This window comes from Halorussus sp. AFM4 (genome assembly GCF_051194995.1).
Taxonomy (GTDB): domain Archaea; phylum Halobacteriota; class Halobacteria; order Halobacteriales; family Haladaptataceae; genus Halorussus.
This window is the reverse complement of record NZ_JBNTJT010000003.1, coordinates 492,077-602,639: the sequence shown is the minus strand read 5'-3', so window position 1 is coordinate 602,639 and position 110,563 is coordinate 492,077. Positions and strand designations below refer to the sequence as shown.

Below are 110,563 nucleotides of genomic sequence, written 5' to 3'. Positions count from 1 at the left end.
GCCGCGATGTACGTCGATCTGGTCAACCACGAGGCGTTCGGCGACTACGACCTGTCGAGCCTCCGGGAGACCGGCCAGGGCGGCGCGAAGATGCCGGTCGCGGTCCAGCGGGAGTTCGAGTCGGTCGCCGGCGTCGACACCTGGGAGGGGTACGGCCTCACCGAGACGACCGCCGCGACCCACACCGGCGCGGGGTCGACGTTCGGCCACAAGCTCGGGACCATCGGCCAGCCCCTCCGGATGACCGACGCCAAGATCGTCGACGAATCGGGTGAAGAGGTCCCGCCGGGCGAGGAGGGCGAACTGCTGGTGCGGGGTCCGCAGGTGATGAAGGGGTACCACGACCTGCCCGAGGCGAACGAGGCGGCGTTCACGGAGGAGGGGTACTTCCGGACCGGCGACGTCGCGCGACGCGACGACGACAACTACTACGAGATCATCGACCGGAAGAAGCACATGATCAACACCGCGGGGTACAACGTCTACCCCAGCGAGGTCGAGGAACTCCTCTTCGAGCACGAGGCGGTCGCCGACGCCGCCGTGGTCGGCATCCCGGACGAGCGCCGGGGTGAGACGGTCAAGGCATTCATCGTGCCTGCCCCGGACGCCGACGTGTCCGCCGACGAAATCCGCGAGTTCTGCCTCGACAACCTCGCGGAGTACAAGCACCCCCGCGAGGTGGAGTTCGTCGACGAACTCCCCCGGACCGCGAGCGGGAAGGTCCAGAAGTTCAAGCTAGTCGAGGGCGAGGAGGACGAGAGCTGACCGTGCCGGGCGACGAACCGTCGCCGGGCTACCGGGCGGTGTTCTGGGACATCGGCGGCGTCGTGCTCGACCCCGACTCGGTCCGCGAGGCCCACGAGCAGTTCGTCCGGCGGGTGGTCGCGGAACAGGCGCCCGAGACGGCGGTCGAGGCGGAGATCGAACTCGCCGACGCCGTCGAGACCTGGCGGACCGCGGTCGGCGAGTACTTCCGGGCGCGCGACGGGACCGAGTTCCGGTCGGCCCGGACCGCCTACCACCGCGCGGTCGAGGCAGTCGTCGGCGAGCCGATCCCAGAGGCGGAGTGGCGACCGCTCTTCGAGGACGCGACGGCGGGGACGCTCCGGCCGGAACCCGGCGCGGTCGAGACCGTCGAGCGGCTCGCCGAGACCGACCGCCACGTCGGCGTCGTCAGCGACGTCGACACCGAGGAGGGCCTGCGCATCCTATCGGAGTTCGGCGTCCGGGACCGGTTCGACTCCATAACCACCTCTGAGATGGTCGGCCGGACCAAGCCCGACGCGGCGATGTTCGAGACGGCCCTGGAGGAGGCCGGGCTGTCGTCGGACGCCGCCGCGGAGGCGGTCATGATCGGCGACCGGTACGACCACGACATGGCCGGCGCGAAGGAGGTCGGCCTGACGACCGTCGCGTACGGCGCGGCGGCCGGCCCGGCGGTCGACTACCGGGTCGAGGACCTGCGGGAGGTGCTGGACGTCGTCGGAGTCGATGGCGGCGACTGCCGCTGAACTGTCACGAACGAGTCGGAAACCGGCCGCCGATCGAACTTACGGAAGTTCGTCCGTGACCTCGACGAGGTCCTCCTCAGTTCGCCACCGATACAGCCGACCGTCCCGCTCGAACAGGTCGAAGACCCCGTCTTGCATCCAGCCGAACGGGTTGTCCTCGCCTTCGTACTCCCGCTTGAGGACGTGACTCTTCGCGAAGTACTCGACTGTGCCGACGAGCAGGCCCTGCTCGACGAGAAAATCGCTCGGGTCCTTCTCGGCGACACCAACGACGTACGTAACGATATCGGCTACGAGACAGAACTTCTGAATGCCGTTGTCCCACTCGCCGCGGACGTCGACCATCCGGAAGGCGTACGCGTCCGGACGTCGGTTCAGGCGGTCGACGACGAGATTCAGGCGGCGAATCGGCTCCCGGTCGTAGTTCCCCAGGACGAAGTACGACCGTTCGTTCTCGTATACCGGAGCGAGTTCGCTCAGCGCGTGGAGGATCTCCTCGTTGTCGGCCAACGATATCTCCTCGCGGTCGAGTTGCTCTTTCGCACTCGCCAGAATCTCGTCGGGGACGGGCGACTCCTCGGACATATCGCGTCCGTCTCGCGGCACGGTGTTATGGTTTACTCCGTAAACTACTGCTTCAATTAGCGTCTGATTTACCCTGGGGTAATTTACTCGTGGGTAAACTACTTGTGACGTCACGGCGTAGGTGGTAGTATGAGTACTGACCTGGGGACCGCCGACGCGGTGGGGAACCGCGAACTGGTCCACTTCGTGACCCAGCAGACGCGGTTCGCGCTCCTCAGCAACATCCTCCAGCACCCCGAGCAGCTCCCCTCGATGTACGAACTCGAGCAACTCAATCCGAGCGTCAGTGACGCCACGGTCTACAAGCACGTCCAGAAATTGATCGACGCGGGCGTCGTCGAGGAAGTCGCGCTCCCCGACGACGAGCGTCGCCAGGGGTACCCCTGGAAGTTCTACGCGCTCACGGACGAAGGTCGGGCATTCCTCGAGGAGCACAACCTCGTCGCGGCCGAGGAGACCCTCCAGCGGATCTACGAGACGATCTCCGACAAGCCCGAGAAGATGGTCAAGTACGAGAACGCGCCTCGCCCCGACCGGGAGTGACCGTCGTCGCAGGCTTTGAGAACCGGTTCCCTACTCGTCGTCGAACCGCAGCAGGTGCTCGACCTCGCTCCGGTCGGTGTCCTCGAAGGCGTTGCGCGCGATGACCCGCTTGTGGACCTCGTCGGCGCCGTCGATGATGCGGAACTGCCGGACGTTCTCGTAGAAGTCCGCCAGCGGCAGGTCCTTGCCGATGCCGTTGCCGCCGCAGATCTGGACCGCGGTGTCGATGGCCTCCTGGGCGACGTTCGCGGCGTAGGCCTTGCTCATCGCCACCTCGATGCGGGCCTCCTCGCCGGCGGCGATCTGGCGGGCGGCGTGCCGGACCATCGTCCGGACCGCGTGGAGCCGAGTCTCGGCCTCGGCGACCTCGAACCGGAGCGCCTGCTTGTCCGACAGCGTCCCGTCGAACGCCCGGCGCTCCTCGGCGTAGGCCTTCGCGACGTCGAGCGCGCGCTCGGCCATCCCCGAGAAGCGCATGCAGTGGGTGAGCCGGGCCGGGCCGAGGCGCCGCTGGGCGATGGCGAACCCGGCGTTCTCCTCGCCCAGCAGGTTCTCCTCGGGCACGCGGACGTTCTCGTACTTGATCTCGGCGTGGCTCCCGCCGGTGAGGCCGCCGCCGAGGTGCGGGATGTCGCGCACGACCTCGACGCCGGGCGTGTCGGCGGGCACGAGGAAGATCGAGCAGCCCTCGTAGGGGTGGGCGTCCTCGTCGGTCCGGGCCATCACCAGCAGCACGTCGGCCTCGCTGCCCTGCGTGGTCCACCACTTGTGGCCGTCGATGACCCACTCGTCGCCGTCCTTCTCGGCGGTCGTCCGGATCATCTTCGGGTCCGACCCCGCGCCGGGCATCGGCTCGGTCATAGAGAACCCCGACCGGACGTCACCCTCCACGAGCGGCCGGAGCCACTCCTCCTTCTGGTCGTCGGTGCCGACCATCTCTAAGGTGTGCATGTTGCCCTCGTCGGGCGCGTCGACGCGGATGGCGGCGGGGCCGAGCAGGCTCCGGCCGGCCGCCTCGAAGACGGGCAGCACCTCGCGGAAGTCCATCCCCATCCCGCCGTACTCCTCGGGGATCTGGGGCGCGTACACGCCCCGCTCTCGCGCCGCCTCGCGGAGCTGGGTGAGCTCTCCCTCCGGGACCGGCCCCTCGCCGAGGTACTCCCGCTCGACGGGGATCACCTCCTCGCGGACGAAGGCCCGGGCGCGCTCGGCGACCTCCCGGCCGCTCGTCGGGTCGTCGTACTCCATACCCCAACCTCTCCGCAACGATGTAAAAGCATTTCCCCGATTCCGTTACCCTCGTAAGTTCTATACCGGAGTTGTCCGTACAATCGACACGAGCGACTGGGGCCGGGCGACGCCCGCGCAGCGGGCCGCCGGCCCAGCGACCGCACGGTGCGGTGGGACGAACCCATGACAGGACGCGACGACACCCCGACAGAAGCGACACGCGAGCCGTCCGGCGACGACCGCGACTACTTCGACCGACTCGTCGACCGCGACGCGCTCCGGGCGTACCTCGCCGACCGGCTGGGCGACGCCGAGGAGTTCGCCGTCAGCCACCACGGCGAGGGTCACTCCAACGAGACGCTGTTCGTGACCTGGGGCGACCGGGAACTGGTCGTCCGGCGGCCGCCGCCGGGCGAGACCGCCGAGACCGCCCACGACGTGCTCCGGGAGTACCGGGTGATGGACGCGCTCCAGGACACCGACGTGCCGGTGCCGACGACCGTGCTGGCCTGCGAGGACCACGACGTCATCGGCAGCGACTTCTACGTGATGGACCGGGTCGCGGGCGACGTGCTCCGGGACGCCGAGCCCGACCGGTTCGCGACGCCCGAGGCCCGCCGGCGCGTCGGCGAGGAGCTGGTCGACACGCTCGCGGCCGTCCACCGGGTCGCCTACGAGGACGTCGGGCTGGGCGAGTTCGGCCACCCGCCGGGCTACACCGAGCGCCAGGTCGAGCGCTGGACCAAGCAGCTGGAGTGGGCGTTCGAGCGCACCGCCGACGAGCGCACGGTGCCCCAGCTCCGGGAGGTCGGCGACTGGCTCGCCGAGCGCTGCCCGACCGACCACGAGCACGCGCTGGTCCACGGCGACTACAAGCTCGACAACGTGGCGTTCGCACCCGGCACGCCGCCGGAGCTCACCGCGGTGTTCGACTGGGAGATGGCGACGCTGGGCGACCCGCTGGCCGACCTGGGCTGGATGCTGTCGTACTGGCGGGACCCGGGCGACCCCGAGCCCGCCTCGCCCGAGCTCGAGGCGACGTTCATGGAGGCCGAGGGGTATCCGACTCGCAGGGAACTGGTCGAACGCTACGAGGACACCACCGGCATCGAGTACGAACACGACCGGTTCTACCGGGCGCTGGCGGTGTACAAGCTGGCCGCACTCGGCGAGATGTTCTACCGGCGCTACCTCGAGGGCAACAGCGACGACCCGATGTACCCGGTGATGGAGCACCGGGTGCCCGACCTGGCCGCCCGCGCGAAGCGCATCATCGACGGGGACGAACCGCTTTGAAGTTCTTGCTTCTTGTTCGCGCACCGGCGGTCGTCTCAGCGTGACCGCTAACCGCAGAACTGGCAGTGTGATTGCTTCGAAAGCCCCCGCCCGCTCGCGGTCGCTGGCCGACATATCCTCGGCTCGCAGGCTCGCCTCGGATAGGGGTCGGCCAGACGACCACGCCCTTCGGGCGCGAGCGGGCGGCCCCTTTCAGTCCCACCCTCGGCTGTCTGTGTAGCCTTCCGACGTGGCCCCCGAACACCCCTCCGCGCGACCAAATCGTTTTGCCGCCGGGGGCCGACCCTCGACCCATGACAGACCTCGACGCCTTCGACCTCTCGGGCACCGTCGCCGTCGTCACCGGCGGCACCCGCGGCATCGGTCGCGCCATCGCCCGCGGGTTCGCAGACGCCGGCGCCGACGTGGTCCCCACCTCGCGCACCGAGGAGACGGTCGAGGCGGCCGTCGCGGACGTCCGCGACCGCGGGGCGTCGTCGCTGGTCGCGCCGACCGACGTGACCGACGAGGCGGCGGTCCGGGAGCTGTTCGACCGGGTCGACGACGAACTCGGCGGGGTCGACGCGGTGGTCAACAACGCGGGCATCAACCCCGACGCCGCGCTCGGGCCGCCCGAGGACGTCGACGGCGAAGCGTTCGACTTCACGACCGACGTGAACCTCGGCGGCGCGTTCCACTGCGCGCGGGCCGCGGCCGAGTCGCTCGCCGAGCGCGGCGGGACGGTCGTCAACGTCGCCAGCGTCGGCGGGCTCGTGGGGCTGCCCCGCCAGCACCCCTACGTCGCCTCGAAGCACGGCCTGGTCGGGCTCACCAAGAGCATGGCGCTCGACTGGGCGCCCGACGTCCGGGTCAACGCCCTGGCGCCGGGGTACGTCCGGACCGACCTGACCGAGGAACTCCGCGAGAGCGAGCGCCTCCGGGCGTCCATCGTCGACCGGACGCCGCTCGACCGGTTCGCCGACCCCGAGGAGGTGGCCGGCCCCGCCGTCTTCCTGGCGAGCGACGCCGCCTCGTACGTCACCGGCGAGTGCCTCGCGGTCGACGGCGGGTGGACCGCGCGGTGAGGCGGGGCCGACGCGCGGGCCGCGGCGACGGGTCGGGCCCTGACCCGGCGGGAGGCGAAGTTCCGGAATCACTATGCCCCGAGGCGTCGTGATTCGCTATCCATGTCACGAACCGACGAGGAGACCGACCGAGCGCCCGGCCTCGACCTCGGGTTCACCGTCGGCCTCGGTATGGCGTTCGACGAGGCCGTCCCGTGGGCCGCCGGCGAGGGGTTCGACTTCGTCGAGGTGCTGCTCGACGGCCCGTACGCCCGCGAACGCATCGCCGACCGGGTCGACGAGATGCGGGCGACGCTGGCGGAAGCCGGACTCGGCGTGGTGGTTCACCTGCCCTTCACCGTCGACCCGGGGTCCCCGTTCGCGCCGGCCCGGGAGGGCGCCGTCGCCGAACTGACAGCGGGGATGGACCTCGCGGCCGACCTCGGCGCCGACACGGTGGTGTTCCACCCCTCCTCGAACGCCTGGGACCTGGGGTGGACCGAGGCGGAGCGCCGCGGGTTCGTCCACGCCGGCCTGGACGAACTCGTCCCGGCGGCCCGCGACCGCGGCCTGGAGCCCTGCGTCGAGAACGTCGTCTCGAGCTACTACGACGCGACGACGTTCGACGAACTCCTGGAGCGGTACCCCGACGCGTCGATGACCTTCGACACGAGCCACGCGCTGCTCGCCGGGATGGACGAGGCCGGGATGGCGGCGTTCTGCCGCGAGCACGCCGACCGCATCGGCCACCTCCACCTGGTCGACACCCGCGGCGGCGACGACGAGCACCTCCCGGTCGGGATGGGGCGGATTGACTTCGCGACGGTGCTGGCGGCGCTGGCCGACGAGGGCTGGTCGGGCACCGCGACGCTGGAGATCGGCACCGAGGACTACGACACCATCGCGCTCGGGCGGCGCCACGTCGAGGAACTGCTGGCGAGCGCCTGAGGTCCGGCGTCGGTCGGCGCGGACCGGTCCAGGCGACGACCTTGACGGATGGCATCTACCCACACGTTTTATGCCGTCCCCGTCGTACGAGGGTGGCACTTCCGGGTGAGTAGAGTACCATGCCCTGGCGCATCACGCTCGACGCCGACACCTACGAGCGGGCCCGCGAGGAGTTCTCGTGGGACCAGATTCCCGACGACTACAACGCCGCCTACGATTTGGTGGGCAAGCACGAGGAGCCCGACCGGCCCGCGCTGTACCAGGCCGACCCGGACGGGACGCGGGCGACCTACACCTTCGGCGACCTCGACGACCTGTCGGACGCCGTCGCCCGCGGGCTGGCCGACCGCGGGGTCGGGCGCGGTGACCGCGTGGCGGTGGTCGTGCCCCAGAAGCCGGCCAACCCGATAACGCACCTCGCGTGCTGGAAACTCGGCGCCGTGTCGCTACCGCTGTCGGTGCTGTTCGGCGAGGACGCGCTCCGGTACCGGCTCGACGACTCCGGAGCCACCGCAGTCGTCGCCGACGAGTCGGTCCTCGACACCGTGCAGGCGGTCCACGACGACTGCCCCGACCTGGAGCACGTCGTCGCCGTCGACGCCGACGAGCCGCCGGCCGACGTCGAACCGTTTGCGGCGCTCCGCGGGGAAGGAGATCGGGCGGCCGGATTCGAGACCGCCGACACCGACGCCGACACGCCCGCCATCGTCATGTACACCAGCGGGAGCACCGGCCCGCCGAAGGGCGTGCTCCACGGTCACGGCGTCTGGCTGGGCCACTGCCCGGCGTTCTACATGTACTTCGAGCGCGACGTCGCGGAGTCGGTGTTCTGGACGCCCGCCGACTGGGCCTGGATCGGCGCGCTGGGCGACCTGATCTTCCCGGCGTGGCACCACGGCCGGCCGGTGGTCGGCCACCCGATGGGCGGGTTCGACGCCGAGACCGCCTACGAGCTCCTGGCGGAGTTCGGCGTCACCGACGCGTTCCTCCCGCCGACCGCCATCCGGATGATGATGGACGTCCCGGACCCGGCGGAGCGGTACGACCTCGACCTGAAGGCGGTCTGCTCGGGCGGCGAGCCGCTGACGCCCGAAATCCTCGACTGGGCCGACGAGGCGCTGTCGGGCGTCGCGGTCAACGAGCTGTACGGCCAGACCGAGGCCAACCTGCTGGTGGCCAACTGCCGGGACTGGTTTCCGGCGCGGGCGGGCAGCATGGGCAAGCCCGTCCCCGGCCACGACGTCGCGATCGTCGACCCGGAGACCGGCGAGCGCCGCTCCCGGGGCGAGGTCGGGATGATCGCGGTCCGGCGCGGCGAGGACCCGGTCGTCTTCCGGGAGTACTGGAACCAGCCGGAGAAGACCGCGGCCGCGAGCGTCACCGGGCCGGACGGCGGTGAATGGCACCTCACCGGCGACCTGGGTTCGCGCGACGACGAGGGGTACTTCTGGTTCAAGGCGCGCGACGACGACGTCATCATCACCGCGGGCTACCGCGTCGGTCCGGGCGAGGTCGAGAGCGCGGTCCTCGAACACCCCGACGTCGAGCAGGTCGGGGTCGTCGGCGTCCCCGACGAGAGGCGCGGCGAGATAATCAAGGCGTTCGTCCAGACGGTCTCCGGGGTCGACGGCGACGACGCGCTCCGCGAGGAGATCCGCGAACTGGTCCGGGACCGGCTGGCGAAGCACGAGTACCCCCGGGAGATCGCGTTCCTCGACGAGCTGCCCCAGACCACCACCGGCAAGATCCAGCGCCGGAAGCTCCGCGACCGCGAGGCGGCCGAGTAGATCGGCGGGTCCCGGTCGGGCCGCGGTCGGCGGTCGGGCCCGGAATCGCCGGCGGGCGGCGACCCGGTCCGGGCGATCCCGGGCGAGTCGGGCGCGCACCGTCGCGAATCTGCCCAAAGCCCTAACGACGTCGCGGCCCTTCGAACCGATGTGCCCGACGACCACTCATACAACGAGGACGCGGAGTACGGAGAGGACGACTACGACGACGAAGTCGCCGGACGCGACGAGTACAGGGAGGACGTCTACGACGACGATGACGCGTACGGCGACGACGCGTACGGCGACACCGAGTACGACTCGGCGTACGCCGAGGAGGACGAGGGCGGGAGCTGGTGGGACGAGGGGCTCATCGGACTGCTCCTGATCGCCGGGGTCATCCTGTTCTTCTTCCCGGAGCCGTTCACCTCGACGATCGGCATCGCGCTCATCGCGCTCGGCGTCATCGCGTGGATCGTCGACGCGCTCACGTAATCCTGTGCGCGCCGCCACCGGCCCGTTCTTTCGGCGATAGTCCGCGGAGCTGGGTCCGCCCGGAGGCCGCCGCGATGCGGACGGTCTACACCGCGTGTCCGGCGATCAGCTTCGGGAGCACCGCGTTCGCGAAGTGGTAACCGACCGCGAGCACGATGGGGCCGATGAACAGCCCCGACCAGCCGAACACCACGGTGCCGAGCACGTAGGCCAGCATGATCATCCCGAGGGTGAGTTCGCCCGCCGAGAGGTACGACCGGATCCAGAAGTCGGGGACGGTGTCGACGACGACGAAGGTGACGACGAAGAAGAGGACCGGGAACCACACCGGCATCGCGCTCCCCTTCCCGGTGGCCCGGAGCAGCAGCCAGACCGAGTAGGGGACGTAGACGATCTTCATGCCGACGACGGGGATGATGACCGCGACGCCGGTGGCGAGTCCCAGCAGGATCGGGCGGGCGATCCGACCCGCGGGGACCAGTCTGCCGAGCGCCAGGTAGACGCCGACGGCGATGACGGTCGTGACGACGATGGTGAGGAGGTTGCCGAAGAAGATGTGTTCGAGGTCGCGGTCGACCCGGTCGGCGAAGTCCAGCACCGCCTCGTCGTAGTCGAAGCTCTTCTTGAACCACGTCGAGATGGCCTCGTCGTCGCGCAGCAGGTAGAACGCCACGACGACCACGATGAACACCCGCACGAGGATCTTGATGATCGTGGTGGCGTACGCCCTGATGTTGCCCGCGAGCAGGTTTGCCCCACCGGCCTGGCCGGGCGGGGTCGCCCCGCCGGTCACGTTGGCCTGGGCGGTCTGGTTGGCGGTGCCCGGCCGGGAGAGCCCGAGTATCTGGCGGCCGACCGCCCGGAAGTCCAGGCACGACCCGCTCGCGATGTACGGGTCGAGGTACGACTGCAGCCACTGGATCTGCTGGGAGTGGGCGATCTGGCAGAACTCGCGGAACGCGACCAGCCCGGTGTACCCGACGATGAGCAGGAACGGCACGCCGACCAGCAGCAGCGAGAGCGTCGGCGGGACGTCGGGGTGGTCGTCGAACCGCTCCTCCAACCGCTCCTCCGCCGGTCGGAGCGCGTAGTAGAGGAACACCGCGAACCCGAGCGTCCCGACCAGCTCCAGCGCGACCGTCGCGAGTATCACCACGATGAGGAGGCCCAGGAGCCCCCACGCGATCTGGTTCCGGTTGAACCCCCACTCCATAGTCCCGTCAATGCCGGTCGGGGCAAAATGCTCGCTGGCCACCGCCGGTCGCGTCGGGAACGACACAGTTCGCGCTCGCTGCGACTCGCGGGCGGAGCCGGTGCCCTCGCGGCGCAGTCCGCGTCCTGCCCTCGCAGCGTCGTCCGCATCCGTGCGACGTCAGCCTCACCGGATGGCCGTCGCCCCCCGGGACGTTCGCGGTCAGTCCGACTCGGCGACCGACACCGAGAGGTACTCCTCCAGCAGGTCCTCGCGCTCGCGGAGCTCGGGGACGCTGCCGTCCCAGACGTTCGACCCCTTCTCGATGATGTAGGCCCGCTCGGCCAGGTCGAGCGCGAACTGGACGTTCTGCTCGGTCAGCAGCACGGTCACGTCCCGCTCGACGATGTCGGCGAACACCCGCCGCAGGTCGTCGACGATGACCGGCGCCAGCCCCTCGGTCGGCTCGTCGAGCAGCAGCAGGTCGGGGTTCTGGACCAGCGCCCGGCCGACCGACAGCATCTGCTGCTCGCCGCCCGAGAGGTCCCGGCCCCGGCTGTCCCGGAGGTCGTCGAGCGTCGGGAAGACGTCGTACATCTCCTCGACCGGCCGGGGGTCCTCGGCGGTCTCGGCCGCGACCCGGAGGTTCTCCTCGACGGTCAGCGTCGGGAAGATGCGCCGGTCCTCGGGCACGAGCTTGACCCCCATCCGGCTGATGCGGTTGACCGGGGTCGTCACGATGTCGGTGCCGCGGTACCGGATGATCCCCTCGCGCCGGGGGACGGTGCCGACGATGCTCCGGAGCGTGGTGGTCTTGCCCGCGCCGTTCCGGCCGAGCAGCACCACCACCTCGTTCTCCTCGACGGCGAGCGAGAGGTCGAAGATGACGTGGCTGTTGCCGTAGTAGACGTCGACGTCCTCCAGTTCGAGCAGCGCCATCAGCGCTCACCTCCGGGGAGCGCCGTCGCTCCACCGCCTCCGGGGAGCGCCATCACTCCTCACCTCCCAGGTACGCCTCCCGGACGCGCTCGTCGGCCATCACCTCGTCGGGGGTGCCGTCGGCGATGAGCTGTCCGCCGTCGAACACCAGGATGCGGTCCGAGATGCCCAGCACCACCTCCATGTCGTGCTCGGTGACGAGGAACGTCGTGTCGGTGCGCTCGTTCAGGTCGTCGATGAGCTCGACCATCCGCCGGGTCTCGGTCGCGTTCATCCCCGCGGTCGGCTCGTCGAGCAGCACGACCGACGGGTCGGTCCCGAGCGCCAGCGCGATCTCGACCTTCCGGACGTCGCCGTGGGAGAGGTTCGCGCACCTCGTCTCGGCCACCCCCGAGAGGTTCGTGAGTTCGAGCACCCGCCGGGCCTCGGCGTTGAGGTCGTCGTCGGTCGCCGCGATCGACGTGAAGTCGAGCGTCCGGCCGTCCCGGCTGATGCGGGCGATCCGGACGTTCTCCAGCACGGTCAGCCGCTCGAACACGTTGTTGATCTGGAACGCCCGGGCGAGGCCGAGCCGGTTGATCTCGTGGGGCTCCATCCCGGTCACATCGACGAGGTCGTCGCCTCCGGTCGCTTCGGTCCCGGCCGTCGGTCCCGGCCCCTCGTCGCCCGCGCCGCCCGCCGCGGTGCCCCCGTCGGTCGCGGCGCCGTCGTCGGCCTCGGTCGCTCCGTCGTCGACGATGGACTCCTCGCGGCGCGGGCGGATCTCGACCCGGCCCGCCGAGGGCTCCAGCTGGCCGGCCAGCAGGTTGTAGAAGGTGGTCTTGCCCGCGCCGTTCGGGCCGATGATGCTGGTGATGTCGGCGTCGTCGATCGCGACGCTGACGTCGTCGACCGCGACCAGCGCGCCGAACCGGCGGGTCAGGCCGTCGGTCCGCAGGACGGTCGTCACGTCGCCCCCTCCTCGCCGCCGAACAGCCCCTGCGGTTTGAGCACGAGCACGGCGATCATCGCCAGGAAGGGCAGCAGCTGGCCCGCCCCGGAGATGACGATGCTGCCGACCGCGATGAGCAGCCCGATGACGTACGCGCCGACGAACGCGCCCGTGAACGAGCCGAGGCCGCCGATGACCACGACCACGAACGCGTTGATGATGACCTGGTTGCCCATCGCCGGGCTGACCGCCCCGACCGGCGCCGCCAGCGCGCCGCCGAGGCCGGCGAGCACGGCGCCGACGAAGAACACGCCGGTGTAGAGCCGCGAGACGTCGATGCCGAGCAGCCGGGCCATGTCGCGGTCGCTCGCGGTCGCCCGGACCAGCCGGCCGACGTTGGTGAACCGGAGGACCGCGAACAGCGCGCCGAGCACCAGCACCGACATCACCACGAGGAACGCCCGGTAGGTCGGCGCCGCCAGCGAGTCGGTGAACCGGACGGTGCCCTGCAGCCCCGCGGGCGGCGAGATGACGAACTGGCCGGTGCCGAAGGTGATGCGGGTGAGGTCGGTGAGAATCAGCACGAACGCGAACGTCAGCAGGAGCTGGTCGAGCACCTCCTCCTGGCGGCCGTACAGCCGGCGGATGAACCCCATCTCGATGACCGCGCCGAGCACGCCCACGACGACGAGGGCGGCGACCACGCCCGGCCAGAAGCCGAGCCGCGGGACGCTCACCCCGAACACCGTGAGCCCGTTGACCATCGTCACGGCCACGTAGGCGCCGATCATGTACAGCGCGCCGTGGGCGAAGTTGAGCACGTCGAGGACGCCGAAGATGAGGCTCAACCCGATCGCGACGAGGAACAGCTGGGCGCCGATGCTGAGGCCCGTGATCACCTGGTCGGCGACCAGGCCAATGTCAACCATACGCACGGCTCACCGAGAAAACGATTAAACGTTTCGCCGATTTCACCGGGAAATCGCAGGAAAAAGCCGGCATAATTTCTAGGAACCTGGGAAATTTGGATGTTATCCGGGACGACAGTAAATGCAGTAAAAATTAGTGATATAATCGAGACCGGTGTCACCCCGTACTCAGGCGAAGGTATATGTTCGATTCTATCATCAAGGATTCGTGGGTTTCATGACATCAGATAACAGTCCCCACGGGGAGGGGGACGGGGAAGCCGAATCGACGGGGTGGAATCGCCGCGCGTTCCTCGGGACCGCCGGCGCGGCCGGCGTCGCCGGGCTGGCGGGGCCGGTGGGGAACGTCACCGCACAGAACAAGCCGCTCAAGATCGGGGCGGTGTACCTGCTGTCGGGGCTGGGCCAGTCGCTCGGGGCGGCCTCGGTCGCGGCCGCCGAGCTCACCGTCAAGAAGATCAACGAGGCCGGCGGCATCCTGGGCCGGGACGTCCAGCTCATCGTCCGGGACCACGAGAACAGCGCCGCGACCGCCAACCAGCACTTCCGGGACCTGGTCCAGCGCCAGGGCGTCGCGGCGATGATCGGGCTGACCTCCTCTGGCGTGACGCTGTCGACCGCGCCCACGGTCGCCCAGCTCGGCGTCCCGCTCACGCTGACCGACATCGGGACGCCGTTCATCACCGAGCACGACGAGCAGAAGTACGGCGACAACGCCCAGGGGACCCGGGTCCACTTCCGGACCAACGCCAACACCGCCATCAACACGTACGCGATGGCGAAGTACGCCAACGAGAACCTCGACGTCACCCGGGTCGCCAACCTCGGGCCCGACTACGCCTACGGCCAGCAGTGCTGGGAGTACTTCAAGGCGTTCTCGAACGCGATGGGGGCCGACTACGAGTACGTCGCCAGCCAGTTCCCGGAGGTCGGCGCCAGCAACATGACGCCCCAGATCAACACCGTCGCCAACGCGAACCCCGAACTGGTGTTCACGTCGTTCTGGGGCGGCGACGCGGTCACCTTCGTCCAGCAGGCGACCCAGCAGGGGCTGTTCGAGCAGGCCACCGACGTCTTCGACACGCTCGGGGCCGACCCGACCGTGTTCCAGGCGCTGGGCAACAGCATGCCCGAGGGGGTCAGCTACTCGTCGTGGTACTGGCACTCGACGTACGACAACCAGAACAACCGGGACTTCCTGAACGCCTGGACCCAGGAGTACGCGAACACCGACACCATCGGCATCCCGTCGTTCACCGGGCCGAGCGCCTGGTCGGCGCTCTGGATGTACAAGCGGGCGATGGAGAACGCCGGCAGCACGAACCCGGACGACATCATCTCCCAGCTCGAGGGGATGCAGTACCAGAACGACCCGCGCGGGCCGATCACCATCGACGCCGACTCCCACCAGGCCCAGGCCCCGACCATCATCGGGACCACCAGCAGTAAGGACGACGTGCCGTACGACGGGGTCGGGCTCCAGCCGTCCCAGTCGATCAGCGTGGGCCGCCAGCGGCTCACCGAACTGCTGAGCCAGGCCGACACCAACCTGCCGCCGGGCGTCTGAGCCGGCGCCCGCTTCACAGCCTCACCCGTTCATCCATGAGCTACACAGACACTGTCCGCGACCGCGTCCGGGACGGCGACCTGGCGGTCGTCGTCGCCGGTATCGCCGTCCTCGCCCTGCTCGCCGCCGCGCCGCTGTACCTCGGGCCGGTCGAGACGTCGCTGCTCATCACGATGCTGCTCATCGCCATCTTCGGGACGGCGTTCAACCTGCTGTACGGCTACACCGGCCTGCTGTCGTTCGGCCACGCGATGTTCCTCGCGGTGGCCGCGTACGCCACCGCCAAGGTGTTCAACGTCGTCGGCCCGCTGCTGGGCCTCGAGGAGCTGTTCGGCGGCGCCAGCGTGCTGGCGACGTTCGGGCTCGCGGTGCTGGTGGGCGTGGCGTTCGCGACGCTGCTCGCGGTGCCCGTCGGCTACCTCAGCGTCCAGCTGGAGGAGATCTACTTCGCGATGATCACGCTGTCGTTCAGCATGGCGGTGTTCGTGATGCTGCTCCAGGACATCACGGGCCAGCTCGCCGACATCCTCGGGCTCGGCGAGACCGCGACCGAGCTCCTGGTCACCAACGGCGACGACGGGCTCATCGTCTCCTACCGCGCGATGGGCGAGGTAGACCTGTTCGGATGGACGTTCACGTTCATGAACATCTCCGACTACCTCGCGTTCTACTTCGTCGTTCTGGCGGCGTTCCTGGGCTCGATGTACGCGCTCTGGCGGGTGGTCCGGTCGCCGTTCGGCCGGGTCTGCCTGGCCATCCGTGAGAACCCCGAGCGCGCCCGGTCGCTGGGCATCGACGTGACGCGCCACTCGTGGGCGACGTTCGTGGTCAGCGCGGCGTTCACCGGGCTGGTCGGCACGATGTGGGCGCCGCTCCAGAGCAGCGTCGTCCCGGGCATCGGCCACTGGACGTTCTCGGCCACGCCGGTGCTGGTGACCGTCATCGGCGGCCCGTACTCGTTCCTCGGCCCGACGGTGGGCTCGTTCGTCTACGAGTACATCCGGTTCACCATCGACCAGTACCCGGCGCTGGCGGCCCGGTGGCAGCTCGTGTTCGGCGTCATCCTGCTGGCGGTCGTGATGTTCTTCGAGAACGGGGTCACCGGCGGCATCAAGAGCCTGTGGCGGCGGGTGCGGAGCAACCTCACGTCGGGCGAGACCGCGCCCGCCGAGGGCCGCAGCGGCAGGGAGCAGGGGTGAGCCGGCGTGGCGACCGACATGACGGTCCGGCCGTTCCTCTGGCGGGCCGCCAACCTGTTCCCCGAGACGGAGGTCGTCGCCCGGACCCGCGACGGCGTCCACCGGTACACCTACGCCGACGTCGAGGACCGCGTCCGGTCGCTGGCGGCCGGGCTGGCCGACATCGGCGTCGGCGAGGGCGACCGCGTGGGGACGTTCGGCTGGAACCACCACCGCCACTTCGAGGCGTACTACGCCGCGCCGCTGATGGGCGCCCAGCTGCACACCATCAACGTCCAGCTGAGCGACGACCACGTCGAGTTCATCGTGAACGACGCCGGCGACGACGTCCTGCTGGTCGACCCCGGCGACCCCTTCGAGACGGTCGAGCGCCTCTGGGACCGGTTCGACGGCGTCGAGGCCGCGGTCGTGATGGGCGACGAGGACGCGGTCCCCGACGACACGGACCTGCCGGTCCATTCCTTCGAGGCCCTGATTGAGGCTGGCGCCGCCGACTTCGAGTGGCCGGCCCTGTCGGGCGACCAGCCCGCGGGCATGTGCTACACGTCGGGGACCACGGGGAAGCCGAAGGGCGTCGAGTACACCCACGAGATGATCTACGCCCACTCGCTGATGGTGATGACCCCGGCGGGCCTCGACATCGACGAGGACGACGTGGTGCTGCCGGTCGTCCCGATGTTCCACGTCAACTCCTGGGAGTTCCCGTACGCCGCCACGATGGCGGGCGCCACGCAGGTCTACCCGGGGCCGAGCCCGGACGCGGCCGACCTGGTCGAGCTCATCGAGGCGGAGGGCGTCACCCTCACCGCGGGCGTGCCGACGGTCTGGATCGACGTGCTGGACTACCTCGACGACAACGAGGGCGACATCTCCTCGCTGGAGCGCATCGTGGTCGGCGGCAGCGCCGCGCCCGAGGGCGTGATGCGCCGGTACGAGGACGAGTACGGCGTGACCATCGACCACGCCTGGGGGATGACCGAGACGATGAGCATCGGCAGCGTCTCCCGGCCGAAGGCGGGGATGGCCGACTGGGACCGCGAGGCCCGGTTCGCCAAGCGCGCCAAGCAGGGGCTGCTCTCGCCCGGCCTGGAGATGAAGATCGTCGACACCGAGGCGCAAAGCGCCTCGAGCAATCGGACGCAGTCCGATGACGACGACGGCGAGGAACAGCCCTGGGACGGCGAGTCGGTCGGCGAGCTGTACGTCCGGGGTCCGACCGTCGTCACCGAGTACTACAACCGGCCCGAGGCGAACGAGGAGGAGTTCGAAGACGTCCCCGCGAGCAAAGCGAGCGGGGAGTCGGAAGAGCTCCGCTCTTCCGGAAGGTGGCTCAAGACCGGCGACATCGCCAGTGTCGACGAGGACGGCTACATCGAGGTCGTGGACCGCGCGAAGGACGTCGTCAAGAGCGGCGGCGAGTGGATCTCCACCATCGAACTCGAGAACGCGCTGATGGCCCACGAGGACGTGGTCGAGGCCGCGGTCGTCGCGGTGCCCCACGAGCGGTGGCGCGAGCGCCCGCTGGCCTGCGTGGTGGTCCGGGACGGCGCCGACCTCTCGGCCGAGGAACTGCTCGACTTCCTCGACGGGGAGTTCCCGGACTGGTGGCTCCCCGACGACGTCGCCTTCGTCGACGAAGTGCCCCGGACCGCGACCGGCAAGTTCGACAAGAAGGTGCTGCGCGACCGGTTCGACGACCCCGACCTGCGGTTCACGCCCGGGGAGTGAGCCGGCGGTCGTCGCGGTGCGATTAACAACGACTGCCTTCTGCTGCTGAAAGACACCGTTGTTTCCGCTATGACCACAACTGTTTTACAGAGGTAAGCAGTTCCCGGTGGAGTTAAGGCGCGATGTCGCGAAACGGAGTACCGTATGACACGTCCTGACATCCGCCGAGTGGCGGTGCTCGGCGCGGGCAACATGGGCCACGGCATCACCGAGGTCGCCGCGATGGCGGGCTACGACGTGACGATGCGCGACATCGAGGAGGACCTCGTCGAAGACGGCTACGACGACATCGAGTGGAGCCTGGAGAAGCTGGCCGAGAAGGACCGCCTCGACGAGTCGGTCGAGGAGATCCTGGGCCGCATCGACACCACGACCGACCTCGAATCGGCGGTGTCCGACGCCGACCTGGTCGTCGAGGCCGCCCCCGAGCGGATGGACCTCAAGAAGGACATCTTCGGGGACCTCGACGAGTTCGCGCCCGACGGCGCGATCCTGGCGTCGAACACCTCCAGCCTGAGCATCACCGAGATGGCCTCGGCGACCTCGCGGCCCGAGGACGTGGTCGGGATGCACTTCTTCAACCCGCCGGTGAAGATGGACCTCGTGGAGGTCATCTACGGCGAGGAGACCGCCGACGAGACCGCCGAGACCGCCTACGAGTTCGTCGAGTCGCTGGGCAAGACGCCCATCTACGTCCGGAAGGACGTCAACGGCTTCGTGGTCAACACGGTGCTCGGGCCGTTCACCGACGAGTCCGCGTGGATGGTCTCGAACGGCGAGGCCACCGTCCGGGAGGCCGACGCGGCGATGGTCCACCAGCGCGGGTACCCGATGGGCCCCTTCGAGCTGGCCGACCTCACCGGCATCGACGTGGGCTACCACGTCCGGAAGGAGGCCGGCAGACCCGTCCCGCCCATCACCGAGGAGAAGGTCGAGAACGACGAGCTCGGCCGGAAGACCGGCAAGGGGTTCTACGACTACGAGGACAGAGAGACGTCGGAGACGTCTCAGGCAGACGGCGAAGCCGTCGACGGCGACGGCGTCGACTACGAGCCCGGCGACGGCGAGGGCTTCGACACGCTGCGCGTCGAGGCCCGGATGGTCAACGAGGCCGCCCGGCTCGTCGGCGACGACGTCGCGACGCCCGAGGAGGTCGACACCGGGGTCAAGCTCGGACTGGGCTTCCCGGAGGGAATCTGCCGGCGCGCGGACAAAATCGGTCTCGACACCGTGCTCGACAAGCTCCGGACGCTCCGCGAGGAGACCGGCGAGGACCGGTTCGAACCGGACGACTACCTGGTCGAACTCGTCGAGTCCGGCCGGACCGGCGAGGACGCGGGCGCTGGCTTCCACGAGTACGGCGGGGCCGGCGGTTCGGGACCGGGCGACTACCGGCTGCTGAACTACGAGCTGTCCGACGACGGCCTCCTCGAAGTCGAACTCGACCGCCCCGAGCGCATGAACGCCCTCTCGACCGACCTGCTGGACGAGATCGACGACCTGCTGTCGTCGGTCGACGTCGAGGACGTCCGGTGCGTCACCTTCGAGGGGACGGGCGACCGGGCGTTCAGCGCCGGCGCCGACATCGGCGGGTTCGCCGACGTCGAGCCCACCGACGCGATGGACGTCACGCCCGCGTTCGAGACGGTCAACGACTTCGAGCGCCCCGTCATCGCGAAGGTCGACGGCTACTGCCTCGGCGCGGGGCTGGAACTGGCGCTGGCCTGCGACCTCCGGATCGCGACCGAGGGCAGCGAGTTCGGCTCGCCCGAGATCGGGCTGGGGCTCATCCCCGGCGGCGGGGGCACCCAGCGCCTGCTCCGGCTGCTCGGCGAGACCCGCGCGAAGGAACTCGTCTTCCGTGGCAACCGCATCGACGCCGAGCGCGCCGAGGAGTGGGGGCTGATCAACCGGGCGGTCCCCGAGTCCGAGTTCGAGGACACCGTCTCGGAGTTCGTCGACGACGTGCTGGAGGGTCCGCCCATCGGGCTCAAGGTGGCCAAGAAGGTGCTGAACGAGGGTGCCGACGCCAGCCTCGACGCCGCGCTCGCCCTAGAGAGCCAGGGGTTCGGCCTCCTGATGAGCACCGACGACGTCCGCGAGGGCACCGCGGCGTTCCGCGACGACCGCGAGCCGGAGTTCCGCGGTGAGTGACCCCATGGGCGAGGAGCTGTCCGCCGACGCCACCGCCGAGATGCAGGCGTTCGTCGACCGCCACGGCTACCTCTCGTGGCTCGGGGTGACCGTCGAGGACGTCGCGCCCGGCCGGCTGGTCATGTCGGTGCCGTACGACGAGAAGCTGGTCAACCCCGACCCCGAGGGGACCCCGGTCGTCCACGGCGGCATCGCGGCGACGCTGGTCGACACCGCCAGCGGGTTCGTCCTCCGGACCACGTTCGACGACCCGGCGGAGGCCGCGCTCACGACCACCGACCTCAACGTCTCGTACCTCCGGCCGGCGACCGGCGACCTCCGCGCCACGGCCGAGGTGGTCCGGGCCGGCGGGTCGATGGGCGTCACCGAGGTGACCGTCGAGAGCGACGACCCCGAGGGCGACGGCGGCGAGAAGGGACGAACCGATATCGCGGTCGGCCGGGCCAGTTACCGGCTGTTCCGCGGCGAAGCGGGAGGCGAGGAGGACCCGTGACCGTCGCGTTCGAGGACCTGGAAGTCGGTCGCACGATCGAGACGCCGACCCGGACCATCACCGAGGCCGACGTGACGAACTTCGCGGGCGTGAGCGGCGACTTCAACCCGCTGCACACGAGCGAGGCGGCGGGCGAGGCGTCGGCGTACGGCGAGCGAATCGCCCACGGCGCGCTGGTGTTCTCGGCGATGACCGGGCTGACCCGCCGGGTCCGCGACGAGCGGGCCGAGGTGGTGGCGTTCTACGGCGTCGACCGCCTGCGGTTCACCGGTCCCGTGCGACTCGGTGACACCATCCGGGTCGAACTGGAACTGGTCGAGAAGGAGGAGCGCGACCACCCGACCGCGAGCGGGGTGGTCCGGTACGAGGCCGAGGTGCTGAACCGGGCCGACGAGACGGTGCTGTCGTGCGAACTGCTCTCGCTGGTGAAGTAGGCCGGCGTCGCGAGTCGGAACGTACGATTTCCCGTCGACGGCGGTTCGCGGAGACGCCAGCCGGTCGATAGCTCTCCGCCCCGGCCCTCAGAGACGCTTTCGCATGCAGGTCGCGGTCTCCGGACACAGGTCGGCGAACTCGGTCGTCTGTCTGATGGCGGAGGGAACGCTCTCTCGGGCGATCTCCTCGTACCCGCGCCGTCGGAAGAACGCCGCCGCGGTCGTGGTCAGCAGGTACAGCGTCTCCACCTCGTCGGCCCGCGCGCGGTCCTCCAGCGCGTCGCAGAGGGCGGCGCCGTAGCCGCGGCCGCGGTGGGACTCCGCGACGACGACCGACCGGAGGAGCCCGGTCGACCCGTGCGGTTCGACGCCGCCGGCGCCGATACGCGTCCCGTCGGCGCGGGCGAGGAAGAACTGCTCGGGGTTCGCTCGCACGTCTTCGTAGGGGAGGTCGTTCGCCTTCAGCAGGGATTCGACGCGGCGCACGCTCTCTCGGTCGGTCCGTTCGAGGGTTATCGGCGGTCGTGACATGCAGTTTCGGGGGGTTCCAGCGGCAGGTTGGTTTCGGCGCCCGTGCGGATTGCAGTGCGGTTCCGTCCGACGGACCGCCGGTCAGTTCGGCTCATCGGCGGGAATCCGGGAGACCGTGATCCGGGCCCGACCGCCGAGGTCGAACGCGAATCCCCGGCAGTCGCGGAAGCAGCGCCGGAGCCGGTAAGCGCGGCGAGCGCCGACGATCAGCCCGGCGACGGCCGCGACGGTGACGAGTCCGGCGATCGGTCGGGTCGCTATCCACAGCACGATCGGGATCGCGGCCGCGAGGAGGTAGCTCGCGGCGACGCTGCGCCACGTGGGCTGGTCGACGAGCGGACTGTCTCTGGGGTCGAGGGGTGGCCTGTACATTGTTATCTGGAGTTGCTGGTGTGATGTCTCACGTTACGCGCCGGACTCGGTCGCCGGTTTCTCGGCTTCGATCGTCGCCGCGACGACGTACTCGCTCAGGTCGCGGTCGTCGTCCCACTCGCGGATGAACTCGTCGCTGTCGGACTTCGGTTCGATGGACACGTCCGCGAACCCGGCGTCGGTCAGCATCGCTTCGAGCGCGGGGATCGACGCCGCGCCGCCGACGCATCCGGCGATCGACGACAAATCGGTCGCGACGTCGGTCGGCAGGTCGGCGGTCAGGACCACGTCCGAGACGGCGAGGCGCCCGCCCGGTCGGAGGACGCGGTACGCCTCGCGGAACACCCGGGGCTTGTCCGGCGAGAGGTTGATCACGCAGTTCGAGAGTATCGCGTCCACCGACGCGTCCGCGACCGGTAGGTGTTCGATCTCCCCGAGCCGGAACTCGACGTTCGACGCGTCGTTGGTCTCGGCGTTCTCGCGGGCCTTCTCGACCATCTCGGGCGTCATGTCGACGCCGACGACCCGACCCTCGGGCCCGACCTCGCGGGCCGCGAGGAAGCAGTCGAACCCGCCGCCGGAGCCGAGGTCGAGGACGGTCTCGCCCGGTTCCAGCCCGGCGAGCGCGGTCGGATTGCCGCAGCCCAGGTTCAGGTTCGCGTCCCCGTCGACGGCGTCGAGCTCCTCGGCAGAGTAGCCGCGCCGCTTCGCCCGGTCGTCCGACGAATCGCTGCAGGAACTCGCGTCGCCGCAGCACGACGAGGACTCCTCCGCGATGCGCGAGTACCGCTCGCGGACGGCGGTGCGCCGTTCGGCGGCGTCGGGGCGCTCGCGCTGGTCGGTTGCGGGGCCGGCGTCCGCGTCGGTGTTGCGGTCCGTCTCCGCGTCAGTGGTGGTATCGGTATCAGTCATCGGTCTCGCCCCTCGTCTCGTCGAGCACGTCGATGAGTCGCTGCGCGCGGGGCGTCGCGGTGTAGTACCGCCACCGCCCCTCCTTGCGGCGCTCGACCAGGCCGGCGCTGAAGAGCCGGGAGAGCGCCTGGCTGACCGCGCTCTGGCTCACGCCGAGCGCGGGTTCGAGCTCGCAGACGCAGAGGTCCTCGTCGGCCTCGGCGATGAGCCGGAGCGCCTCGTACCTGGTGTCGTTGCCGAGGGTCGCGAGGGCGTCGACGTCGGACGCCACCTCGCCGTCCGTCAGCGAGTGGCGGCCGACCGAACAGCAGCCGACGTCTCGCCGGTCCCGCGTCTCGGACGACTGGTCCTGTGCCTCGGGTCGTCGACCGTCCGCCTCTTGCCCACTCATTTTAGCACATGCTAATATTAGGGTCTGCTAATATAAGCGTTCGGGTGGTGGCCGATTCCTGCGCGAACGGTCCGAAGCGGGGACTGAGGTTCCGAAACGGGATTTCACCCGCGACCGAGAGCGGAGCTGTCTGAATCCCGGTTCAGACCAACAGCGCTATATGCGCTGTCATTCAAGCAGCGGTATGGCCGAGACCGAAACGCGACTCCGCCGGCTCATCGCCGACGATGTCGGCGAGTGCTGCGACGACGACGTGAGCCGGCGCCTCGACGAACTCGACGAACTCGCGGACGAGACGTTCGCGGACGACGGCGCGTCGACCGTCTTCGCCGTCCTCGGGAACGAGACCCGGTACCGCCTGACCCGCCTCCTCTCGGCGGCCGACGACGAGCTCTGTGTCTGCGAGCTCGAACCGCTCGTGGACGTCAGCGAGAGCGCGGTCAGCCACGCGCTCTCGGACCTCGCGGACGCGGGCCTGGTCGACCGACGCAAGGACGGCAACTGGCGGTACTACACCAGCACGCGGCTGGCCGAGGACCTGTTCGCGACCGCCGACGGCGAGGTGGACGCGTGAGCGACGACCTGAACGTCCTCGACCGGTACCTCACGCTCTGGATCGGGCTCGCGATGCTCGTCGGCGTCGCGCTCGGCCGGTTCGTCCCCGGCGTCGCGGACGCCCTGAACGCGGTGACCTGGCACGGGACCAGCCTCCCCATCGCGGTCGGGCTGTTCGTGATGATCTTCCCCATCATGGCCGAGATCGACTACGGCCGCATCCCGCGGGTCACCCGGACCGCCCGCAGGGAGATCGGGCTGACGCTGGCGTTCAACTGGCTGGTCGCGCCGTTCGTCATGTACGGCCTCGCCGTGTTCTTCCTCGGCGGCCACCCCGAGTTCGTGACCGGGCTCATCATCGTCGGCATCGCGCCCTGCATCGCGATGGTGCTTGTGTGGAACGAGCTGGCCGACGGGAACCAGGAGATGTGCGCGGTCTGCGTCGGGGTCAACAGCCTGCTCCAGATCGCGCTGTTCGTCCCCTACGCGTTCCTCTTCCTCACCGTCCTCCGGGACACGACCGTCTCGGTCTCGATGGGGCTCATCGCCCAGATGGTCGGCGTCTTCCTCGGCCTCCCGCTCGTCCTGGGGTACCTCACGCAGAAGGTCGCGTTCCGCACGGTCGGTCGCGAGACGTACTACGAGCGGTTCGTCCCCCGGATCGGTCCGCTGGGCCTCCTCGGGCTGCTGTTCACGGTCGTCGTGATGTTCGCGCTCAAGGGCGACTACATCGTCTCGAACCCCGGCCAGATCGTCCTGATCGCCGTCCCGCTGTTCGTCTTCTTCGCGGGGATGTGGGGGCTGGCGTACGGCGTCAGCGCGCTCCTCGGGTTCGACTACACCGAGAGCATCAGCCTCGCGTTCACGGCCTCCTCGAACAACTTCGAGCTGGCGATCGCGGTCGCGGTCGCGGTGTTCGGCATCGGCAGCAACGTGGCGCTGGCGACCGTCGTCGGCCCGCTCATCGAGGTGCCCGTGATGCTCGCGCTCGTCCGGGTCGCCCTCGCGACGAAGTCGAGCCTGTTCCCCGACGCCGACGGGGCGGCCGGCGTCGCCTACTCCGACTGACCATGTCCGACACCAATCACTCCGATTCGACGCGCGTCGCCTTCGTCTGCGTCCAGAACGCCGGCCGGTCTCAGATGGCCCACGCGTTCGCCGAGCGCGAGCGCGACCGCCGCGGGCTCGGCGACCGCGTCGAGCTCGTCACCGGCGGGACGCGCCCGGCCGACGCGGTCCACGGGGAGGTCGTGCGGGCCATGCGGGACGTCGGCATCGACATCGGCGACCGGACGCCGCGCGAGGTCGCGTTCGAGGAGATACGGGACAGCGACTACGTGCTCACGATGGGCTGTTCCGCCGAGGACGTCTGTCCCGCGGGGTGGGCCGGCGAGAACCGCGACTGGGCCCTCGACGATCCGGACGGGAAGTCGCCGGAGGAGGTGGCCCGCGTCCGCGACGAGATCGAGCGCCGCGTCCGGGCCCTGTTCGACGAACTCGAGTCGGACGCGTAGCCGGGTTCCGGGGTCGGGCCCGGGCGCCCGCGACCCCGGCTCCGTCGGTGCCGGAGCCTCACTCCCGGTACTCGCCGTTCAGCCCCTCGAAGATCTCGGGGTCGGTGCCGAACTTGAGCACGTTGTGGATGACCGAGTTGCGGATGTTGGCGATGACGTCGCCGTGCTCCTTGTAGCACTCGTGGATCCAGCGCGACTCGTCCGCCCTGGTCGGGAACATCATCACCGTCTTCCACTGGTACTCGCCGTCCGAGAGGAAGTAGAACAGGGTGTGGGGGTCGTCGCGGATGTACTCCATCGCGTCGCGCCACCCCTCCGCGAAGTGCTCGGTGTTGAACTTGAACTCGAACAGCCCGAAGATGTAGTACTCCTCGTTGGGGATGATGGCCTCGCGGAACACGCCCTCGTTGCGCATCTCGCGGATGGACTCGCTGACCGTGACGTGCGAGACCTCGATGTCGTACTCCTCGGCGAGGATGGTGGTGAGCTCCCGCGAGGAGAGCTGGGGGTCGCGGGTCAGCTCCCGGAGGATCGCGATGTCGCGGTCCTTGAAGCTCCAGTTCGGCGGGTCCGCTCCGTCAGTCATGATAGTTGCTTCCCACGAGCGGTTTATGACCCTTGTTGTTTCAGGAACTCCGCGAGCCGGTCGCGGTACGCCTCGGGCCGGTCCTCGACGACCCAGTGGTAGGCGTCGTCGAGCGTCACCACCTCGGCGTCACCGATGTCCTCGGCCAGGCGCTCGGCGTACGAGACCGGCTGGAGGACGTCGTCGCCGCCCCACAGCAGCAGCGTCTCGGCCTCGATGGCCTCGTAGTCGAGCTCGGTGGTGTGGTTGGTGTTGGTCGCGACCGCGTTCCGCGACAGCGACAGCTTCCCGTCCTCGGACTGCCAGGGCGCCTTCATCCCTTCGACGAACTCCTCGTGGCCCTCGTCGTCGTAGAGCCCGTCGGCGAACGCGAAGTCGAGCTTCGAATCGAGCTCCTCGTCGGGCATCTCGGCCGTCGACGGAAGGCCCAGACCGTTGATGAACTCGACCGGCCACGAGTCGTAGCAGACCGCGTTCGACAGCACCAGTTCCTCGACGGCGTCCGGGTTGTGCGCGGCGTAGCGGAGCGCGACCCCGCCGCCGATGTCGTGGGCGACCAGCGACACGGTCTCGACGCCGAGCTCGTCGAGCAGGGCGTCGACCATCTCCTCCTGCGCGCGGATCGACCGGTCGAAGCCGTCGCGCATCGCGGAGTTCCCGTAGCCCAGCAGGTCGGGCGCGATCACGCGGCGGTCCGCGGCGATCTCGGGCGCGACGTCGCGCCAGAGGAACGACCACGTCGGGATGCCGTGGAGGAAGACGACCGGCGGGTCGTCGCTTTGCTGTTCGCCGTCCTCGAAGTACGCCACCTCCAGTTCGTGCCCGTCGACGGTCACCGTCGTCGTCTCCTGTCGGTCGGTCCACGTTTCGTGTCCGGGCATGGTCACTGGATGTTGTCGGCGATGATGTTCTTCTGGATCTCGCTGGTCCCCTCGTAGATCTTGGTGATGCGGGCGTCCCGGTAGTAGCGCTCGACCGGGTGGTCGGTGACGAAGCCCGCGCCGCCGTGGACCTGGATGGCCTCGTCGGCCACGTCGACCGCGTGCTCGCTGGCGAACAGCTTGGCCATGCTCGCGAACTGGGTCGCCAGCTGGTCGTCGCCGTCCTCGACGTACGACGCGGCGCGGTAGGTCAGCGACCGGGCGGCCTCGACGTTGGTCGCCATCTCCGCCAGCTTGTGCTCGATGGCCTGGAACTCGCCGATCTTCTGCCCGAACTGCTCGCGCTCGTCGGCGTAGTCGAGCGCGGCGTCGAGCGCGGCCTGGGCCGTCCCGACCGCCTGGGCCGCGACGCTGGCCCGCCCGCTGGCGAAGAAGTCCATGAGCTGGTAGAACCCCTTGCCGACCTCGCCGATGACGTTCTCCTCGGGCACCCGGACGCCGTCGAGGATGACCTCCGCGAGGTCGGAGGCCCGGATGCCGAGCTTGTTGTCGATCTTCTCGGTCCGGAACCCCTCGCTGTCGGTCGGCACGAGGAACGCGGTGATGCCCCTGTGGCCCTCGTCGGGCGAGGTCTTGGTCATCACCACGGCGACGTCCGCGACGGTGCCGTTCGTGATCCACATCTTGTTGCCGTCGATGACGTACTCGTCGCCGTCCTTCTCCGCCCGGGTCTCAATGCCCGCCACGTTCGAGCCGTGGGCGGGCTCGGAGATGCAGCTACAGCAGGCCGACTCGCCCGAGGCGATCCGGGGGAGCCACTCCTCCTTCATCCACTCGTCGCCGTACTTCCGGATCATGTTGGAGCCGAACCCGCGGCTCCCGATGGCGCTCCCGATGCCGGGGTCGGCGCGCCACAGCTCCTCGGTCACGATGATCGTCGACAGCGTGTCCATGCCGGCGCCGCCGTACTCGACGGGGATGGAGGGCGCGACGAAGTCGAGCTCGGCCGCCTTCTCGACCAGGTCGGCGGGGTACTCCTTCTTCTCGTCGTGCTCGCGGGCGACCGGCTCGATCTCCTCCTCGCCGAACGCCCGGACCGCCTCGCGGATGGCGCGCTGCTCGTCTGACAGTCGGAATGCCATATCCGCACATCGCCTTCCAATAAAAAGTAGTTTTGGTGGCATCGACACTACTGTTAACGAAACAGCGGCGAAACGCGTACAGTCTGGCGTAGTTTTATATGGGCGAGCGTACAGGAACCCGGTATGCGCGCAGCCGTCCTACGCGAGTACGGCGAACCCCTCGAGATCGAGGACGTCGACCGGCCCGAGCCCGACCCCGACGGCGTCGTGGTCGAGACCGGGGCCTGCGGCGTCTGCCGCAGCGACTGGCACGCCTGGCAGGGCGACTGGGAGTGGATCGGGGCCAGGCCCCCGAAGGGTCAGATTCTGGGCCACGAACCGGCCGGTACCGTGGTCGAAGTCGGCGAGGACGTCACCCGCCTCAGCGAGGGCGACACCGTGGCCGTCCCGTTCAACCTCAGCGACGGCACCTGCCCGATGTGCCGGAACGGTCACGCCAACGTCTGCGAGAACGTCCTGCCGCTTGGGTTCACGGACGCCGCGCCCGGCGCGTTCGCCGAGGAGGTCCACGTCCCGCACGCCGACCAGAACGCGGTCACGCTCCCAGACGGCGTCTCGCCGGTGGCGATGGCCGGCCTGGGCTGCCGGTTCGTCACGGCGTTCCACGCGCTGGTCCACCGCGCCGACGTCGACGCCGGCGACTGGGTCGCGATTCACGGCTGCGGCGGGGTCGGCCTCTCGGCGGTCCACATCGCCGACGCCATCGGCGCGAACGTGGTCGCCGTGGACCTCGCCGACGAGAAGCTGGCGAAGGCCGCGGACCTGGGCGCGGCCGCGACCGTGAACGCCGCCGAGACCGAGAACGTCCCCCGCGAGATCGCGGGCGTCACGGACGGCGGGGCGCACGTCTCGGTCGACGCGCTGGGCATCGCCGAGACCTGCCGCAACTCGGTGAACTGCCTGGGCCGGCGCGGCCAGCACGTCCAGGTCGGGCTGACCACGCAGGCCGAGCGGGGCACCGTGGAACTGCCGACCGACGCGATGACGATGAAGGAGATCGACTTCCTGGGCTCGTACGGGATGCAGCCCCCGCGCTACGACGAGATATTCCGGCTGGTCGAGGCCGGGGCGCTCGACCCGGGCGCGGTCGTCTCCGAGACGGTGACGCTCGACGACGTGCCCGACCGCCTCGCCGCGATGAGCGACTACGAGACGATGGGCATCCCGGTCGTCGACGAGTTCTGAGCGCCGCGCGTCAGACGTCGATCCTGCAGCACGCCCCGTCGACCAGGTTCTGCTCGTCGATGTACGCCGACAGGCAGGCGTAGTTGCAGAACCGCCCGGTCTCCTCGCGGTCGTCGCCGCGCCGCTCGCTCACGAACACGGGGTCGTGGTCGTTCACGTCGCTGCCGCAGTACGTGCAGTCTGTGCTCACGGTCGAAGTCAGGAACCCAACGAAGTTGTGGGTTTCTACCGGGCCGTCGCACCGGCCCGCGCCGCCGTCAGTCCCCGCCAGCCCGTTCGCGGACCCGCTCGGCGAACGCCTCGCGCTCGACGACCGCGTGGCGCATCCGGCCGGTGGCCGCCAGGCCGGCCTCGTCCTCGACCGTCGCGGTCGAGACGAGCTGCCCCCGCTCGGCGTCGACCTCCTCGACCTCGATGGACGTCGTGATCTCCTCGCCCGCAGGCGTTGGCGCGCGGTGGTCGCACTCGACGCGGACGCCGACGATGCGGTGGCCCTCGGGGAGCCGGGGCACCACGCCGTCGTAGACGGCTTTCTCCATGGCGCCGATTATCTCGGGCGTGGCGGCGATCTCGATGCCGTCGGCGACTTCCTGTGGCTCTATCTGTCCGACCTCGCGGGTCGCCTCGTACCCGAAGCCCGGCTCGATTGCCGCGAGCGGATCGTCGTCGGTCACGTCACCGCCCCTCGAACTCGGGCTCGCGGTCCGCCAGGAAGGCCGCCACGCCCTCCGCGTGGTCCTCTGTCTCGAAGACGACGCCCTGGGCGGTCGCCTCGTCGCTCATCGCGCGCTGGACCGACTTGTCGAGCCCCTCGCCCAGCAGCCGCTTGGCGTGCCGGAGCGCCACCGTGGGGCCGGTCGCGACGCGCTCGACGAACTCATCGACACGGTCGTCGAACTCGTCGGCCGGGTAGACGTGGTTGAACAGCCCCAGGTCCAGGGCGCGCTCTGCATCCACGAGCTCGCCGGTGAGCACCAGCTCCTTGGCGACGTTCTCGCCGACGACGCGCGGGAGCAGGTAGGAGGTGCCGGCGTCGACGCAGAGCCCGACCTGCCGGAACCCGAAGCCGATGGAGGCCTCGTCGCTCGCGAGCTGGACGTCGCAGGCGATGGCGAGGTTCGCGCCCGCGCCGAACGCCGGCCCGTCGACCTTCGCGACGGTCGGCAGCGGGAAGGTGGTGAGCCGGGCGAGGGTCTCGCTGGTCGTGCGTTCGAGTTCCCGGACGCGCTCGTCGACGGGGACGTCCGAGTCGAGGCGCTCGCGCATCGCGGCGATGTCCCCGCCGGCCGAGAACGCCCCGCCGGCGCCCTCGACGACGACGGACCGGGCGTCGCTCCCGTCGATCTCGGCGAGGGCGTCGCGTATCCCGGCCGAGATCTCGGTCGAGAGCGCGTTGCGCCGGTCGGGCTCGTTCAGCGTGACGGTCGCGACGCCGTCGTCGATCTCGAGGACGACAGAGTCGTCGGTCACGCTCGGGCTCCCTCCGCGGGGCGGCGGTCGTCTCCGCGATTCCGTCCCACGGTCACTCGGCGGCCTCCGACTCCTGCTCCCGGAGCTCGAACTTCTGGACCTTGCCCGTGGTGGTCCGGGGGAGCTCGTCGACGAACTCGACCTCGCGGGGGTGCTTGTACTCCGCGAGGTTGTCCAGGCAGAACTGCTTGAGGTCCTCCGGGGTCGCCTCGGCGTCCGGCGTCGGCACCACGAACGCCTTGACGGTCTCGCCCCGGCGCTCGTCCTCGATGCCGACCACCGCGACGTCGGCCACGTCCTCGTGCTCGAACAGCAGCTCCTCGACCTCTCGGGGGTAGACGTTGTACCCCGCGGTGTTGATCATGTGCTTCTTCCGGTCGACGACGTAGAAGAAGCCGTCCTCGTCCCAGTAGCCGATGTCGCCGGTGTGGAACCACCGCTTGCCGTCGCGCTCGGTGAACGCCCCCTCGTTGGCGTCGGGCAGGCCGGCGTACCCCTTCATGACGTTCGGGCCGGCGACCACGAGCTCGCCGGTGATCTCGTCGAGGTCGACCTCGTCCTCGTCGACCGGGCCCTCCTCGACCCGGGGTCGCTCCTCGAAGTTGCCGTCGACGATCTTGGCGTCGACGCCGGGCAGCGTCTTGCCGATGCTGCCGACCCGGCGGCCCTGCTCGGGACTGTTGAAGTGGGTCACCGGGCTCGTCTCGGTCAGGCCGTACCCCTCGTAGATCTTGACGTCGTAGAGCTCCTCGAACCGCCGGAGCACCTCGACCGGGATGCCCGACCCGCCGACGCCCGCCAGCCGGAGCGACGAGAGGTCGAACTCCTCGGCGTTCGGCTGGTTGATGATGTCGTTGTACATCGCGGGCACGCCGTGCATCAGGGTGAGCTGCTCGTCCTCGATGAGCGAGACCGCCTCCTGGGCGTCCCACTCGGGCAGCGGGTAGTAGGCCCCGCCGTTGAACAGCGTCGCGTTCATCACCACGGTCATCCCGTAGATGTGGAACAGCGGGAGCACGCCCAGCTGCTTGTCGTCGGTCCGGATGCCGTCGGGCACCAGTCCGGCCGCGGTCTCGGCGTTCGAGGTGAGATTGCGGTGGGTCAGCTGGACGCCCTTGGGCTGGCCGGTCGTCCCGCTGGTGTAGGGCTGGACCGCCACGTCGTCCTCGTCGCGCTCGACGGCCTCGAACTCGTGGTCGTCGCCGAGGAACGCCTCGAAGTCGGTGCCCGCGTCGGCGTCCTCGCCCACCGTGACGACGTGCTCGACGTCGGTGTCGTCGCGGACCTCCTCGACGAACGGGACGAGGTCCGACAGCGTCACCACCACCCGGGCGCCGCTGTCGGCCAGCAGGTGGCTGATCTCCCGGGCCTTGTACTGGGGGTTCATCGGTACCACGACGCCGCCCGCCCGGAGCGTGCCGTGGAACGCGGTCACGAACTGGGGGAGGTTCGGGAGGTACACCGCGACCCGGTCGCCCTCGCCGACGCCCCGCTCGTCGAGCCCGGACGCGAACTGCCCGGTCCGCGCCCAGAACTCGCGGTACGTCACGTCCCGTCCCCGGAAGGAGACCGCCACCTCGTCGGGGTACTCCGCAGCGACCGACCGAATGCTCGTGGCAAGGTTTGCCATGTAGACAGGTATCGTAGCTCACCCTCTAAAGAGTTACCCTCGTCCGTGCCAATTTTTCCCGAAGCACGACAAACAGCTAACAGTCGTAGCGATACGTGGAAAAATTCTTACGGTGGTAGCGGCGGGCTGCTCGGCGAGCCGGTAGCGACCGCGCTACCCGCCGAGGTACGCCTCGCGGATGTACTCGTCGCCCCGCAGCGTCTCCGGCGGGCCCTCGCGCTCGAACCGGCCGTTCTCCAGCAGGTAGACCCGGTCGGCGTGGTCCATCGCGAACGTCACGTTCTGCTCGCACAGCACCACGGTGACCCCCGACTCGCGGATCTCCTCGATGCCGTCGCTGATGTCCTCCAGGATGACCGGCGCCAGCCCCAGCGTCGGCTCGTCGAGCAGCAGCAGGTCGGGGTCGCTCATCAGCGCCCGGCCGATGGCCAGCATCTGCTGCTCGCCGCCGCTCATGGTCCGGGCGTTCTGGTCGGCCCGGTCCTCCAGCGTCGGGAACAGGTCGTAGACGAACTCCCGGCGCTCGGCGACGTCGTCGCGGTGGCGGTACGCGCCCAGATCGAGGTTGTCGGCCACGCTCATGTAGCCGAACAGGTCGCGGGTCTCGGTGCAGTGGATGAGCCCGCGGGCCACCAGGTCGCTCGCGCTCGATTCGGCGACCTCCTGGCCCCTGTAGGTGACGCTGCCCTCGTAGGGGACGTGGCCCGACACCGCGTCGGCCAGCGTCGACTTGCCCGCGCCGTTGGGGCCGATGACCGAGACGATCTCGCCTTCCTCGACGTGGAAGTCCAGTCCCCGGAGCGCGGCCACCTCGCCGTACGAGACCCGGAGGTCCTCGGCGCGAAGCACCGCCTCGCCGGCCTCGCGGGCCGACGCGGCGTCCGTTGGGGACGCGTCGCCGTCCCCGGGACCCGAGTCAGTGCTCACAGCGTCTCACCTCCCAGGTACGCCTCCTGGACGCGCTCGTTCCGCTTTATCTCCTCTGGGCGACCCTCGGCGATCTTCGCGCCGAACTGGATGACCACCGCCCGGTCGATGAGCGACAGCAGCCCGCGCATGTTGTGGTCGACCACGACCAGCGTGATGCCGTCGTCCCGGAGCGTCTCCAGCAGCTCGGAGATCTCGCCGACCTCCTGGTTCGAGAGCCCGGCGAACGGCTCGTCGACCAGCAGCAGGTCGGGGTCGGTCGCCAGCGCCCGGGCGAGCTCCAGCCGGAGCAGCCCGGCGTGGGGCAGCTCGTCGGGGAACTGGTCGAGCCGGTCGCCCAGCCCGACCCGCTCGCAGATCCGGGTCGCGCGCCGGCGGGTCTCGCCCCGGAGCCCCGACAGCGAGAACACGCGGTCGGGGACCAGCGCGAGCGCGACGTTCCGGACGATCGAGCGGTCCTCCAGCGGCCGGAACGACTGGAAGGTGCGGGCCATCCCGCGCTTGACCATCTCGTGGGCGGGCTCGCCGGTGACGTCCTCGCCGCGGTACCAGACCGTCCCCTCGGTGGGCGGGTACGTCCCGGTCACGCAGTTGAACGTCGTGGACTTGCCCGCGCCGTTCGGCCCGATGAACCCCAGGATCTCGCCCTCCTCGACCGCGAACGAGAGGTCGTCGACCGCGGTCAGGCCGCCGAACCGCTTGGTCAGGCCGTCCAGCACGAGCACGCCGTCGTCGGGGCCGTACGACTCGGTCGATGGCGACGCGTCCGTCTCCGTGGGGGTGTCAGTGCTCATGGTCGTCCTCCTGGGAGTGTCTGCGGTCGTCGAACGCCTCGCGGTACGAGGCCAGCGTCCGTTCGAGCGGTCCCTTCTCGCGGGCCGGCCGCCCGCTCCGCTTCGGCCCTGCCTCGGGCTCGCCGCCGTCCGGAACGGTCTGCGGGGAGTTCCGACCGCCCCTGCGCAGCACCCACCGGCCGAGACCGACGGCCCCGCGGACGATGCCGCCCGGCAGCACGAACAGCAGGACCAGGGTGGCCAGCGAGAACAGCAGCAGGTCGAGCTCCGAGACCGGCACCCCGAGCACCGGCACGGTCGCGCTGATGCCGCCGAGGTAGTCCCGGAACATGTAGAAGAACAGTCCGCCGACCGCCGGGCCGACGATGGTGCCCATCCCGCCCAGCACGGCCGCGATGATCACCTCGATGCTCACCGTGAGCGCGAGCAGCTGGCTGGGCTGGGGGTTGCCGACCGGCGTGTGGACGAACATCGCGCCGGCGAGCCCGCCGACCGCGGCGCTCAGCACGAACGCGAAGATCTTGAACTTGGCCGGGTTGAGCCCGGCCGCGGCCACCGCGTCCTCGTCCTCGCGGACGGCGGTGAACACCGAGCCGGCGTCCGACCGCGTGACCGCCAGCAGCAGCGCCAGCACCCCGACGAACAGCCCGAACGCGAGGTAGTAGTTGGCGGTGATGGCGGTCTCGAAGCTCTCGAAGGTCAGCAGGTTCTCGGGGCTCGACAGGCCGAGTTCGCCGCCGAAGATGTCGCTGAACACGATGAAGATCTGGAGCAGGATGAGCGGAGCGACCAGCGTGACCAGCGAGAGGTACGGTCCCTCCAGCCGGAGCGCGGGCACCCCGACGATAACGCCCGCGACCGCCGCCATCGCCATCCCCGCGAGGACGGTGAGCGCGGGGTCGAACCCCCAGTGGAGGTTGAGCAGCGCCGACGTGTAGCCGCCGACCGCGAAGAACAGGCCGTGACCGAAGCTGATCTGGCCGGTGTACCCCGAGACGGCGTCCCAGCTCATCGCGAACACCGCGAAGTACAGCGCGCCCGTCAGCTTCAGCGCCTGGAGCGGGCCGACGCCCAGCGGGAGCAGGCCGAGCCCGAGCAGCCCGATGGCCCCGAAGACGTGGCGCGGCCCCAGCGACGTCCCGTCGAGCAGCCCGCGGTCGGCGTCGGTCTCGGCGTCGGCCTCGGGGTCGGTGGGCAGTTCCTCGGACATGGGTCAGGCCTCCGCGAGCTCGCGGCCGAACAGTCCCTCGGGCCGGACCAGCAGCACGACGACCAGCACGACCAGCGAGGCCAGCCCGCTCAGGCTCGAGTCCACGTACGAGACGGTGAACACCTCCAGGAAGCCGATGAGGTACGCCCCGAGCACGCTGCCCCGGATGGAGCCGATGCCGCCCAGCACCACGATGGAGAACGAGAGGATGAGCGGGCCCCGGCCCATCGTGTAGCTCGCGGTCCGGTAGGACGCGAGGAAGACCCCGGCCACCCCGGCGAGCGCGCCGGCGAGCAGCCAGGTGTAGAGGTACATCCGGTCGCTCTCGATGCCGACCAGCGCCGCCCCCTTCGCCGACATGCTGGTCGCGAGGATGGCCTTGCCGGTCTGCGTGTAGTTGACCGCCACGATGAGCCCGCCGATGAGCAGCCACGACAGCACGAACGTCAGCGCCTGGTTGGTCTGGACGCTGAGGCCCGCGAACGACAGCTGGCCCGGCAGCAGCGACGGGACCGCCTTCGCCTGGGTCCCGACGGTGACCACGAAGAACTGCTCGACCGCGATGGAGGTCACCAGCGTGAGTATCATCACCAGTATCGGTTCGTCCTGGACCCACCGGATCATCCCGAGGTACAGCGCCGCGGCGAACAGCCCGCCGACCGCGAGCGCCGCGGCCGCGCCGACCCAGATGCCGAGGCCGAGCGCGCTCGTGGCGTAGTAGGCGGTGAACGCGCCGACGGTGAGTATCGCGCCGTGGGCGAGGTTCAGGACGCCGCCGACGCCGAATATCAGCGTGAAGCCGATGGCGACGAGGGCGTACAGTGCGCTGATCGTGACGGCGTTTATCGCCGTGGAGACAACGTCTACCATAGTGAGGGGGTGAGCGGTCGGTCAGACCCACGGCGGGGACTGGTACTTCGTCGTCGAGAGGTTCTCGGGCCAGATGACCTCCTGGCTGCCGGAGCCGTCGGTCTCGCGCCACTGGAGCCACACCGGCCACGCGTACTTCTTGCCGTACTTGACGTCGTGGGGGTACTGGTGGTCCTTGCCGTAGTACTCGAGGTTCTCCGTCGTGGTGGCCTTGAACGACATGTTCTCCAGCTTGGGGATGACCTTGTCGGCCTCCTTGCTGCCGGCCTGCTTGACCGCCTCGGCGTACATCTTCACCGCGTCGAAGGTGATGTAGCCGGTGTAGACGGGGTACTTGCCGTTGGCCTTCTGGTAGGCGTCGGCGTACGGCACCGTCTTGCTCGTGATCTCGCTCTGGGGCGTCGCGGAGTTCTGGGTCACCGCGTACCGGCACGCGCCGTTGACCGACTTGTAGTACGAGGGCAGCTGCATCGGCACGTGGATGCCGCCGAACCCGAACGGCCGCTGCTGCTTGGCCCACTGGACCACCGCCGAGGTGCCGGTGTGGGCCATCACGACGTACGCCGCGTCGACGCCCGCGCTCGCGACGTCGTCGTAGATGGGCGAGAAGTTCTCGGTCCCGCCGGCGTAGCGTTTGTTGACCGGCACGTCGATGCCGGCGTCGCTCAGCGAGCCGTTGAGCGCCTTCGAGATGGGCTCGGTCCAGGTGTAGTCCTCGGCCAGGATGGCGACCGAGTTCCACCCCATCGACTCGAAGTTGGCCGTCGCGAAGTCGACCATGTTCTGGCCGAGGTAGTGGGAGTTGACCGGGCCGGTCCGGAAGTAGTACTTGAACCGGTCGTAGTTCTCGGCGACCCGCCGGGTCGTCTCGGGCGAGGCCGCCCCGGTGTTGAGGTGGAGCGTCCCCTGCTGGGCGATCGACGACATCAGGTTCAGCTGGACCTCGCTGGTGAACACGCCGGTCGTGAGGTCGACCTGCTCGCCGACGGTCAGCTCCTGGTACTTGCGCTTGCCGGTCGCGGGGTCCTCCTTGGTGTCCTTGACGGTGACCTGGACGTCCGAGCCGAGCACGCCGCCGTTCTCGTTGAGCTGATTGGCCGCGAGCTTCGCGGAGTTGGCCATCGACGCGCCGATGGGGTTGTTGCCCGGCTCGGGCGCGAGCACGCCGATCTTTATCGGGCCGTCGAGCTGCTGGGCCGCGTCCTTCGACTTGCTCCCGCCCATGCAGCCCGCGAGCGACGCCGTCGCCACGCCGGTGCCGGCGACCCGGAGGAACCGACGCCGGTCGACCCCCGGCGTCATCTTATCATTGTTTCCTCCTGACTCGGGCCGCTTTCCAGTTGTCCGTTTCTCGCCCGTTCCGCTACCATCGTTAACCATGGGTCTCGGTACCAGTTTCCATAACTATCCACATAAATGTGGGGGTACCATCACGGTCCTTCGTGACAGTCACCCCGGGCGCAACGGTCGTTCCCCGGCACCGCGACCTTGTACCCTGGCCGGGACGCCCCGCGGCCCGAGTTGATTTCGCGGGAGTACATTTTTAACATATCGGGCGCAAGCCCGGCGTGATGGTCGAGGCGTTCGCGGTAGCCAGCGGCAAGGGCGGCACCGGCAAGACCACGACCACGGTGGCGCTCGGGATGGCGCTGGCCGAGGAGTACGACGTGACCGTCGTCGACGCCGACACCGGGATGGCGAACCTGCTGTTCCACACCGGGCTGACCGACGCCGACGCCACGCTCCACGACCTGCTGGTCGCCGACGGGGCCGACCGCGGGGACGTCTCGGTCGAGGACGCGGTCTACGAGCGGTTCGGGATGTCGGTCGTGCCCTGCGGGACCAGCCTCGCCGCCTTCGAGGCGGCCGACCCCGACCGCCTGCGCGCCGTCGTCGCCGACCTCGCGGCCGACACCGACGTGCTGCTGCTGGACTCGCCCGCCGCGCTCGGGTCGAAGAGCGCGGTACTGCCGGTCGTGCTCGCCGACCGCGCGGTGGTCGTGCTCCAGCCGACGATCCCGGCGCTCAGCGACGGGCTGAAGGTCCAGGAGTACGCCCACTCCTACGGCACCGACACCGCCGGCGTGGTGTTTAACAAAGTCCACGACCCCGGCGGCGCGGCCGGCGTCACCGAGAAGGCCGAGCGCTACTTCGACGGGCCGACGCTGGCGACGGTCCCCGACGCCGACGCCGCCCGGTCGGCCCGCCGCGCCGGCGAACCGCTGCTCGCCCACGCCCCCGACAGCGAGGCGGCGCGGGCCTACCGCGAGGCCGCCGCGGCGCTCGACGTGCGACCGGGCGAATCCGACGACGTGGCCGACCGCTTCCGGAGCGCCGTGGTCCCCGACTCGCCATGACCCGGTCGAACTCCGGGGACCGGACGTCGTCCACCCGCGTGCCCGGCACCGACGTGACGAGCGGAGAGGCGCCGGGCGAGGAGGAACCGAACGCCGACGCCCCGACCCTGCCGGGCGGCCCGCTGCCGGAGGGGACGCTGCTCCGCTCGCGCGTCGAGTCGGACCCGGCCGTCCCCCTGGCCGCGGCGCTCGACCGCGAACTCACGGGCTACGCCGTGTTCGAACCCCAGGACGCGCTCCTGCTCGACGCCGACGGCGCCGGTCTGATCGTCTTCGAGGACGGGGCGCCCCGGTTCGCCTACCACACCAGCACCGACCGGGGCGGCCCCGAGGCGCTGGCCGACCTCGCCGCGCCCGGCCCCTACGACGTGGAACTGCGGCGCCTCCCGGCCGACGCGCTCGCCGACCGCGACGCTCCCGGTCTCCGGGTCCCGCCGGGGCTGGCCGCCGACCGCCTCGCCGGCGACCCCGATCTCGCCGAGCGGACGCGGGCGGCCGTCCCGGACGAGCGCCGAGGCGAGGGCCACGGCGACGCCGGCGACGACGCGGCCGCGGGGGAGTCGCTCGACGCGGTCGAGGCGTTCCTCGAGGACGAGGCGAAGATCGAGGCGATACGCGACCGCGCCCGCGAGGAGGCCAGGGAACGGGCGGCGGACTGGGGCCTCGACGGGGAACTGCAATAACCCCTTTCCGCGCGCAACCCGTAAATCCGATACTATGACCGGAAACGTCTCTCCCATGAGCGGACTGATGCCCAACGGCCAGATGGGGATGGTCGGGTACGTCATCGCGGCCGGCGTCGCGCTGATCCTCCTGCCGGTCCTCCCGCTGGTGGCGCTGCTGTGGCTCGTCGCGGAGGCCGGCGACGAGGGGCCGGACGCCGGGTACAGCGGTTGACGCGGCTGAGATTCCCGCTCGGGACTCGCCGCAACCCTTCTCGGGCCGACGTCCGACGAATCACAACTCCGTTCCGTCGTAAACGCTCTTTTCAGTAGACGACCCAACACCGAGCGGTGGGCATCGCTCCGCTGGACCGAGACGACTTTCAGTAGTCCTCTCGGCGATTTCCGTCGTTCCGCGGCCGACCACGATGGATGCGGTAGACTATGACCGGCCGTGCCTGCCGTCGAGGTCGCGAAGACTTCGACGACGACCTCGACACGGCGTTCGAGTTATGCGCGTCGCTAGACGCCTTCGCCGCCGACACCGACGCCGACGGTCCGCTCGACGGACACGAGGTCGAACTTGGCACTGATTCGCTGGCCGGGGACACCGACGGCGACCGACTCGACGACCAGCAGGAGGTCTCGCTCGGCCCGGCGGTGTCGAACCCGGCCTCGCCGCTCGAAGTCCGGTACGCCACCTCGAACCCCGGCGAGGTCGACACGGACGGCGACGCGCTGGACGACCGCGAGGAGCGAGGCGCCGAGACGAGCGCCTTCCTGCGGGACACGGACTACGACTATCTCGGAGACGGCGAAGAGGTGAACGAGGTCGGCACCGACCCGCTGACGCGGGACACGGACAGCGACTATCTGCTGGACGGCACGGAGGCCGAGCTGATTCACTTGGCGAGCAATCCTCGTAAGACCGTCATGTCCGATCCGTCGGAGGCCGACACTGACGGCGACGGGCTTCTCGACGGAGCCGAAGTCGAAAACGATGTGATCACGCGGCGGTCAGCTCCGGAGAATACGCACCGCGTCTACAGCGATCCCGACAAACGCGACACTGACGGTGATTCGATTCCGGATGCCGACGAGGCTCAGTTAGGAACCGACGCGTGGAAGGATGACACCGACGGCGACACGCTTCCGGATCCGGTGGACGCCAATCCGACGACGCCTGACGAGGTGAACGCCTCGGCGAGCGAACTCGATAAGGCCCTGGCGTTTTCGGCTGGCGCGACGCTCGGCGAGTGGGGATTCCCGAACGACAAGCGTGCGGACTCGCCGTACTACATGGCCGGCTGGATGACGGCATCGGTTGCGCCGGGCGTTGACGTTGCAACCGGCGTACGCGATCTCGTCGCGGCGGTCAAAGAAGGCAAGAGCTTCGACGCGGCGTTAGAGGCCGTCGGACTGATTCCGGTCTTGGGTAAGGTCGGCGATGCCGGTAAAGTCGTAGACGTAGCCAAGACCTACGTGAAGGCGTTCCCGTCGAAGGCGGCAGACGCACAACGCGTCGTCTCGGACGTGGTGTTGCGCCACTCGCCCGACGGGTACAACGCGAGAATCTACCGGGCGCTCGGGGCCGACGAGGCGGTGACGCGGTTGCGATCGAACGGCCTGAGTAATGCAGACCTCGAAACGTTGGTTGGGAGACTCGACGAGAGTGAAAGTCTCAGTGACGTCGTATGGGCGACGAAACACGGCGACCAGATTATCCACCTTACTAAGAGCGACTGGGAGCACATCCTGAAGCGACACGTCAAAGGCACCGAAAAGTCAAACGGATACACGACGTTCTTCCCGACCGGCAACGTCATCAAGGCCACCGACGAACGCCCCAAGCACGTTCTTCTGAACCGGATGAGTGTAGCCGACGTGCAGGACTCCATCACCGAGACGATAGCCAGGGCTGACAGTCGTGAGTTAATCTGGAAGGACACCGACGCGGGTGAGTGGCGAGGACTCGCCTACAGAGTGGATAATTCTGGCGAATACGGTATCGATTCGATGCGCGTCGTAGTCCGTCCGCCGGGACATTCCCGAGCAGGACGAATAGTGACAGCCCACCCGGAGGACGGGCCTGCAGTAGCCACGTTTAACACTGAGGACTGGGTTTAAATCCCTATGGCCGAAATCCGCTTCGAAACCGATCCCGACGCCGTCCAGAAATCCGCACCCGGTGAAATTTTCTCGGGTTTCGACATCTTGGTGGACGGCGAGTCGGTGTTCGAGCAGCTCAAGCTCGGCACCTACGTCAACGGATTCAGCTACGAGTTCTTCCTCACGACGGTGGGTGCGCTGGAGGCACTCCACGACGGACACCCACATAAATTCGAGGTGGAGCATCCATTCGTACTCAAATTCGATCCGCATGGGTCGGAGCTCGAACTGTTCCTGCGTGCCCCGGCTGTCATTGACCGCGAGGACGAACAACACTACTACGTCGACTTCCAGGAGTTCGCACGTGCCGTGATCGAGACCACCGACGAGTTTCTGGAATTCGTGGTCGAAGTTCGACCCGAACTAGCTAACCACCACGAAATCGAGCGACTGCGCGAATCGCTCGAATCGCGTCGGGAGTGGTACCGAGAGACGTACGGCGAGGACGTGTAGCCCGAACGTCTACAAGCGGACTGACTTCCGGACGCGCGTACTTCCCGATCGGGGTGGCCCACGCGGTGAAACGATACACGGAGTGGATTTCGACTACTCTCTACTCACCGACTTGTGGGAACTCCGCAAGCGTCTCACAACAGCAAATTCGTCCAACGTACCTACCTGGACACGAATCGGAGACGGCTCGGACCGACGAAACTCGTCGTAGGGGCGAGTAAGTCCGGAAAAGGAGTAACACGACTCGACTGGGACGATGAAACGGTTACGCGTCGTCTGGAGAAAATGGAACGACGGCGATTACTCGTGCAGGTGACACGCCGCGTAGTGGCGCGAGGACCCGTACTCTGACTCGACCTCGTACGCGGGCTGCTCCTGCGCGCAGACGCTCTTCTCGGTGAACGACTCGGCCAGCAGCGTCGCGGCCTCGTCCCACTCGTCGTCGAGGACGCGCTCGACGGCCCGGTCGACGATGCGGCCGGCCTCGCCGTCTGGGTCCGCGTCGGCGAAGAACCGCGACCGGACGTCGGCCTCGCCGTCGGGGTCGAACGTCCGGCGGTCGACCGCTCGCGCGAACGACCGGACGGCGTCCCACTCCTCGTCGGTGAGGTCGTACTCCTCGGGCGCGATGAGCCTGGGACACCGGGTGCGGAACCGACAGCCAGACGGCGGGTCGATGGGACTCGGCACGTCGCCTTCGAGCACGCCCCGGCGGCCCGTCGCCCGCGGGTCGGGCACCGGAATCGAGTCGAGCAGCGCCCGCGTGTAGGGGTGTTGGGGGTTCTCGAACAGCTCCTCCTTGTCGGCGAGTTCGACGATCCGGCCCAGGTACATCACGGCGACCCGGTCGGAGATGTGGCGGATGACCGAGAGGTCGTGGGCGATGAACAGGAACGTCAGCCCGAACTCCTCCTGCAGCTCGTTCATCGTGTTGAGCACCTGGGCCTGGATGGAGACGTCGAGTGCGGAGACCGGTTCGTCGCAGACGATGAAGTCGGGATTGACGCTGAGCGCCCGCGCCAGGTTGACCCGCTGGCGCTGGCCGCCCGAGAACTCGTGGGGGTACCGGTTGTAGTGCTGCGGGTCGAGCCCGACCTTCTCCAGCAGCTCGCGGGCGCGGGCCTCCCGGCCCTCCGCGTCGAGCATCCCGTGGGCCTTCATGGGCTCCTCGACGATGGGACCGACCTTCATCCGGGGGTCGAGGCTCGACTGCGGGTCCTGGAAGATCATCTGCATGTCCCGGCGCCGCGTGCGCAGCTCCGCGCTATCGAGACCCGCCAGGTCCTCGCCCTTGAAGTAGACCGAGCCGTCGGTCGGCTCGACGAGCTGGAGGACGGTCCGCGCGAGCGTGCTCTTGCCGCAGCCGGACTCGCCGACCAGCCCGAGGGTCTCGCCCTTCTTGATCTCGAACGAGACGTCGTCGACCGCCCGGACCCGCTGGCCGCCGAACCCGAACGGCAGCAGCCCGTCGGAGTCCGGGTCCACGGACAGGCCCGAGAGCACGCCGTTTCCGCTCCGGAAGTGCTTCGTGAGGCCGTCGACCTCGACGAGCGTCTCGCCGAACTCGACGTCGTCGTCGCCGGCCGCGTCGGGGTCGGCCCGGTAGGTGGCCTCACTCATCGACGTCACCTCGCTTCGCCGCGGTCGAATCGGTCGCGGTCATGCCTGCGCTGAATCCCGCCTTCGCGTCTGCGTCGATCGGCGCGCTGTTCCGGTAGTCCGCGTCGAACGCGTCGTGCTTGATACACGCCGCGTAGTGGGGTCGCGCGCCGTCCTCGGAGACGTCCCGTGGCCCCGGATGGGCCCGCCGGCACGCCTCGCGGGCGTCCGGACACCGGGTGTGGAACCGGCAGCCAGCGGGCGGGTCGATGGCCTCCGGCATCACCCCGCGGATGGGGTCGAGCGTCTCGACGGTCTCGTCCGGTCGGGGCATCGAGTCGAGCAGCGCCTCGGTGTAGGGGTGTTTCGTGTCGTGGAACAGGTCGTCGACCTCGGCGCGCTCGATGATCTCGCCGAGGTACATCACGTTGACCCGGTCGCAGATCTCGGCGACGACGCCCATGTCGTGGGTCACCCAGATGAAGCTCGTGTCGTACTCCTCCTGGAGGTCGTCCACCAGGTCGAGTATCTGGCCCTCGACGGTGACGTCGAGCGCGGTGGTCGGCTCGTCGGCGATGATGAGGTCGGGCTGGCAGGCCAGCGCCATCGCGATGAGCACGCGCTGGCGCATCCCGCCGGAGAACTCGTGGGGGTAGTCGTCGAACCGCTCCTCGGCCTCCGGGATGCCCACCTCCCGGAGCATCCGGACCGCCTCCCGCTCGGCCTCGGCCCCCGAGAAGTCGCGGTTCAGCTCGATGAACTCGCTGAGCTGGCCGCCGACCGTGAACACCGGGTTGAGGCTCTCCATGGGGTCCTGGAAGATGATGGCGATCTCGCGGCCCCGGATGCGCCGGCGCATCTCCTCCTCGGAGAGCATCTCGTCGCGCTCCCGGGGCGCGCCCTCCGGTCCCTCCTCGACCGAGACGAGCGTCTCGCCCTTGAACCGCACCTCGCCGCCGACGATCTGGCCGGGCTCCTCGACCAGTCGGAGGATCGACGACGTGGCGACGCTCTTGCCGGCGCCGGACTCGCCGACCAGGCCGACGATCTCGCCCTCCCTGACGTCGAAGGAGATGCCGTCGACCGCGCGGACCGTCCCTTCCTGCGTGTCGAACTGCGTCTTCAGGTTCTCGACTTCGAGTATCGTGTTCTCGCTCATGGTTAGTTCTTGATTCGCGGGTCGAGCGCGTCTCGCAGGCCGTCGCCGAGCAGGTTGAACCCGACCACGGTGATCAGGATGGCCATGCCGGGCCAGATGCTGAACCAGGGGTCGGGCAGCATGTACCCGCGCGCGTTCGAGAGCATCATCCCCCACGACGGGGTCGGCGGCTGGGCGCCGAACCCGAGGAACGACAGCCCCGCGATGATGATGATGTTGACGCCGACCTGGAGGGTCGCCTGCACGAGCACCGGCGCGAAGCTGTTGGGGATGACGTGCCTGAGGATGATGTTGCGGTCCCGGACGCCGGCCGCGCGGGCGGCCTCGATGTAGTCCTCCTCGCGGATGCTCACGACCTCCGAGCGGATCAGCCGCGCGAACACCGGGACGGTGGCGATGCCCACGCCGACCATCGCGTAGATGAGCTCGCGGCCGAACGCGGCCATGAACGCGATGACCAGCACGAGGAACGGGATGGCGAACAGCGTCTCGACCGCCCGCATCATCCCGTCGTCGATCCAGCCGCCGTAGTAGCCCGCCACCGCGCCGACGACGGTCCCGAGCACCAGCGAGATGCCGGTCGAGATGATGCCGACCTGGATGGCGATGCGCGAGCCGTAGACGAGCCGCGCCAGGATGTCCCGGCCCCGGTGGTCGGTCCCCAGCGGGTGGGCCCAGGTCCCCTTCCCGAAGGTGTTCTCGAACCCGACGGGCGGACGCAGCGTCTTGACCGTGTCGGGGTCGGTCGTCGGGTTGTACCAGAACCGCTCGGCGATGGCGTAGTCGAGCAGCTGGGAGTCGACGAACGCGAAGACGGCCATCGCGGTCATGAACCCGATGATGTAGAACCCGTACCGGGCGGTCCGGTCGCGCCGGACCTGCGCGAGCGTGTACCGCCAGCCCACGCGCGACTCCACGTCGTACTCCTCGTCCGTGTCGACGTCGTCGGCCGGTGCGACGGAACTGTCGGTGTTCTCCGTTGCCATTGGTCAGTTCTCCCCGTCGTAGGTCACCCGCGGGTCGACGTACGCGTACGAGATGTCCGTGAGGACGACGCCGACGACGAACACGAGTCCGAACACGAACGTCGTGCCCATCACGAGCGGGTAGTCCTGGTTCTGTATCGCGGTGATGATGAGCCGGCCCATCCCGTTGATGCTGAACACCGTCTCGGTCAGCACCGCGCCGCCGAGCGCCTGGGTCAACTGGAGGCCGACCAGCGTGATGACCGGAAGCTGGGCGTTCCGGAACGCGTGCTTGCGCAGGATGGTGCGCTCGGAGACGCCGTAGGCCCGCGCCAGCTTCACGTACTCCTGCTGGAGGACCTCGAGCATTGAGGACCGCTCGATGCGCATGATGGCGGCCATCTGGAGCGTGCCCAGCGACACCATCGGTAACAGGAGGTGTCGGGCGGAGGCGACGAGGACGTCCAACCGGGTCGACGCCCCGCTGACCGCACCGGGCGGTGCCCACGGGAGGATGAGGTCGGTCGCCGGGAGTATCTGGATGTGGTAGGCGAAGACGATGATGAGGACCAGGCCGATCCAGAACGACGGGGTGCTCACGCCGATGAGTCCGACTATCCGCGAGATGTGGTCGGCGGGCTTGTTCCGCCGCTTCGCCGAGAGGATGCCCAGCGGGATGGCGGTCGCGAGCGCGAAGGCGTAGCTCGACACCATCAGCAGCATCGTCACCGGGAGCCGTTCGAGTATCTTGCGCTCGACTGGGGCGCTGTAGTAGATGCTCCGGCCGAGGTCGCCCTGGAGGATGCTCACCACGTGGTTCGCGTACCGCACCCACAGGGGCTTGTCGAGCCCGTACTTCGCGCGTATCTCGGCGGCCTGCTGGGCGCTCGGCGAGGGCCCGAGCATGACGCTCACCGGGTCGCCGGGGATGGCGTCGGTCAGCAGGAACGTGAGCGTGATGATTCCCAGCACGACGGGGATCGCCTGCAGGAGTCGTCGTATCGCGTATCGTAACATTCCCAAAGTTCTCACCTCGATTGGTTGCGTAATTCCTAGTGATCAAACGGGGGACAGCACGTGTTTATTCTGACGGAAACAAGCGCGGCCGAAAGGGCACCGACCGGGTCGGGCCCTCACTTGTTGACCTTGACGTTGTTGTAGTCCGTCGCGAGCGTGAACTGGTTGACCGAGTGGGCGCGGAAGTCCTTGACGGTGTTCCGAACCCCGAAGTTGTTCTTGAGGTTGTACGCCGGGATGTGGGCCCGGTCCTCCAGCAGGGTCGTGATGGCCTCCTCGTAGAGCCGCTTGCGCTTCTCGTGGTTGGCCGTCTTCCGCGCGTCGATGACCTGGTCGCTCACCTTGCTGTAGAACGTCCCGTCGGTCACGCCGTGGGACGGCTCGGCGAAGAAGTAGTAGAGGAACCCGTCGGGGTCGGGCGAGCCCGACCACCCGAGGGTGTACATGTTGTAGTCGTCGGGGTTGCCCGTCTTGTACTTCTCGAGGAAGCCGGCCCAGTCGAGCTGCTGGACGTTCGTGGGGTAGCCCGCCTCCTTCAGCGCGTTGCCGACGGTGATGCCGATCTGCTTGCGCTTCTCGTCCGGGGGCACGATGATGGTCGGGCTCCAGTCGGACGGGACGTTGTCGTTGCTGTCCAGCATCTGCTTCGCCTTGTCGATGTTCTTGTCGTGGGGGATCTGCTTCCACTCGTCGACGGGGAAGTTCCAGGCGCTGGAGACCGCCTCGGGGACCGGGGCGTACTGCCGGATGCCGACCGGTTCGACGTAGTTCTTCACCGCCTGGTCCATCGAGAAGGCGTAGTCGATCGCCTCGCGGACCTTGGGGTCGGCGGTCGGGCCCTTCTTGCAGTTGAACGCGAGGTAGAAGTAGCCCATCCCGGGCGTCGACTCGATGGACGCGTTGCCCATGTTCTTGACGGTGCTCCACATCTTCGGCGGGATGCCCTTGACGACGTCGTTCTCGCCGTTCTGGAGCGTGGTGACCCGTGTCGTCGGCTCGGTCACCGGAGTCATGTGGACCTTGCTCAGGTTGGGCTTGGGCTTGCCCCAGTAGTCGCCCCACCGTTCGAGGTCGACGTAGTTGCCCTCCTTCCAGTCGACGAACTTGAACGGCCCCGCGCCGACCGGCTTCTTCTTGTTGAACTTGTCCTTGTTCTTCTCGCGCACCGACTTGGGGACGACGTACCAGACGAGCGTGTCCATGAACGCCCCGTACGGGTACTTGAGGTCGAACTGGACGGTGTGCTCGTCGACCGCCGTGATGCTCTTGATCATCGAGAACTCGGCGGCGTTCTCGGTCTCCTCCTTGACCGGCGCCTCGAACGAGTACTTGACGTCGGTGGCGGTGACGGGGTCGCCGTTGTGGAACTTCGCGTTCTTCTTCAGCGAGACGGTGTACCGCTTGCCGTTCTTGCTGGTCTCGGGCTGACCCTTGGCGAGGATGGGGACCACCTTCGACGCGTCCTCGTTGTAGTTGTACAGGGTGTCGAACACCCTGTCGATGACCTCCGCCGACGGGACGTCGTTGGAGACGATGGGGTCGAGGTCGACCGGGCTCTTCGCCTGGGCCAGGTTGAGCTTTCCGGACGGGAGGTCGCTCCCCCCGCCGCCACCGCCGGTACAGCCGGCGATTGACGCGATACCTGCCGCACCGACACCTCGGAGGACCTGACGACGGTCTACTATGTTATCTGTCATCCCTTCTCGCGACCATTCAATATGACCGTATATAAATCATTATATCTGGTAGAACATATAGGCTTTAAAAAGTAAACTGAATGAACGGTGAGTCACCCGGCGGCGAGGCGGTCGTTATCCAATTCTTGCGCCAAACAAATATCCGAAATACGACCTCTTACTACCGCACCCTCTCTCGCTTCCGGAGACGCGACAGCCGACGGGGGTCGCGGTACCTGTCGACCTATCGCCCTCCCGTTCCTTTTCGTGTCATCACTGCCGCAAACATGTATTTTGACTTATTCCATATTTTTAAGTATTATAGCTATGTTACTTGTCGGTGGATCATGTCGAACCGCGGGGCACAGCGAAGCGATCTGCTGGCCGAGCTTCGGCGCCTCGCCGACCGTCTCGGCCGGACCCCCACTATGGAGGACATGACCGAGCGCGGCGACTACTCCCCGAGCACCTACCAGACCCGGTTCGGTTCGTGGAACGACGCCGTGTCGGCGGCCGAACTCCCCCCGAACTCGAAGACCGACTGTCGCTACACGGACGCGGAACTTCTCGCGGACCTACGCGAGGTCGCTGCCGACCTCGACCGGACGCCGACCAAGGCGGACGTGCGCGAACGGGGTGGGCACTCGCCGTCGACCTACGTCGAGAGATTCGGCGGCTGGCGGGAGGCGCTCGCGGCGGCCGACCTCGCGTCCGACCGACAGGGGACCAAGATCCCCCGGGAGGAACTGCTCACCGAACTCGAATCCCTGGCCGAGTCCCTCGGCCGCCCGCCGACGTCGACCGAGATGAACGAGGCCGGCGCCTACTCCGCGTCGACGTACTTCCGACGGTTCGACACGTGGGCGGCCGCGCTGGAGGCCGCCGGACTGGACGAGGCGGCCGGTCCGGGCCGTCCGGACATCTCCGAACGGGAGCTCCTCGACGAGATTTCGCGCATGGCGGACGTCCTGAACCGTCCGCCGACCACGACCGAGATGGACGAACTCGGCGAGTACAGCTCGTCGACCTATCGCCGGCGGTTCGGCTCCTGGCGGACCGCACTCGAAGAGGCGGGCGTCGGACCGACCGACCGGCCGCAGCGGGGACCGAACCGAATCCGGGAGGACGAACTGCTGGCCGACCTCCGGGCGCTCGCCGCGGACCTCGGTCGGTCCCCGACCGCCGAGGAGATGTGGAAGCGCGGGCCCCACAGTCCGGCGACGTACCTCGACCGCTACGGCACCTGGAACGCGGCGCTGGAGGCCGCCGACCTCGAACCGCGCCGATTCCGGCGAGGCGGTATCGGCGACCGGGAGCTCGTCCGGTCGCTGCGCGCACTCGGTGCCTCGGTCGGGAGGCGCCCTCAGCGGCAGGAGATGGACGACCGCGGCTCGGTATCCGGAATGACGTACTTCGATCGGTTCGGGTCCTGGCAGGACGCGCTCGACGCGGCCGGGTTCGCCGACCGACCGGACGACGACACGGTCGTCGTGGAGGGGTTGTGTACGGTCTGTTGCGACTCGCTCGCGACGCCGGTCTCGGAACTCCCGGCGGACGGTCGGCCGTACTGTTCGACCGACTGCGAGGACGTCTTCGCGACCGGGGCGATAGATTTCACCGACGACGTGCTCTCGCGGGCGGACTGCGAGGCGGAGGCGATCGGTCGGTTCGCCGCCCTGCTGTACAACCTCGATACCTACGTCCCCGACGTGCTCCTGTACCTGCGACACGCGCTGACCATGGCCCGCACGGCGTTCGGCTCGGCCTCGTGCGACCGGTATCGCATCTCCAGTCTCGACGGTGCCGTCACGGTGGTTTCGGAGACGGACGACGTCCGGTTCCGGGTCGCCGACGACGTCCTGACGACCATCGCGGACAGGATCGACAGCGTTGCCGGAGCGGCGGACCCGGTGCTCGGCACGATTGGCGGCGGCGACACGGTCGACGTTCGGTCCCGCCCGTGAGAAACTGGCGATCACGTGCGGAGACCGGTGCTCGCTCGACCGCGGTCACGTCAACACCGGTGGAACGGCCGACTCACTGGGTCGGGGCCTACTGCCACAGTGTGTCCATCTCGAAGTAGTGGTGTCGGGATACCAGCCCGGGATGACAGATACTGACTCTCTGGCCAGCACCTGCAGTCGAGTTACCGTACCGACACGAAATAAAGTTGCTGAACTAACATAATCCCTGTGCACTACGGTGATCCGGTCGGTGGACAGGGTCAGTCTCGAGGCCGACCGGACTGCCGGGGACCGTCGGTCAGACCACCGTCGGAAGGAACGGCTCCGCCTGAATTAGAATAATTGATATATCCTCCAACCCCTAGTTCAACTGGTATGGTGAACCAGGTGTCCGACTACGCCGGCCAGCGGCCGAACAGCGAGATGAGCGCCATCGGCTACGTCGTCGCGATCGGGGCCGCAGTCCTGCTGATTCCCGCCCTGCCGCTCATCGTCGCGCTGTTCGCCTTCCAGAAGCTGACCGGCAAGTAGCGAAGCGGCATCGGCGACGACCGACGCGGGACGTTCCCGTTTCTCGTCATGCACTGCGGACTGGTAGGACCGCCTCTCGTCACACCCCGTAGGGCCAGGTAACCGCGCCGCCATCTGGACCACCAACAATGACAATTGAATCACAAGAGCCTTGTGTTGACCGTCTGAACCGAACGACATGCCCGCCATCGAACTACGGTCCCTCAGCAAGCGGTTCGGCGACGTCGTCGCCCTCCGCGGCCTCGACCTCGCGGTCGAGCAGGGCGAGGTGTTCGGCTTCCTCGGCCCGAACGGCGCCGGCAAGTCCACCACCATCGACATCGTGCTCGACTTCCTCCGGCCGAGCGGCGGCCGCGCCGAGGTGTTCGGCCTCGACGCCCAGGCCGAGACCAAGCGGATCCGCCGGCGCGTCGGCGTCCTGCCCGACGGCTACCACCTCGACGGCCACCTCACCGCGCGCCACCACCTCGAGTTCGCCGTCGACTCGAAGGGCGCCGACGACGACCCGCGGGCCCTCCTCGACCGGGTCGGCCTCGGCGACGTGCTCGACCGCCGAGTCGGCGGCTTCTCGAAGGGGATGGCCCAGCGACTCCTGCTGGCGATGGCGCTGGTCGGCGACCCCGATCTGCTCATCCTCGACGAGCCCTCGACCGGCCTCGACCCCAACGGCGCGCGCCGGATGCGCGAGATCGTCCGCGAGGAGGTCGACCGGGGCGCGACCGTGTTCTTCTCGAGCCACATCCTCGGACAGGTCGAGGCGGTCTGCGACCGCGTCGGCATCCTCGCCGACGGCGACCTCGTGGCGGTCGACACGATGGACGGCCTCCAGGAGACCGTCGGCTCCGAGGCGACCATGACTGTCACGCTCGACGCGCCGCCCGCGGCCGGCCTCGACGCGGTCCGGAACGTCGACGGCGTGTCGACCGTCTCGGTCGACGGGACCGCCGTCTCGGTGACGTGCCCCGACGACCGGAAGATGGACGCGCTCGACGCCCTCCGTGCCGACGGGGCGACGGTCCGCAACATCGAGACCAGCGACGCGTCGCTCGACGAGCTGTTCGCGGCGTACACGGAGGGTCGGGCGTGAGCTGGCGGGTCGTCGCCGAGCGCGACGCCCTCGATCCCCACCGGTCGCGGTCCGGCTGGGTGTACCTCGCGGTGTACGCCCTGCTCTTCGGACTGCTCGGGTACCTCTCGGCAGGCAGCGTGCCGCTCGGCGCCTCGCTCGCGACCGTCGCGGCGTACTTCGTCCCGCTGACCGCGCTCACCGCGGGCTACCAGGCCGTCGTCGGGAGCCGCCAGAACGGCGGGCTCCGCGTGGTGCTGTCGTTCCCCCACACCCGCCGGGAGGTCGTGGTCGGGACCGCGGTGGGTCGCGCGGTCGTCATCGCGACGCTGGTGACGATCAGCTTCGCCGTCGCCGCGCTGATCAGGCTCGTCACCGACGGTGTCCCGGACCTCGGCGTGCTCGCGGTCGCCTGGGCGCTCTCGGTCGCGCTGGGGGCCGCGGTGGCCAGCTTCTCGGTCGCACTTTCGGCGAGCGTCCGGACGACCAACCGGGCCGCGGTGCTGGCGTTCGGCTCGTTCCTGCTGTTCGCGGGCCTGTGGGGCCAGATCCCCACCGCCGTCCGGTTCGTACTCAACGGGTTCTCGTTCCCGTCGGGGCCGACCCCGGAGTGGGTGGCGGCGTTCGCGCAGCTGAACCCCACGACCGCGTTCCAGACGGCGCTGCGCGGGCTGGCTCCGGGCAGTTCGCTCCCCGGCGGGCCGTTCTACCAGACCGCGTGGTTCGCCCTGCTGGTGCTCGCGGCGTGGCTCTGCGTCCCGCTCGCGCTCGGGTCGTTGCGGTTCGAGCGCAGCGACCTGTAGGCCGACTCGGTTTCGGCGCACAGTTCGGCCGGTCTCCTACCGGAAACTCGTCAACCGAGTGCACTGACGACGGTCGTCAGCTCCAGCTCCGAATCGTCGGTCGTCACGCGCACGTCGAACGCCACCGCCAGGACGTGGGTCTCGCCCGCGCGCTCCTGGACGACCACGCCCCGCCGCGCCTCGCAGTAGCCGAACTGCCGGTTCGGCCCGGCGGGGCAGTTGGTGCGTCGCCACGCCTGGGCCGCCGTCCGGTTATACTCGATCTGGTAGACGGTCCCCGACTCCACGCGGGACGACCGAAGCGAGTCGAGCCTGGGCCGCAGGTCGTTGCGCACCGCGGCCACTGCCTCCTCGCGCTCGTCCCACGCGTACTCGGCGGGGACGCCTGTCGCCGCGTCGTGGACCGCTCGCGAGAGCAGGCGCTCGGCGTTCCGGCCGGGCGCGTCGAACTGCTCGCTCGCGGTCACGTCGGCGTGGTAGCCGAGCTGGAGGTACGCCATCACGACCGGCGCGAGCGCCACCGCGACGACTGCTGCCGCCGCGAGCACGAGCTGGCCGCGCTCTCCGGCGGCTCGTTCGCACTCCGATTCCCCGGAACTCCCGCCGGACTCCGAACCACGGTCCCTCATGCGTACCACACCCAGATGGTCACGTCACCGTGAGCGGTGCTCACCGTGGCCGACCCGACCGCCGCGCCGGCGGGCTTCCGGAAGCCGACCGCGCCGTGCGGTGTTCGGACCCGGAACATCAGGTTGTCCGGTAGAATGCGCTCGACCCGCCGCCGGAGCGCCCCGCGCTCTCGTTCGAACGCGTCGAGCGAGCGCACGACCTCCGAGAGCCGGGTCGCGCCGTTGTGCCGCGGCGGTTCGCCGGCGAGCACGGTCGCGGCGTCCTCGGCGTAGAGGTCCAGTTGGGCCGACCCGTCGATGGCCGACGGAACGCCCAGCGCGAACCCCATCGCGACGGCGAGCACCAGCACCGCGCCGACGCCGGCCTCGACGACCGACAGCGAGAGCTGCGCCCGCGGGAACTGCCGTCGGACGCCGGGAGCGCGCTCCTCACCCATCGACGGTCACCGCCAGCACCGCCTTCCTCGTCTCGGCCGGGTAGTAGGTCAGTTCGAGGCTCCCCGTCGGGAGCGGACCGTCGGTCTCGAACGCGAGCGTCGCGGTCTCGAACCGCGAGAGGTCGACTGCGAACGTCCCCCGCAGCCCCGAGGCGTTCCGGAGGACGACGCGACCGTTCGCCCGAACGACGGTCACGTCGGTTCCGGCGGGCGGCGACAGCGCGACGACGACCCGCGGCGACCGGCGCGGGAGCGTGACCGTCGGCGCGTTCGCCGAGAGGTTCGGCGTCAGCGACGCCGCGGTCCGGTTCTCGACCAGCACCAGCCGCCGTATCGTCGTCCCGCCGGCGGGGTCGCCAGCGACCGCCAGCGTCCGGTCGCCGAGCCGAACCCGCACCTCCTTGCCCTCGGCCACGGGGAACAGCGTTCGGAGCCGGCTGGCAGTCAGTCGCGAGGCGGCGCCGGCGTCGAGCACGTTGGCGCGAGCGGTGACCCGCGACTCGGGACCGACGAGTCGCTCCGAGAGCGCGACCGCGACCCGGCGCTGGTCGGCGTCGCGTTCGGCGCTCAGGTAGGCCCGGTCGGCCATGCCGACGCTCACGACCGCCACGGTGGTCACGACGAGCAGCGCGACCCCGAGCGCGGGCAGGTTCATCTGGGCGCGGCTTCGGCGAGTCATCCGCCACCTCCGTCTCCATCTGTCCTGCTACCGCCTGCGTCGGCCGATTCGAGGCGGACGGCCAGCCCGTCCCCCTCGCTCCGGACCACGACGACCGCGGGTTCCCGACTCGACCAGTTACCCCGGACCGATTCGACCGTCTCGGGCAGCGCGAGCGCGACCTGACCGTCGATCCCGTCCCGCGGGTGGTCGAGGACCAGCGTCCGGTTCACGACTCGGATCGCGTACGCCCGGCCGCGGAGCGTCCGGGGGAGCGAGACCGTCGCGCGGCTCTCGACTTCGCGGGCGCCGGCCGGCACGGCCTGCTGGATTCGGGCGGCCGACTGGGCCAGCACGCGCTCGCCGACCTCCGCGCCCGCCGCGGTCCGGTACTCGGGGACGACCCCGCCGTAGAGGGTCGCCGAGAGGAAGGCGACGTAGAGGACGACGATGCCGGCTTCCAGTGCCTTGCCCACGACCGGTGAGACGGCGCGCTCGTCCCCGTGCCTGTCGAGGAAGGCACGCAGACCGCGACTCCGCCGCCGGTCGCGGTCGCGACGGCGATCAGCCACGCCGCACCTCCAGTCGCATGTCGTGGACGACGAGGTACGCAACCCGCTCGCCGGGGTAGGCGGCCACGACGCTGACAACGCCGTCGCCGTCGAAATCCCGGGTCGTCGCAGTCGCGTTCCGGCGCTCGACGTGGCGGCGCCACGCCTCGGGGGTCGCGGTCTCGACCGCCACCCGGTAGGTGCCGTTGCCCAGCGCGGTCCGGTGGTGGCTGACCGTCGTCCGGAGGACGACCGACCCGCCGCCGGTCGCCGAGACGGCCGCCGACCCGTTCACCTTCGGTGCGCCCACCACGAGCACGCCCGGCTCGTCGCCGTCGCTCGCGCCACCTCCGCGCGACGCCGTGATCGGCGGTGCGGTGCGGAGTCGGGCGTTGTCGGGCGGGCCGCGGACGACAGCGCCGGCGAGGAACGCCACTCGGCGGTCGCCCGCGGTGAAGACGACCGCGCCGACCCGGACCCGCCGCATCACTCCGGTCGCGTTCAGCACGCGGAGGTCACGCTCGACGGTCAGGAGTTGCCCCTCGGTGAACGACACCCGACCCCGGTGGACGCCGGTCGCGGCGACGGGGTCGAGCGCCGCGTCGAGATCGGCGGCCACGCGGGCCGAGTCGGCCGCCGCGGCGTTCTCCTCCACGACCGTCCCGATGCCGGCGGTCAGCGACCCGAGCGCGACCACGACCACCCCGAGCAGGACCGCGACGCCGACGACGTTCGACTGGGCGCGATCGCGGTTCCCGAGCCGGCACTCTCGATTCCGATGCCCGTCGGCATCGGTGCGACAGCTCCGCCAACTGAGCCGCGATGTTCGAGTCCGATGCCCATCGGCATCGGTGCAGACATCGCGGCTCACACCATCCCGACCCCCGCGAACACGAAGTAGGCGACCCCGACCAGCGCGCCGGAGTGGAGCAGCGCCTCGTAGCGTCCCCGACTCGCGTAACCGGCGAACCACCCGCAGGCCAGCATCGTCGCCTGGGTGACGACGTAGAACCGGCGCCTGTCGCGGGCAGGTTGCACGGCGTCGGGGTCGAGTGCGATACCGGCGTCGGCGGTCGAGATGGACGAGAGCTGGGCGAAGCTGTCGAGGACGTAGGCGTCGACCGCGACCATGATGCCGACGACCAGCAGCGCCGTCGTCCATCCGACGGCGACGTATACCAGCATGTTCGACCGCAGTGCCTTCCGCTCGTGGTAGAGTCGCCCGATCTCGACCTGGAGGGTCTCGAACACCGCCTCGGCGTCGCCGCCGGCGTCGAGCGCGCCCGTGACCAGGCCGATGGTCTGGTCCGCGAGCGGCGTGCCGACCCGGTCGACGAACCGCGAGAGCGCGGCGGCCTGGCGGTCGCCGTCCCGGGTGGTCAGGTTGGCGTTGAACGCGAGGTCGGCCACGTCGTCGTTGAGCGCGCCGAGGTCGACGTCGCGGGCGACGCGCTCGACCGCCGCGGCGAACGGCCGGCCCAGGCTGACGTGGCCCGAGACGGCGTGGACGAAGTCGGTTATCTCGCGGTCCTTCGCGTCGTCGCGGTTGGCCCGCCGGAGCGCGACCAGTCCCACCGGGACCGCGAGCGCGACGTACCCGAGCAGGACGGCGTTGACGGGCCGGTAGCCTGCCGTGAGGAGCGCCGCGCCGAGGACGACGGCGAGTGGAGCGAACGCGACCAGCGCGCTCGCCGGGTTCCGGAACGCGCTGGCGAGGGTCGCTAGCGGACCGCCGGGGCGGCGGTAGGCCCTTCCGGACTGGTCGCGCGGTCGGAGCGACCCCACCACCGCGGCCGCGACGCCGCCGACGATCAGGATGAACCCGGCGCTCCCGTAGACGAGCAGCGCCCGCACCGTAATCGGCCCCAGCGGCGTCGCGGTGGTCTCGCCCAGCCCCGGCGCGAGCACGCTCATCACGGTAACGACGATGACGAGCAGCGCCGGGAGCACCAGCAGGACGACGAACATCTCGGCCATGAGCTCGAGGAAGTCGCCGGCCTGCTCGCGGTCCCTGGCCTGGCGGTTCGACAGCATCCGGCTCTCCATCTGGAGGTACTGGGCCAGCGCGTCGGGGCCCTGCTCGGCGTGCTCGCGGAACTTCACCAGGAACGGGGCCAGCGCGTCCCGGGAGGGCGTGTCGCGCGAGACCGCCCGCAGCCCCTCGCCGAGGCTCCCGGTCAGGGTCGCCCGGTTGAGCGCCTTCCGGAACGCCACCGCGGTCTCGCCGTAGGCCTGCCGGCGATCGGCGACCTTCCGGAGCATGGCCGCGCCGTCGTCGCTGCCCGAGGAGAGCGCGTGGAGGTACCGGACCGCGCCGGGCAGCGTGCGCTCGATGTTCGACCGCCGGGCGCTCGCGCGCCACTCGAGGTACCGCCCGCCGAGCGCGACGGTCGCGCGCTTGGCCGCGATGCCGACGGCGAGACCAGTTCCCGCGGCCGCCGCGTTCCGCGAGACGGCCGGCGCGTTCACGGCTTCGAGGCCGGGAATCCCGCGCCGGAGGAAGTCGGCCGCCGCGCCGAGCGTGGCGTCGGGCAGCGCCACCACGGTGACGAACGTCCAACCGCCGACGAGTGCGAGCGCCAGCCACGACAGGCCGTAGGTCCGCGAGAGGTAGACGTCGAAGCTCGCGCTCACGTCCGTCGCCCGGTAGCGCTTGCGGTCGGCGTCGTGTCGCGATGCGTCGGCGTGCCGGGAGAACAGCGCGTAGAGCGCCCGGTCGAGCACCGAGAGCGTCGGGGCGGCGACGGTCTCGGTGACGCGATATCCTCCGGCCGAATCCGTCCCCGCGTCTGCCGTTCCGGCGTCAGTCGCCGCGGTCACCGGGTCGTCCTCCTCGAATCGCGTTCATGGCTATTGTTCCATTCTCCATACCACTTAAATTCACGTGTAGTACTGGGTAATTACTGGTGTCCGAGATGAATCCGGGTCGCGGCACAACGTGGCTACGCCTCGACCGACTCGATACACGGTCGGCACATCGCGTAGCGGAGAACGGCGCCGCACTGACGTCGACGGCGATGTCGCGACTCTGATGTCGCGTCTACGCGCTCTCTCGCTTGACCCGCTCGACGGTGGCGGCCTCGTCGTTCCGGAGGTCGGCGAGGAACGCGAACAGCTCCTGGAAGTCGTCCATCCCCTCCCGGGCCATGTACTGGACGTACCGGTGCTTGCGGTGGAACTCGTCGGCGACCGCGTCGGGGGTCCGGTCGGTGCGCTCGGCGAGGCGGTCGAAGAACCGGAGTCGCCTGTCCTCCGCGTCGTCGCCCAGTCGGGGATGGTCGTACGCCAGGCGGAACTGGCCGTCGGTGTCGCGCCAGGCGACCGCGTTCCAGTAGACGGTCGCGCCGTCCTTCTCGACCGCGCCGCACCGCGCTTCCGCGGGGTCCAGTTTCTCGTACTCCGACGCGGTCAGCAGTTCCACGATCTCGCCGACGTAGCGGTCGCCGTCGACCAGTCGGGGGAAGACGACGAGGTCGAGCTCCCGGAGGAGGTACGGCGGCAGGCCCTGTTCTACCACCCGGTTCACCAGCTTCTCGACGTCCTCGGCGTGAGTGGTGCCGATGATGCCGTGGCCGGTGTTGAGGCTCTCGGCGAACGTCTCGAAACTGGCGGGCGTGTTGATCTCGGCGATGACCTCGACGTCCGGGTTCAGATAGTTGCACTCGGTCATCAGGTCGGCCATCGTGACCCGCTTGTAGTCGCTCTCGTGGTCGCGGGTGGTGAGCGAGACGCCGGTCTCGTGGGGCAGGCGTACCTCACGGGACCCCTCGTCGATGGAGATGGGCCGGTCGCGGTACGGGATGAACGGCATGTGCGAGTTCATCAGCGTCGTCTTCCCGGTGCCGGTCGGCCCCGAGAACAGGACGACGCCGTGGTGCTCGTACACCTGCCAGAGCAGGGTGACCATCTCTGTCGAGAGGCTGTCGGACGCCAGCAGGTCGACCGGGGTCATCGCCTCGGGCGCCTGCTTCCGGATGGAGATGTGCGGGCCGTCCTCGCTGATGACCCCGAGCGCCAGCGCGGCCCGGATGGTCACCTCCTCGGGCACGCCCTCGGGCTGGAGGTTCACCTTGGCGCTGGGGTTCGAGGCGTTGAGCTCGGTGCCGTCGCTGGCGGCCATCTGGGTGACGACGTTGGCGAACTCCGCCTCGTCCTCGAACGCGAGGTTGGTCGGCGCGCGCTCGCCGTGGCCGATCTCCCGTCCCCGCGGCACCACCTTGATGCGCTCGCCGACTCGGTTGGCCTCGACGTCCTCCAGCAGGTCGTCGCGGATGGGGACGGTCAGCTTCCCGTGGCCGACGAAGTCCCGCATCACGTAGTAGACCAGGTCCGACAGCCGGTCGGCCGAGAACCGGTGGTTCACGGGCGGGACCGCGAGGTCGTACTCCGCCAAGGCGGTCCGGACCCGGTAGGCGGCGGCGTCGAGCCACGCCCTGGTGTTGCGCGCGGTCAGCCGCCGCGAGAGGAAGGTCCGGGCGCGCTCGCGGACGAACGCCGCACGGTCCTCGACCACCCCGTCGACGTTCGACTCCCAGATGCGGTCCTTGCACTCCCGGATGAGCTCCTCGTCGCCGGGCAGCAGATCCGGTTCCAGCACCGCGTACTTGGTCGCGAACGAGTCGTTGGCCAGCAGGTGCTCGCGGTACACCACGACCGGCACCCGGAACTCCCGGAAGGCGACGGTGTGGCGCTCGACGCGCTCGCTGGCGAACCGCTCGAGGAACTCGGCGTCCGCCGGCAGGTCGGTGTCGGCCGGCGCGTAGTCGTCGGTGTGGACCACCAGCCGGTCGCTGGCGCTGTCGGCCACCTCGATGTCGTCGTCGAGCGCCAGCGGCGTCAGTTCGCCGAGACACCGCAGGTTCCGGAGCGCGTAGTAGTCGACCGCCCGGCGGCTCTCGGGCGGCAGGTCGGTCAGCCGGTCGACGATGCGGCGGTACTTGGGGTCGAAGCCGGCGGCCATCCGCTCGCCGGCGCCCTCGCGGGTCAGCGGCCGGGCGAGGTTCGCCTCGGCGAAGTGGTCCTCAACGGTCGCCAGGGCGTCCTCGCCGCCGGGCGAGAGGGGCGGCTCCCGGACGCGGTAGTCGAAGCCGTCGTCGGTCTCGGTGATGGTGGCGACGACGCCCGGGTGGAGTTCGTACTGCGCGCGGACCTCGGGCGCGTACCACGCCTCGGGGTCGTCCGGCGGTTTCGGCGGCGGCACCTCCGGCATCGGCCCGGAAGGATCACCGTCGCTCGTCGAACGCGTCTCTGTCATACCGACAATTCAACTCCATCTGGTACTTAAATTTTGACATAGGCGGGGTAGTACTATTTCGTTCTGTCCGAGTGGTTGAACGTCTCCCAATTCATCAGGTACAGAACGGGTTTCTCTGTCAAATACGACGAAAAGATGCGGACTAAAGTAAATTTCCACAACCTAGAAGATAATTTTACGTCTTCCCGGAGGTGGTATCGAACGAAGTCTCATGCCCAACCAGACCCGCCGAACGTTCGTGAAAGCCGCAGGAGCATCGGTACTGACGGCCGCGGGGGCCGGCACGCTGAGCGCCGCCGGGACCGCCCGATCCAGCGACGGCGAGTTCACCGTCGTCGAGGACTCCCCGACGACGAAGACGCTGTTCAGCGCGGTCAACACCGCCGAGGGACCGGCCGCTGTCGGCGCGGGCGGTGACGTCCTCCTCAGGCGGGCCGACGGTTGGCGGAAGGTCGTCGAGTACGGTCCGCAGGCCCGGAGCCGACCGCTCAAGGGTGCCGACGTCACCGACGACGGCCGGGCGGTCTGGTTCGTCGGCGGGTCGGGCGTCATCGGCGAGTACCGGGTCGACACCCACACGCTGACGAACTACTCCGCCCCGAAGGGCAAGACCAGCACCTGGGAGGACGTCGCGGTCGTCGGCACCGCGGGCGAGGACGAGCGGCTCTACTTCGTCAACGGGTCGGGCGAACTGCTCGTGGGCATCCGCCAGCAGTCGGGCGCGGTGAAGTACCGTGACGTCATCAAGCCAGGCGGCGGGTCGACGATCCCCGGCATCGACTTCCGGAGCCGGTCGGCCGGCCACGTCATCAGCACGAGCCAGTTCGTCGCCGAGACGACCGACGGCGGCAAGAACTGGACGCAGATCGGCATCGACTTCGCGGGCAACGCGTTCTACGACGTCGCGAGCGTCGGGCCGAAGGACGTCAACGTCGCCGCCGGCAACGGCATCGTCTACCGGTACGACGGGTTCCGCTGGACGCCCCACGTGATCGACGACGGCCGGCAGGCCGTCCGCGGCATCGACCGGGACGGCGATGCCGGGTTCGCGGCCGGGGCCGGCGGCAAGGTCTACGAGCGCCAGTCGGCCGGCCAGTGGACCCGCCACCAGACGCCGACCGACACCAAGTTCAACGGCGCGGCCAGCGGACCCGACTACGACGTCGCCGTCGGTGCCGGCGGTACCATCGTCGAGCGGTCCACCGGCGGCGGTGGCGGCACGACCACTCCGACGAGCACGACGACCACCGACACGACGAATACGACCGCGGAAACGGTGACGGCCACGACGACTTCGACGACCGTAACGAGTACTGCGACGACTACTACGGCCATCGCCACGCCGACAACGACTCCCACGAGCACGTCGACGTCGACGACGAGCACGCCGACCGAAACCCTGACCGCGAGCACAACGGCGACCGCGTCGGCTGCGGACAGCGACGCCGAGACGGTGTTCACCGTCGCCGTCGACCCCGAGGAGGTCCGGCAGGTCGTCGACGGCGTGTGGGTCCTCGACGAGCCGTAGGCGGCACGCGGTGGTCGCTCACACGTTCCGGGTGGAGGGACGGAGAGAAACGCCGCACGCCGCCGCCGAGGCAGAACCTCTAAGTTATCAATCCGTCTACCTTCCAGCGTGGACCGCGACACCGTACGCCCCGTCGTCCTCGCGCTGCTCGCCGTCGTCGCCATCGGTTTCGCCGCCGCGACGCTCGACTCGGCGGTCCGGACCGACTCGGGCGGGTTCGGCCTCGGCGCGCCGAGCTCCGAGGCGGGCGCGCCCGACGGCGGCACGCCCAGCTTCGGATTCGGGAACCGGTCGTCCCCGTCGGCAGGCGGCGGCTCGCTGCTGAACGTCCCCTGCTTCGCGTTCCTCGACTCCTGGTGGGCCGTCACCGCCATCGTCGGGCTCTTCGGACTGGGCGCGTACGTCGCCTACCGCCGGCTCGGCGGGGTCGGCGTCGTCGCGTACGCCGGCCCGGTGGGCATCCCGCTGCTGTTCGCCCACGCCGTGCTGACGAGCTGCACCAGTCCGATGCCGAAGGCCCGCCAGTCGTTGTTCGGGGGCGGCAACATGTCGCTCGTGCCCGAGGGCGGCAGCGGCGTGCCCGGCGGCGCCACCGGGACCAGCGTCACCGACCCCTCGTTCCTCCTGATGGCGGGCCTCGGCGTCGCGCTGCTCGCGGCGGTCGCGCTGCTGTTCGTCTCCTCCTCCGGCGACGACCCCGAGCCCGACGAGGAGTTCGCCGAACCCGACAGTTCGGAGGACGTGCGCGCTGTCGGCCGGGCCGCCGGCGAGGCCGCCGACCGCATCGAGGACGCGACCGACGTCGACAACGAGGTGTTCCGCGCGTGGCGCGAGATGACCGACCACCTCGACGTCCGCAACCCCGCCGCCAGCACGCCCGCGGAGTTCGCCGCGGCCGCGGTCGACGCGGGCATGGCCCGCGAGGACGTCGACCGGCTCACCGCGCTGTTCGAGGAGGTCCGGTACGGCGGCGAGGCCCCGACCGAGGAGCGCGAACGGCAGGCGCTCGACGCCCTCCGGCGCATCGAGCGCGAGTACGCCGGCGGGCCGGGTAGCGAGGGCCGGCCGCAGGACCGCAGCGACGACCCGACTGACGACCCCGATCCGACCGACAACCCCGACTCCGGAGGTGGCCCCGCGTGACCGACGACAACGACCATCCCGTACTGACCGTGGTCGGCGTCGTCGCGGTCGCGCTCGGCCTGCTGATGGCGTTCGTCCCCGGCTTCGCGGCCGCCATCGGCACCGGCTACGCCGCCGTGACCGCGGTCGGCCTGCTCGCGCTGGTCCAGGGACTCCGGGTCGCCCGCGCCCGGCAGGCGGCCGAGGTCGAGTTCGCCGAGACCCCGGACGTCGAGACCGTCGAGTCGGTGCCGACGCCGGGCGACGAGTTCGACCGGACCGTCGCCGAGCTCCGGTCGGGGCCCCGCCGGGTGTTCATCCGCGAGCGGTCTGACCTCCGGGACACGCTCCGGGAGGCCGCGGTCACGGCGGTCGCCGACCGCGACAACTGCTCGCCCGAGCTGGCCCGCGAGCGCATCGCCGACGGGTCGTGGACCGGCGACCCCCACGCCGCGGCGTTCCTCGGGGGCGACGACGTCCCCGCGCCGCCGCTGCTCGACCGGCTGCGGCTCGCGGCCAGCACCGAGTCGCGCTACCAGCACCGCATCCGCCGGACCGCCGACGCCGTCGCCCGGGCGGCGGGCGTCGTCGGCGCCGACGAGTCGACGGACGGTTACAGCGGCGGCGGAGGCGGGTCCGGCGGGTTCCGGACCGGGAGCTGGCTGTCGCGGCTCCGGTCGTGGCGGCGCAACGCCGGCGACACCGACAATTCGGGGTCCGCTGACGTGGGCGCGTCAGGCGGTGCGACCGACTCGCCCGCCGGCACAGGTTCGACCGACGCCGGCCGGGCAGCCGGCTCCGACCGCGGAGAGACCGGCTCGGACGGACGAGGGACCGACGCCGACCGCCGAACGGAGGCCGAAGCGTGAAGTCGATCCGCCGGACCCACCGGTGGAAGGGCGTCAGCGCGGTCGCGCTGCTGGCGGGCGGGCTCGGCGTGCTGTTCAGCCGGCCGCTGGTGCTGCTGTCGGGCGTCGTCGGGGTCGCGTTCGCGGCCTACGCCCGGACCGCGGGCGCTCCCGACGTGGACCTCGACGTGACCCGGACCGTCAGCGACGACGAACCGCTGCCCGGCGACGAGGTGCAGGTCCGGGTGGTCGTCGAGAACGTCGGCGACGCGATGCTGGCCGACGTCCGGCTGGTCGACGGCGTGCCCGACGCGCTGCCGGTGACCGACGGGGCGGCCCGGCTCGGGACCGCGCTCCGGCCCGGCAAGACCGCGTCGTTCGCCTACACCGTCGAGGCCGAGCGCGGCGAGCACGAGTTCGGCCCCGCGACCGCCGTCGTCCGGGACTTCAGCGGCGCCGTCGAGGTCGAGACCGAGGTCGAGTGCGAGACGACGCTGCGGTGCGTGCCGAAGCTCGGCACCACCGTCGACGTCCCGCTGCGCGCCCAGACCACCCGGTACACCGGCCGGGTCACCACCGACACCGGCGGGTCGGGCGTCGAGTTCCACGCCACCCGCGAGTACCGGCCGGGCGACCCGCTCTCGCGGGTCGACTGGAACCGGCTCGCGCGCACGGGCGAACTCACCACCATCGAGTTCCGCGAGGAGCGGGCCGCGAGCGTGGTCGTGGTCGTCGACACCCGCGAGCAGGCGTACCTGGCCCGCGGCGAGGGCGAGCGCAACGCTGTCCAGTTCGGGGTCGACGCCGCGGGCAAGATCGTGACGAAGCTGCTCGACGCGGGCGACCGGGTCGGGCTGGCGTCGTTCGGCCCCGCGGACTGCTGGCTCGCGCCCGGCGCGGGCACCGACCACCAGGCCCGGGCGCGCGACCTGCTGGCGACCCACCCGGCGTTCGCCCCGACGCCCTCCGACGACATGTTCTACCCGGTCACGCGGCTGAAGCAACTCCGCAAGCGGCTGCCCCCCGCCAGCCAGGTCGTGTTCGTCACGCCGCTGTGCGACGAGTTCGGCCCGGAGGTCGCCCGCCGGCTCGACGCCCAGGACCACCTCGTGACGGTGGTGAGCCCCGACCCGACCGCGACCGCCACCGCCGGCCAGCGGTTCGCCCGGACCCGGCGGAGCCACCGCGTCTCCGAGCTCCGGGAGGCCGGCGTCCGGGTCGTCGACTGGGACACCGACGAGACGCTGGGCGTGGCGCTGGCCCGGGTGGCCCGGATCGCGGGAGGTGGCGCGTGACCCGCGAGATCGACCGGTCGCCCGCCCGGCTCTCGTCGGCGCTGTCGGTGACCGGGGCCGGGCTCTCGGCGGGGACCAGCGCGCTCACCGGATCGGTCGGGCTCGCGGTCGGCGCGGCCGGCTTCCTGGTGGTCGCGCTGGGCGTGTTCCGGGGCTCGCTGCGGGCCGTCACCCTCGGCTCGACCGCGCTGCTGATCGCGGCGCTGGCCGGCGGGCTGGCGGTCGGCGCCCCGTTCCTGCTGCTGCCGGGCGTCATCGCCGCGGTGCTGGCGTGGGACCTGGGCGAGCAGGCCATCAACGTCGGGCAGCAACTCGGTCGGGGCGCCGACACGACCCAGCTCGAGGCGACCCACGCCGCCGCCAGCACCGTGGTCGGGGTCGGCGCGGGCGGCCTCGGCTACGGGGTCTACCTGGTGTCGGCGGGCGGCCGGCCGGTGACCGCGCTGGTGTTCCTGCTTTTGGCCGCGGTCGTGCTCACGTCGGCGCTCCGGGCCTGACTCGTTCGATCGCTCTTCTCCGGCATTGCTCTCTCGCTTTACCAACTGTGCAACCGGGACGCACTCGTCGCAATCCCGCCGTGGCGCGTGCTGGCGCGGCGCTCGTGAGCGCCGCGCCCTCATCACGCGAGGGCTGAGGACCGCAGGCTGCAGGCCGAGGACCGCAAGCGGCTGGGGAGGCGTGAGGCTCGCAGTTGAGGTGCAGTTGCGGGACACAGGTGACGGCAGTCGCTAGCTCCGACTGTTTCTCTCTCACCGCGTGCCGCCTGGACTGGGAGAAATTCGCTCGCTCGATTGAACAGAGCCGTCCGGAAAATTGCCTACGGCGCCGATACCCCGGCCGAGCTCACCCCCGCATCTCGCGCTGGAGCCGTCGCAGCTGTCGCTCGACGCGCCGGGCCTGCTCCTCGGCGTTCGGGTCGAGGTCCGCGAGCTCCTTCTCCTCGTCCTGCTCGGTCTCGGAATCCTCCCCGGATTCGTCTGCCTTCATACCCTGCGTTGCTCGGCGGGTTGATATAAAGACGAGCCAACCGCGGTGGAAGTGAAACTGCACGACGGCGACGGGGTCGGCGGGCGTCTGACGCCCGTCTGACGGCGTTCGGGGGCCGATACACTCTGCCGTGGCCGTACGGTTCGTCGAGAATCGTCTCGGGACGGCCTACTCCACCGTCGGGACCGGCACGTCGTCGAGCACCCGGTCGACGATGGTGGACTTCGAGACGTTGTTGACCTGGGCGTCGGGCGTGAGCACGACCCGGTGGGCCAGCACGGGCTGGGCCACGCGCTTGACGTCGTCGGGGGTGACGAACTCCCGGCCCCGCATGGCGGCGTAGGCCCGCGAGGCCTCGAAGAGCCGCTGGGTCCCGCGCGGGGAGACGCCGACCTGGACCCGGCGGTCCTCGCGGGTGCCGCGGGCGACGTTGGCCATGTACTCCAGCAGGTCGTCGTCGACCCGGACCGTCTCGGGCACCTCGCGGAGGTCGGTCACGAGCTGCTCGTCGAGCACGGTGCCGACCGAGGGGCTCTGCTCGGAGCGGCCGGCCCGCCGGCGGAGCAGTTCGTACTCGCCCTCGACGTCGGGGTAGCCGATGGAGGACTTGACCGCGAAGCGGTCGACCTGGGCCTCGGGCAGCGGGAAGGTGTTGTGATTAATGCCGCACGCTCCCAGTCCAGCGACGTAATTGTGGGTTTCGGGGACTGAGAGTCCGATGACCTGTCCATCGTACTCCTCTTTCTCGACGTTCGTGATTCGGTCGTAAAATACGTCGCCGTCGACGAGTTCCTGCAGGTGCGTCGTGAGGCGCTCGGCTTCCCCGATTCGCTCGGTGTAGGTGTCCGCGACGAATTCGATCGCTTCTTCGTGAACCTGCTCACCTTCGTACATCTGCCAGACCTGATGCTTGGAGAGTTGGGTTTCCTCGACGATGTCCGTCATCGCCAGCCCACACTGCTTTGCCGCCGCCCCGAGGTCTCCGGTAGCGAGGGGTTCGGGATCTGTAGACCGGCGGTCGCTGATTTCGTCGCTGATATCTTCGAGGAACTTGTCCAGGTGTTCGTCGGACATCCGGTCTCGCTCCGTCCGGAGCATCTTGTAAGAGTTGTACCACTCGCGCTCGGAAAGGCCGTCGTACTGCAGTCCGAGATGGTCGACGATGGCCTCCACTTTGTTTTTGTCGAGCGGCGTCACCCGGTGTGCTGATTCGAAGGTGTCTACGTCGGGTGTTTCCCCCGGCCACTCGAACCGCTCGACGTACTCAGATACGTCCTCGCCTTGGATTTTGAGCCGGTACACTTGTTCACGGTCCTTGACCCACGGACGAATTCCGAACTGGAGCAGGAGGTGTGCGATGACGTTGGTCGTCTCTCGGTCGTTCTGCGTGAACGTGATTCGGCGCCGATCCGCGTCGAAGTTGCCTTCCGCGATGAGGAAAATCTGGAGGAACGCTCGGCGGAACGGCTCTGGTGCGTCGAGCAACTGCTCGGGCGAACGGAGGTCGTACCGAGCATCGAGATACTCGACCAACGGTTTCGAGTCGATGGATGCCTCCCGTCCGCCGCGAATCTCCCGGATACGCGGTTCGAATCCGAGCCTTTCGGCCAGGCCGACCCATCGGTCGAACTTCTCCGGGTAGTTCTTCTGGTAAATGCGCACCGTCTCGTCGGTGAAGTGACCGTCGGATAGCACGAACCCGACGAAGAAACCCGCCTCCGCGTCGCTCAGGGGTTCGTCGAATAGGTGAACCGTGTGCGCTTCGACGTAGTCCGCAACCTCGAACGATTCGGCACGAAGCGTCTCGGAAAGCTGCTCACCGACCGCTGTGTCCGCCCCTTGCAAGTAATTGAGCACTCGGTCGTAGCTTGCGTCCACTCGGTCGGCGAGTTCTTTCTTGGTCAGGTCGGCGACGACACGCAACTTGTCAAGGTCCTCCCGGGAACACGGTTCACCTTCCTGTAACTTAGCCCGGAGATCTCGAACTTCATCCCGGTCAACCACATTCCAGTCCTCTCGAAGCGCAGCTATCACCGACTCGTGACTCGGGAAATTCCGCTCTTCGACCTGTAACCGTTCGGGTGCGACGAGATAATCGTCCTCTTCGAGGTCACGCGCTTCGACCCATTGAACCGAGCCCGCACGGTTGACGAGGAACGGGTGATTCCCGCTAACCGTGATTTCCCGTCCGGTTTTGGTTTCGAAGGTATAGACGTGTCCTTCGTAGTCCGTTTCGTACACCAGACACTCCTGTCGGGTGAGATTCCCATCGTCGTCGAGGGTCTGTGTCGTCGCGTCCACGTCGTACACTCGCGTGTCGCCGTCGTGCACTAGTTCGCCACGCTCCTTCGCGTGTTCGAGTGCGTCTTTCGCCTTCCACAGCCCACCGTTCATGTACACCGTCTCGTCCGGGTGAAGGCTCCCCTCTTGCTCGACGGGGTTCTGGGTCGCGATGACGAAGAAGGGCTTGGGGAGCTCGTGGGTGTCGCCGTCGACGGTGACCTGGCCCTCCTCCATGGCCTCCAGGAGGGCGGCCTGGGTCTTGGGCGGCGCGCGGTTGATCTCGTCGGCCAGCACCACGTTCGCGAAGATGGGCCCCTCGTTGAACTCGAACTCGCGGTCCTGCTCGTTGAACACGTGGGTGCCGGTCACGTCCGCGGGGAGGAGGTCGGGGGTGAACTGGACCCGCGAGAACGAGAGGCCGAGCGCGGACGCGAAGCTCCGCGCGGTCAGCGTCTTGCCCGTGCCGGGCACGTCTTCGAGGAGGGCGTGGCCGCTGGCCATCACGCCCAGGAGCACGGTCTCGAGGAACTCCCGGTCGGCGATGACCGCGTTGCCGATGGCATCGAGGACGGCTTCGCACTGCTCGTTCGCCTCGGTTACGTCCATACCCTACAACGTCGCGGGGAACCTGCTTCAAGGTGGCGGTTGGTTGAAGAAAGCATCGGGAATCGAAATCCCTAAGACGGAACGGGGATTACGTGGAGGTGAGCCGAGGTAGCCTAGCCTGGCCAAGGCGGTTGCTTCGAGAGCAACTGTCCTTCACGGACACAGGAGTTCGAATCTCCTCCTCGGCGTTCCCGAAATTTCTTCAGCTTTTCACCGTCGATAGCTATAATTATCCGGATTATCTTGGTCTCGTCGTAGTCCTTCGATTCTAAAACAGGAACATGAAGTTGTGGACGCCGAGGAACCCGTACCAGGCGGCCGCCGAGCAGTAGGTGACGACCCGGAACGCGTCGGAGTAGCCGTCGGGCGCCCAGCCGTCCGGCGTCAGCCTGGCGACGGCCTCGCCGCTCTCGGCCAGCAGCGCGACGCCGACCACGGCGAGCACCACCGTGGCGAGCACGCCCGGTACCATCCCGATCTCGTGGATGAGCGTGCGGGTGAGCCATACCGACTCGTAGACGTCCTCCCGGAGCGAGAGGACGGTCACGGTGCTCACCGCGTCGAGCGCTTTGCCGACGAACAACACCACGAGCAGCGAGTAGCGGTTCGCTCCGACGGCGAAGCGACCGCCCCCGAAGGCGTAGGACCCTGGAACCGAACTGTTCGACACGTCCGCTGGGACGCCGCTCCCGCCCTTTGTTATAGACTCCAAAAATCCCCATTAACGGTCGTCCACTGTCGGGTCAGGCCCTCGTTGTCGCGGCGAACGCGTCGGTAACGACCCAATACTTCTGGCGTGCCACCGAACACGCTCCGGGAGCGTCGGGCGACCGCTGGCGCCGACGGGCTACGCGTTGAGCCGCCAGATGCGGTAGTTGAGCGCTGTGGCGAACCCGACCCAGAGCAGGTAGGGAACGAGCAGCGCGGCCGCGCGGCGGTCGACGCGGGCGAACGCCGCGACCGTGGCGAGGATGACCGCCAGCAGGGCCGCGATGACGACGAGGCCGCCGAGGATAGCCCGCGAGCCGAAGAACACCAGCGTCCAGGCCGCGTTGAGCGCCAACTGGGCCCCGAAGGCGGCGAGCGCGATCCGCCGGCGCCGGTTCCGGCCGCTCCGCCAGACCAGGTACAGCGCCACGCCCATCAGCAGGTAGAGCGTCGTCCAGACCGGGCCGAACACCCAGCTCGGCGGGGTGAACCCGGGCTTGGCCAGCGTCGGGTACCACGTCGCGACCTCGTCGGCGGTCAGCAGCGACGGGACGACGCCGGCGAGCTGGCAGACCGCAATACTGGCGAGCAGGGCGAGCCAGTCGACGCTCCCGCGGTTGCCGTCGCCGCGTTTCAGTCTCTCGGTGACGTTCACGGTGGCCGTACGGCCCGACGGGGAAAGAGGTTGAGGCCCGCCGGAAGCGGCCCCGTGGCTCGACCGCAAGGCTCAGCACGCGCGTCCCCGTCCCCGCCGGTATGGCACCGACAGTCGACGACCTCCGGAACGACATCCGGACCGCCGTGGGGCGATACGAGCGCGTCGAATCGACCGCCTTCACCAAGGAGGCGCTCGCGGCGATCTGCGCCGCGGTAGGCTACGATATCGACACCGACCGGCTCCCCTCGAAGTCCCAGATGCGGGCGGGAATCCTGTGGAAGATCGGCGTCCTGGACGACGATGACCCGGAACAGACCGAGCGCCCGTTCCGGAAGGCGGAACTCGAATCGGTCGCCGAGGCGGTTCGGGACGACTGACTTTACCGAGGGCGCAAGAAGAGGATAATGTGTCCGGGCTCCCGAGACTGACTCCGGCAGTCAGTCGTCCGCGACCGCCGGATCGGTCGCCTCGTCGGCGACCAGCAGCCGGTCGAGGGCGTCGACCATCGCGGTGACGCTGGCGCGGGTGATGTCGCCGTCGCTCGACGCGACGGTCACCGTCCGGTCGCCCCGGCGCATCTCGACCTCGACCGTGACCACCGCGTCGGTGCCGCCGGTGATGGCGTCGACGTGGTACGATTCGAGGTTGGCGTCGGCCGCCACCGCGGTCGAGTCGCCCGACCCGGCGACCGCCTCCCGGACCGCGGTGACCGCGGCGTCGACCGGGCCGTCGCCGGTGCCGCTGGCGACCCGTTCCTCGCCGTCGACGGCGAGCCGGACGCTGGCGGTCGGGATGCGCCCGCCGCTGGTCGCGGCCAGCTCGAGGAGCTCGATGCGCCGGTCGCGCTCGCGGCCCTGGACGTCCTCGGCGATGGCGAGCAGGTCGGCGTCGGTCACCCGCTTGTTGCGCTCGGCGAGGTCCTGGACGCGGGCGACGACCTCCTGTAGCTCGTCGTCGTCCACTTCGACGCCGTGCTCGGCGAGCGCGGCCTCCGCGCCCGCCCGGCCGGTGTGCTTGCCGAGGACGAGCCGGCGCTCCCGGCCGACCGTCTCGGGCGGGTAGGGCTCGTACATCCGTTCGTCCTTGAGCGTGCCGTCGGTGTGGATGCCCGACTCGTGGGCGAAGGCGTTCTCGCCGACGACCGCCTTGTTCGGCGCGAGCGGGACGTCGGTCGCGTCGGCCACCGTGCGGGCGAGGTCGTAGAGCTCGGTCAGTTCGACCGTCTCGACGCCGTAGCGGTGGGCGAGCGCGATGGCGACCTCCTCGAGGGCCACGTTGCCCGCCCGCTCGCCGACGCCGTTGACCGTGGCGTGGACCAGGTCCGCGCCCGCGGCGACGCTGGCGAGGGCGTTGGTCACCGCGAGCCCGAGGTCGTCGTGGGTGTGGGTGCTGGTCGGCCCGAGGTCGGCGAGCCGCGAGACCGCCTCGTAGGCGTGCTCCGGGCCGGTGTGGCCGACCGTGTCGGCGAAGCAGAACCGGTCGGCGCCAGCCTCGTGGGCGGCCTCCGCGAGGCGTTCGAGGAAGTCGAGGTCGGCCCGCGAGCCGTCCTCGCCGATGACCTCGACCCAGAGGCCGTGGTCGCGGGCGTGCTCGACCAGGTCGGCGGTCGTCTCGGCGACCTCCTCGCGGGTCGACCCGACCTTCTGTTCGACGTGGCGGTCGCTGGCGGGCACGACCACGTGGACGCCGTCGACGCCGCAGTCGACCGCGAGGTCCACGTCGCTCGTCACGCCCCGGGCGAAGCTGGTGACCGTCGCGTCGAGGTCGAGGTCGACGACCCGCCGGATGGTCTCGCGCTCGCCGGCGCCGGTGCAGGCGCTGCCGGCCTCGATCACGTCGACGCCCGCCCGGTCGAGCGCCCGGGCCACGTCGGCCTTCTCGTCGGGCGACATCGAGACGCCCGGCGCCTGCTCGCCGTCGCGCAGCGTGGTGTCGAGGAGCCGCACGTCCCGGTCCGAGAACCGCTCGTCGCGTTCGTCGCGCTGTGCGCCGCCGTTCGATGGGGATGTGTTATCGGGGGAGCCCCCGAATAAATCGTTCACTGGCCATGCTGGACCACACCACTCCCGTTGCCCGCCGGGGTAGTTAAGCGGGTCTCTGTGACAGACGGGTCTGTCGGACCCGGCTCGCCCCGCCAGGAATAATACGATGCATTGCATTGTATTCTACATGGAGAACGTCACGACCCGCATGAGCGACGAGGAACTCGACCTCGTCGACCGCCTCGCGGAGCAGCACGACGGGAGCCGCAGCGACGCGATCCGGGCCGCGATTCGGGCCGGCGCGCGGGAGGAACTCGTCCGCGTCGCGCTCCAGAAGTACCAGCACGGTGAGGTCGGGATGCGCGGAGCCGCCGACATCGCGGGCCTCACCGTCGCCGAGATGATGGACGAGGCCAACGAGCGCGGCGTCCTCCGGAACTACGACGAGGCCGACCTCGAATCCGACGTGGAGAACCTCCTGTGAGTCGACGATGAACGATGCAGCCCCGACGAAGCGATCGTTCGTCGACGCCAGCGTGTTCATCACGCTCGCCGAAATCGATTACGTTGACCTCCTCGATTCCTTCGAGAGCGAGGTCATCGTCCCGCAGGCAGTGGCCGAGGAGGTCGCTGACGAACCGGCGGCGAGCCACCTCGATGCCGCCAGCGACGAGTGGCTCCGGGTAGTGGACACGGTGGACGTCGTCGGCCGTCAGCCGCTGGAACACGCGGCGACTCATCTCGACGCCGATTTCTCCGGGAGTCCGCCGAGCGACTCCGGGAGCGTCGAGGGAGACGTTGCACTGCTCGCCCTCGGAACGACTGCCGAGGATCCGGTCGTCGTGACCGACGACAAACCGCTCCGGAAGGCCTGCAAAGCGCTTGGTGTTCCGGTTTCAGGGTCCATCGGCGTGATCGTCGCCGCGGTCGAACGCGGACGACTCGATGTCGCCGAGGCGAAGGATGCCCTCGTCGCCATGGACGAAGTCGGTGCCCGGTTGAGCGCCAGACTGCTCCGCCGGGCCGAGCGACTCATCGACGACGCCGGCGACTGATTACTCCACTCTGACTTCGTCGCCGACCGCCACCTCGTCGGCGCTCCCGGCCGGCAGCTCGATCAGGAGGTCGGCCTCCGCCTCGGCCAGCCCGGTCCAGGCCGAGAGCCGTTCGGTCCGGACGACCTCGTCGTCCACGAGCCAGAGCACGTCCAGCGGGAAGGGGACGAACACCATGTGGACGTCCCGGACCCCGGCGCCGTCGAACCGGAAGACGAGCGCGTAGTCGTCGGGGATCGACCGCCGGAACATCAGCCCGCGGGCCCGCGAGAGGAAGGAGTCGGCGGTGTCGACCCGGGTCGCCAGCGTCCGCTCGGACCGCCCGTCGTCGTGTACTACTCGCACGAGCCGAGGTGTTCCCGGTGGTGACAAAAGCGTTTCCGTCGGCGCGCTCGGTCGCTCTGCGCGCCGTCCCTCGGACGCCGCGGGAGCGTTGCAACGGTGCGACTCGCCGGCGGAACGGCGCCGGTAACGGCTGCGATACCGGCGGCTCCGGGGCCGGACTGGGCATTTCGCTCGGGTTCCGAATCTGGCGTTCCAGAGTCGATAATGATGACATACGCGACGGTTGCAGGGGCTTCGTGAGTGCTTGAACCGCGGGCCGTGGTATCGTCTCGAACTGTAACGAACTGTTTACTCGGTAGTGAGTAAACTTTTTAAAATCCCCTCGTCTACATTGAGTCGATGACGGAACCCTCCACCACTTCCCCCACTCGAACGGAGCGACAACCATGATGTGGCAGGACCTGGTCTTCCTCGCCGGCAGCGTCTTCTCGCTGCTCGTGCTCGTCCCGACGCTCCGGGACTCGATGGCCAACGTCCCGCTCGGCACGGCCCTGCCCTCGGCCACCATCGGCTTCGTCTACGGCACGGCGTTCTTCACCCTCGGCATGACGATGTCGGCGCTCGGCTCGGTGCTCACCGGCGTCATGTGGAGTCTCATCGCCGCCGTCCGCTCGCCCCACCCGTACAACCCGACGATGGACGCGGACGCCGCGCCTTCTACGAGCGACTCGTCGTCGAACTCGACGGCGAACGCCGCCCCGCACGCCGACTGACGGAGCTTCGCTGTAGACCGACGCGGTTTCTCCGCCGAACCGTCCGGCGAGCGACGACGTCCCGCCGAACCACCCGCTGACCGCCGCTCCGCGGAGTCCGACCGTTTTTATCCCGGGGCGTCCGATGGACTGACCAGAGCATGAAGGAGACGCCCTCCGGGACCCCGGTCGGCGTGGACGACCCCTACGACCACGCCGGGGTCTGCGACCACCTCACCGACGAGGGCAAGTGCCGGTTCGCCTTCGAGCACCCCCGACAGGACCCCGAGTTCGCTCGCGAGCGCCGCGAGGACGACCTGCGGTGTCCCGCCGCGGACCCCGACGGCGACTGGGACTGGTCGTCGTGTCCCCACTACCGGTGCCGGAACCGCGACCGCGAGTGCATCCGGTGCGGGCTGGAAGAGCGCCGGATGGCCCACTCCGACGAGCGCCCGCTGCTGGAGGAGCACCACCTGTCCTACGCCGGCGAGGGCGAGACCCTCGGCCACGAGATCACGGTGTACCTCTGCCGGTGGTGCCACGCCAAGGTCCACAAGTCGTGGGCCCGCATCGACGACGACGTCAACCCCGACCCCGAGGCCATCGCCGAGAAGGAAGGTCGTCGGTCGCGCGAACAGGAGGAACTGTCGTTCGAGTCGGCGGCCGAGCGGTACGACGCTGACGAGGACCGGGGAAACGAAGAACAGTAGCTGGTCATTCGGCTTCTTTATTTAGAGCAGTCGGTGAGACCACCGGTAAGTATAGAGCGTGAATGTATCACGTCCGTTATTGACCTGCCTCATGGCTGGTAGAAATGCCCTGCTGAATAGAGGACACTCACCTACCGTCGCGTAATGATAGCTACGTTACCAACATCGAAAAGTTTCTCCATGATACGTGACCAAGAGAGTCCATGGGTACTCCCGAACTTGTCTGTTCTTCGTGTGGGCGGACGTACACCGATCAGTGGCGGTGTGAGTGTGGCGGCGTCCTTGACTTCACTCACCAACCGCTTCCGGCATCCGACCGGCCAGACCCCGGTCAGTTCGATACCCGAGACGGACTCTGGTCGTTCGATATGTTCATTCCGGTTGAGAAAGGCGTCTCTCTGGGCGAAGGAATGACGCCGCTGGTTTCATCATCGACATGGGATGCTCAGTTTAAACTCGAATACGTCTCGCCAACGGGTAGCTTCAAGGATCGGGGTGCAACCACAACTATCAGCCATGCAATTGCGTGTGGTGCAGATCGAGTCGTCGAAGATTCATCAGGGAACGGAGGGGCTGCCATCGCAACCTACGCGGCTCGCGCTGGACTCGACGCAGAGATTTACGTTCCAGCCTCTGTAAGAGAGGGGAAGATCCGAGGAATCGAACGGGTCGGTGCGACGCCTGTTCGAATAGAAGGAGGACGCCAAGCCGCGACCGATGCATGCATCGAGGCTGTCGAATCGGGCGATGGATGGTACGCGAGTCACTCGTGGAGTCCAGCGTTCTTTGCTGGGACGGCGACGTTCGCGTACGAACTCGCACTTCAACGTGACTGGAACGTCCCTGACGCGATCGTGATGCCACTCGGCCATGGAACGCTGTTCCTGGGCGTGTACCGTGGATTCAAGGCGTTGTCCGAAGCAGGGTGGATTGATACGGTGCCACGTCTGCTCGGCGCGCAGGCCGCGGGATATGCCCCGATTGCGAGCGAACTCAACGCAGTCCCCGAGAGCGAGAACGATGTCGCAGATGGCGTCCATATACGGGAGCCGACACGAAAACAACAGCTCCTGAATGCGATTGCTGAGACCGACGGTGATGCGATTGCGATCACGGAAGACGAGGTGCAAACGGAGTTAGACCGACTCCACTCGCACGGATTCTACGTAGAACCGACCTCAGCGATTGCGCCTGCGGCACTTGCGGCGTATCGAGAACGGGAAACGATTGAACCAGATGCAGACGTGGTGATGCCACTCACAGGGCATGGATTGAAGACGTAACCAGACGGTACGCTCATCGATACATTCGCACCACGTACTGAACGAATCCTCGCTCCCGCTTTCTGATCGGAGAGTGAGAAGAGAGATCGTGCTACTAACTGCCGATAGGGGAGATTCCGGGTCCGTCACTCGGACCGCGAGACGCGCACCGACTCCTCGGGGTCGACGGGGTCGTACCCGTCCTGTTCGTCACCGTCAGCCCCGGGCGCAGGGACACCGACGTCCGCCTCACCGCCGCGCGCGTCGACCCGGAAGTCCTCCAGCATCTCCATCAGCTCGTCGGCCTGGCGGGCGAGGTGGTCGGCGCTCTCGGTGACCTCCGACACCGCCGCGGACTGCTCCTGGGTCGCGGCCGCGACCTGCTCGGCCTCGTCGGTCGACTCCTCGCTGAGCCGGGTCACGTCGTCCATCATCGAGACGACCTCCTCGGTGCTGGCGGCCTGCTCGTCGGTCGCGGAGTTGATCTGCTGGATGCCGACCGCGGTCTCCTCGACGTTCTCGACGATGGCCTCCAGCGAGTCCTGGGCCTCGTCGACCGCGTCGACGCCGTCGGCGACCTGCGACCGGGTCGCCCGGATGTCGTCGACCGCCTCGTCGGTCTCGGCCTGGATCTCCTCGATCTGGTCCTCGATGTCGTCGACCGCCGCCTTGGACTCCTCGGCCAGCGCCTTGATCTCCTCGGCGACGACCGCGAACCCGTCGCTGTCGCCGTCGGCCGCCGCGGCCTCGATGTTGGCGTTGAGCGCGAGCAGGTTGGTCTGGTCGGCGATGTCCCGGATGAGGTCGACGATCTCGCCGATGCGGTCCATCTCCGACTGGAGGCCGTCGATCTGCTCGACCGTGGCCTCGGTCTCGGCCTCGACCGAGCGCATCGTCTCGATGGCCTCGCGGGCGGCCTCGCGGCCGTCCTCGCCGAGCGACTCGGTGTTCTCGGCGGCCTCCGCGACCTCGTCGGCCGAGGCCGCGACCTCCTCGATGGTGGCCGAGAGGGTGCTCATCTCGCTGGAGGTGGTCTCCAGGCGCTCCTGCTGGTCGCGCGCGCCGGCCGAGAGCTGCTGGCTGGCCCGGCTGACCTGCGTGCTGGAGTCCTCGATGTCGGCGGTCCGGGCGGTGACCTGCTGGCTCGCGCCGGCCACGCTCTCGGCGAACGCCCGGACCTCCCCGACCGTCGATTCGAGCTCGGCCATCATGTCGTTGAACTCCCGGGCGATGCGCGCCATCGCGTCGCTCTCGCTGTCGGCGTCCATCCTGCGGGCCAGGTCGCCGTCGGCGGCCGCCTCCATCACGCCGCTGAACGCCTCGGCCTCCCGGACCAGCGACTCCGAGAGCGCCTCGGCCTCCTGCTTGGCGGCCTCGGCCTCGTCGCGGGCCCGCTCGATGTCGGTGACCATCGTCTCGAGGTCCTCGCCCATCCGGTCGAGCGCCTCGCCGAAGGTGCCGGGCACGTCCTCGTCGAGCACCGGGTCGTCGAACTCCTGGGCGGCGAGCGCGTCCGCCTGGTCGGCCACGGTGTTGAGGTACGACCGCATCGACTCGAACGAGTCGAACAGCGACCCGAGCTCGTCGATCCGCCCGGAGTCGGGGAGGTCGACGTCGAGTTCGCCCCGGCCGATGGCGTCGGCCTTCGCCGCGAGCGTGTCGAGCGACCGGGCGGTCTGGCGGCCGATGGTGATCGCGACCAGCCCCAGCCCGACCAGCATCACGACCAGCAGCCCGCCGATGTTCCGGGTCACCTGGGTCTGGAGCGCGTAGGCCTGCTGCTTCGGGACGTGGTACGTCAGCACCCAGTCGGTCCCGACGACCGGCGCGGTGGCCATCACGTACCGGCCCGCCTCCATGCCGGTCTGGGCCGAGACGGTGCCGAAGCTGGTGGTCCCCTCGAAGCCGGCGGCCACCGCGTCGGGCAGCTCCCCGTCCGGGCTGTACGACGAGAGCAGGTTCCCGTTCCGGTTGTCGAGCACGACGGTGCCGTTCGGGTTGACGACCTTGATGTCGCCGGTGGCGATGGGGGAGTTGAAGCCCCGCGAGCGCTTCTCCAGCGACGCGGTGAGCACGAGCGTCCGGGCGTCGCCGACCGGCGTGAGGAACGCCACCACCGGCCCGGCGTCGGTCTGGTACGGCGCCGAGACGGTGACGGTCCCGGTGGGCAGCCCGCTGAGGTCGGCGGCCCACGGCGCGCTGTCGGCGGTGACGGTCGACCCGACCGCCGCGTCGTCGGTGCTCTCGACCACGGTGGCGCTGCTCGTGTCGAGGTAGTGTATGGACTGGACGTCGCTGGGCAGCTCCACTAACCGGCGCTCCAGCGTGGTCCCGACCGCTCCCTGCCCGTCGGCCGCGACCGACGAGGCGATGAACGACGTCGTCGACTTCTTCTTGTTCACCCAGCTCCGGACCGCCTCGGCCTCCTCGTGGGCGATGCCGGTGATCCGGGCCTCGGTGTCGTCCTGGACGAGCCCCTTGGTGTCGAAGTGGATGAACAGGCCGATGGCCCCGACCAGCACGACCACCAGCACCAGCACGAGGTTGAACTTCGCGGCGTAGCTTCGCCGGATCCGGTTCGGCAGGCGCCGCTCCAGCCACCGGGCGGGGGCGCCGAGCCGACCGCGGAGCCCCGAGTCGTCGTCGCTCATGTCAGTCCTCCCTCCCGGCGAAGAACGAGGCCTTCACCAGTTCGAGGTCCTCGACCGTGCCGGCCCTGACCCGCTGGATGACGTAGGGGTTGAGCGGTTCGAGGTTCGCGTTGAGGTCGACGCTGCTCGAGGCGCCCTCGTAGTTGACCTCGCGGCCGGCGTCGAGCAGCTTCCTCGCGCGGTCGAACTCGCCGACGGTGACGGTGTGGCCCCGGCCGCCCGACACCGCCCGCAGGTTGGTCGCGACCGCCTCGGGGGTCGCCTCGCCCGCCCGCTCGACAGCCAGCGCCTGGAGGAACAGCGCGTCGTAGGCGTGCTGGGTGTAGGCCGGCAGCGGCGCGATGTCGTCGAGCTTCTGGGCCAGCCTCTGGGCGCCGGTCGACCGCCGCGAGGCCATCGTCGCGCCGTACAGCCCGTCGAAGTAGTCCGGCGGGGAGCTCGGGATGAGCCCGGCGCTCAGCACCCAGTCGCCCGCGTAGTCGCTCTCGACGCCCGTCCGGAGCACGCCCCGCGTGCTGCCGGGCGAGCTCACGACCGCGATCGCATCGGGGTCGCCGCCGGTGACCTCCGCGATGGTGTCGTCGAAGGCGTCGGCGCCCGGGTCGAACGGTACCTCCGCGGTCACGCGGCCGTCGACCGCGTCGACCACCTCGCGGGCCAGGCTGTTGCCGAACCCGTTGTTCTGGTAGAGGACGCCCACCGTCTCGGCGCCCGCGTGCTTGGCGTCGTTGAGCGCCTTGGCCATCACGAACGCCTGCTGGATGTCGTTGGGCGCGGTCCGGCCGACGTACTTGGTGTCGCCGACGTAGCCCCGGCCGGCGAGCGCCGGCGTCGTGCTCGACGGGCTCACCTGGGCCACGGGGTTGTCGCTCACGAACTCCGCGAGCGCGAGCGACACGTCGCTGACCAGCGCGCCGACGAACCCGACGGCGCCCGCCTCGACGAGCGCCCGGCACTGCGAGACCGCGGTCTCGCCGTCGACCTCGCTGTCGCGCGAGAGCAGTTCGACGTCGCGGCCGAGCGGACCGCCCGCCGCGCGGACGTCGCCGATCGCGGTCTCGACCGCGCGCGTGTGGGCCTGGCCGAGATCGCCGAGGAGTCCGTCCGCCGAGAGGGGCAGAATCGACCCGAAGGTGACCGTCCCGCCGCCGTCGCGGAGCCGTCCGGCGCAGCCGGCCAGCGAACCGACGCCGGCGAGCGCGGCCCCGCCGCGGGCGAGGTACGTCCGTCGGGAGTAAGTCGAATCCATCGCGGCAAAATTTAAAGATTGTATTTATATTTGTTCCGGTACTATCGCCAAGCCGTTAGGCGGTTTACGATTGGTATCGCCCGGGTTCGGTGATCGAGGGACAAATTCGGTAGCCAGTCCGCAAATTCGGTAGTTCGTGCAGGCTACGGATCCGGAGGCGAAACCGACGGAGTCGACCGCCGAACGGTCAGGACGCCGCGAGGAAGAAGATGAGCAGGCTGACCGCCATCGCGGCCAGCACCACGGTCGCGGCCAGCGCCGCGCCCATCGAGATGACCGCGTTGGCGTGGCTGGCCAGCGTCTCGGTCCGGTCGTTGCCGAACACCGTCACCTCGGCGCGCTCGCTGGCCATCCCCGCCTCGACCGGTTCGACGTCCGCGGCCGCCTCGGCGACGAGGCGCTCGACCACCGCGACCAGCTCGTCGGGGTCGATGGCCTCGCCCACCTGGTTCGAGGCCTCGACCTGGTTGACGATGTGGGTGTCGGTGGTCATCACCTCGGCCTCGTCGGCCGCGGGAACCGGCGCGCCGTCGGTCGCCACCGCGGCCGGGCCGTCGGTCTCCGGGTCGTCGACCGTGCTCGCGTCTCCGTCGTCGTCCTCCTCGTCGCCGGTGAGCCGGGCCACGATGCGGTCGCGCAGGCCGGGCTCCATGTTGTTGCCGTCGACGAGGACGTAGGCGGTGCGGTGGTCGCCGACCTCCAGCATCGCGACCCGGACCCCGAGCGGACCGATGCCGTCGCGGGGCTCCCACTCGGTCCCGTCCCACGCGACGCCCAGCCGCATCGGGGCCTGCTCGGCGTCGGCGAGCCGGCCGCCCGACTCGGCCGCGGCCTGCATCATGTCGAACGACCGCTCGCTGCCCGGGTAGACGTGGCCGAGGTTCGGTCCCTCCAGCCCGTTGTTGCAGTTGTGGGCGTCGACCAGCATCACGTCGTCGACGCCGGCCGACCGGGCCTCCGCGGCGGCCGAGAGCCCGACCGCGTACTCGACGTCGTCGGCGAACTCCGGCGAGTAGGTCGCGACCAGCAGCGCGTCGTCGCCGAACGCCTGGCCCACCACCTTGGCGTCGCCCTCCTGGACCCGGACCGACGGCGTGGCGGTGTCGTGGTACTCGATGTTCTCGAACGCCTCGTCGGCGGTCGCGATGAGCTCGTCGACCTCGCGCTCGGTGACGAGGTTGAAGTCGTGGCCGGCGGTGGCGTGGGGCGGGAAGGCGACGCCCTCGGCCGACTCGGCCACCCGCCGGGGGAGGTTGCCCCCGCCGATCTCGCCCATCGGGCCCGGGTGGATCATCGGCAGGACGAACCGGGCCTTCTCCGAACCGTCCTTCCGGCGGAACGCCAGCACCGTGACCGGCACCACCGCCTCCTCGCCGATGTCCTCGAAGAACCCCTCGAGTTCGTTGGTCCCCTCCGCGATGTGGCCGATGAACCCGCGGATGAAGTCGAGGACGCTCACGTCGAGGCTCCGCTTCCACGGCCGGTCGATGAACTTGACGAACGCCCAGACCGCGACGCCGTAGACCAGACACATCACCGCGAGCAGGGCGAAGTCCTGGGCCTCGACCACGTTGAGCGCGCGCGGGGCCTCCTCGACCCGGTTGAAGAACACCTCGGCGATCGGCCCGCCGCCGACGTGGAGGTACTTCATCGTCCCGCTGTAGATGAAGAACAGCACGGCGGCCGTGCCGGTCTGGAGGCTGGCGGGCACCGCGGCCGTGAGCACGGGGGTGCCCGAGACCGCCATCACCACCAGGAGCCGGAGCGCGAACACCGAGGCCAGCCCCACGATGAGCGTGTCGAAGACGAACTGCTGGCCGAGCCGGGCCGACAGCACGGCCACGGCGCCCGCGCCCGCCATGATGGCGACGATGACGGCCTCGCAGGTCAGCGCCAGCAGCGACGACCGGTTGTACGTGAGCTGGCCGCCCAGGCGGCGGTCGACCGGCGTGGTCAGCAGGCTTGCGACGACCGTCGGGACGCCGATGAAGAACACGCCCTGCCACGCGTCCTCCAGCACGAACCCCGCGTCGAACGCGCCCACGCCCGCGACGGCGGCGATGAGGAGCGCGAACGCCACGCTGGCGTACCACCGCGGCGCGCGGAAGATGAACCGCGAGAGGGAGGCGAGGTCGCCCTGCGTCGCTGTCATACTCGGGTCTTTCGGTCGGGAGGGATAAAAGGTGCTACTCCGGTTCGGTCGAACCGGTCGCCGACCCGCCTCCGGCTTGCGATTCGCCGGTCGCGTTCGGGTCGAACGCGTCGGTCACTGCGAACTGGGTGACCTCGACGTCGTCGACGTCGCCGCCGAGGATGTCGGGGAGCGCCTCCACCCACTCCCGGTAGTGGTCGGTCTCGCCGTGAGCGTCGAGCGCGGGCCGGTCCTCGTACCGCTCGAAGAACCGGACGACGTTCGGATCGTCGACGTCCGTCGTCGCGCGGTAGTCGACCACCCCGTCCTCGGCACGGGACTGCTCGGCCAGGGCCCGGACGCGTTCGAGCGCCTCCTCGCGGCGGTCGGGGTCGATGGGGACGGCGGCGTGGACTACGATCATCGTCCCGTCCTGTCACGCGCAGAATACAAAAGCGTTCGTGGGTTCGTCCGCCGGGGCGCGGGCGAGGCCGCCAGGGACGCGACGGTCCGACGGGACCGGCCCGGACCGGCGTCGACCGCCTACTCGCAGACCGCCAGGAAGTTCTCGAACACTTCCTCGCCCTCGGCGGTGTGGGCGACCTCGGGGTGCCACTGCACGCCGTAGAGGTCGCGGTCGGGGTCGCTCATCGCCTCGACGCCGCAGACGTCGCTGGTCGCGGTGCGGGCGAACCCCTCGGGGACCTCCTTGACCTCGTCGGCGTGGCTGGCCCAGACGCGGGTCTCGGGCGCGAGCGAGCCGACGAGGGGGTCCTCGTCGTCGAGCACGTCGACGGTCACGTCGGCGTAGCCGCCGTAGTCGCCCTCGCCGACCTCGCCGTCGAGGACGTGGGCGATGGCCTGCATGCCGAGACAGATGCCCAGGACGGGCACGCCGAGGTCGAGGTAGTCGGCGGTGTTGCCGATGTCGTCGATGCTCGGCCCGCCGGAGAGCACGAGGCCGTCGGCCTCGATCTCCCCGGCCGGGGTCGTGTTGTCGATGATCTCGGTGTCGACGCCCATGTCCCGGAGCGCGCGATGTTCGAGGTGTGTGAACTGCCCGTGGTTGTCCACCACGACGATGCGGGTCATTGGAGAGTCGTAGTCAGCAGGCCCACAAAAGGCGTTCGATGCCCGGAGAACCGGCGGCGCCCGGAGGGTTCGACTCCGCGCCCGGTCCCGCCGCTCACTCGCCGAGCGCCTCGGGGTCGAACCGCCGGTTCTCGCCGCGCCACTCCCCGCGGTCGTTCTCGTCGCGGGTGTCGAGGTACACCTCCAGCCCGTTCCCGTCGGGGTCCTCGAAGTACAGCGCCTTGCTGATGCGGTGGTCGACCGGCGAGACCTCGACGCCGCGCTCGCGCAGGCGGCGGTGGGTCGCCCGGAGCGCGTCGGCGTCCGGGACCTCGAACGCGGCGTGGTACAGGCCGACCCCGCGGCCCGGCCCCGGCGCGTCGTCCCCGACCCCCTGGAGCGCGAGGTCGTGGTGGTGCTCGCCGTACGAGAGGAAGGCGTACCGGCCGGCGCGCTCGACGACGTCGAGGCCGAGCACGTCGCGGTAGAACGCGACCGCGCGGTCGACGTCCCGGACCTTGAGGTGGACGTGACCGAGTTCTGTGGGGTGGCTCATACTGCAACCTTCGGCTCGCCGGGCCAAATACGGGCGGGTGTCGGCGAGCGCGGCCACGGCTCGGCCGATACCCGGTCGGGGCGCGACCGTCGTCACCGTCACTCCGGATCGGGGTCGTACCCCTCGCCGACCGCGACCCGGAGCGCGCCCGGCCGGACGTCGATGGTCACGCGCTCGAACTCCCGGATCTCGCCGTCGAGGCTGAAGGTCACCGGCTCGCCGTCGCGGCTCTCGAAGTCGAGTCGTCCGGCGTGGAGCTCCGTGACGTGGGCCGTGTCACGCTCGAAGGCCCGCTGTTCGACGTACTCGACCAGCGCGTCCGTCGCGGGCAGCTCCTCGATGATCGTGACCTCCAGCAGCCCGTCCTCGGCGTCGGCCTGTCCGCCGCTGCCGGCGAACTTCCGGACGTTGCCAACCAGGAACGCCGCGGCCTCGCCCGACCAATCGACCTCCTCGCCGTCCGTCTCGGCGTCGATCTCGGCGCGGAGACCGTCGAACGCCAGCGCCTCCTCGACGCCCGCGACGACGAACGCGACCGGCCCGAGGCTGTCCTTGCGGTCGTGGGTCGCCGCGGCGCTGGCGTCGGCGGGCAGCCCCGCGATTGCCGACAGCACGAACGGCTCGTCGCCAGCCATCCCGAGGTCGAGCCGCCGGACCTCGCCGCGGTCGACCGCCGCGAACCCGTCTTCGAGCGACCGGATGCCGAGGTCGCCGGCGAAGAAGTTCTCGGTCCCCGCGGGGACGATACATATCGCGACGTCGTCGAGGGCGTCGGCCCGGACGAGTCCCGCCACCGCCTCGTGGAGCGTGCCGTCGCCGCCGCAGACCGCCAGCAGGTCGACGCCGTCGGCTGCGGCCGCCTCGGCCAGGTCGACCGCGTGGCCGGCGCGCTCGGTCTCGACGACCGCGAAGCCGCGCTCGTCGGCGAGGCGGCGGACGCGCTCGACGTGGCCGCCGCCTCCGCTCGTCGGGTTCAGAATCAATCGGCGCGAGCTGACCTCGCCGTCCGACGGGTCGCGGTCCATGCGGGTCCTTCGGGCCGGTCGCGTAAAGGTTCGGGGCCGGGTGGTTCGCGGCTCGGCTCGCTCCGCGGATCGGGGGTCGACCCGCTTCCGGGCCAGCGACGACGCGAACTCGACCCGAGGAGTACGGACCCGTCGAACAGTACGGTCCGCACCGAGCGATGCCACTCGGCGGGTGGCGTCGAAAGAACACCGCAAGGTACCCCTACCCGCGGTGTTTCATCGAATCAAAGAGGCCGGTAATAGGTTTTGTGGTGTCCGGCGCCGCCGCGGCGGCGGGTCCGGCACCTACTACACTCGGCTCTCGCCTCGGAAGTGACACCGCAAAAATCGGTCGCGAGACGGCGAGCCGCCGGTCGCCGGCCTCAGTCCGCGTCCTCGGCCTCGGCGAAGAGGTCGTCGACGGCCGACCGCGCAGCCAGCGCGGCGTCCTCGGCGACCTGCTCCTCGTTCGCCGCGTCGGGCGCGTTGAGGTAGACGTCCACGTCGAGAACGCCGTCCTCGAACTCGACGGTCACGTCGACGTCCCGGACCTCCGAGTTCTTCAGCCGCGAGAAGATGAGGCCCTCGGCTGCCTCGGCGGCCGTCCGGACGACCTCGTCGTCGCTCGGCATCTACGCGCCGCCGGGACCGCCGCCCATGCCCGGACCCTGGGGGCCGCCGGGCCCGCCGCCACCGCCGCCGCCGAGCATGTTCTGGAGCTCGGACTGGAGGCTCTCGAACTGCTCCTGGACGCGCTCCTCCTGCTTCTCGAGGGTCTCGACACGGATCTCGAGGCTGTCGACCTTCTCCTCGAGGTCGTCCTGGGCCTCGTCGAAGTCGGTCTTGACCAGCAGCTCGCCGACCTCGCGGTACATCGTGGTGTCCTCGTCGATGTTGTCGAGCTCGTCGAGCGCCGTCTGGGCCTCGTTCAGCTGGGTCTCGGCCTGGTTCTTCTGGACCGCGACCTGCTGGGCCGTCTCCTGGAGGTCCTGGAGCTCTTCGAGTTTCTCCTGCGCTTCCGGTGGCAGATTACCCTGCATATCTCGGACGACGCGGCCCGGACAGAAAAACCCCCGCTTTCGGTTCCCGGTCGGCGTCGGCGCGCAGCGGGCGGCGTCGGCGGGCTCGCCGGTCCCCGCAAGCCGACCCTCGCTACGCCAGGTCGGTCGTCCGCTCGGCGACCTCGACCAGCGACCCCCAGGTGTTACAGCCCGCGCGGAGCGCCACGAGGTCGTCGGCGAGTACCCGGACCGCGACGGTCGTCCCGTCGCGGTCGACCGTGGCGACCGAGCGGTCGCCGTCTATCTCGCCGACCTCCTGGGCCACGGCGCGGGCGACTGCCCGGGCACGCGCCGGCGAATCGTAATCGAAGCGGAGCGTGGCGTCGTGGGGTCGGCGCGCCGCGCCGGCCGACTCGGGGGTCGCGTCGGGGGCTGGGTCGTCGGCGCCGCCGGGTCGCTCGCCCATGGAGAGTAACAGACTGCAGTTACCGCACGTCGATTTCCTTCACGTCGCGGCTGCGCTCCTTGAGGAGCACGCGGTGCCCGCAGTACGGACACCGGACGCCGCCGTACTCGTCGAGTTCGACGTCGCGCTTGCACCGCGAGCACTTGTAGCTCATTCGTCGTCTTCGCCCAGGGCGGCGCGGATGGAGCGCTTGACCGTCCGACCCGCGGGCGTCTCGGGGCGGTAGGTGCCGCCGGCGTACTTGTAGCCGCAGTGCCCGCACTGCCAGATGCCGGTACCCTGCCGGGCGACGTCGTCGGCGCCGCAATCGGGGCAGGTGTGGTCGTCGTTCATGTCGCTCTCGATCTCGGCGACGCGCTTGCGGGCGACCCGCCCGTATCGCGCCCCGAAGCGACCGGCGCTGCCGGTTCGGCTCTGGGTGTCTTCGGCCATAGTACTGCGAATTTACGCCGGGTCGCTGATAAAGCCTTTGAGTCGGGGCGGCGGTCAGGCCGCCTCGGTGGTCGCCGGTTCCTCGCCGCCGCCCTCGTTGCCCTCGCCGCCGTCGTTCTCTTCCCCGCCGCCACCGTCCTCCTCCCCGCCGCCGTCGCCTTCGCCGCCACCGTCCCCGGCCTCGTCGCCCGGGACGTCAGGATCTGTCGGCGCCGAGTCCTCGGCGTCGTCGACGCCGTCGTCGTCGGAGTCCCTTGCGTTGGAATCGGTCCCAGCGTCGACCTCCTCGCCGTCCGAGAGGCCGTCGTCGTCCGAATCGGCGCTCGTCGGGTCCGACTCCACTTCGTTGATCTCCTCGTCGTCCGAGAGGCCGTCGCCGTCGGAATCCGCGGCGGTCGGGTCGGTGCCGTGCTCGTCGACTTCCGGCCCGTCGGAGAGGCCGTCCCCGTCCGAGTCGCTCGCGGTCGGGTCGGACCCGTACTCCTCGATCTCCTCGCCGTCGCCGAGCCCGTCCTCGTCAGTATCGCCCGCGGCGGGGTCCGTCTCCTGATCGTTCACCTCCGCGCCGTCGTCGATGCCGTCCCCGTCCGAGTCGCTCGCGGTCGGGTCGGTGCCGTGCTCGTCGACCTCCGGCCCGTCGTCCAGGCCGTCACCGTCTGTGTCGGCGCTCTCCGGGTCGGTCCCGGCCTCGCTCTCCTCGTCGGCGGTCAGGCCGTCCTCGTCGGCGTCCGCCGGCGTCGCAGTCGTTTCGGTGGTCGTCTCGGTCGTCGTTGTCGTTTCGGTGGTCGTGGTCGTCTCCGTAGTCGTCGTTTCCGTGGTGGTCTCGGTCTCGGTGGTTGTCGTCTCCGCGGTAGTGGTCTCGGTCGCGGTGGTCGACGTCTCGGTCGTCGTCTCCGTGGAGGTCTCGGTCGTCGTGGTCGGCGCGTCCGCCTCGGCCGGCTGCACCGTCGTCGTCTTGGTCGTAGTCGTGGTGGTCTCCGTCGCGGTCGTGGTGTCCGTCGGCTGGCCCGCTTCGGTCGCGGTCGTCGTCTCGTTCTCGGTCGTCACGTCCTCGGTGGTCGTCCCCGCTCCGGGCGTGCTCGACGCGTCGAGTGGGTCGCTGCCGGCGTCGACCTCCTCCCCGTCGCCGGCGCCGTCCTCGTCGGTGTCCACCAGCGTCGTGTTCGTCCCGACCTCGTCGACCTCGCGGCCGTCGGCCAGCCCGTCGCCGTCGGTGTCCGGCACGGACGGGTTGCTCACCGGCTCCTCGACCAGTTCCGGGCCGTCCTCCAGGCCGTCGCCGTCGGTGTCGGGGTCGGTCGGATCGGTCGGCTCGATGTCGTAGTTCGCGAGCCCCGCCGCCTCGAACCCGTCGGGGAGCCTGTCGCCGTCGGTGTCCGGGCTCTGCGGGTCGGTGCCGAGTTCCCGCTCCCGCTCGTCAGTCAGGTTGTCGTCGTCGGCGTCCGGTCCCTCGACGGTCGTCACGGCGGTCAGGGTCTCGGTCACCGTGGCCGTCGCCTCCGCGGCAGTTGCGGTCACCTCCCCGGTCGTCGCAGTCGTCCCCGTCGTCGCGTTCCCCGTCGCCTGGCCATCTCCCGTCGTCGGTTCGGTGGTCGCGGTCGTCGCGTTCGCCTCCGTGGTCGTCGCGTTCTCCGCTTCCGTCGTCGCGTTCGTCGTCGTCGCCGCGGGGCTTGCAGTCGTCGTCTCGCTCTCGGTCGTCGCGTCCGCAGTGGTGGTGACGCTCGCCGCGGTGGTCGCGTTCGCGGCGCCGATTTCGCCGGCCGGCGCCGTGACCGCGCGGAACGTCGGGTCGTCGAAGCGGAAGTACTCCAGGTCGAGCAGCCAGATGAGCCGGGCGTCCCCGCGGGTCGGGGTCCACTCGACCGTGAACGTGTGCTCGCCGGGCCGGAGTTCGGTCGGCGGCGTCCGGTTGGCGTGCTGGTAGGCCGCCGGCCCGCTCCGGAGGTCCTGGCGCTCGGCCGGGTCGTCGTAGTTCGACAGCAGCAGCGAGAACTGCCGCGCGATCGAGTCGTAGTCCCACTCGGTCCGCAGGGCGTAGTCGTTGGGGTTGCGGTAGCCGAACGTCACCCGGTAGGTCCCTCCGCCGATCCGGGTCGCGTCGACCACGTAGGTCTCGACCGGCGCCGGCCGGAACTGGCGCCGGCACTCGTCGCGCCGCGGGTTGGTGACCGCGTCGGCGCTGCTGTCGCCGGTCGGGTCGACGTACGAGATGAACCCGCGCTCGCTGGTCAGCAGGTCGTCGTTCCGCGGCGCCCGGATCACCGTCGTGCCGTCGACGGTGCGCTCGATGTCCCGGAAGTACTCGCCCGCGTCGTAGAAGCCGAGGAGTCGCACCTCGACCGACCCGTTGCCCGACACCCGCACCGCCGAGCAGTTGAGGTACTCGACCGAGGTGCCGCCCGGCGCGTCGCCGGTCTCGTCGTCCGACCCCGGGCTCGGGCTGTAGAGGTCGGTCGGGTCGGTCCCGCGCTCGACCTCCTCGCCGTCCCAGAGGCCGTCGCCGTCGGTGTCCGGGCTCTGCGGGTCGGTGCCCAGCTCTTGCTCCCGACTGTCGGTCAGCCCGTCGCCGTCCGCGTCGGTCGCCTCGGGGTCGTTGGCGTTCCGCGGGTCGCTGCCCCGCCGGACCTCGTCGCCGTCGGACAGGCCGTCGCCGTCGGAGTCCGCGGCGGTCGGGTCGGTGTGGACGTCGCGTATCTCCTCGAAGTCGTCGAGGCCGTCGCCGTCGGTGTCGGCGCTCTCCGGGTCGGTCCCGAGCTCCTCCTCCCGGGGGTCGGCCAGCCCGTCGCCGTCCGCGTCCCGGGCGGCCGGATCGCCCGCGTCGAGCGGGTCGGTTCCGCGCTCGGCCTCCGCCCCGTCGGTCAGGCCGTCGCGGTCGGAGTCCGGCCCGGTCGGGTCGGTGCCGTGAACGTTCACCTCCAGGGCGTCCGTCAGGCCGTCGCCGTCCGAGTCCGTCGCGGTCGGGTCGGTGCCCAGCGCCCGGACCTCCTCGCCGTCCGTCAGGCCGTCGCCGTCGGTGTCGGCCGTCCGCGGGTCTGATCCGACGTCGGTCTCCCACGCACGGGGCAGGCCGTCGCCGTCGGCGTCGGTCCGGCTCGGGTCGTTCGGGTCGTGGGGGTCGCTGCCGGCGTCAACCTCCGCGCCGTCCTCCCGGCCGTCGCCGTCGGTGTCGGGGTCGGTCGGGACGGTGTTCCACCGGTCGTGCTCCGCGCCGTCGCCCAGGCCGTCGTTGTCGGTGTCTGCGCTGGTCGGCTCGGTCCGGAGCACGAACACCTCGTCGCTGTCGGTGATGCCGTCGCCGTCGGAGTCCGCGCCCGCGGGGTCGGTCCCGAGGCGGCGCTCGCGGTCGTCACGGAGGCCGTCGCGGTCGGCGTCGGGCGCCGCGTAGCCGTCCGCGTCGCCGTAGTAGTTGATCTCGACCCGCTTGTTCACGACGGTCTCGCTCCGCTCCACGATGGTCGTCGGACTGATCACGTCCCGGTCGACGGCGTCCCGGACCACGATGGCGCTGCTCTGGCGGAGCACGAGGAGGAGCCGGCTCAGGTCCAGGTCGAGGACGCTCGGCCCGGCCTCCGCGCACGTCGGACAGAACGACAGCGCGCCCAGGCAGGTCCCCTCGGCGCCGTACTGGATCTGGGTGACGTCGGCGACCTGGGACTGCGAGACCGCCCCCGACGCCGCCGCCTGGGCCGCCACCTGCTGCTGCTCGATGCTCACCTGCTGGCTCTGGGCGACCGCGCCCCGCGCGGCGCCCGCCGAGGCGGCCTGCACCTGCTTCGCGGTGGCGGTCTGGCTCTGGGCCAGCGCGCCCGAACTCCCGCCGAGCGCCGCCACCTGCACCTGCTTCACGTTGGCGGTCTGGCTCTGCTCGACCGCCCCCGCGGCCGCCCCGAGCGCGGCGTACTTCGACTTCGCGGTGCCCGCGCCCGCCGCGCCCGCGGCACGCTGCTCAAGCGTCCCGTAGGAGGCGCCCTGCGCGGCCTCGCGGATCTTCCCCACGTCGCCGCTCCCGGCCGCGACCGCCCCGCGGGTCGCGCCCGCCGCCGCCCCTTCGGCGGCCTTCTGGAGCTGGTCGACGTCGGCCTTCTGGTGCTGGGCGACGGCGCCGTGGCTCGCGCCGTAGCCGGCCGCCTGGAGCTGGTCGACGCTGGCGTTCTGGCGCTGGGAGAGCGCGCCCTCGCTCGCGCCGGCGACGCCGGCCCCGAGCTGGCTCTGGTTGACCGCGGCGCTCTGGGCCTGCAGCAGCGCGCCGTACGCCGCGCCCCGCACCGACGCCCGCACCTGCTCGGCGCTGGCGTTCCGGACCTGCGAGACCCCGCTCAGCGCCCCGTCGCGGGCCGCCGCGAGCTGCTCCCGGGTGACGTTCACGCCCTGTCGCCGCGCGAGGGCGGCTGCCTCCCGGACCCCCTGCCGGACCGCCGTCTGCAGGGCCGGCCGGAGCCCGTGCGTCTCCGCGGCGGGCGGCAGCGCCGGCCCGCGGTACTCCCCGGCGTCGACGTCGTCCGGAATCGCGGCGAGCGTCGGCACCGGTCCGGAGAGCTTCGCCAGGCCCAATCGTTCGCGCACCGCCGCGAGCGATCTCCCGTCGCGAGGTCCTGTTTCTCCGTCGCGCGGCTCTGCGTCGCGCGGTTCCGCGGCGTTCGTTCGTCCGCCGAGCGATTCCGCGCCGCCGACCTCTGGGACTGCGCCCGCCGCCTGAGACGCCGCCGACGCGGAGGCAGGCGTCTCGGTCCCGCCGGCGCGAGCGGTCGCGTCCCCGCCGGCGAGTCCGGTCGTCGCGCTCGCCGTCGCGAGCAGGACGGCGACGAGCAGTACCGCCCGGCCGCTCCGCTCCGTGGCACCGCCGTCGGATGTCATGTCCGCTCGGCGTAGTCGCGAGTCCCGGGTAAAGTCGCGTAAGAACGTTCTGGCCAGTTCAACTGCCGAACCTCCCCTTGGCCGGACCGGTCGCGCGACGGCCAGTTCCGGGGCGGTCGTTTCTCTCGGCCCTCCGACCCGTCGCGAGTCGGGGGCGACGGACGGACACGACCGATTACTGACGGTTCGCGTAGCCGTCGAGGCGGCCGGATTCGGGCGGTCGTTCGGTCGGGCCGTCATGTCACGGTCGCGGCGGCATCCCGGCCGACCTCGTCTGGTGTGAACGGTGGCCGACCCGCGGCGAGGTGTCGGGGCCGCCGGCCGGCGGCGGGGCGGCGCGAACGCCCACCCGCGGCCGGTCACTCCTCGTCGGCCCGCAGCGGCGGGTTGAACAGCTCGTGGCCGATGACCGCCAGCGAGGCCACCATCCCCGCGATGGCCGCGGGTAGCCCTGTGAGCTGGCCGACCAGCACCCCTCCCCCGGAGAGCAGCGGAATCAGCGCGAGGACCGCGTCGTAGTGGCTGACCATGGCGTAATTAGATATAATTACCAGGCCCAAGAAGGTTGGGGCTTCGGTTGGCAGACCTCACCGCCCCGGGTTCGGACACGGCCGGGACGCTCAAAGCCATGCGGTGCCTAACCCGGCGGGCGCGACCCGCGGGGCGGTCGTCGCCGATGGCCCGCGGCCCGCCGCCCGGGACGTTATTCCCGGCCTACCTCGGGGTGGTCGGTCCCCGTCCGGCGCCGGCTACTGGAGGTCGGCCTCGGCGAGCGCGTCGTTGAGGTCGGCCCGGACCCGCTCGCCGCGCTCGCGGTCCATCGCGGTCGTGACCACCCGGTTCTCCTGGACGCTGGAGCCGTCCCGGAGCAGCAGCCGGACGTTGCCGTTCTCGTCGGCCCGGGTGGCCTTCGCCCGGACGCCGGTCCGGCTCCCCGACCCGCCGGCGTCGATGGGGCCGGGGATGATCTTCTTGACGTGCGGGTGGCCGGCGACGGTCTGGACGGCTCGCCGGCCGGCCCGTTCGCCGATGAGCGTCGAGTGGCTGCCCCCCAGCTTCTCGGCGGGCGCGGCGTCGACCACCTCGAGCGCCCGGTCGCCCCGGCGCGCGAGCACCGCCTCGACGGGGTCCTCGTCGTCGCCCACTCGGTAGAACGAGTAGTGGAGCTGGTCGCGGGTCGCCCGGAGCACGTCGCGGTCGCCCGCGGCGTACACCTCCTCGGGGCGCTTGCGCCTGACCTCGTCGGCGATCCGGCCCGCGAAGTTCCGGAGCTCGACCACGCCGGCCTCCTCGCCGTCCTCGGGCGTGGTCGTCACCACGGTCTCGCCCACGACCGTCTCGTCGTCGAGCATCGTGAGCGTCGCGCGGTCGCGCGCGAGGTCCAGCACCACGGTGTCGCAGTTCGGCGTCCGACAGACCAGGCAGTAGTCGCCCGGTCGTTCGAGCGGGGAGCCGCACTGCCGGCACTCCATGGCCGGCCCTAACCCGGGTGCGGATTTAATCCCCGTGCTTTCGTCCGCCGGGGGTCGGCCGACGGAGAATCCGGCGCGGACTCGCCCGTCACCGCTCGGCCAGGTCGGTCTCGGTCACGCCCGCTGCCTCGACGTCGAGGAGCTCGGTGCCGCAGTTCTGGCAGTAGCTCGCGTCGGGCGCGACCGACGCCCCGCACTCCGGACAGCTAGTGCCCTCGCGGATGACCCGACGCTGGGAGTCGTTGAGGTACTTGTACCCGCCGTACACCAGGTTGACGAGCCCGAACGACCACCACCCCGTCAGGATGGCGAGGAGCAGGTGGACGCCGAGGCTGCCGACGTTGCGCTTGACCATGACGACCCGCTCGGGCGTCTCGGACTCGATGCGCCACCCGCGGGCGATGAGGTCGTCGATCTCCCGCTGGAGGTTCTCGGACCGGTTGGCGTAGCTCATCCGGTGTCGGTACGACGGCCCCGATGAAATGGTTTGAGGCTTACTCGTCGGCGGGGTCGGTCTTCAGGAACTCCCGCAGGACAACCGTCGCGTACGACCCCTTCGGGAGTCCGAACTCGAAGGTCAGGGCGTCGGCGTCCGCGTCGCCGCCGGCTCCCGTCCCGCGCTCGATTCCGAGGTCGGTCCGGACCAGGATCGCCCGCCGGGTCCCCGTCGAGTGGAACTCGCCCGGCAGGTCGAAGTCCGCGGGGTCGAGGTCCAGGTCGTCGAGCACCGCGCGCTCGATCTCGCCGGGCTCGCCGTCGGCCAGTTCGGTCTCGGTCCCGACCAGCGGCGCGGTCACGAACGCCCGACCTCGCTCGCAGTGGCGCGCGACCGTCTCGACCCGCCGCTCGTCGACGCGCTGCTCGCGGTCGGGGTCGGGCAGGGTCACGCTGTCGACCGTCTCGGCGAAGCAGGCCACGTCGCCCGCGACCGGGCGGTCGAAGGGGAGCCCGCGCGCCAGGCGCTCGCTCAGGATGCGGTTGAACACGTACGACTGGGCGGCGTTGACGAACAGCCGCTGGAGGTTCGAGGGGACGGCTTCGAGCGCGCTCCGGAAGTCCTCGGGCCGGTCGCCGCCCGACTCGACCAGGGCGTTGAGCATCGCGCGCTCGAACCCGAGTCGCCGGGGCGTCGCGTCCAGTGCGGCCTGCCAGTCGCGGTCGTCGAAGGCGTCGCCGACCTCCCGGCGGGCGCGCTGGCTGTCCTCGGGTTCGGTGTCGTAGGGGTTGGCGACGTACTGCCGCACGGCCTCCTCCCACTCCCCGCGGACGATCCGGAGGCCCACCTCGTGGGTGACGGGCCGGCGGCTGCCGAACCGCTGCTGGCCGAAGTAGTTGGGCACGCCGACGGTCGTCGACTCGCCCTCGTCGCTCGGCGGGAATTCCCCGCCGAACGCGGCGAGCTCCTCCCGGATCTGCCCGGCGTTCTCGGGGCGCTCGGGGTCCCGGACGACGATCTCGAACTCGTTGCCCGCGAGGTCGCCGAACTGGAGGCCCCGGCCGGCCCGACCGACCACCTCCACGTCGGCGTCGTAGACGGAGACGTCCGCGAGGTCCGCGGCGTCGACCTTCCGGAGGGTGAACAGCTGGGTCGTGACCGCGTACTTGTCCTTGGTGCCGGCCCACGAGACCCGCTCGCGGCTGATGCCCAGCGCGTCCGAGAGGCGCTTGGCGAAGTCGTTGGTGTCCCACTCCCGGAGGGTGGCCCGGACCACGAGGAAGGGGTACGAGCCGGGGTCGGCGTCGGCGGGCTCGGCGTCGAACCGCTCGACCTCGCGGACCCGGAAGTCCTCGGGCGACTCCCGGAGGCGGCCGCCGACGCCGTCCGCGTCGCTGACGAAGGAAGCGATGCCGACCGCCCGCTCGACTGGGTGCGCCTCGCGCATTCGTCTCGAGGTTGGTGGCCGGGTCGCTTGTATCTGACTTCCTGCGATGGGTCTGTTTCGGGTGATCTGGAGGCCGAGTCTGAACTGATAAATCGGCCAACCTGAACTAGAATGCGTCTGCTTCGTCCTCGAAAGCCCCCGCCCGGTCGCCACCGGAAGACGTTCCTGCTCGCTACGCTGCGCGGGCTGCGTCTTCCGAGGTCTCGTTCGCTCCGCTCACGAGACGGTCGCTCAGCGACATATCCTCCGCTCGCTACGCTCGCTCCGGATAGGGGTCGCTGAGGCGACTGAACTGCACGCGACCGGGCGGCCCCTTTCATCCGCCCCACAACACCGCGACCGCGAGCCTCGAACCTCCCCAGCCTCCTGCGGTCCTCGCTTCGCTGCGGTCCTCGTCCCTCGCACGGTGTGGCGGACCACGGGGGTCCGCCAGCGCGCGCCAGTAGTGAACCAATCCCTGAGCGACGACCAGGTGGCCAAACCAACCCGGGCGGGACTGAAAGGGGCCGCGGGCTCGCGGGCCGGAGGCCCGTGGTCGTCTCGGCGACCTCTGTCCGAGGTGAGCCGGAGGCGAACCGAGGATATGTCGGCGAGACGACCGCGAGCCCGCGGGGGCTTTCGAAAACCTCGTTCCTGCTGTGGTCGTCGCAGACTACTTCGGTGCGCTCACCTCTACCAATTTTCAGACAAATAGACTCCCGAACTCAGTACAGCGACAGATGTCCCGTCACCTTGTCCACGAGGTCGTCGTCGGCCGGGCCGACCGCCAGCGCCGTGACCGTGCCGGGGTCGAGCTGGGTGTGGCCGGCGTCCCGGACGACCGCGTGGGGCAGGCCCTCGGCGCGGGCCTTCTCGGCGAGCTCGAAGATCTGCTCCTCGCCGTCGGCCTTCAGAACGACCTTCTTCTGGCCCCCGCCCTTCCACTTCTTGCGCGCCTTCGTTCCGGTGTCCTCGTAGGCCGACAGCGAGGCGTGGGCGACCTGGGCGGCCAGCTTCCCCTGCCCCATGCCGATGTCCGTGCGGGCGACGATGGCCTGCTTCATGGGTCGGAATCCGGCCGGGTCGCGTATAGCTCTGGTGTTCCGTCCGGGGGCGTCTGCGTCCGGTTCGGCCGCTGGAGCGGACCGCCACGCTTTACCTCCCTCCACTCCCTGCTACGACTATGATACTCTCGGACGCCGACATCCTCGACCGGATGGCGGCCGGCGACCTCGTGGTCGAACCGCTCGACGACCCCGACCTCCAGATCCAGCCCGCCAGCGTCGACCTCCGGCTGGGGCGGGAGTTCCTGGAGTTCCAGCGAACCAACATCCCCTGCATCCACCCCACTAGCGACGAGGAGGTCTCGGAGTACGTCACCGAGACCACGGTCGACGAGGGCGACGACTTCATCCTCCACCCCGGCGACTTCGTGCTGGGCACCACGAAGGAGCGGGTCGAGATCCCGGCCGACCTCATCGCCCACGTCGAGGGCCGGTCGTCGCTGGGCCGGCTGGCGGTCGTGGTCCACGCGACCGCGGGGCTGTGCGACCCGGGCTATCGGGGCCAGATCACCCTCGAACTGTCGAACCTCGGCACCGCGCCGGTCGCGCTCGAACCCGGGATGCGGGTCTCCCAGCTCACGTTCACCGAACTGAAGTCGCCCGCCGACCGGCCCTACGGCGAGGAGCGGGGCTCGAAGTACCAGAACCAGTCGGGGCCCCAGGCCTCCCGCATCCAGAGCGACCACGAGTTCGGCGGCGACCAGAAAGGTGAATCGGACGGCGCGGGGGAGACCGACCGATGAGGTTCGCCGAGGAGATCGTCGTCGAGGAGTTCCTCCCGACCGTCCGGTCGATGCTGGCCGAGGACCTGCGGGACCGGGGGCTCACCCAGAGCGAGGTCGCCGACCTGCTGGGCATCAGCCAGAGCGCGGTGTCGAAGTACGCCAACGGCGAGGTCGAGCGCAACGACCGGTTCCTGAACGACGAGCGCGTCCGGAACCTGGTCGCCCGGCTCGGCGAGGGGCTGGCCGAGGGGACGACGAGCCGGGTCGAGGCGCTCATCGAGATCGAGGTGCTGATCCGGCGGCTGGAGGACCGCGACCTCATCGCCGAGATCCACGAGCTCGAGATGCCCGAGCTGTCGGGCCACGGCGGCGACTTCAACGTCCACGACCCCGAGGGCGACCTCCGGACGACCGAGCGGGTCCGGTCGTCGCTCCGCCGGGGGCTGACCCTCGTCGAGAGCACCAGCGGGTTCGCGTCGCTCATCCCCGCGGTCGGGTCGAACCTCTGTCAGGCCACGCCCGACGCCGACGGCATCGACGACGTGGCGGGCGTCCCCGGCCGCATCTTCGACGTGAAGGGCCAGGCCGCCATCCCCGCCGAGCCCGAGTTCGGCGTGAGCGAGCACGTCGCCTCCATCCTGCTGGCGGCCCGCCGCCACGGCAGCGACGCGCAGGCGGCGCTCAACATCCGCTACGACCCCGACATCGTGGCCGCGCTCGAGGACGCCGGCCGCGCGACCGTCGAGTTCGACGCCGAGTACGACGACCTCGACGCGGTCGTCGGCGCGGCGCTGGAGGAGCGCCCGGACGCGACGGTCCTCTACCACACCGGCGGCTACGGCATCGAGCCCATCGTCTACCTGCTCGGCGACGACGCGGAGGCGGTCGTCGAGACCGCCCGGAACCTGCTCTGAGCCGACGCCTCCCGAGAGATCGGACGGATCGGTGATTCCGCCGCTACTCTTCCGGCCGGGTCCGCAGCAGCACCTCGCCGTCCTCGACCTCGTCTATCCACTCCGATCTGAGCGCGTAGGCGTCCTCGTCGGCCTCGTGGCTCCCCCAGTCGAGCTTGGCCTTCAGCTCCTCGGTCAGGCTGGGCTCGGGCTCGACGTAGGCGGTGCCGTCTCGGACCTCCACCACCACGCCGATCTTCTCGCGGTCGGCGTCGAACACGGACGCGCCCTCGTCGGCTTCGGTGAACTCCATGCTCCGGAGTTCGTCGGCCTCGGGCAAAGTGGCTACGGCCTCGGGAACCGACGGGGCGAGTGAGTTCCCCGCGGCTCGGCCGACCGAAGCAACCGAGTGCGACCGCTCGACCTACGCCGAGACGTCCAGAACGATGCGGTCGTCGGTGATGTCGGCGATGCTCTCGTCGCCGACCGCGTACGTCTCCTCGTCGATGCCGCCCTGCGGGAGCCGGGTCTGCATCTCCTCGACGGTCGACTCGTCGGCCCGGACGTGGGCCGCGCCGTGGTGGATGTCGACGACGGTCCCGACCCGGGTCCCCTCGCGGTCCACGACGGCCTTGTCGACGTCCTCCTCCGTGAGCGCGACTGTCATACGGCGACGGTACGGCGTCGCCGCCCTTCACGGCACCGGCCGACCGGACTCGCCCGGGTCCCGACGAGTCTCCGGTCGCGGCGAGTCCCCCGCGGCGGCCCCACCGTTTTGGCGGCGGCCGTCGTAGGCTCCCACATGGCGACCGACGCGACGGCGGCGGCACAGCAGTTCTACGGGCGGTGGGCCGACCTCTACGACGTCCTCGCGCGTTCGACGCCGGGCCTCGGGCGGCTCCGGGCCCGGGTCGCGGACGCGCTCGCGCTCGACCCCGGCGACACCGTTGTCGAGATGGGCTGTGGCACGGGGGCGAACTTCCCGCACCTCCGCGACCGGGTCGGCCCCGAGGGACGGGTGGTCGGCGTGGACTTCACGCGGGGGATGCTCGCGACGGCCCGCGACCGCATCGACCGCGAGGGATGGGACAACGTCCACTGCGTCCGGGCCGACGCCACGAGCGTCGCGTTCCGCGACCCGCCGGACGCGATCCTCGCCACCTTCGTCGTGGGGATGCTCGGCAACCCCGCGGCCGAGGTCGACCGGTGGGCCGACGTGCTGGCGCCGGGCGGTCGCCTCGCGCTGCTCGACGCCGCCCAGACCACGCGGTGGTTCGGCTGGCCGGTGAACCGGGCGTTCCGCGGGCTGGTGGTCGCCTCCTCACCAAGCAGCGTCGACGCCTACGAGGCACCGCCGTGGACGGTGCTGGACCGCCGGGTCGAGGCGGCCGGGCGGGCGCTCCGGGCCAGGGCCACCGACACCGCTCACGGCGAGTACGCGCTGGGCGTGGTGCGGCTCACCGCCGGTCGTATCGAGTAGGGCGGCGGGATTCGGCGGTCGCCGAGGCCGCACCGCCCAGAAGGGTCGTCCAGTTTGGGGGTAGTGGTGGGGGATACCAGCCCCGGACGACGGATACTGACAGTCTGTGTCGCGACGCCGCCGAGTAGTTGCAGACGCCCGACGGACGTAAATCGGCCCATCCGACAGGGCGACCTGTCAGGGCGGGCGCCGGCGTGCGGAACGGTAGCGTGGCCCGCCCCGTGGGACCCCGGAGAACCTCGCGCGACCCCGGACTACCCGATCCGCCGCTCGGCGATCGGGACGTCGCAGTCCTCGCAGGAGACGGCGACGACCTCGGCGGTCGGCTGGCAGCACGACTCGACGGTCTCCTCGTCCCGGGCGAGCGGGGCGCCGCAGGCCGGGCAGTCCCGCCGGAGCGTCCGGAGGGTCGCGAGCGCGTCGAGGCGGTCGTCGACGCCCAGGTCCTCCCACGCCGGTCGACCGGCCAGCGCCCGGCCGGCGGCCGCGTCGGCGACAAGCGCCGGCTCCGAGGGCCACTGCACCAGGCGCTCGCCGCTGACGAAGAACTGGGCCGGCCCCACCGCCGAGACCGCGTCGGCGTCGACCCCGAGGGTCGACGCGACCGCCTCGCGCCCGACGTCGGCGGCCGAAACGCCGTCGACCGCGTCGTTCCAGGCGCGCCGGAAGTCGGGGTCGAGCCGCCGGTCCCCGTCGGCGTCGCGGTCGACCGCCCCGAGGCGGGCGAGGGGTCCGGCGCCGGCGGCACGGTCGGCCGGCGTGAGGTCGCTCGGCGCGCGGTCGACCGCGCTCGACTCCTTGCCGAACAGGTCGAGCACCGGTTCGGGGAGGTAGCGGGCGGTCAGCGCCGGGGTCCCCGGGACGAGGTAGCCCCGGAGGTAGACGACCGCGACCGAGAGCGCGAACGCGGCCGCCCCGGCGACGGGCGAGACGGCGGCGAGGCCGGCGCTCGCGGCGCCCGCGAGGAGCAGGTTCACGAGCGTGCACGGGAGGCACCGGTTCTCGCCGGTGTAGGCCGGTCGGCGTACCGCTTCCAGGAGTCGCTCCATCGCTTCGTGACGAGTCACGTATGGGGTTCTCGAACTAATAGCTGGGGCGTTCCTCCCTCCTCGCGAACACGTCGGAACCGGGAGGGGAACTCGCTTAAAAAGATTCCCGTGATTACCTTATACGCCTTCTTAGGCATCCCGCGAGTCCTTCCGCGGACATCTGTTCGATGAATCATCCGGCCGAGGAGTATCTTATCGTTAGGATTGCTGGACGTTTACCGAATGTTGAAGAGCGACCGCGATGTGTATTGCTTTCGGGGTGAGTTACCAAATGACACTTCGACGCGGGGGGACCGACTGATGACATATAGAACGCCCGAGATAGACTCGGAGGAACGCCGGCAGTTCCTGCGGGTGCTCGGGGTAACGGGGGCCGCCGCCGCGGGGGCGGAGCTCACGATGGGCGAGCTCCGGGACGCGATGACCGCCGAGGCCGGCGGGGAGCTCGCGGCCATGGGCGAGTCGATCCGGTCGGACCTGACCGGCGCGCTCGACCCGGCGCTGCTCGGCACCGGCCTGTCCGACATCGCCGCGAGCGTCGAGCAGCTGCCGGCGCTCCGCGAGATGGGGATCCCGGCGCAGGACAGCACCGCCTACCAGGAGGCGGCCGCGCCGGTGTGGGAGGTGTACGACCACCTGAAGGGGGTCGGGTTCTTCGAGAGCGTCGAGACCCACCTGCCGGCGTTCACCGAGGACCACATCGAGTCGACCGCGAGGGCGCTCGTGGCGGCCGAGCCGCTGACCGGGCTGCTCTCCGAGGCGGGTTTCAGCGAGAAGGAGAAGACCGCGCTGGTCTCGGACGTCGTCAACCGGCGCGAGCGGCTCGCGCTGTGGGTGCCGACCAAGGACATCCCCGAGCGGGTCGAGTACGACCTCCAGCACGTCGCGCCGCTCCACCAGCGCGCGCTCGGCGGCGTCGGCCTCTGGATGGACGACCTCGACGAGTACCTCTGGCAGAAGGAGATCCTGATGACCGACCAGATACTCGACAAGGGGATCTGGGACGTGAAGGTGATGCTGGGCGGGGCGGAGCTGTTGACGAAGGCCGCGACCGACATCGCGGGCGAGGCCGAACTCACGAACAGCCAGCTCACGGCCGCGCTGACGGCCGGCACCGCGAGCATGATCCTCGGTCAGGAGGACCTGACCCAGGACGTCTACCGAATCACCGACGACGTGCGAGCGCCGCGCCCGGAGGGATTCTGACATGTCGACAGACCTGAGCAACGACCCGGCCGTGCAGGCCGCCAAGGAGATCGAACTGAAGGAGGTCGAAGAGGGGTACACGCTGGTCAACACGCCCGACGAGTCGATATCCTACCAGCACAGCAACGTCCAGGACATCCCGGAGAAGGACGTCACCCAGGAGATGCTGTCGAACACCGGGCAGAATCCGGAGTCCTGGCTGATGTACGGCGGCGACTACACGCAGAAGCGCCACACCACCGCCGACGTCATCACCAAGCAGAACGTCCAGAACCTCGAGATCGAGTACCTGCTCCAGGCCGGTGTCTCCTCGAGCATGGAGGGGACGCCGCTGGTGGTCCCGGGCGACCCGCCGGTGATGTACCAGACCAACGGGCCGAACCACGCGAAGGCGGTCAACGCCCGGACCGGCGAGGTGCTGTGGTCGTACACCTACTCGAACCCGACCGACGTCCACGGCAACCAGCCGGCCGAGGACCGGCTGCTGCTGTGCTGCGACGCCAACAACCGCGGGTTCGCCATCCTCGGCGACAAGGTGTTCATGACGACGCTGGACTCGGGGATGGTCGCGCTCGACCGATACACCGGCGAGCAGGTGTGGTACAGGGCCACCGCCAACTACGAGGTGGGCTACTCGGCGACGTGGGCGCCCGTCATCTACGACGGCAAGCTGATCACCGGGAGCGCCGGCGGCGAGTACGGCGTCCGCGGGTTCATCATGGCGCTCGACCCCGAGACCGGCGACACCATCTGGCGGAAGTGGACAACGCCGAAGGACGAGTGGGTCGGCACCAGCTACGAGCAGGGCTGTGCCACCAGCTGGATGACGCCGACCATCGACGAGAAGCGCGACATGATCTACGCGCCGGTGGGCAACCCCGGTCCGGACTTCGACGGCGCGGTCCGGCCCGGACCCAACCCGTTCACCTGCGGGACCGTGGCGCTCGACGCCAACACCGGCGACGTGAAGTGGAACTTCCAGGAGAGCCCCCACGACACGTGGGACTACGACTCCATCGCGCCCCGCATCCTGCTGCGCGACAAGGAGGTCCGGGGCGAGACCCGCGACGTGGTCGTGAATCCGGGGAAGACGGGGTGGAACTACACCACCGACGCCGAGACCGGCAAGCTGCTTGTCCGGAGCCAGCCGACCGTCCAGCACCTCAACATGTGGGAGATGGTCCCGCACGTCGACAGCGACGAGAGCATCTCGTACGTGCCGGGCCCGCAGGGCGGCAACGACTGGCAGCCGCCGTCCTACAGCCCGCAGACCGGCTACGTCTACCTCAAGCAGCAGAACACGCCGGTCGAGATGTGGTGGGACCACGCCGAGTACGAGCCGGGGACCGCCTACTTCGGCGGCACCTTCGACGACTGGCCACACGTCGAGACGCCCGAGGGGTGGAACGGCCACACCAGCGCCATCATCGCGGTCGACCCGCTCACGGGCGAGCGGGTCTGGCGCGAGTGGATCGACGACCGCGACTACCTCTGGGGCGGCTCGATGACGACCGCGACCGGGCTGGTGTTCCTGGGAACCCAGAAGAACCGGTTCATCGCGTACGACGGCGAGACCGGCGAGCGGCTCTGGGAGTCGCCGAACCTCGGCGCGCCCATCAGCTCCTCGCCGATGAGCTGGTACGACCCCGGGACGGGCAAGCAGTACGTCGCGGTACAGGTCGGCGGCAGCGGCTGGCTCCGGCACGGGCCGCGGGGCAGCACGGTCGCCGTCTTCTCGCTCGCCGAATGAACGAACAACAGGGATAACAACAATGTCACACGACTTCACGCGGCGTTCGTTCCTCTCGGCGGCGACCGGAGCGGGCGCCCTGGCGTTCGGTATCGGCTCGGCGGGGGCGAGGCAGGGACCGACCTACACGCTCGCGATGACGCAGGATGGCTGGGTCGGCCAGTCGCCCTCGGAGATACAGGGACAGAACGCGCCGACGCTCAACCCCGACCCCGGTCAGGAGGTGACCGTCGAGTGGGAGAACCGGACCGACATCATCCACAACTTCGTGGTCACGCGGCGGTACCCCGGCGGCAACGCGCTGTTCCGGTCGGACTACGTCGCACCGGGCGACAGCCAGACGGTCACGTTCACCGCCGAGGAGGGGCTGGCGGCGTACTACTGCGAGAACCACACCGAGGAGAAGGGCGACATCGTGGTCGGTCAGGGTCAGCAGACGGCGACTCAGACCGCGACGGTCGAGGAGCGAAACCTCACCACGGGCGGGTCGGTGCCGTTCCAGACGTTCCGGTTCGTCGGCTCGGTGCCGGGCTGGCAGGCGCTGGCCCCGTCCGGCATCCAGGGCAAGACGAACCCGACGCTCCGGTTGGTACCCGGCCGGACGTACGCCGTGATCTGGATCAACGGCGACGGCGCGCCCCACAACTGGGAGATAGAGAACGAGGCCGACGAGACGCTCGTCCGCTCGGACGTGATGGAGCGCGGCGGCGCCCGCCAGACGGTCAAGTTCCAGGCGACCGAGGAGATGTCGGTGTACTACTGCCAGTACCACCCGCTGCGGATGCGCGGTGAGATCGAGATCGTCAGCGAGGAGGAGGTCACCCGGCAGACGACCGCGCCACAGCAGACGGCGGCGGGCCAGCAGACGACGGTCGAGGGGCAGGGCGACTTCACCCATCAGACGGTCTCCAGAGACATCGGCGCGGAGAACGCGACCGGGACGACCGCGCCCGGCCAGACCACGGTGGGCGGACCGACGACCGTGCCCGCCCAGGAGACGACGACGATGCCGGGTCAGCAGGACGGGGCGGCCGAGCAGACGACCACCGCCGCCCAGCAGGCCGCGGCCGGCAACGGCGCCGTCGACACCGACCAGATCGTCCAGACGGTGCGGGCGCCCGGGTTCGGCGCGCTGACGGCGCTCGGCGGCATCGGCGGTGCGATGAGCTACCTGCTGTCCCGCGACGAGGGCGACGAGGAGTAGCCGCCCACGCGATTCCTGTTTTTTCGGGGCGACTCGACCTCGGCTCCGACGGGCGCGATCCGACCGACGCACAGTTCCGGCGGTGTCTGCTCCGCTCGGGAGAAGAGATGGGGCCCGAGGCGGGGCGCCGGCTCAGTCGCCGGCCGCGTCGCTCCGGGCGTCGGCGTCGATGCTGACCTCGACCTCGGCGGCCGCGGCCTTGTACTCCGGAATCTTCGCCCGCTCGTCGAGCACGTCGTTGGTGAGTTTGTTGGCGGCGGCGGCAGCGAAGTGCGGCGTGGTCCAGACCACGCCCTCCTTGATGTCGTCTGTGACGTGGGCCTCGACCGTTATCTCGCCCCGCCGCGAGGTGAGGGTCACCTCCTCGCCGTCCTCGATACCGTACCGGTCGGCGTCGGCGGGGTGGACGTCCACGAAGTTCTCGGGGTGCTGGCGGTTGAGCGTCGGCGACCGGGTGCTCATCGTCCCGGTGTTGTAGTGCTCCTCGAGCCGGGCCGTGGTCAGGATCAGCGGGTACTCCTCGTCGGGCACCTCGGCCGGCGGCTGGTGGCGCACGCCCTCGACGTGGCCGAGCCCGCTCTCGGTGTCGAACTCCTCCTCGTAGAGGAACGGGTCGCCCTCGTCGCCGGGCTCGTAGCACGGCCAGTGGAGGCCCTCCTCGCCGAGGAGGTCGTAGGTCATCCCGTGGTAGCTCGGACAGACCTGCCTGAGCTCCTCGAACACCTCCTCGGGGTCCTCGAAGTCGAAGTGGCCCTCGCCCTCGAAGAGGCGACTGCCGACCTCCGAGACGATGTCGAGGTCGTGCTTCGTGTTCTCGTGGACCTTCCCGACCGGGCGCATCCGCTGGACCCGCCGGTCGGTGTTGGTGACGGTGCCGCCGCGCTCGGCCCACGACGTCGCCGGCAGCACCACGTCGGCGAACTCGGCGGTCTCGGTCATGAAGATGTCCTGGACGACTATGAACTCCAGTTCCTCCAAGCGCTCGGCCACGCGGTTGGCGTCGGGCTCGGACATCACCGGGTTCTCGCCCATCACGTACAGCCCGTGGACCGACTTCCCGGCCTCGTGGGAGATCTCGACGTTGGTCAGGCCCGGTTCGTCGGGTATCTCGAAGCCCCACACCTCCTCGACGCTCTCGCGGGCCTCGTCGTCGTCGACCAGCTGGTAGCCCGGCAGCACGTTCGGCATCGCGCCGACGTCGCAGGTGCCCTGGACGTTGTTCTGTCCCCGGAGCGGGTTGACCCCGGTGCCGGGCCGGCCGAGGTTGCCCGTGACCAGCGCGAGGTTGATCTCGTTCTGGACGTTGTCGACGCCGCAGCGGTGCTGGCTCATCCCCATCCCGGTGAAGATGGCGGCGTTGTCGGCGGTGGCGTACTTCTCGGCCGCGGCCTCGATGTCCTCGAGGGGCACCCCGCAGGTCTCGGCGGCCGCCTCCTTGTCGAAGTCCTCGAGGGTCTCCCGGAGGTGTTCGATGCCCTCGGTCCGCTCCTCGACGAACTCCTCGTCGACCCAGTCGTTCTCCAGCACCGTCTTGAGGACGACGTTGAGCAGCGGGATGTCGGTCCCCGGGTTCAGCTGGAGGTGCTGGTGGCGGTCGGTCTCGTCGATCTTGAACGACCGGGTGGTCTTGTTGGCGTGGGGGTCGACCTGGATGACGGTGGCGCCGTCGAGCACGGCCTGCCGGAAGTACTGGCTGTTGGCGATCGGGTGCTGCTCGCCGGGGTTCGCGCCCTGGATCCAGAACACGTCGGCCTCGTCCCGGAGGTCGGCCATGCTGTTGGTCATCGCGCCGGCGCCGAGGCTGGTCCGGAGCGCCCACACCGTCGAGGCGTGGCACATCCGGGTGCAGTTGTCGACGTTGTTCGTGCCGTACCGGCGCGCGAGCTTCTGGAGCAGGTAGTTCTCCTCGTTCATCGTCTTCGAGGAACCGAAGAAGCCCATCGCGTCCGGGCCGTGCTCCTCGCGGATGCGGCCCAGCTCGCCCACGATGCGGTCGTAGGCCTCCTCCCAGGTGGCCTCGCGGAACTCGCCGTCCTCCTTGATCAGCGGGTCGGTGAGCCGGTCCTCGTGGTCGACGACCTCGGTCGCGGCGCCGCCCTTGATGCAGACCCGGCCCTCGTTGACCGGGGCGTCGCCCCACGGCATGAACCGCATGTCGCCGGGCTCCTCGCCCGGCTTGACCTGGATGCCGCACCCGACGCCGCAGTACGGACAGACGGTCTTGACGGGGTCCTGTTCGTCACTCGACATGGTTCGCTCCCTCCGGTTCGCGGGTCATGATTACCTAGTTGAGACACCCGCTCCAGTGGCATGAACTTTATTAACACATTACATAGCCTTCGGCCCGGGAACCGACGCCCCGCCGTACCCCCGGAACGCGGACGCCCGGCCCCCGCGGTCGGCGAAACACTCACGGCGGACGACCACGGACGTCCGACCGGTGAGGCTCACCCGCGCGACCGTGACGGCCGCGGCCGAGGACTACCGGCGGCGCGAGCCGCTGTACCCCGTCGAGCGCGACCAGGTCCGGACGCTGCCCGACGCGTTCGCCGCCGGCGAGTTCGGGTGGCGCGACGCAGAGTGGGTCGTCCGGTGGTACTACCGTCGATTCCTGGGCGAGTACCCCGACGCCGAGCGCCGGGCCGCCGAGGAGGGGTTCGGCGCAAACGACTTCGAAGAGGTCCGGGAGGTCATCGCGGACGTCGTCGCGACATCGTCGACCCGGGAGCGAGTCGACCGGCTGACCGACCTGGCGGCGGTCGACGTCCCGGTCGCGTCGGCGTTCCTGCTGTTCGCCGACCCAGATGCGAACGTCGTCGTCGGCCCCCGCGAGTGGGCGGTACTCCGCGAAGCCGGGGAGCTGTCGGTCCCGTATCCGGGCTCCCCGTCGGTCGGCGAGTACGTCACGTACCTCGACGCCTGCCGGTCGGTCGCCGACCGGTGCGACTGCGACGGCTGGACGCTGTACCAGGCGATCTGGCGGCTCTGGAAGGACGAGCTGGCCGAGTGAGGGCGTCGCGGCAACGGCGCCGCGGTCGCGTCACCCGTACGTCTCGTCGTGCTCGTCGCAGAACTCGGGGTCGCGGAGCTGGGCCTCGACCACGCCCGGCTGGCGGTGGGGGTTCGAGAGCCGGCAGCCCGCCGCCTCGCAGAACGCCTCGCCGGTCCGCCGGCAGTGGACCGCCTGGAGGACGTACCCCTTCAGCGCCTCGGTGGTCCGGGGGTCGTCGGCGACCAGGAACTCGCCCTCGACCTCGTTCTCCAGCACCTCGCGGGGCGGCGCGTCGCCCGACACCAGCGCGTGCTTCTGCTTCTCCTTGTAGTACGCTTCCGGCTTGGCGGGCGCCTCGTAGAGGCCCGGCACCGACACCAGCGCGGGCTGGCCGAGGACGTTGACCCGCTTGTGCCACCGGCCGTCGTGGTCACCCCACGTCCCGACGGCGCGGTCCAGCAGCGCGACGTGGAGGTGGTCCAGCGGGCGCTCGGACTCCGGCAGCGCCGCGTTCAGGGCGCGCTGGACCGCCACCCCGTCGTAGAGCACCCCGCCGGCGCGCTCCGGGTTCTCCAGGGCCCGCTCCTCGTACCGGACGATTCCGAGCATCGTGTTGCCGGTCTCGCGCTCGTACGGCGAGAGCACCCGGGCGTCGGCGAACCGCTCGGGTAACTCCTCGATCCGGTGGACGTCCAGAAAGCGGTCGCGGACCTCGACGTCGGCGTCGGCGCCCTCCCCGGCCCGGGCGAGCCTGTCGCGGAGCCAGTCGGCGATCTCCCCGGCGTCCGCGACCGGGGTGGGCGCGCGGTAGAGCGTGACCGTCTCGACCATATTCACTGGTTGTAACATTGAGTGAAACCCGTTACGGTTCCCCAAACGACGGCAACCCCTAAGTGCGGATTGACAGTAGCTCACGTCACATGGTCAACGCTCCCGAGTACCACGAACGCACCGAGCACGCCCCGAGCGACTTCCCCGACCCGACGTTCCGGCTCGATTCCGAGACGATGCCGCGGCCGTTCAAGCGCTACCGCGACCGATCCCGGGTGTCTCTCCACGGGGTCCGAGCGCCCGTCCTGCCCGCGCTCTCGGTCGTCGCCGAAGCCGGGGCCGACCCGCTGGCGGGCGCCGCCCAGACCGCCCGCGACCCGGTCGACGCCCGGACGGTGGCGTCGCTGTGCTACTACGCCGCGGGCGTCAAGGCCGAGCGCGACCACCCGGCCGACGGGGTCGACCGCCGGCTGTACTACCGGGCGGCGTCGTGCACCGGGAACCTCCACCACGTCGACGCCTACGTCGTCTGCGGCGACCTCGACGGACTGGACGCGGGCGTCTACCACTTCGACCCGGCGACGTTCTCGCTCGACGCGCTCCGCGAGGGCGACTACCGGGGTGCGCTGGCAGCCGCGGCCGGTCCCGGTGCGGGCGTCGCGGACGCGCCGGTCACCCTCGTCCTCACCTCGGAGTGGTGGCGCAACGCGTGGAAGTACCGCGAGCGGACGTACCGCCACGCGTTCTGGGACTCCGGGACCGTACTCGCGAACCTGCTGGGAGCCGCCCACGCCGCCGACCTGCCCGCGTCGGTCGCGGCCGGGTTCGACGACCGGGCGGTCGCCGACCTGCTCGGCGTCGACCCGGCGACCGAGGCGCCGCTCGAACTCGTTCCGGTCGGGGAGGGCGCGTCGGCAGGCAGAGCGACCGACGAACCGCCGGCGGTCGAGCCGATCGACCCCGCGACCGAACCCCAGCCCGACCACGACCGCACCCACGACCTCCCGTACGAGGCGTGGGAGGCCAGCGCCCTCCCAGACGGCGAGTCGGCGGCGGCGTGGCGCGACCGAGCACGGGAGGCCGGGCCGGTCGGCGGAGTCGCCGCGGGCGACGGCGAGCGCGTCCCGCTCGATCCCGTGGACCACGAGACCGAGGTGGCCCGGCCGCTGGCGAGCGCGATCCGGCGCCGGCGGTCGTGCCGGGAGTTCGCCGACGAACCGCTGAGCCGGCGGAAGCTCGGGACCGTCCTCGACCGGGCGACCCGGGGCGCGCCGGGCGACTGGAACGACGGCGACGCCGCCGGACTGCAGTTCAACGACGTCTACGTCCTCGCGACCGACGTCGAGGGCGTGCCCGACGGGAGCTACCAGTTCCACCCGGCGGAGGGCGCACTGGAGCGGCTGGGCGACGTGACCAGTCGGGACAAGACCCGGCTGGCGCTCGGCCAGGAGTGGGCCGGCGACGCCCACGTCAACGTCTACTGCATGACAGACGTCGAGGCCGTGGTCGGGGAACTTGGTGACAGAGGCTACCGGCTGGCGCAACTGGAGGCGGGCGTCGTGCTCGGGCGGCTCTACCTGGCGACCTACGCCCACCGCCCACTCGGCGGGACGGGCCTGACGTTCTTCGACGACGAGGTGACCGACTTCCTCTCGCCGCGGGGCGCCGACCAGACGCCGACGACGCTGTTCGCCATGGGCGTCGCGGAGTGAGTAGACGACGAAGAAACGGTCGGAGCATCCGCGCCCCTGCGGCGCGGTTCACCGGACGCTCGCTTCGCTCGCGTCCGGGACGTTTTTCCCCACGTTTTTACGAGGAGCGGTGGGCGAGCGGAGCGAGCCCACCCGACGAAGTAAAAAGTGGTCAGTCGTCGGCCGAGGCGGTCCGCGAGGTCATCTCGACGGGGTCGGCGTCGACGCCGAGTTCGTCGATGGCGACCTGGGCCGCGCGCTTGCCCGAGACCAGCATCGCGCCGAACGTCGGGCCCATCCGCGGGAGGCCGTAGGTCGTCGCGGTCGCCATCCCGGTGGCGATGAGACCGTCGTGGACCAGGCCGGTGTGCTCGACCACGGCGTCCTCGGACTCGCCGACCCACATCGAGTCGTGGCCGGGCGAGTCGTGGCCGGGCGCGCCGTAGGAGTCGTCGCCGGTCTTGTCCATGCCGGTGGCGTTGGCCTTCGCGTCGCCGATGCCGGGCGCGTCGAGCACGCCGCGCTCGTCGAGCTTCGACACCGCCATCGCGTCGTGGCCCGTCGCGTCGATGACGAGGTCGGCCTCGACCGCGATGGGGTCGACGCAGGTGATCTCGCGGGGGAGCGCGTGGACCGGCGTCCAGTTCATCACGATGCCGCCGACCCGGTGGTCCTCCCGGATGACGATGTCGGTGAACTCGGTCATGTTCTGCATCTTGGCGCCCGCGTCGCAGGCGGCCTTGATGAGCGCCGAGCAGGCGTGCGGTCCGTTGGCGACGTAGAGCCCCTCGCTGTCCCGGGACTGCTTGAAGTCGACGTCGAGGTCCTCCAGCACGCGCTGGGCGGGGTCCCGGACGGTCACCTTGTTCATCAGGAAGCCGCCGAGCCAGAAGCCGCCGCCGAGGTAGTTGTTCTTCTCGACGACCATCGTCTTCACGCCGCGCTCGGAGAGCTCCTTGGCCGCCATCAGGCCGGAGGGGCCGCCCCCGACGATGATGACGTCCG

At 69.8% G+C, this 110,563-nt stretch carries 110 protein-coding genes, 1 tRNA gene and 1 pseudogene (2 of these 112 cut by a window edge); 47 read left to right on the top strand and 65 right to left on the bottom strand.

Annotated elements, in window-relative coordinates; genetic code table 11:
• Positions 1-765 carry the 3' end of a class I adenylate-forming enzyme family protein gene (locus ACQUQF_RS16070; RefSeq protein ID WP_435180112.1) on the top strand. It extends 801 nt beyond the left edge of the window, so only the last 765 of its 1,566 coding nucleotides appear in the window; its start codon lies off the left edge, out of view; the stop codon is at positions 763-765.
• A gap of 2 nt (positions 766-767) precedes the next feature.
• Positions 768-1,511 (top strand): HAD family hydrolase, encoded by a 744-nt coding sequence (locus tag ACQUQF_RS16065; RefSeq protein WP_435180111.1) that lies wholly within the window; start codon positions 768-770, stop codon positions 1,509-1,511.
• Between the two features lie 39 nt (positions 1,512-1,550).
• Here ACQUQF_RS16065 and ACQUQF_RS16060 read toward each other — a convergent pair whose 3' ends face one another.
• Positions 1,551-2,096, bottom strand: a complete 546-nt coding sequence (locus tag ACQUQF_RS16060) for a hypothetical protein (RefSeq protein WP_435180110.1) — start codon at positions 2,094-2,096, stop codon at positions 1,551-1,553.
• Between the two features lie 129 nt (positions 2,097-2,225).
• Here ACQUQF_RS16060 and ACQUQF_RS16055 point away from each other — a divergent pair, with 129 nt between their 5' ends.
• Positions 2,226-2,639 (top strand): PadR family transcriptional regulator, encoded by a 414-nt coding sequence (locus ACQUQF_RS16055; RefSeq protein WP_435180109.1) that lies wholly within the window; start codon positions 2,226-2,228, stop codon positions 2,637-2,639.
• A gap of 30 nt (positions 2,640-2,669) precedes the next feature.
• Here ACQUQF_RS16055 and ACQUQF_RS16050 read toward each other — a convergent pair whose 3' ends face one another.
• Positions 2,670-3,887 carry an acyl-CoA dehydrogenase family protein gene (locus ACQUQF_RS16050; RefSeq protein WP_435180108.1) on the bottom strand — a complete coding sequence of 406 codons (1,218 nt, stop codon included), beginning with the start codon at positions 3,885-3,887 and terminating at the stop codon, positions 2,670-2,672.
• A 165-nt stretch (positions 3,888-4,052) separates the two neighbouring features.
• Here ACQUQF_RS16050 and ACQUQF_RS16045 point away from each other — a divergent pair, with 165 nt between their 5' ends.
• The 5 genes from ACQUQF_RS16045 (at position 4,053) to ACQUQF_RS16025 (ending at position 9,417) form a co-directional block, all read left to right on the top strand.
• Complete coding sequence (locus ACQUQF_RS16045; RefSeq protein WP_435180107.1) at positions 4,053-5,165, top strand: phosphotransferase family protein; 1,113 nt, start codon at positions 4,053-4,055, stop codon at positions 5,163-5,165.
• A gap of 293 nt (positions 5,166-5,458) precedes the next feature.
• A complete protein-coding gene (locus ACQUQF_RS16040; protein WP_435180106.1) occupies positions 5,459-6,229 on the top strand; it encodes an SDR family NAD(P)-dependent oxidoreductase in 771 nt (256 codons plus the stop codon).
• A 102-nt stretch (positions 6,230-6,331) separates the two neighbouring features.
• Complete coding sequence (locus ACQUQF_RS16035) at positions 6,332-7,156, top strand: sugar phosphate isomerase/epimerase family protein (RefSeq protein ID WP_435180105.1); 825 nt, start codon at positions 6,332-6,334, stop codon at positions 7,154-7,156.
• Between the two features lie 119 nt (positions 7,157-7,275).
• On the top strand, positions 7,276-8,943 hold the full coding sequence (locus ACQUQF_RS16030) for an AMP-binding protein (protein ID WP_435180104.1): 1,668 nt from the start codon (positions 7,276-7,278) through the stop codon (positions 8,941-8,943).
• A 150-nt stretch (positions 8,944-9,093) separates the two neighbouring features.
• Entirely contained in the window at positions 9,094-9,417 is a 324-nt protein-coding gene (locus ACQUQF_RS16025; RefSeq protein WP_435180103.1) for a hypothetical protein, read from the top strand.
• A gap of 85 nt (positions 9,418-9,502) precedes the next feature.
• Here the strand turns inward: ACQUQF_RS16025 and ACQUQF_RS16020 are convergent, their stop codons facing one another.
• The 4 genes from ACQUQF_RS16020 to ACQUQF_RS16005 form a co-directional block, all read right to left on the bottom strand.
• A complete protein-coding gene (locus ACQUQF_RS16020) occupies positions 9,503-10,630 on the bottom strand; it encodes an AI-2E family transporter (protein ID WP_435180102.1) in 1,128 nt (375 codons plus the stop codon).
• A gap of 201 nt (positions 10,631-10,831) precedes the next feature.
• Complete coding sequence (locus tag ACQUQF_RS16015) at positions 10,832-11,548, bottom strand: ABC transporter ATP-binding protein (RefSeq protein WP_435180101.1); 717 nt, start codon at positions 11,546-11,548, stop codon at positions 10,832-10,834.
• A 52-nt stretch (positions 11,549-11,600) separates the two neighbouring features.
• Positions 11,601-12,497 carry an ABC transporter ATP-binding protein gene (locus ACQUQF_RS16010; protein WP_435180100.1) on the bottom strand — a complete coding sequence of 299 codons (897 nt, stop codon included), beginning with the start codon at positions 12,495-12,497 and terminating at the stop codon, positions 11,601-11,603.
• Positions 12,494-13,408 carry a branched-chain amino acid ABC transporter permease gene (locus ACQUQF_RS16005; protein WP_435180099.1) on the bottom strand — a complete coding sequence of 305 codons (915 nt, stop codon included), beginning with the start codon at positions 13,406-13,408 and terminating at the stop codon, positions 12,494-12,496. The genes ACQUQF_RS16010 and ACQUQF_RS16005 overlap by 4 nt, the downstream gene beginning before the upstream one ends.
• A 217-nt stretch (positions 13,409-13,625) precedes the next feature.
• Between ACQUQF_RS16005 and ACQUQF_RS16000 the strand changes: the two genes are divergently transcribed.
• The 6 genes from ACQUQF_RS16000 to ACQUQF_RS15975 all read left to right on the top strand — a co-directional run bounded on the left by ACQUQF_RS16000 (position 13,626) and on the right by ACQUQF_RS15975 (position 20,983).
• Positions 13,626-14,975 (top strand): ABC transporter substrate-binding protein, encoded by a 1,350-nt coding sequence (locus ACQUQF_RS16000; protein ID WP_435180098.1) that lies wholly within the window; start codon positions 13,626-13,628, stop codon positions 14,973-14,975.
• Between the two features lie 35 nt (positions 14,976-15,010).
• Positions 15,011-16,174 (top strand): branched-chain amino acid ABC transporter permease, encoded by a 1,164-nt coding sequence (locus tag ACQUQF_RS15995; protein WP_435180097.1) that lies wholly within the window; start codon positions 15,011-15,013, stop codon positions 16,172-16,174.
• A gap of 6 nt (positions 16,175-16,180) precedes the next feature.
• Positions 16,181-17,902 (top strand): long-chain fatty acid--CoA ligase, encoded by a 1,722-nt coding sequence (locus tag ACQUQF_RS15990; RefSeq protein ID WP_435180096.1) that lies wholly within the window; start codon positions 16,181-16,183, stop codon positions 17,900-17,902.
• Positions 17,903-18,046: 144 nt separating this feature from the next.
• A complete protein-coding gene (locus ACQUQF_RS15985; RefSeq protein WP_435180095.1) occupies positions 18,047-20,056 on the top strand; it encodes a 3-hydroxyacyl-CoA dehydrogenase/enoyl-CoA hydratase family protein in 2,010 nt (669 codons plus the stop codon).
• 4 nt (positions 20,057-20,060) lie between these two features.
• Positions 20,061-20,549, top strand: a complete 489-nt coding sequence (locus ACQUQF_RS15980) for a PaaI family thioesterase (RefSeq protein ID WP_435180405.1) — start codon at positions 20,061-20,063, stop codon at positions 20,547-20,549.
• Positions 20,546-20,983 carry a MaoC/PaaZ C-terminal domain-containing protein gene (locus tag ACQUQF_RS15975; RefSeq protein WP_435180094.1) on the top strand — a complete coding sequence of 146 codons (438 nt, stop codon included), beginning with the start codon at positions 20,546-20,548 and terminating at the stop codon, positions 20,981-20,983. The genes ACQUQF_RS15980 and ACQUQF_RS15975 overlap by 4 nt, the downstream gene beginning before the upstream one ends.
• Positions 20,984-21,070: 87 nt before the next feature.
• On the opposite strand, the gene arsN2 is transcribed toward ACQUQF_RS15975, so the two are convergent.
• The 4 genes from arsN2 to ACQUQF_RS15955 all read right to left on the bottom strand — a co-directional run bounded on the left by arsN2 (position 21,071) and on the right by ACQUQF_RS15955 (position 23,189).
• Positions 21,071-21,514 (bottom strand): arsenic resistance N-acetyltransferase ArsN2, encoded by a 444-nt coding sequence (gene arsN2 / locus ACQUQF_RS15970; protein WP_435180093.1) that lies wholly within the window; start codon positions 21,512-21,514, stop codon positions 21,071-21,073.
• Between the two features lie 81 nt (positions 21,515-21,595).
• The gene (locus tag ACQUQF_RS15965) at positions 21,596-21,886 is read right to left on the bottom strand and encodes a hypothetical protein (protein ID WP_435180092.1); all 291 of its coding nucleotides are present in this window, start codon (positions 21,884-21,886) and stop codon (positions 21,596-21,598) included.
• Between the two features lie 33 nt (positions 21,887-21,919).
• Positions 21,920-22,798 (bottom strand): arsenite methyltransferase, encoded by an 879-nt coding sequence (locus tag ACQUQF_RS15960; RefSeq protein ID WP_435180091.1) that lies wholly within the window; start codon positions 22,796-22,798, stop codon positions 21,920-21,922.
• On the bottom strand, positions 22,791-23,189 hold the full coding sequence (locus ACQUQF_RS15955; protein ID WP_435180090.1) for an ArsR/SmtB family transcription factor: 399 nt from the start codon (positions 23,187-23,189) through the stop codon (positions 22,791-22,793). Before ACQUQF_RS15955 ends, ACQUQF_RS15960 begins: the two co-directional genes overlap by 8 nt.
• Before the next feature lie 184 nt (positions 23,190-23,373).
• Between ACQUQF_RS15955 and ACQUQF_RS15950 the strand changes: the two genes are divergently transcribed.
• The 3 genes from ACQUQF_RS15950 to ACQUQF_RS15940 are packed head-to-tail and all read left to right on the top strand — an operon-like array spanning position 23,374 to position 25,258.
• Positions 23,374-23,763, top strand: a complete 390-nt coding sequence (locus tag ACQUQF_RS15950; protein WP_435180089.1) for an ArsR/SmtB family transcription factor — start codon at positions 23,374-23,376, stop codon at positions 23,761-23,763.
• Entirely contained in the window at positions 23,760-24,812 is a 1,053-nt protein-coding gene (gene arsB / locus ACQUQF_RS15945) for an ACR3 family arsenite efflux transporter (RefSeq protein ID WP_435180088.1), read from the top strand. The genes ACQUQF_RS15950 and arsB overlap by 4 nt, the downstream gene beginning before the upstream one ends.
• A 2-nt stretch (positions 24,813-24,814) precedes the next feature.
• On the top strand, positions 24,815-25,258 hold the full coding sequence (locus ACQUQF_RS15940) for a low molecular weight phosphatase family protein (protein ID WP_435180087.1): 444 nt from the start codon (positions 24,815-24,817) through the stop codon (positions 25,256-25,258).
• Between the two features lie 58 nt (positions 25,259-25,316).
• Here ACQUQF_RS15940 and ACQUQF_RS15935 read toward each other — a convergent pair whose 3' ends face one another.
• Genes ACQUQF_RS15935 through ACQUQF_RS15925 form a run of 3 tightly spaced genes read right to left on the bottom strand, consistent with a single transcriptional unit; the run spans position 25,317 to position 27,867 of the window.
• Positions 25,317-25,844 (bottom strand): winged helix-turn-helix domain-containing protein, encoded by a 528-nt coding sequence (locus tag ACQUQF_RS15935; RefSeq protein WP_435180086.1) that lies wholly within the window; start codon positions 25,842-25,844, stop codon positions 25,317-25,319.
• A 23-nt stretch (positions 25,845-25,867) separates the two neighbouring features.
• Positions 25,868-26,725: an alpha/beta fold hydrolase gene (locus tag ACQUQF_RS15930; protein WP_435180085.1), complete on the bottom strand. Its 858-nt coding sequence runs from the start codon at positions 26,723-26,725 to the stop codon at positions 25,868-25,870.
• 2 nt (positions 26,726-26,727) lie between these two features.
• Positions 26,728-27,867: an acyl-CoA dehydrogenase family protein gene (locus ACQUQF_RS15925; protein ID WP_435180084.1), complete on the bottom strand. Its 1,140-nt coding sequence runs from the start codon at positions 27,865-27,867 to the stop codon at positions 26,728-26,730.
• A gap of 123 nt (positions 27,868-27,990) precedes the next feature.
• Between ACQUQF_RS15925 and ACQUQF_RS15920 the strand changes: the two genes are divergently transcribed.
• Positions 27,991-29,052 carry a zinc-dependent alcohol dehydrogenase family protein gene (locus ACQUQF_RS15920; protein ID WP_435180083.1) on the top strand — a complete coding sequence of 354 codons (1,062 nt, stop codon included), beginning with the start codon at positions 27,991-27,993 and terminating at the stop codon, positions 29,050-29,052.
• A gap of 10 nt (positions 29,053-29,062) precedes the next feature.
• On the opposite strand, the gene ACQUQF_RS15915 is transcribed toward ACQUQF_RS15920, so the two are convergent.
• The 9 genes from ACQUQF_RS15915 to ACQUQF_RS15875 form a co-directional block, all read right to left on the bottom strand.
• The gene (locus ACQUQF_RS15915; protein WP_435180082.1) at positions 29,063-29,242 is read right to left on the bottom strand and encodes a hypothetical protein; all 180 of its coding nucleotides are present in this window, start codon (positions 29,240-29,242) and stop codon (positions 29,063-29,065) included.
• Positions 29,243-29,309: 67 nt separating this feature from the next.
• Positions 29,310-29,726, bottom strand: a complete 417-nt coding sequence (locus ACQUQF_RS15910) for a thioesterase family protein (protein ID WP_435180081.1) — start codon at positions 29,724-29,726, stop codon at positions 29,310-29,312.
• A gap of 1 nt (position 29,727) precedes the next feature.
• A complete protein-coding gene (locus ACQUQF_RS15905; protein ID WP_435180080.1) occupies positions 29,728-30,522 on the bottom strand; it encodes an enoyl-CoA hydratase-related protein in 795 nt (264 codons plus the stop codon).
• Positions 30,523-30,574: 52 nt separating this feature from the next.
• The gene (locus tag ACQUQF_RS15900) at positions 30,575-32,152 is read right to left on the bottom strand and encodes a long-chain-fatty-acid--CoA ligase (RefSeq protein ID WP_435180079.1); all 1,578 of its coding nucleotides are present in this window, start codon (positions 32,150-32,152) and stop codon (positions 30,575-30,577) included.
• Positions 32,153-32,305: 153 nt separating this feature from the next.
• Positions 32,306-33,079: an ABC transporter ATP-binding protein gene (locus ACQUQF_RS15895; RefSeq protein ID WP_435180078.1), complete on the bottom strand. Its 774-nt coding sequence runs from the start codon at positions 33,077-33,079 to the stop codon at positions 32,306-32,308.
• Positions 33,076-33,873 carry an ABC transporter ATP-binding protein gene (locus ACQUQF_RS15890; RefSeq protein ID WP_435180077.1) on the bottom strand — a complete coding sequence of 266 codons (798 nt, stop codon included), beginning with the start codon at positions 33,871-33,873 and terminating at the stop codon, positions 33,076-33,078. The genes ACQUQF_RS15895 and ACQUQF_RS15890 overlap by 4 nt, the downstream gene beginning before the upstream one ends.
• Positions 33,863-35,083 (bottom strand): branched-chain amino acid ABC transporter permease, encoded by a 1,221-nt coding sequence (locus ACQUQF_RS15885; protein WP_435180076.1) that lies wholly within the window; start codon positions 35,081-35,083, stop codon positions 33,863-33,865. The genes ACQUQF_RS15890 and ACQUQF_RS15885 overlap by 11 nt, the downstream gene beginning before the upstream one ends.
• A 3-nt stretch (positions 35,084-35,086) precedes the next feature.
• Positions 35,087-35,953, bottom strand: a complete 867-nt coding sequence (locus ACQUQF_RS15880; RefSeq protein ID WP_435180075.1) for a branched-chain amino acid ABC transporter permease — start codon at positions 35,951-35,953, stop codon at positions 35,087-35,089.
• 21 nt (positions 35,954-35,974) lie between these two features.
• A complete protein-coding gene (locus ACQUQF_RS15875) occupies positions 35,975-37,255 on the bottom strand; it encodes an ABC transporter substrate-binding protein (protein ID WP_435180074.1) in 1,281 nt (426 codons plus the stop codon).
• A gap of 269 nt (positions 37,256-37,524) precedes the next feature.
• Here ACQUQF_RS15875 and ACQUQF_RS15870 point away from each other — a divergent pair, with 269 nt between their 5' ends.
• The 5 genes from ACQUQF_RS15870 (at position 37,525) to ACQUQF_RS15850 (ending at position 41,594) form a co-directional block, all read left to right on the top strand.
• Complete coding sequence (locus ACQUQF_RS15870; RefSeq protein WP_435180073.1) at positions 37,525-38,310, top strand: P-loop NTPase; 786 nt, start codon at positions 37,525-37,527, stop codon at positions 38,308-38,310.
• A complete protein-coding gene (locus tag ACQUQF_RS15865; RefSeq protein WP_435180072.1) occupies positions 38,307-38,993 on the top strand; it encodes a hypothetical protein in 687 nt (228 codons plus the stop codon). Before ACQUQF_RS15870 ends, ACQUQF_RS15865 begins: the two co-directional genes overlap by 4 nt.
• Before the next feature lie 55 nt (positions 38,994-39,048).
• Positions 39,049-39,207, top strand: a complete 159-nt coding sequence (locus tag ACQUQF_RS15860) for a DUF7535 family protein (RefSeq protein ID WP_435180071.1) — start codon at positions 39,049-39,051, stop codon at positions 39,205-39,207.
• 209 nt (positions 39,208-39,416) lie between these two features.
• Positions 39,417-41,099: a hypothetical protein gene (locus ACQUQF_RS15855; protein ID WP_435180070.1), complete on the top strand. Its 1,683-nt coding sequence runs from the start codon at positions 39,417-39,419 to the stop codon at positions 41,097-41,099.
• A gap of 6 nt (positions 41,100-41,105) precedes the next feature.
• Entirely contained in the window at positions 41,106-41,594 is a 489-nt protein-coding gene (locus tag ACQUQF_RS15850) for a hypothetical protein (RefSeq protein WP_435180069.1), read from the top strand.
• Positions 41,595-41,894: 300 nt separating this feature from the next.
• Here ACQUQF_RS15850 and ACQUQF_RS15845 read toward each other — a convergent pair whose 3' ends face one another.
• The 5 genes from ACQUQF_RS15845 to ACQUQF_RS15825 all read right to left on the bottom strand — a co-directional run bounded on the left by ACQUQF_RS15845 (position 41,895) and on the right by ACQUQF_RS15825 (position 48,031).
• The gene (locus tag ACQUQF_RS15845; protein ID WP_435180068.1) at positions 41,895-43,214 is read right to left on the bottom strand and encodes an ABC transporter ATP-binding protein; all 1,320 of its coding nucleotides are present in this window, start codon (positions 43,212-43,214) and stop codon (positions 41,895-41,897) included.
• Positions 43,207-44,352, bottom strand: coding sequence for an ABC transporter ATP-binding protein (locus ACQUQF_RS15840; protein ID WP_435180067.1), 1,146 nt, complete (start codon positions 44,350-44,352; stop codon positions 43,207-43,209). The genes ACQUQF_RS15845 and ACQUQF_RS15840 overlap by 8 nt, the downstream gene beginning before the upstream one ends.
• Positions 44,353-44,354: 2 nt before the next feature.
• A complete protein-coding gene (locus ACQUQF_RS15835) occupies positions 44,355-45,338 on the bottom strand; it encodes an ABC transporter permease (protein ID WP_435180066.1) in 984 nt (327 codons plus the stop codon).
• Between the two features lie 3 nt (positions 45,339-45,341).
• Complete coding sequence (locus ACQUQF_RS15830) at positions 45,342-46,340, bottom strand: ABC transporter permease (RefSeq protein WP_435180065.1); 999 nt, start codon at positions 46,338-46,340, stop codon at positions 45,342-45,344.
• 110 nt (positions 46,341-46,450) lie between these two features.
• Positions 46,451-48,031 carry an ABC transporter substrate-binding protein gene (locus ACQUQF_RS15825; protein WP_435180064.1) on the bottom strand — a complete coding sequence of 527 codons (1,581 nt, stop codon included), beginning with the start codon at positions 48,029-48,031 and terminating at the stop codon, positions 46,451-46,453.
• A 326-nt stretch (positions 48,032-48,357) separates the two neighbouring features.
• Between ACQUQF_RS15825 and ACQUQF_RS15820 the strand changes: the two genes are divergently transcribed.
• The 4 genes from ACQUQF_RS15820 to ACQUQF_RS15805 all read left to right on the top strand — a co-directional run bounded on the left by ACQUQF_RS15820 (position 48,358) and on the right by ACQUQF_RS15805 (position 52,374).
• Positions 48,358-49,974, top strand: a complete 1,617-nt coding sequence (locus ACQUQF_RS15820) for a homing endonuclease associated repeat-containing protein (protein WP_435180063.1) — start codon at positions 48,358-48,360, stop codon at positions 49,972-49,974.
• A 375-nt stretch (positions 49,975-50,349) separates the two neighbouring features.
• A complete protein-coding gene (locus ACQUQF_RS15815; RefSeq protein WP_435180062.1) occupies positions 50,350-50,505 on the top strand; it encodes a DUF7535 family protein in 156 nt (51 codons plus the stop codon).
• 178 nt (positions 50,506-50,683) lie between these two features.
• Entirely contained in the window at positions 50,684-51,592 is a 909-nt protein-coding gene (locus ACQUQF_RS15810; protein ID WP_435180061.1) for an ABC transporter ATP-binding protein, read from the top strand.
• On the top strand, positions 51,589-52,374 hold the full coding sequence (locus ACQUQF_RS15805) for an ABC transporter permease subunit (protein ID WP_435180060.1): 786 nt from the start codon (positions 51,589-51,591) through the stop codon (positions 52,372-52,374). The genes ACQUQF_RS15810 and ACQUQF_RS15805 overlap by 4 nt, the downstream gene beginning before the upstream one ends.
• Before the next feature lie 50 nt (positions 52,375-52,424).
• Here ACQUQF_RS15805 and ACQUQF_RS15800 read toward each other — a convergent pair whose 3' ends face one another.
• The 7 genes from ACQUQF_RS15800 to ACQUQF_RS15770 form a co-directional block, all read right to left on the bottom strand.
• Complete coding sequence (locus ACQUQF_RS15800) at positions 52,425-53,003, bottom strand: DUF7261 family protein (RefSeq protein ID WP_435180059.1); 579 nt, start codon at positions 53,001-53,003, stop codon at positions 52,425-52,427.
• A complete protein-coding gene (locus tag ACQUQF_RS15795; RefSeq protein WP_435180058.1) occupies positions 53,000-53,440 on the bottom strand; it encodes a DUF7262 family protein in 441 nt (146 codons plus the stop codon). Before ACQUQF_RS15795 ends, ACQUQF_RS15800 begins: the two co-directional genes overlap by 4 nt.
• Positions 53,433-54,119 carry a DUF7263 family protein gene (locus ACQUQF_RS15790; protein WP_435180057.1) on the bottom strand — a complete coding sequence of 229 codons (687 nt, stop codon included), beginning with the start codon at positions 54,117-54,119 and terminating at the stop codon, positions 53,433-53,435. Before ACQUQF_RS15790 ends, ACQUQF_RS15795 begins: the two co-directional genes overlap by 8 nt.
• Positions 54,116-54,670 (bottom strand): DUF7266 family protein, encoded by a 555-nt coding sequence (locus tag ACQUQF_RS15785; RefSeq protein ID WP_435180056.1) that lies wholly within the window; start codon positions 54,668-54,670, stop codon positions 54,116-54,118. Before ACQUQF_RS15785 ends, ACQUQF_RS15790 begins: the two co-directional genes overlap by 4 nt.
• Entirely contained in the window at positions 54,663-55,520 is an 858-nt protein-coding gene (locus ACQUQF_RS15780) for a DUF7289 family protein (protein WP_435180055.1), read from the bottom strand. Before ACQUQF_RS15780 ends, ACQUQF_RS15785 begins: the two co-directional genes overlap by 8 nt.
• On the bottom strand, positions 55,517-57,373 hold the full coding sequence (locus ACQUQF_RS15775; RefSeq protein WP_435180404.1) for a type II secretion system F family protein: 1,857 nt from the start codon (positions 57,371-57,373) through the stop codon (positions 55,517-55,519). The genes ACQUQF_RS15780 and ACQUQF_RS15775 overlap by 4 nt, the downstream gene beginning before the upstream one ends.
• Before the next feature lie 316 nt (positions 57,374-57,689).
• Complete coding sequence (locus tag ACQUQF_RS15770) at positions 57,690-59,903, bottom strand: type II/IV secretion system ATPase subunit (RefSeq protein ID WP_435180054.1); 2,214 nt, start codon at positions 59,901-59,903, stop codon at positions 57,690-57,692.
• Between the two features lie 238 nt (positions 59,904-60,141).
• Between ACQUQF_RS15770 and ACQUQF_RS15765 the strand changes: the two genes are divergently transcribed.
• The 5 genes from ACQUQF_RS15765 (at position 60,142) to ACQUQF_RS15745 (ending at position 65,193) form a co-directional block, all read left to right on the top strand.
• Positions 60,142-61,431 (top strand): hypothetical protein, encoded by a 1,290-nt coding sequence (locus ACQUQF_RS15765; RefSeq protein ID WP_435180053.1) that lies wholly within the window; start codon positions 60,142-60,144, stop codon positions 61,429-61,431.
• A 108-nt stretch (positions 61,432-61,539) separates the two neighbouring features.
• Complete coding sequence (locus ACQUQF_RS15760) at positions 61,540-62,574, top strand: DUF4129 domain-containing protein (protein ID WP_435180052.1); 1,035 nt, start codon at positions 61,540-61,542, stop codon at positions 62,572-62,574.
• Positions 62,571-63,422 (top strand): DUF7269 family protein, encoded by an 852-nt coding sequence (locus ACQUQF_RS15755; RefSeq protein WP_435180051.1) that lies wholly within the window; start codon positions 62,571-62,573, stop codon positions 63,420-63,422. The genes ACQUQF_RS15760 and ACQUQF_RS15755 overlap by 4 nt, the downstream gene beginning before the upstream one ends.
• Positions 63,419-64,696, top strand: coding sequence for a DUF58 domain-containing protein (locus tag ACQUQF_RS15750; protein WP_435180050.1), 1,278 nt, complete (start codon positions 63,419-63,421; stop codon positions 64,694-64,696). The genes ACQUQF_RS15755 and ACQUQF_RS15750 overlap by 4 nt, the downstream gene beginning before the upstream one ends.
• A complete protein-coding gene (locus tag ACQUQF_RS15745; RefSeq protein ID WP_435180049.1) occupies positions 64,693-65,193 on the top strand; it encodes a DUF7519 family protein in 501 nt (166 codons plus the stop codon). The genes ACQUQF_RS15750 and ACQUQF_RS15745 overlap by 4 nt, the downstream gene beginning before the upstream one ends.
• 346 nt (positions 65,194-65,539) lie before the next feature.
• On the opposite strand, the gene ACQUQF_RS15740 is transcribed toward ACQUQF_RS15745, so the two are convergent.
• The 3 genes and pseudogenes from ACQUQF_RS15740 to ACQUQF_RS15730 all read right to left on the bottom strand — a co-directional run.
• Positions 65,540-65,683, bottom strand: coding sequence for a hypothetical protein (locus ACQUQF_RS15740; protein WP_435180048.1), 144 nt, complete (start codon positions 65,681-65,683; stop codon positions 65,540-65,542).
• 168 nt (positions 65,684-65,851) lie between these two features.
• Positions 65,852-68,077, bottom strand: a complete 2,226-nt coding sequence (locus ACQUQF_RS15735; RefSeq protein WP_435180403.1) for an LAGLIDADG family homing endonuclease — start codon at positions 68,075-68,077, stop codon at positions 65,852-65,854.
• A gap of 24 nt (positions 68,078-68,101) precedes the next feature.
• A pseudogene (locus tag ACQUQF_RS15730) lies at positions 68,102-68,572 on the bottom strand (AAA family ATPase); the annotation flags it as partial.
• Positions 68,573-68,674: 102 nt separating this feature from the next.
• On the opposite strand from ACQUQF_RS15730, the gene ACQUQF_RS15725 reads away from it, so the two are divergent.
• A tRNA-Ser gene (locus ACQUQF_RS15725) sits at positions 68,675-68,760 on the top strand.
• Between the two features lie 80 nt (positions 68,761-68,840).
• Here the strand turns inward: ACQUQF_RS15725 and ACQUQF_RS15720 are convergent.
• Both ACQUQF_RS15720 and ACQUQF_RS15715 read right to left on the bottom strand, forming a co-directional pair.
• Entirely contained in the window at positions 68,841-69,242 is a 402-nt protein-coding gene (locus ACQUQF_RS15720; RefSeq protein WP_435180047.1) for a hypothetical protein, read from the bottom strand.
• Between the two features lie 177 nt (positions 69,243-69,419).
• The gene (locus ACQUQF_RS15715) at positions 69,420-69,935 is read right to left on the bottom strand and encodes a TspO/MBR family protein (RefSeq protein WP_435180046.1); all 516 of its coding nucleotides are present in this window, start codon (positions 69,933-69,935) and stop codon (positions 69,420-69,422) included.
• 101 nt (positions 69,936-70,036) lie between these two features.
• On the opposite strand from ACQUQF_RS15715, the gene ACQUQF_RS15710 reads away from it, so the two are divergent.
• A complete protein-coding gene (locus ACQUQF_RS15710) occupies positions 70,037-70,315 on the top strand; it encodes a hypothetical protein (protein WP_435180045.1) in 279 nt (92 codons plus the stop codon).
• Between the two features lie 60 nt (positions 70,316-70,375).
• Here ACQUQF_RS15710 and ACQUQF_RS15705 read toward each other — a convergent pair whose 3' ends face one another.
• Positions 70,376-71,884 carry a 2-isopropylmalate synthase gene (locus tag ACQUQF_RS15705; protein ID WP_435180044.1) on the bottom strand — a complete coding sequence of 503 codons (1,509 nt, stop codon included), beginning with the start codon at positions 71,882-71,884 and terminating at the stop codon, positions 70,376-70,378.
• Positions 71,885-72,107: 223 nt separating this feature from the next.
• Between ACQUQF_RS15705 and ACQUQF_RS15700 the strand changes: the two genes are divergently transcribed.
• Positions 72,108-72,404 (top strand): UPF0175 family protein, encoded by a 297-nt coding sequence (locus tag ACQUQF_RS15700; RefSeq protein WP_435180043.1) that lies wholly within the window; start codon positions 72,108-72,110, stop codon positions 72,402-72,404.
• Positions 72,405-72,411: 7 nt separating this feature from the next.
• Positions 72,412-72,975: a DUF3368 domain-containing protein gene (locus ACQUQF_RS15695; RefSeq protein ID WP_435180042.1), complete on the top strand. Its 564-nt coding sequence runs from the start codon at positions 72,412-72,414 to the stop codon at positions 72,973-72,975.
• Here ACQUQF_RS15695 and ACQUQF_RS15690 read toward each other — a convergent pair whose 3' ends face one another.
• Complete coding sequence (locus ACQUQF_RS15690) at positions 72,976-73,320, bottom strand: DUF192 domain-containing protein (protein WP_435180041.1); 345 nt, start codon at positions 73,318-73,320, stop codon at positions 72,976-72,978.
• Between the two features lie 386 nt (positions 73,321-73,706).
• On the opposite strand from ACQUQF_RS15690, the gene ACQUQF_RS15685 reads away from it, so the two are divergent.
• The 3 genes from ACQUQF_RS15685 to ACQUQF_RS15675 all read left to right on the top strand — a co-directional run bounded on the left by ACQUQF_RS15685 (position 73,707) and on the right by ACQUQF_RS15675 (position 76,005).
• Positions 73,707-74,033 carry a hypothetical protein gene (locus ACQUQF_RS15685; protein ID WP_435180040.1) on the top strand — a complete coding sequence of 109 codons (327 nt, stop codon included), beginning with the start codon at positions 73,707-73,709 and terminating at the stop codon, positions 74,031-74,033.
• A gap of 140 nt (positions 74,034-74,173) precedes the next feature.
• Positions 74,174-74,722 carry a DUF7097 family protein gene (locus ACQUQF_RS15680; protein ID WP_435180039.1) on the top strand — a complete coding sequence of 183 codons (549 nt, stop codon included), beginning with the start codon at positions 74,174-74,176 and terminating at the stop codon, positions 74,720-74,722.
• 203 nt (positions 74,723-74,925) lie between these two features.
• Entirely contained in the window at positions 74,926-76,005 is a 1,080-nt protein-coding gene (locus tag ACQUQF_RS15675) for a pyridoxal-phosphate dependent enzyme (protein ID WP_435180038.1), read from the top strand.
• A 125-nt stretch (positions 76,006-76,130) separates the two neighbouring features.
• On the opposite strand, the gene ACQUQF_RS15670 is transcribed toward ACQUQF_RS15675, so the two are convergent.
• The 18 genes from ACQUQF_RS15670 to pth2 all read right to left on the bottom strand — a co-directional run bounded on the left by ACQUQF_RS15670 (position 76,131) and on the right by pth2 (position 95,797).
• On the bottom strand, positions 76,131-78,635 hold the full coding sequence (locus ACQUQF_RS15670; protein WP_435180037.1) for a methyl-accepting chemotaxis protein: 2,505 nt from the start codon (positions 78,633-78,635) through the stop codon (positions 76,131-76,133).
• Position 78,636: 1 nt separating this feature from the next.
• Positions 78,637-79,884: an ABC transporter substrate-binding protein gene (locus ACQUQF_RS15665; protein ID WP_435180036.1), complete on the bottom strand. Its 1,248-nt coding sequence runs from the start codon at positions 79,882-79,884 to the stop codon at positions 78,637-78,639.
• 187 nt (positions 79,885-80,071) lie between these two features.
• On the bottom strand, positions 80,072-82,036 hold the full coding sequence (locus ACQUQF_RS15660; RefSeq protein ID WP_435180035.1) for a DUF2070 family protein: 1,965 nt from the start codon (positions 82,034-82,036) through the stop codon (positions 80,072-80,074).
• A 34-nt stretch (positions 82,037-82,070) separates the two neighbouring features.
• On the bottom strand, positions 82,071-82,439 hold the full coding sequence (locus ACQUQF_RS15655; protein WP_435180034.1) for a putative quinol monooxygenase: 369 nt from the start codon (positions 82,437-82,439) through the stop codon (positions 82,071-82,073).
• 119 nt (positions 82,440-82,558) lie between these two features.
• Positions 82,559-83,107: a GMP synthase subunit A gene (locus ACQUQF_RS15650; protein ID WP_435180033.1), complete on the bottom strand. Its 549-nt coding sequence runs from the start codon at positions 83,105-83,107 to the stop codon at positions 82,559-82,561.
• 94 nt (positions 83,108-83,201) lie between these two features.
• Positions 83,202-83,642, bottom strand: coding sequence for a VOC family protein (locus ACQUQF_RS15645; RefSeq protein ID WP_435180032.1), 441 nt, complete (start codon positions 83,640-83,642; stop codon positions 83,202-83,204).
• Between the two features lie 98 nt (positions 83,643-83,740).
• Positions 83,741-84,667, bottom strand: a complete 927-nt coding sequence (locus tag ACQUQF_RS15640) for a diacylglycerol/lipid kinase family protein (protein WP_435180031.1) — start codon at positions 84,665-84,667, stop codon at positions 83,741-83,743.
• A gap of 362 nt (positions 84,668-85,029) precedes the next feature.
• Positions 85,030-85,278, bottom strand: coding sequence for a DUF3194 domain-containing protein (locus ACQUQF_RS15635; RefSeq protein ID WP_435180030.1), 249 nt, complete (start codon positions 85,276-85,278; stop codon positions 85,030-85,032).
• On the bottom strand, positions 85,279-85,686 hold the full coding sequence (locus ACQUQF_RS15630) for a prefoldin subunit beta (protein ID WP_435180029.1): 408 nt from the start codon (positions 85,684-85,686) through the stop codon (positions 85,279-85,281).
• A 112-nt stretch (positions 85,687-85,798) separates the two neighbouring features.
• Entirely contained in the window at positions 85,799-86,113 is a 315-nt protein-coding gene (locus ACQUQF_RS15625) for a KEOPS complex subunit Pcc1 (protein WP_435180028.1), read from the bottom strand.
• Positions 86,114-86,132: 19 nt separating this feature from the next.
• Entirely contained in the window at positions 86,133-86,267 is a 135-nt protein-coding gene (locus ACQUQF_RS15620; protein ID WP_435180027.1) for a DNA-directed RNA polymerase subunit P, read from the bottom strand.
• Complete coding sequence (locus ACQUQF_RS15615) at positions 86,264-86,545, bottom strand: 50S ribosomal protein L37ae (RefSeq protein WP_435180026.1); 282 nt, start codon at positions 86,543-86,545, stop codon at positions 86,264-86,266. The genes ACQUQF_RS15620 and ACQUQF_RS15615 overlap by 4 nt, the downstream gene beginning before the upstream one ends.
• 54 nt (positions 86,546-86,599) lie before the next feature.
• Complete coding sequence (locus tag ACQUQF_RS15610) at positions 86,600-91,399, bottom strand: hypothetical protein (RefSeq protein ID WP_435180025.1); 4,800 nt, start codon at positions 91,397-91,399, stop codon at positions 86,600-86,602.
• Between the two features lie 359 nt (positions 91,400-91,758).
• Positions 91,759-91,929, bottom strand: a complete 171-nt coding sequence (locus ACQUQF_RS15605) for a hypothetical protein (protein ID WP_435180024.1) — start codon at positions 91,927-91,929, stop codon at positions 91,759-91,761.
• A 219-nt stretch (positions 91,930-92,148) separates the two neighbouring features.
• On the bottom strand, positions 92,149-92,871 hold the full coding sequence (locus tag ACQUQF_RS15600) for a DUF2103 domain-containing protein (RefSeq protein WP_435180023.1): 723 nt from the start codon (positions 92,869-92,871) through the stop codon (positions 92,149-92,151).
• A gap of 88 nt (positions 92,872-92,959) precedes the next feature.
• Positions 92,960-93,325: a zinc ribbon domain-containing protein gene (locus ACQUQF_RS15595; protein ID WP_435180022.1), complete on the bottom strand. Its 366-nt coding sequence runs from the start codon at positions 93,323-93,325 to the stop codon at positions 92,960-92,962.
• 40 nt (positions 93,326-93,365) lie between these two features.
• Positions 93,366-94,754, bottom strand: a complete 1,389-nt coding sequence (truD, locus tag ACQUQF_RS15590; RefSeq protein ID WP_435180021.1) for a tRNA pseudouridine(13) synthase TruD — start codon at positions 94,752-94,754, stop codon at positions 93,366-93,368.
• Between the two features lie 704 nt (positions 94,755-95,458).
• Complete coding sequence (gene pth2 / locus ACQUQF_RS15585; RefSeq protein WP_435180020.1) at positions 95,459-95,797, bottom strand: peptidyl-tRNA hydrolase Pth2; 339 nt, start codon at positions 95,795-95,797, stop codon at positions 95,459-95,461.
• A gap of 119 nt (positions 95,798-95,916) precedes the next feature.
• Here pth2 and dcd point away from each other — a divergent pair, with 119 nt between their 5' ends.
• Positions 95,917-96,540 (top strand): dCTP deaminase, encoded by a 624-nt coding sequence (dcd, locus tag ACQUQF_RS15580; RefSeq protein WP_435180019.1) that lies wholly within the window; start codon positions 95,917-95,919, stop codon positions 96,538-96,540.
• A complete protein-coding gene (locus tag ACQUQF_RS15575) occupies positions 96,537-97,436 on the top strand; it encodes a thiamine-phosphate synthase family protein (RefSeq protein ID WP_435180018.1) in 900 nt (299 codons plus the stop codon). The genes dcd and ACQUQF_RS15575 overlap by 4 nt, the downstream gene beginning before the upstream one ends.
• 43 nt (positions 97,437-97,479) lie before the next feature.
• Here ACQUQF_RS15575 and ACQUQF_RS15570 read toward each other — a convergent pair whose 3' ends face one another.
• Together ACQUQF_RS15570 and ACQUQF_RS15565 are read right to left on the bottom strand one after the other, a co-directional pair.
• Positions 97,480-97,728, bottom strand: coding sequence for a PRC-barrel domain containing protein (locus ACQUQF_RS15570; protein ID WP_435180017.1), 249 nt, complete (start codon positions 97,726-97,728; stop codon positions 97,480-97,482).
• Positions 97,729-97,839: 111 nt separating this feature from the next.
• Entirely contained in the window at positions 97,840-98,082 is a 243-nt protein-coding gene (locus ACQUQF_RS15565) for a hypothetical protein (RefSeq protein WP_435180016.1), read from the bottom strand.
• A 135-nt stretch (positions 98,083-98,217) separates the two neighbouring features.
• Between ACQUQF_RS15565 and ACQUQF_RS15560 the strand changes: the two genes are divergently transcribed.
• Positions 98,218-98,895 (top strand): class I SAM-dependent methyltransferase, encoded by a 678-nt coding sequence (locus tag ACQUQF_RS15560; protein WP_435180015.1) that lies wholly within the window; start codon positions 98,218-98,220, stop codon positions 98,893-98,895.
• 254 nt (positions 98,896-99,149) lie between these two features.
• Here the strand turns inward: ACQUQF_RS15560 and ACQUQF_RS15555 are convergent, their stop codons facing one another.
• Complete coding sequence (locus ACQUQF_RS15555; RefSeq protein WP_435180014.1) at positions 99,150-99,962, bottom strand: hypothetical protein; 813 nt, start codon at positions 99,960-99,962, stop codon at positions 99,150-99,152.
• 282 nt (positions 99,963-100,244) lie between these two features.
• Between ACQUQF_RS15555 and ACQUQF_RS15550 the strand changes: the two genes are divergently transcribed.
• Genes ACQUQF_RS15550 through ACQUQF_RS15540 form a run of 3 tightly spaced genes read left to right on the top strand, consistent with a single transcriptional unit; the run spans position 100,245 to position 104,104 of the window.
• A complete protein-coding gene (locus tag ACQUQF_RS15550; RefSeq protein WP_435180013.1) occupies positions 100,245-101,150 on the top strand; it encodes a hypothetical protein in 906 nt (301 codons plus the stop codon).
• A gap of 1 nt (position 101,151) precedes the next feature.
• Positions 101,152-102,900, top strand: a complete 1,749-nt coding sequence (locus tag ACQUQF_RS15545; RefSeq protein ID WP_435180012.1) for a pyrroloquinoline quinone-dependent dehydrogenase — start codon at positions 101,152-101,154, stop codon at positions 102,898-102,900.
• 22 nt (positions 102,901-102,922) lie between these two features.
• Positions 102,923-104,104, top strand: coding sequence for a cupredoxin domain-containing protein (locus ACQUQF_RS15540; RefSeq protein WP_435180011.1), 1,182 nt, complete (start codon positions 102,923-102,925; stop codon positions 104,102-104,104).
• 132 nt (positions 104,105-104,236) lie between these two features.
• On the opposite strand, the gene fdhF is transcribed toward ACQUQF_RS15540, so the two are convergent.
• The gene (gene fdhF, locus ACQUQF_RS15535; RefSeq protein ID WP_435180010.1) at positions 104,237-106,354 is read right to left on the bottom strand and encodes a formate dehydrogenase subunit alpha; all 2,118 of its coding nucleotides are present in this window, start codon (positions 106,352-106,354) and stop codon (positions 104,237-104,239) included.
• Between the two features lie 190 nt (positions 106,355-106,544).
• Between fdhF and ACQUQF_RS15530 the strand changes: the two genes are divergently transcribed.
• Positions 106,545-107,114: a hypothetical protein gene (locus tag ACQUQF_RS15530; protein WP_435180009.1), complete on the top strand. Its 570-nt coding sequence runs from the start codon at positions 106,545-106,547 to the stop codon at positions 107,112-107,114.
• Positions 107,115-107,144: 30 nt separating this feature from the next.
• Here ACQUQF_RS15530 and ACQUQF_RS15525 read toward each other — a convergent pair whose 3' ends face one another.
• The gene (locus ACQUQF_RS15525; protein WP_435180008.1) at positions 107,145-107,927 is read right to left on the bottom strand and encodes a DUF7001 family protein; all 783 of its coding nucleotides are present in this window, start codon (positions 107,925-107,927) and stop codon (positions 107,145-107,147) included.
• Between the two features lie 89 nt (positions 107,928-108,016).
• Here ACQUQF_RS15525 and ACQUQF_RS15520 point away from each other — a divergent pair, with 89 nt between their 5' ends.
• Positions 108,017-109,579, top strand: a complete 1,563-nt coding sequence (locus ACQUQF_RS15520; protein ID WP_435180007.1) for a SagB family peptide dehydrogenase — start codon at positions 108,017-108,019, stop codon at positions 109,577-109,579.
• A gap of 151 nt (positions 109,580-109,730) precedes the next feature.
• Here the strand turns inward: ACQUQF_RS15520 and ACQUQF_RS15515 are convergent, their stop codons facing one another.
• Positions 109,731-110,563, bottom strand: partial view of a sulfide-dependent adenosine diphosphate thiazole synthase gene (locus ACQUQF_RS15515; RefSeq protein ID WP_435180006.1) — the 3' portion only. The gene runs 97 nt beyond the window's last position; 833 of the gene's 930 nt are visible here — the last part of the coding sequence; its start codon lies beyond the right edge, outside the window; it ends in the stop codon at positions 109,731-109,733.

Excerpts from the sequence above, each read along its gene's own strand:
- ACQUQF_RS15960 (WP_435180091.1), bottom strand. The coding sequence starts at position 22,798 with ATGACTGATACCGATACCACCACTGACGCGGAGACGGACCGCAACACC.
- ACQUQF_RS16055 (WP_435180109.1), top strand. The coding sequence starts at position 2,226 with ATGAGTACTGACCTGGGGACCGCCGACGCGGTGGGGAACCGCGAACTG.
- ACQUQF_RS15870 (WP_435180073.1), top strand. The coding sequence starts at position 37,525 with ATGGTCGAGGCGTTCGCGGTAGCCAGCGGCAAGGGCGGCACCGGCAAG.
- ACQUQF_RS16035 (WP_435180105.1), top strand. The coding sequence starts at position 6,332 with ATGTCACGAACCGACGAGGAGACCGACCGAGCGCCCGGCCTCGACCTC.
- ACQUQF_RS15955 (WP_435180090.1), bottom strand. The coding sequence starts at position 23,189 with ATGAGTGGGCAAGAGGCGGACGGTCGACGACCCGAGGCACAGGACCAG.
- ACQUQF_RS15840 (WP_435180067.1), bottom strand. The coding sequence starts at position 44,352 with ATGAGCGAGAACACGATACTCGAAGTCGAGAACCTGAAGACGCAGTTC.
- ACQUQF_RS15985 (WP_435180095.1), top strand. The coding sequence starts at position 18,047 with ATGACACGTCCTGACATCCGCCGAGTGGCGGTGCTCGGCGCGGGCAAC.
- fdhF (WP_435180010.1), bottom strand. The coding sequence starts at position 106,354 with ATGTCGAGTGACGAACAGGACCCCGTCAAGACCGTCTGTCCGTACTGC.
- ACQUQF_RS15645 (WP_435180032.1), bottom strand. The coding sequence starts at position 83,642 with ATGAGCCACCCCACAGAACTCGGTCACGTCCACCTCAAGGTCCGGGAC.
- ACQUQF_RS15880 (WP_435180075.1), bottom strand. The coding sequence starts at position 35,953 with ATGGTAGACGTTGTCTCCACGGCGATAAACGCCGTCACGATCAGCGCA.
- ACQUQF_RS15710 (WP_435180045.1), top strand. The coding sequence starts at position 70,037 with ATGGCACCGACAGTCGACGACCTCCGGAACGACATCCGGACCGCCGTG.
- ACQUQF_RS15640 (WP_435180031.1), bottom strand. The coding sequence starts at position 84,667 with ATGGACCGCGACCCGTCGGACGGCGAGGTCAGCTCGCGCCGATTGATT.
- ACQUQF_RS15950 (WP_435180089.1), top strand. The coding sequence starts at position 23,374 with ATGGCCGAGACCGAAACGCGACTCCGCCGGCTCATCGCCGACGATGTC.
- ACQUQF_RS15820 (WP_435180063.1), top strand. The coding sequence starts at position 48,358 with ATGTCGAACCGCGGGGCACAGCGAAGCGATCTGCTGGCCGAGCTTCGG.
- ACQUQF_RS15860 (WP_435180071.1), top strand. The coding sequence starts at position 39,049 with ATGAGCGGACTGATGCCCAACGGCCAGATGGGGATGGTCGGGTACGTC.
- ACQUQF_RS16030 (WP_435180104.1), top strand. The coding sequence starts at position 7,276 with ATGCCCTGGCGCATCACGCTCGACGCCGACACCTACGAGCGGGCCCGC.
- ACQUQF_RS15595 (WP_435180022.1), bottom strand. The coding sequence starts at position 93,325 with ATGAGCTACGCCAACCGGTCCGAGAACCTCCAGCGGGAGATCGACGAC.
- ACQUQF_RS15890 (WP_435180077.1), bottom strand. The coding sequence starts at position 33,873 with ATGAGCACTGACACCCCCACGGAGACGGACGCGTCGCCATCGACCGAG.
- dcd (WP_435180019.1), top strand. The coding sequence starts at position 95,917 with ATGATACTCTCGGACGCCGACATCCTCGACCGGATGGCGGCCGGCGAC.
- ACQUQF_RS15845 (WP_435180068.1), bottom strand. The coding sequence starts at position 43,214 with ATGAGTGAGGCCACCTACCGGGCCGACCCCGACGCGGCCGGCGACGAC.
- ACQUQF_RS15695 (WP_435180042.1), top strand. The coding sequence starts at position 72,412 with ATGAACGATGCAGCCCCGACGAAGCGATCGTTCGTCGACGCCAGCGTG.
- pth2 (WP_435180020.1), bottom strand. The coding sequence starts at position 95,797 with ATGAAGCAGGCCATCGTCGCCCGCACGGACATCGGCATGGGGCAGGGG.
- ACQUQF_RS15700 (WP_435180043.1), top strand. The coding sequence starts at position 72,108 with ATGGAGAACGTCACGACCCGCATGAGCGACGAGGAACTCGACCTCGTC.
- ACQUQF_RS15865 (WP_435180072.1), top strand. The coding sequence starts at position 38,307 with ATGACCCGGTCGAACTCCGGGGACCGGACGTCGTCCACCCGCGTGCCC.
- ACQUQF_RS15795 (WP_435180058.1), bottom strand. The coding sequence starts at position 53,440 with ATGGGTGAGGAGCGCGCTCCCGGCGTCCGACGGCAGTTCCCGCGGGCG.
- ACQUQF_RS15675 (WP_435180038.1), top strand. The coding sequence starts at position 74,926 with ATGGGTACTCCCGAACTTGTCTGTTCTTCGTGTGGGCGGACGTACACC.
- ACQUQF_RS15600 (WP_435180023.1), bottom strand. The coding sequence starts at position 92,871 with ATGGAGTGCCGGCAGTGCGGCTCCCCGCTCGAACGACCGGGCGACTAC.
- ACQUQF_RS16045 (WP_435180107.1), top strand. The coding sequence starts at position 4,053 with ATGACAGGACGCGACGACACCCCGACAGAAGCGACACGCGAGCCGTCC.
- ACQUQF_RS15935 (WP_435180086.1), bottom strand. The coding sequence starts at position 25,844 with ATGACTGACGGAGCGGACCCGCCGAACTGGAGCTTCAAGGACCGCGAC.
- ACQUQF_RS15790 (WP_435180057.1), bottom strand. The coding sequence starts at position 54,119 with ATGACTCGCCGAAGCCGCGCCCAGATGAACCTGCCCGCGCTCGGGGTC.
- ACQUQF_RS15875 (WP_435180074.1), bottom strand. The coding sequence starts at position 37,255 with ATGACGCCGGGGGTCGACCGGCGTCGGTTCCTCCGGGTCGCCGGCACC.
- ACQUQF_RS15740 (WP_435180048.1), bottom strand. The coding sequence starts at position 65,683 with ATGAAGGCAGACGAATCCGGGGAGGATTCCGAGACCGAGCAGGACGAG.
- ACQUQF_RS15630 (WP_435180029.1), bottom strand. The coding sequence starts at position 85,686 with ATGCAGGGTAATCTGCCACCGGAAGCGCAGGAGAAACTCGAAGAGCTC.
- ACQUQF_RS15980 (WP_435180405.1), top strand. The coding sequence starts at position 20,061 with ATGGGCGAGGAGCTGTCCGCCGACGCCACCGCCGAGATGCAGGCGTTC.
- ACQUQF_RS15770 (WP_435180054.1), bottom strand. The coding sequence starts at position 59,903 with ATGACAGAGACGCGTTCGACGAGCGACGGTGATCCTTCCGGGCCGATG.
- ACQUQF_RS15560 (WP_435180015.1), top strand. The coding sequence starts at position 98,218 with ATGGCGACCGACGCGACGGCGGCGGCACAGCAGTTCTACGGGCGGTGG.
- arsN2 (WP_435180093.1), bottom strand. The coding sequence starts at position 21,514 with ATGTCACGACCGCCGATAACCCTCGAACGGACCGACCGAGAGAGCGTG.
- ACQUQF_RS15605 (WP_435180024.1), bottom strand. The coding sequence starts at position 91,929 with ATGGTCAGCCACTACGACGCGGTCCTCGCGCTGATTCCGCTGCTCTCC.
- ACQUQF_RS16060 (WP_435180110.1), bottom strand. The coding sequence starts at position 2,096 with ATGTCCGAGGAGTCGCCCGTCCCCGACGAGATTCTGGCGAGTGCGAAA.
- ACQUQF_RS16000 (WP_435180098.1), top strand. The coding sequence starts at position 13,626 with ATGACATCAGATAACAGTCCCCACGGGGAGGGGGACGGGGAAGCCGAA.
- ACQUQF_RS16040 (WP_435180106.1), top strand. The coding sequence starts at position 5,459 with ATGACAGACCTCGACGCCTTCGACCTCTCGGGCACCGTCGCCGTCGTC.
- ACQUQF_RS15685 (WP_435180040.1), top strand. The coding sequence starts at position 73,707 with ATGATGTGGCAGGACCTGGTCTTCCTCGCCGGCAGCGTCTTCTCGCTG.
- truD (WP_435180021.1), bottom strand. The coding sequence starts at position 94,754 with ATGCGCGAGGCGCACCCAGTCGAGCGGGCGGTCGGCATCGCTTCCTTC.
- ACQUQF_RS15920 (WP_435180083.1), top strand. The coding sequence starts at position 27,991 with ATGCGCGCAGCCGTCCTACGCGAGTACGGCGAACCCCTCGAGATCGAG.
- ACQUQF_RS15815 (WP_435180062.1), top strand. The coding sequence starts at position 50,350 with ATGGTGAACCAGGTGTCCGACTACGCCGGCCAGCGGCCGAACAGCGAG.
- ACQUQF_RS16015 (WP_435180101.1), bottom strand. The coding sequence starts at position 11,548 with ATGGCGCTGCTCGAACTGGAGGACGTCGACGTCTACTACGGCAACAGC.
- ACQUQF_RS15570 (WP_435180017.1), bottom strand. The coding sequence starts at position 97,728 with ATGGAGTTCACCGAAGCCGACGAGGGCGCGTCCGTGTTCGACGCCGAC.
- ACQUQF_RS15655 (WP_435180034.1), bottom strand. The coding sequence starts at position 82,439 with ATGATCGTAGTCCACGCCGCCGTCCCCATCGACCCCGACCGCCGCGAG.
- ACQUQF_RS15995 (WP_435180097.1), top strand. The coding sequence starts at position 15,011 with ATGAGCTACACAGACACTGTCCGCGACCGCGTCCGGGACGGCGACCTG.
- ACQUQF_RS15940 (WP_435180087.1), top strand. The coding sequence starts at position 24,815 with ATGTCCGACACCAATCACTCCGATTCGACGCGCGTCGCCTTCGTCTGC.
- ACQUQF_RS15855 (WP_435180070.1), top strand. The coding sequence starts at position 39,417 with ATGACCGGCCGTGCCTGCCGTCGAGGTCGCGAAGACTTCGACGACGAC.
- ACQUQF_RS16050 (WP_435180108.1), bottom strand. The coding sequence starts at position 3,887 with ATGGAGTACGACGACCCGACGAGCGGCCGGGAGGTCGCCGAGCGCGCC.
- ACQUQF_RS15620 (WP_435180027.1), bottom strand. The coding sequence starts at position 86,267 with ATGAGCTACAAGTGCTCGCGGTGCAAGCGCGACGTCGAACTCGACGAG.
- ACQUQF_RS15800 (WP_435180059.1), bottom strand. The coding sequence starts at position 53,003 with ATGAGGGACCGTGGTTCGGAGTCCGGCGGGAGTTCCGGGGAATCGGAG.
- ACQUQF_RS15930 (WP_435180085.1), bottom strand. The coding sequence starts at position 26,725 with ATGCCCGGACACGAAACGTGGACCGACCGACAGGAGACGACGACGGTG.
- ACQUQF_RS15900 (WP_435180079.1), bottom strand. The coding sequence starts at position 32,152 with ATGGCAAACCTTGCCACGAGCATTCGGTCGGTCGCTGCGGAGTACCCC.
- ACQUQF_RS15850 (WP_435180069.1), top strand. The coding sequence starts at position 41,106 with ATGGCCGAAATCCGCTTCGAAACCGATCCCGACGCCGTCCAGAAATCC.
- ACQUQF_RS15575 (WP_435180018.1), top strand. The coding sequence starts at position 96,537 with ATGAGGTTCGCCGAGGAGATCGTCGTCGAGGAGTTCCTCCCGACCGTC.
- ACQUQF_RS15670 (WP_435180037.1), bottom strand. The coding sequence starts at position 78,635 with ATGAGCGACGACGACTCGGGGCTCCGCGGTCGGCTCGGCGCCCCCGCC.
- ACQUQF_RS15625 (WP_435180028.1), bottom strand. The coding sequence starts at position 86,113 with ATGGGCGAGCGACCCGGCGGCGCCGACGACCCAGCCCCCGACGCGACC.
- ACQUQF_RS15520 (WP_435180007.1), top strand. The coding sequence starts at position 108,017 with ATGGTCAACGCTCCCGAGTACCACGAACGCACCGAGCACGCCCCGAGC.
- ACQUQF_RS15825 (WP_435180064.1), bottom strand. The coding sequence starts at position 48,031 with ATGACAGATAACATAGTAGACCGTCGTCAGGTCCTCCGAGGTGTCGGT.
- ACQUQF_RS15635 (WP_435180030.1), bottom strand. The coding sequence starts at position 85,278 with ATGCCGAGCGACGACGAGGTCGTCCGGACGGCCGCCGAGGCAGCCGAG.
- ACQUQF_RS15550 (WP_435180013.1), top strand. The coding sequence starts at position 100,245 with ATGACATATAGAACGCCCGAGATAGACTCGGAGGAACGCCGGCAGTTC.
- ACQUQF_RS15925 (WP_435180084.1), bottom strand. The coding sequence starts at position 27,867 with ATGGCATTCCGACTGTCAGACGAGCAGCGCGCCATCCGCGAGGCGGTC.
- ACQUQF_RS15540 (WP_435180011.1), top strand. The coding sequence starts at position 102,923 with ATGTCACACGACTTCACGCGGCGTTCGTTCCTCTCGGCGGCGACCGGA.
- ACQUQF_RS15565 (WP_435180016.1), bottom strand. The coding sequence starts at position 98,082 with ATGACAGTCGCGCTCACGGAGGAGGACGTCGACAAGGCCGTCGTGGAC.
- ACQUQF_RS15610 (WP_435180025.1), bottom strand. The coding sequence starts at position 91,399 with ATGACATCCGACGGCGGTGCCACGGAGCGGAGCGGCCGGGCGGTACTG.
- ACQUQF_RS15835 (WP_435180066.1), bottom strand. The coding sequence starts at position 45,338 with ATGGCAACGGAGAACACCGACAGTTCCGTCGCACCGGCCGACGACGTC.
- ACQUQF_RS15810 (WP_435180061.1), top strand. The coding sequence starts at position 50,684 with ATGCCCGCCATCGAACTACGGTCCCTCAGCAAGCGGTTCGGCGACGTC.
- ACQUQF_RS15545 (WP_435180012.1), top strand. The coding sequence starts at position 101,152 with ATGTCGACAGACCTGAGCAACGACCCGGCCGTGCAGGCCGCCAAGGAG.
- ACQUQF_RS15650 (WP_435180033.1), bottom strand. The coding sequence starts at position 83,107 with ATGACCCGCATCGTCGTGGTGGACAACCACGGGCAGTTCACACACCTC.
- ACQUQF_RS15885 (WP_435180076.1), bottom strand. The coding sequence starts at position 35,083 with ATGTCCGAGGAACTGCCCACCGACCCCGAGGCCGACGCCGAGACCGAC.
- ACQUQF_RS15615 (WP_435180026.1), bottom strand. The coding sequence starts at position 86,545 with ATGGCCGAAGACACCCAGAGCCGAACCGGCAGCGCCGGTCGCTTCGGG.
- ACQUQF_RS15735 (WP_435180403.1), bottom strand. The coding sequence starts at position 68,077 with ATGAACGGTGGGCTGTGGAAGGCGAAAGACGCACTCGAACACGCGAAG.
- ACQUQF_RS15965 (WP_435180092.1), bottom strand. The coding sequence starts at position 21,886 with ATGTACAGGCCACCCCTCGACCCCAGAGACAGTCCGCTCGTCGACCAG.
- ACQUQF_RS15680 (WP_435180039.1), top strand. The coding sequence starts at position 74,174 with ATGAAGGAGACGCCCTCCGGGACCCCGGTCGGCGTGGACGACCCCTAC.
- ACQUQF_RS15665 (WP_435180036.1), bottom strand. The coding sequence starts at position 79,884 with ATGGATTCGACTTACTCCCGACGGACGTACCTCGCCCGCGGCGGGGCC.
- ACQUQF_RS16020 (WP_435180102.1), bottom strand. The coding sequence starts at position 10,630 with ATGGAGTGGGGGTTCAACCGGAACCAGATCGCGTGGGGGCTCCTGGGC.
- ACQUQF_RS16005 (WP_435180099.1), bottom strand. The coding sequence starts at position 13,408 with ATGGTTGACATTGGCCTGGTCGCCGACCAGGTGATCACGGGCCTCAGC.
- ACQUQF_RS15660 (WP_435180035.1), bottom strand. The coding sequence starts at position 82,036 with ATGACAGCGACGCAGGGCGACCTCGCCTCCCTCTCGCGGTTCATCTTC.
- ACQUQF_RS15525 (WP_435180008.1), bottom strand. The coding sequence starts at position 107,927 with ATGGTCGAGACGGTCACGCTCTACCGCGCGCCCACCCCGGTCGCGGAC.